At 43.3% G+C, this 115,343-nt stretch carries 95 protein-coding genes; 54 read left to right on the top strand and 41 right to left on the bottom strand.

Features of this window, described 5'->3' with window-relative positions; all coding sequences use genetic code 11:
* Nucleotides 1–177 precede the first annotated feature (177 nt).
* The gene (locus Q0R52_RS18465; RefSeq protein ID WP_295796882.1) at nt 178–1,362 is read left to right on the top strand and encodes a site-specific integrase; all 1,185 of its coding nucleotides are present in this window, start codon (nt 178–180) and stop codon (nt 1,360–1,362) included.
* A 117-nt stretch (nt 1,363–1,479) separates the two neighbouring features.
* On the opposite strand, the gene Q0R52_RS18470 is transcribed toward Q0R52_RS18465, so the two are convergent.
* From Q0R52_RS18470 to Q0R52_RS18490, 5 genes are all read right to left on the bottom strand, one after another.
* Nucleotides 1,480–1,632: a hypothetical protein gene (locus Q0R52_RS18470; protein WP_295796883.1), complete on the bottom strand. Its 153-nt coding sequence runs from the start codon at nt 1,630–1,632 to the stop codon at nt 1,480–1,482.
* A 10-nt stretch (nt 1,633–1,642) separates the two neighbouring features.
* A complete protein-coding gene (locus tag Q0R52_RS18475; RefSeq protein WP_295796884.1) occupies nt 1,643–1,882 on the bottom strand; it encodes a hypothetical protein in 240 nt (79 codons plus the stop codon).
* Between the two features lie 227 nt (nt 1,883–2,109).
* The gene (locus tag Q0R52_RS18480; RefSeq protein ID WP_295796886.1) at nt 2,110–2,691 is read right to left on the bottom strand and encodes a DUF4468 domain-containing protein; all 582 of its coding nucleotides are present in this window, start codon (nt 2,689–2,691) and stop codon (nt 2,110–2,112) included.
* Nucleotides 2,692–2,729: 38 nt separating this feature from the next.
* Nucleotides 2,730–4,853: a hypothetical protein gene (locus Q0R52_RS18485; protein WP_295796888.1), complete on the bottom strand. Its 2,124-nt coding sequence runs from the start codon at nt 4,851–4,853 to the stop codon at nt 2,730–2,732.
* A 328-nt stretch (nt 4,854–5,181) separates the two neighbouring features.
* Complete coding sequence (locus tag Q0R52_RS18490) at nt 5,182–5,973, bottom strand: hypothetical protein (protein ID WP_295796889.1); 792 nt, start codon at nt 5,971–5,973, stop codon at nt 5,182–5,184.
* 773 nt (nt 5,974–6,746) lie between these two features.
* Here Q0R52_RS18490 and Q0R52_RS18495 point away from each other — a divergent pair.
* Together Q0R52_RS18495 and Q0R52_RS18500 are read left to right on the top strand one after the other, a co-directional pair.
* Complete coding sequence (locus tag Q0R52_RS18495) at nt 6,747–7,109, top strand: hypothetical protein (protein ID WP_295796891.1); 363 nt, start codon at nt 6,747–6,749, stop codon at nt 7,107–7,109.
* Nucleotides 7,110–7,428: 319 nt separating this feature from the next.
* Nucleotides 7,429–9,642: a glycoside hydrolase N-terminal domain-containing protein gene (locus Q0R52_RS18500; protein ID WP_295796892.1), complete on the top strand. Its 2,214-nt coding sequence runs from the start codon at nt 7,429–7,431 to the stop codon at nt 9,640–9,642.
* Nucleotides 9,643–9,772: 130 nt separating this feature from the next.
* Here the strand turns inward: Q0R52_RS18500 and Q0R52_RS18505 are convergent, their stop codons facing one another.
* Nucleotides 9,773–10,003: a hypothetical protein gene (locus Q0R52_RS18505; protein ID WP_295796894.1), complete on the bottom strand. Its 231-nt coding sequence runs from the start codon at nt 10,001–10,003 to the stop codon at nt 9,773–9,775.
* A 183-nt stretch (nt 10,004–10,186) separates the two neighbouring features.
* Between Q0R52_RS18505 and fbp the strand changes: the two genes are divergently transcribed.
* The 3 genes from fbp (at nt 10,187) to Q0R52_RS18520 (ending at nt 14,025) form a co-directional block, all read left to right on the top strand.
* Nucleotides 10,187–11,230 (top strand): class 1 fructose-bisphosphatase, encoded by a 1,044-nt coding sequence (gene fbp, locus Q0R52_RS18510; RefSeq protein ID WP_295796897.1) that lies wholly within the window; start codon nt 10,187–10,189, stop codon nt 11,228–11,230.
* Nucleotides 11,231–11,239: 9 nt separating this feature from the next.
* Nucleotides 11,240–12,460, top strand: a complete 1,221-nt coding sequence (locus Q0R52_RS18515; protein ID WP_295796898.1) for a DUF1015 family protein — start codon at nt 11,240–11,242, stop codon at nt 12,458–12,460.
* A gap of 179 nt (nt 12,461–12,639) precedes the next feature.
* The gene (locus tag Q0R52_RS18520) at nt 12,640–14,025 is read left to right on the top strand and encodes a PAS domain-containing sensor histidine kinase (protein ID WP_295796900.1); all 1,386 of its coding nucleotides are present in this window, start codon (nt 12,640–12,642) and stop codon (nt 14,023–14,025) included.
* A 189-nt stretch (nt 14,026–14,214) separates the two neighbouring features.
* Here Q0R52_RS18520 and Q0R52_RS18525 read toward each other — a convergent pair whose 3' ends face one another.
* Genes Q0R52_RS18525 through Q0R52_RS18545 form a run of 5 tightly spaced genes read right to left on the bottom strand, consistent with a single transcriptional unit; the run spans nt 14,215 to nt 17,721 of the window.
* The gene (locus Q0R52_RS18525; RefSeq protein ID WP_295796902.1) at nt 14,215–14,895 is read right to left on the bottom strand and encodes a 4'-phosphopantetheinyl transferase superfamily protein; all 681 of its coding nucleotides are present in this window, start codon (nt 14,893–14,895) and stop codon (nt 14,215–14,217) included.
* The gene (locus tag Q0R52_RS18530; RefSeq protein WP_295796904.1) at nt 14,892–15,149 is read right to left on the bottom strand and encodes an acyl carrier protein; all 258 of its coding nucleotides are present in this window, start codon (nt 15,147–15,149) and stop codon (nt 14,892–14,894) included. The genes Q0R52_RS18525 and Q0R52_RS18530 overlap by 4 nt, the downstream gene beginning before the upstream one ends.
* A gap of 1 nt (nt 15,150) precedes the next feature.
* Nucleotides 15,151–16,428, bottom strand: a complete 1,278-nt coding sequence (locus tag Q0R52_RS18535) for a beta-ketoacyl-[acyl-carrier-protein] synthase family protein (RefSeq protein ID WP_295796906.1) — start codon at nt 16,426–16,428, stop codon at nt 15,151–15,153.
* Nucleotides 16,421–16,888 (bottom strand): hydroxymyristoyl-ACP dehydratase, encoded by a 468-nt coding sequence (locus tag Q0R52_RS18540; protein WP_295796908.1) that lies wholly within the window; start codon nt 16,886–16,888, stop codon nt 16,421–16,423. The genes Q0R52_RS18535 and Q0R52_RS18540 overlap by 8 nt, the downstream gene beginning before the upstream one ends.
* 17 nt (nt 16,889–16,905) lie before the next feature.
* On the bottom strand, nt 16,906–17,721 hold the full coding sequence (locus Q0R52_RS18545; RefSeq protein WP_295796910.1) for an SDR family oxidoreductase: 816 nt from the start codon (nt 17,719–17,721) through the stop codon (nt 16,906–16,908).
* 255 nt (nt 17,722–17,976) lie between these two features.
* On the opposite strand from Q0R52_RS18545, the gene Q0R52_RS18550 reads away from it, so the two are divergent.
* Genes Q0R52_RS18550 through Q0R52_RS18585 form a run of 8 tightly spaced genes read left to right on the top strand, consistent with a single transcriptional unit; the run spans nt 17,977 to nt 24,260 of the window.
* Complete coding sequence (locus Q0R52_RS18550) at nt 17,977–18,471, top strand: hypothetical protein (RefSeq protein ID WP_295796912.1); 495 nt, start codon at nt 17,977–17,979, stop codon at nt 18,469–18,471.
* A gap of 12 nt (nt 18,472–18,483) precedes the next feature.
* Nucleotides 18,484–19,386, top strand: coding sequence for a hypothetical protein (locus Q0R52_RS18555; protein ID WP_295796914.1), 903 nt, complete (start codon nt 18,484–18,486; stop codon nt 19,384–19,386).
* Between the two features lie 11 nt (nt 19,387–19,397).
* Entirely contained in the window at nt 19,398–20,546 is a 1,149-nt protein-coding gene (locus Q0R52_RS18560; protein ID WP_252789318.1) for a beta-ketoacyl-ACP synthase III, read from the top strand.
* Nucleotides 20,547–20,555: 9 nt separating this feature from the next.
* Nucleotides 20,556–20,963: a hypothetical protein gene (locus tag Q0R52_RS18565; RefSeq protein WP_295796917.1), complete on the top strand. Its 408-nt coding sequence runs from the start codon at nt 20,556–20,558 to the stop codon at nt 20,961–20,963.
* Entirely contained in the window at nt 20,953–21,966 is a 1,014-nt protein-coding gene (locus Q0R52_RS18570; RefSeq protein ID WP_295796918.1) for a BtrH N-terminal domain-containing protein, read from the top strand. Before Q0R52_RS18565 ends, Q0R52_RS18570 begins: the two co-directional genes overlap by 11 nt.
* Entirely contained in the window at nt 21,957–22,718 is a 762-nt protein-coding gene (locus tag Q0R52_RS18575) for an ABC transporter ATP-binding protein (protein ID WP_295796920.1), read from the top strand. The genes Q0R52_RS18570 and Q0R52_RS18575 overlap by 10 nt, the downstream gene beginning before the upstream one ends.
* Complete coding sequence (locus Q0R52_RS18580; RefSeq protein ID WP_295796922.1) at nt 22,711–23,988, top strand: ABC transporter permease; 1,278 nt, start codon at nt 22,711–22,713, stop codon at nt 23,986–23,988. Before Q0R52_RS18575 ends, Q0R52_RS18580 begins: the two co-directional genes overlap by 8 nt.
* Nucleotides 23,989–23,996: 8 nt before the next feature.
* Nucleotides 23,997–24,260 (top strand): phosphopantetheine-binding protein, encoded by a 264-nt coding sequence (locus tag Q0R52_RS18585; protein ID WP_295796924.1) that lies wholly within the window; start codon nt 23,997–23,999, stop codon nt 24,258–24,260.
* Nucleotides 24,261–24,399: 139 nt separating this feature from the next.
* On the opposite strand, the gene Q0R52_RS18590 is transcribed toward Q0R52_RS18585, so the two are convergent.
* From Q0R52_RS18590 to Q0R52_RS18635, 10 genes are all read right to left on the bottom strand, one after another.
* Nucleotides 24,400–24,771 carry a hypothetical protein gene (locus tag Q0R52_RS18590; RefSeq protein WP_295796926.1) on the bottom strand — a complete coding sequence of 124 codons (372 nt, stop codon included), beginning with the start codon at nt 24,769–24,771 and terminating at the stop codon, nt 24,400–24,402.
* Between the two features lie 9 nt (nt 24,772–24,780).
* On the bottom strand, nt 24,781–25,836 hold the full coding sequence (locus Q0R52_RS18595; RefSeq protein ID WP_295796928.1) for a beta-ketoacyl synthase chain length factor: 1,056 nt from the start codon (nt 25,834–25,836) through the stop codon (nt 24,781–24,783).
* Between the two features lie 2 nt (nt 25,837–25,838).
* The gene (locus Q0R52_RS18600; protein WP_295796929.1) at nt 25,839–27,038 is read right to left on the bottom strand and encodes a beta-ketoacyl-[acyl-carrier-protein] synthase family protein; all 1,200 of its coding nucleotides are present in this window, start codon (nt 27,036–27,038) and stop codon (nt 25,839–25,841) included.
* Between the two features lie 8 nt (nt 27,039–27,046).
* Entirely contained in the window at nt 27,047–27,667 is a 621-nt protein-coding gene (locus Q0R52_RS18605) for a hypothetical protein (RefSeq protein WP_295796931.1), read from the bottom strand.
* 1 nt (nt 27,668) lies between these two features.
* Nucleotides 27,669–27,998, bottom strand: a complete 330-nt coding sequence (locus Q0R52_RS18610) for a hypothetical protein (protein WP_295796934.1) — start codon at nt 27,996–27,998, stop codon at nt 27,669–27,671.
* Between the two features lie 11 nt (nt 27,999–28,009).
* Nucleotides 28,010–29,152, bottom strand: coding sequence for a beta-ketoacyl synthase N-terminal-like domain-containing protein (locus Q0R52_RS18615; RefSeq protein ID WP_295796936.1), 1,143 nt, complete (start codon nt 29,150–29,152; stop codon nt 28,010–28,012).
* 3 nt (nt 29,153–29,155) lie between these two features.
* Nucleotides 29,156–29,578: a 3-hydroxyacyl-ACP dehydratase gene (locus Q0R52_RS18620; RefSeq protein WP_295796937.1), complete on the bottom strand. Its 423-nt coding sequence runs from the start codon at nt 29,576–29,578 to the stop codon at nt 29,156–29,158.
* Nucleotide 29,579: 1 nt separating this feature from the next.
* A complete protein-coding gene (gene fabG, locus Q0R52_RS18625; protein WP_295796940.1) occupies nt 29,580–30,308 on the bottom strand; it encodes a 3-oxoacyl-ACP reductase FabG in 729 nt (242 codons plus the stop codon).
* Complete coding sequence (locus Q0R52_RS18630) at nt 30,305–31,855, bottom strand: aromatic amino acid ammonia-lyase (protein WP_295796941.1); 1,551 nt, start codon at nt 31,853–31,855, stop codon at nt 30,305–30,307. The genes fabG and Q0R52_RS18630 overlap by 4 nt, the downstream gene beginning before the upstream one ends.
* 145 nt (nt 31,856–32,000) lie before the next feature.
* Nucleotides 32,001–33,293 (bottom strand): AMP-binding protein, encoded by a 1,293-nt coding sequence (locus Q0R52_RS18635; protein WP_295796943.1) that lies wholly within the window; start codon nt 33,291–33,293, stop codon nt 32,001–32,003.
* Nucleotides 33,294–33,417: 124 nt separating this feature from the next.
* On the opposite strand from Q0R52_RS18635, the gene Q0R52_RS18640 reads away from it, so the two are divergent.
* Nucleotides 33,418–34,332 (top strand): alpha/beta hydrolase, encoded by a 915-nt coding sequence (locus tag Q0R52_RS18640; RefSeq protein WP_295796945.1) that lies wholly within the window; start codon nt 33,418–33,420, stop codon nt 34,330–34,332.
* Nucleotides 34,333–34,762: 430 nt separating this feature from the next.
* On the opposite strand, the gene Q0R52_RS18645 is transcribed toward Q0R52_RS18640, so the two are convergent.
* The 4 genes from Q0R52_RS18645 to Q0R52_RS18660 all read right to left on the bottom strand — a co-directional run bounded on the left by Q0R52_RS18645 (nt 34,763) and on the right by Q0R52_RS18660 (nt 39,651).
* Nucleotides 34,763–35,632: an SdiA-regulated domain-containing protein gene (locus Q0R52_RS18645; RefSeq protein WP_295796948.1), complete on the bottom strand. Its 870-nt coding sequence runs from the start codon at nt 35,630–35,632 to the stop codon at nt 34,763–34,765.
* A 147-nt stretch (nt 35,633–35,779) separates the two neighbouring features.
* Nucleotides 35,780–36,778 (bottom strand): Hint domain-containing protein, encoded by a 999-nt coding sequence (locus Q0R52_RS18650; protein WP_295796950.1) that lies wholly within the window; start codon nt 36,776–36,778, stop codon nt 35,780–35,782.
* 75 nt (nt 36,779–36,853) lie between these two features.
* The gene (locus Q0R52_RS18655) at nt 36,854–38,026 is read right to left on the bottom strand and encodes a histidinol-phosphate transaminase (RefSeq protein ID WP_295796952.1); all 1,173 of its coding nucleotides are present in this window, start codon (nt 38,024–38,026) and stop codon (nt 36,854–36,856) included.
* Nucleotides 38,027–38,061: 35 nt separating this feature from the next.
* Nucleotides 38,062–39,651, bottom strand: coding sequence for a flavin monoamine oxidase family protein (locus tag Q0R52_RS18660; RefSeq protein ID WP_295796954.1), 1,590 nt, complete (start codon nt 39,649–39,651; stop codon nt 38,062–38,064).
* Between the two features lie 260 nt (nt 39,652–39,911).
* Between Q0R52_RS18660 and Q0R52_RS18665 the strand changes: the two genes are divergently transcribed.
* Entirely contained in the window at nt 39,912–41,738 is a 1,827-nt protein-coding gene (locus Q0R52_RS18665) for a PDZ domain-containing protein (protein ID WP_295796958.1), read from the top strand.
* A 452-nt stretch (nt 41,739–42,190) separates the two neighbouring features.
* Complete coding sequence (locus Q0R52_RS18670) at nt 42,191–44,803, top strand: BamA/TamA family outer membrane protein (RefSeq protein ID WP_295796959.1); 2,613 nt, start codon at nt 42,191–42,193, stop codon at nt 44,801–44,803.
* Between the two features lie 24 nt (nt 44,804–44,827).
* On the opposite strand, the gene Q0R52_RS18675 is transcribed toward Q0R52_RS18670, so the two are convergent.
* The gene (locus Q0R52_RS18675) at nt 44,828–47,215 is read right to left on the bottom strand and encodes a GAF domain-containing protein (RefSeq protein ID WP_295796961.1); all 2,388 of its coding nucleotides are present in this window, start codon (nt 47,213–47,215) and stop codon (nt 44,828–44,830) included.
* Nucleotides 47,216–47,647: 432 nt separating this feature from the next.
* On the opposite strand from Q0R52_RS18675, the gene Q0R52_RS18680 reads away from it, so the two are divergent.
* The 10 genes from Q0R52_RS18680 (at nt 47,648) to Q0R52_RS18725 (ending at nt 60,633) form a co-directional block, all read left to right on the top strand.
* The gene (locus Q0R52_RS18680) at nt 47,648–48,940 is read left to right on the top strand and encodes a Pycsar system effector family protein (protein ID WP_295796962.1); all 1,293 of its coding nucleotides are present in this window, start codon (nt 47,648–47,650) and stop codon (nt 48,938–48,940) included.
* The gene (gene ppk1 / locus Q0R52_RS18685) at nt 48,941–50,968 is read left to right on the top strand and encodes a polyphosphate kinase 1 (RefSeq protein ID WP_295796964.1); all 2,028 of its coding nucleotides are present in this window, start codon (nt 48,941–48,943) and stop codon (nt 50,966–50,968) included.
* 1,259 nt (nt 50,969–52,227) lie between these two features.
* Nucleotides 52,228–53,151, top strand: coding sequence for a MoxR family ATPase (locus Q0R52_RS18690; RefSeq protein WP_366520925.1), 924 nt, complete (start codon nt 52,228–52,230; stop codon nt 53,149–53,151).
* A 153-nt stretch (nt 53,152–53,304) separates the two neighbouring features.
* Entirely contained in the window at nt 53,305–54,186 is an 882-nt protein-coding gene (locus tag Q0R52_RS18695) for a DUF58 domain-containing protein (protein WP_252789369.1), read from the top strand.
* On the top strand, nt 54,186–55,163 hold the full coding sequence (locus Q0R52_RS18700) for a BatD family protein (protein WP_295796968.1): 978 nt from the start codon (nt 54,186–54,188) through the stop codon (nt 55,161–55,163). The genes Q0R52_RS18695 and Q0R52_RS18700 overlap by 1 nt, the downstream gene beginning before the upstream one ends.
* Nucleotides 55,156–56,154, top strand: a complete 999-nt coding sequence (locus tag Q0R52_RS18705; RefSeq protein WP_295796969.1) for a VWA domain-containing protein — start codon at nt 55,156–55,158, stop codon at nt 56,152–56,154. Before Q0R52_RS18700 ends, Q0R52_RS18705 begins: the two co-directional genes overlap by 8 nt.
* Nucleotides 56,155–56,157: 3 nt before the next feature.
* The gene (locus Q0R52_RS18710) at nt 56,158–57,198 is read left to right on the top strand and encodes a VWA domain-containing protein (protein WP_295796970.1); all 1,041 of its coding nucleotides are present in this window, start codon (nt 56,158–56,160) and stop codon (nt 57,196–57,198) included.
* Entirely contained in the window at nt 57,195–57,965 is a 771-nt protein-coding gene (locus tag Q0R52_RS18715; protein WP_295796971.1) for a tetratricopeptide repeat protein, read from the top strand. Before Q0R52_RS18710 ends, Q0R52_RS18715 begins: the two co-directional genes overlap by 4 nt.
* 87 nt (nt 57,966–58,052) lie before the next feature.
* Nucleotides 58,053–59,870 carry a BatD family protein gene (locus tag Q0R52_RS18720; protein ID WP_295796972.1) on the top strand — a complete coding sequence of 606 codons (1,818 nt, stop codon included), beginning with the start codon at nt 58,053–58,055 and terminating at the stop codon, nt 59,868–59,870.
* 4 nt (nt 59,871–59,874) lie between these two features.
* Nucleotides 59,875–60,633 carry a tetratricopeptide repeat protein gene (locus Q0R52_RS18725; protein WP_295796973.1) on the top strand — a complete coding sequence of 253 codons (759 nt, stop codon included), beginning with the start codon at nt 59,875–59,877 and terminating at the stop codon, nt 60,631–60,633.
* A 165-nt stretch (nt 60,634–60,798) separates the two neighbouring features.
* On the opposite strand, the gene Q0R52_RS18730 is transcribed toward Q0R52_RS18725, so the two are convergent.
* On the bottom strand, nt 60,799–62,247 hold the full coding sequence (locus Q0R52_RS18730; protein ID WP_295796975.1) for a hypothetical protein: 1,449 nt from the start codon (nt 62,245–62,247) through the stop codon (nt 60,799–60,801).
* 72 nt (nt 62,248–62,319) lie between these two features.
* Nucleotides 62,320–62,784, bottom strand: coding sequence for a hypothetical protein (locus tag Q0R52_RS18735; protein WP_252789384.1), 465 nt, complete (start codon nt 62,782–62,784; stop codon nt 62,320–62,322).
* Nucleotides 62,785–63,387: 603 nt separating this feature from the next.
* Between Q0R52_RS18735 and Q0R52_RS18740 the strand changes: the two genes are divergently transcribed.
* The 13 genes from Q0R52_RS18740 (at nt 63,388) to Q0R52_RS18800 (ending at nt 76,023) form a co-directional block, all read left to right on the top strand.
* The gene (locus Q0R52_RS18740; RefSeq protein WP_295796978.1) at nt 63,388–64,716 is read left to right on the top strand and encodes an MFS transporter; all 1,329 of its coding nucleotides are present in this window, start codon (nt 63,388–63,390) and stop codon (nt 64,714–64,716) included.
* A gap of 17 nt (nt 64,717–64,733) precedes the next feature.
* Complete coding sequence (locus tag Q0R52_RS18745) at nt 64,734–65,228, top strand: cupin domain-containing protein (RefSeq protein WP_252789387.1); 495 nt, start codon at nt 64,734–64,736, stop codon at nt 65,226–65,228.
* A gap of 102 nt (nt 65,229–65,330) precedes the next feature.
* The gene (locus tag Q0R52_RS18750; protein ID WP_252789390.1) at nt 65,331–65,858 is read left to right on the top strand and encodes a DinB family protein; all 528 of its coding nucleotides are present in this window, start codon (nt 65,331–65,333) and stop codon (nt 65,856–65,858) included.
* Nucleotides 65,859–66,113: 255 nt separating this feature from the next.
* The gene (locus Q0R52_RS18755; protein ID WP_295796984.1) at nt 66,114–66,245 is read left to right on the top strand and encodes a hypothetical protein; all 132 of its coding nucleotides are present in this window, start codon (nt 66,114–66,116) and stop codon (nt 66,243–66,245) included.
* A gap of 135 nt (nt 66,246–66,380) precedes the next feature.
* On the top strand, nt 66,381–67,364 hold the full coding sequence (locus tag Q0R52_RS18760; protein ID WP_295796986.1) for a YncE family protein: 984 nt from the start codon (nt 66,381–66,383) through the stop codon (nt 67,362–67,364).
* A 437-nt stretch (nt 67,365–67,801) separates the two neighbouring features.
* Nucleotides 67,802–69,355, top strand: coding sequence for a beta-N-acetylhexosaminidase (locus Q0R52_RS18765; RefSeq protein ID WP_295796988.1), 1,554 nt, complete (start codon nt 67,802–67,804; stop codon nt 69,353–69,355).
* Nucleotides 69,356–69,359: 4 nt separating this feature from the next.
* On the top strand, nt 69,360–70,541 hold the full coding sequence (gene nagA, locus Q0R52_RS18770) for an N-acetylglucosamine-6-phosphate deacetylase (protein WP_295796990.1): 1,182 nt from the start codon (nt 69,360–69,362) through the stop codon (nt 70,539–70,541).
* A complete protein-coding gene (locus Q0R52_RS18775; protein ID WP_295796992.1) occupies nt 70,531–71,316 on the top strand; it encodes a glucosamine-6-phosphate deaminase in 786 nt (261 codons plus the stop codon). The genes nagA and Q0R52_RS18775 overlap by 11 nt, the downstream gene beginning before the upstream one ends.
* 130 nt (nt 71,317–71,446) lie before the next feature.
* On the top strand, nt 71,447–72,859 hold the full coding sequence (gene uxaC / locus Q0R52_RS18780; protein WP_295796994.1) for a glucuronate isomerase: 1,413 nt from the start codon (nt 71,447–71,449) through the stop codon (nt 72,857–72,859).
* A complete protein-coding gene (locus Q0R52_RS18785; RefSeq protein ID WP_295796997.1) occupies nt 72,856–73,887 on the top strand; it encodes a sugar kinase in 1,032 nt (343 codons plus the stop codon). The genes uxaC and Q0R52_RS18785 overlap by 4 nt, the downstream gene beginning before the upstream one ends.
* On the top strand, nt 73,884–74,543 hold the full coding sequence (locus tag Q0R52_RS18790; RefSeq protein WP_295796998.1) for a bifunctional 4-hydroxy-2-oxoglutarate aldolase/2-dehydro-3-deoxy-phosphogluconate aldolase: 660 nt from the start codon (nt 73,884–73,886) through the stop codon (nt 74,541–74,543). Before Q0R52_RS18785 ends, Q0R52_RS18790 begins: the two co-directional genes overlap by 4 nt.
* Nucleotides 74,544–74,563: 20 nt before the next feature.
* Nucleotides 74,564–75,853 carry an MFS transporter gene (locus tag Q0R52_RS18795; RefSeq protein WP_295797000.1) on the top strand — a complete coding sequence of 430 codons (1,290 nt, stop codon included), beginning with the start codon at nt 74,564–74,566 and terminating at the stop codon, nt 75,851–75,853.
* A gap of 2 nt (nt 75,854–75,855) precedes the next feature.
* The gene (locus Q0R52_RS18800) at nt 75,856–76,023 is read left to right on the top strand and encodes an alcohol dehydrogenase catalytic domain-containing protein (protein ID WP_252789405.1); all 168 of its coding nucleotides are present in this window, start codon (nt 75,856–75,858) and stop codon (nt 76,021–76,023) included.
* Nucleotides 76,024–76,171: 148 nt separating this feature from the next.
* Here Q0R52_RS18800 and Q0R52_RS18805 read toward each other — a convergent pair whose 3' ends face one another.
* Together Q0R52_RS18805 and Q0R52_RS18810 are read right to left on the bottom strand one after the other, a co-directional pair.
* Nucleotides 76,172–76,990, bottom strand: a complete 819-nt coding sequence (locus Q0R52_RS18805; RefSeq protein WP_295797003.1) for an alpha/beta hydrolase — start codon at nt 76,988–76,990, stop codon at nt 76,172–76,174.
* Nucleotides 76,991–77,064: 74 nt separating this feature from the next.
* Nucleotides 77,065–77,289, bottom strand: a complete 225-nt coding sequence (locus tag Q0R52_RS18810; protein ID WP_295797006.1) for a CDGSH iron-sulfur domain-containing protein — start codon at nt 77,287–77,289, stop codon at nt 77,065–77,067.
* Between the two features lie 220 nt (nt 77,290–77,509).
* Here Q0R52_RS18810 and Q0R52_RS18815 point away from each other — a divergent pair, with 220 nt between their 5' ends.
* Complete coding sequence (locus tag Q0R52_RS18815) at nt 77,510–78,265, top strand: peptidoglycan-binding protein (protein WP_295797008.1); 756 nt, start codon at nt 77,510–77,512, stop codon at nt 78,263–78,265.
* Between the two features lie 115 nt (nt 78,266–78,380).
* Here Q0R52_RS18815 and Q0R52_RS18820 read toward each other — a convergent pair whose 3' ends face one another.
* The 4 genes from Q0R52_RS18820 to Q0R52_RS18835 form a co-directional block, all read right to left on the bottom strand.
* Entirely contained in the window at nt 78,381–79,064 is a 684-nt protein-coding gene (locus tag Q0R52_RS18820) for an arylesterase (protein ID WP_295797010.1), read from the bottom strand.
* Nucleotides 79,065–79,154: 90 nt separating this feature from the next.
* Nucleotides 79,155–81,725: an FtsX-like permease family protein gene (locus Q0R52_RS18825; protein ID WP_295797012.1), complete on the bottom strand. Its 2,571-nt coding sequence runs from the start codon at nt 81,723–81,725 to the stop codon at nt 79,155–79,157.
* Nucleotides 81,718–82,407, bottom strand: a complete 690-nt coding sequence (locus Q0R52_RS18830; RefSeq protein ID WP_295797015.1) for an ABC transporter ATP-binding protein — start codon at nt 82,405–82,407, stop codon at nt 81,718–81,720. Before Q0R52_RS18830 ends, Q0R52_RS18825 begins: the two co-directional genes overlap by 8 nt.
* Before the next feature lie 232 nt (nt 82,408–82,639).
* Nucleotides 82,640–83,977 carry an acetylxylan esterase gene (locus Q0R52_RS18835; protein WP_295797016.1) on the bottom strand — a complete coding sequence of 446 codons (1,338 nt, stop codon included), beginning with the start codon at nt 83,975–83,977 and terminating at the stop codon, nt 82,640–82,642.
* 783 nt (nt 83,978–84,760) lie between these two features.
* On the opposite strand from Q0R52_RS18835, the gene Q0R52_RS18840 reads away from it, so the two are divergent.
* The gene (locus Q0R52_RS18840; RefSeq protein ID WP_295797018.1) at nt 84,761–86,338 is read left to right on the top strand and encodes a TlpA disulfide reductase family protein; all 1,578 of its coding nucleotides are present in this window, start codon (nt 84,761–84,763) and stop codon (nt 86,336–86,338) included.
* Nucleotides 86,339–86,655: 317 nt separating this feature from the next.
* Here the strand turns inward: Q0R52_RS18840 and Q0R52_RS18845 are convergent, their stop codons facing one another.
* Together Q0R52_RS18845 and Q0R52_RS18850 are read right to left on the bottom strand one after the other, a co-directional pair.
* Nucleotides 86,656–87,261, bottom strand: a complete 606-nt coding sequence (locus Q0R52_RS18845; RefSeq protein WP_295797020.1) for a GNAT family N-acetyltransferase — start codon at nt 87,259–87,261, stop codon at nt 86,656–86,658.
* A gap of 8 nt (nt 87,262–87,269) precedes the next feature.
* The gene (locus Q0R52_RS18850) at nt 87,270–88,775 is read right to left on the bottom strand and encodes an aminotransferase class V-fold PLP-dependent enzyme (RefSeq protein WP_295797022.1); all 1,506 of its coding nucleotides are present in this window, start codon (nt 88,773–88,775) and stop codon (nt 87,270–87,272) included.
* A gap of 150 nt (nt 88,776–88,925) precedes the next feature.
* On the opposite strand from Q0R52_RS18850, the gene Q0R52_RS18855 reads away from it, so the two are divergent.
* The 7 genes from Q0R52_RS18855 (at nt 88,926) to Q0R52_RS18885 (ending at nt 105,710) form a co-directional block, all read left to right on the top strand.
* On the top strand, nt 88,926–90,374 hold the full coding sequence (locus Q0R52_RS18855; RefSeq protein ID WP_295797024.1) for a PLP-dependent aminotransferase family protein: 1,449 nt from the start codon (nt 88,926–88,928) through the stop codon (nt 90,372–90,374).
* Nucleotides 90,375–90,417: 43 nt separating this feature from the next.
* Nucleotides 90,418–90,882 carry a DinB family protein gene (locus Q0R52_RS18860; protein WP_295797026.1) on the top strand — a complete coding sequence of 155 codons (465 nt, stop codon included), beginning with the start codon at nt 90,418–90,420 and terminating at the stop codon, nt 90,880–90,882.
* A 117-nt stretch (nt 90,883–90,999) separates the two neighbouring features.
* Complete coding sequence (locus Q0R52_RS18865; RefSeq protein WP_295797027.1) at nt 91,000–92,751, top strand: ABC transporter ATP-binding protein; 1,752 nt, start codon at nt 91,000–91,002, stop codon at nt 92,749–92,751.
* Nucleotides 92,732–94,501, top strand: coding sequence for an ABC transporter ATP-binding protein (locus Q0R52_RS18870; protein ID WP_295797029.1), 1,770 nt, complete (start codon nt 92,732–92,734; stop codon nt 94,499–94,501). The genes Q0R52_RS18865 and Q0R52_RS18870 overlap by 20 nt, the downstream gene beginning before the upstream one ends.
* A 162-nt stretch (nt 94,502–94,663) precedes the next feature.
* Entirely contained in the window at nt 94,664–95,368 is a 705-nt protein-coding gene (locus tag Q0R52_RS18875; protein ID WP_252789426.1) for an NUDIX domain-containing protein, read from the top strand.
* A 131-nt stretch (nt 95,369–95,499) separates the two neighbouring features.
* Nucleotides 95,500–104,412 carry a beta-propeller fold lactonase family protein gene (locus tag Q0R52_RS18880; protein ID WP_295797033.1) on the top strand — a complete coding sequence of 2,971 codons (8,913 nt, stop codon included), beginning with the start codon at nt 95,500–95,502 and terminating at the stop codon, nt 104,410–104,412.
* Nucleotides 104,413–104,693: 281 nt separating this feature from the next.
* Nucleotides 104,694–105,710, top strand: coding sequence for a type IX secretion system membrane protein PorP/SprF (locus tag Q0R52_RS18885; protein WP_295797035.1), 1,017 nt, complete (start codon nt 104,694–104,696; stop codon nt 105,708–105,710).
* Between the two features lie 135 nt (nt 105,711–105,845).
* Here Q0R52_RS18885 and rpoN read toward each other — a convergent pair whose 3' ends face one another.
* On the bottom strand, nt 105,846–107,318 hold the full coding sequence (rpoN, locus tag Q0R52_RS18890) for an RNA polymerase factor sigma-54 (RefSeq protein ID WP_252789432.1): 1,473 nt from the start codon (nt 107,316–107,318) through the stop codon (nt 105,846–105,848).
* 156 nt (nt 107,319–107,474) lie between these two features.
* Between rpoN and mscL the strand changes: the two genes are divergently transcribed.
* Nucleotides 107,475–107,891: a large-conductance mechanosensitive channel protein MscL gene (gene mscL / locus Q0R52_RS18895; protein ID WP_295797037.1), complete on the top strand. Its 417-nt coding sequence runs from the start codon at nt 107,475–107,477 to the stop codon at nt 107,889–107,891.
* A gap of 75 nt (nt 107,892–107,966) precedes the next feature.
* Here mscL and Q0R52_RS18900 read toward each other — a convergent pair whose 3' ends face one another.
* Nucleotides 107,967–109,055 (bottom strand): C39 family peptidase, encoded by a 1,089-nt coding sequence (locus Q0R52_RS18900; RefSeq protein WP_295797039.1) that lies wholly within the window; start codon nt 109,053–109,055, stop codon nt 107,967–107,969.
* Nucleotides 109,056–109,186: 131 nt separating this feature from the next.
* The gene (locus tag Q0R52_RS18905; protein WP_295797041.1) at nt 109,187–110,065 is read right to left on the bottom strand and encodes a ChaN family lipoprotein; all 879 of its coding nucleotides are present in this window, start codon (nt 110,063–110,065) and stop codon (nt 109,187–109,189) included.
* A gap of 220 nt (nt 110,066–110,285) precedes the next feature.
* On the opposite strand from Q0R52_RS18905, the gene rpmH reads away from it, so the two are divergent.
* The 4 genes from rpmH to tsaB all read left to right on the top strand — a co-directional run bounded on the left by rpmH (nt 110,286) and on the right by tsaB (nt 111,916).
* Entirely contained in the window at nt 110,286–110,444 is a 159-nt protein-coding gene (gene rpmH / locus Q0R52_RS18910; protein ID WP_252789439.1) for a 50S ribosomal protein L34, read from the top strand.
* Between the two features lie 73 nt (nt 110,445–110,517).
* On the top strand, nt 110,518–110,901 hold the full coding sequence (locus Q0R52_RS18915) for a ribonuclease P protein component (RefSeq protein WP_252789440.1): 384 nt from the start codon (nt 110,518–110,520) through the stop codon (nt 110,899–110,901).
* Entirely contained in the window at nt 110,898–111,140 is a 243-nt protein-coding gene (gene yidD / locus Q0R52_RS18920; RefSeq protein ID WP_295797043.1) for a membrane protein insertion efficiency factor YidD, read from the top strand. The genes Q0R52_RS18915 and yidD overlap by 4 nt, the downstream gene beginning before the upstream one ends.
* A gap of 89 nt (nt 111,141–111,229) precedes the next feature.
* On the top strand, nt 111,230–111,916 hold the full coding sequence (gene tsaB, locus Q0R52_RS18925; protein WP_252789443.1) for a tRNA (adenosine(37)-N6)-threonylcarbamoyltransferase complex dimerization subunit type 1 TsaB: 687 nt from the start codon (nt 111,230–111,232) through the stop codon (nt 111,914–111,916).
* A 160-nt stretch (nt 111,917–112,076) separates the two neighbouring features.
* Here tsaB and Q0R52_RS18930 read toward each other — a convergent pair whose 3' ends face one another.
* On the bottom strand, nt 112,077–113,504 hold the full coding sequence (locus Q0R52_RS18930; protein WP_252789445.1) for a DUF5723 family protein: 1,428 nt from the start codon (nt 113,502–113,504) through the stop codon (nt 112,077–112,079).
* A gap of 127 nt (nt 113,505–113,631) precedes the next feature.
* Nucleotides 113,632–115,224, bottom strand: coding sequence for a hypothetical protein (locus Q0R52_RS18935; protein ID WP_295797045.1), 1,593 nt, complete (start codon nt 115,222–115,224; stop codon nt 113,632–113,634).
* Between the last annotated feature and the right edge of the window lie 119 nt (nt 115,225–115,343).

Genomic DNA, 115,343 nt, shown 5'->3' on the forward strand with positions numbered 1-115,343 from the left:
ATAGGTTCGAGCCCAGGTGGGCGCACCTCAAACAGTCAAAACAGCCCTCACGATATCGTGGAGGCTGTTTTTTGATTCGCAAGTTTTTGCAGCCTTTCTCATTCGCAGGTTTAAACGGTGTTTTCCAGCACTGTTGATTCGCAGTTTATTGTCGTTTTATTTTATTGATTCGCAACTATGAAAAAGTCAAGGGCGGGACTGTCTTGCTACATTGTTATTGACAGCCGGGTTAATCCGGCAGGATTATCCAAAGTTTTATTCAGGATCCAGCAGGCCCGTATCAAGCGGGACCTGTACACCGGCATCAAGTGGCCAAGGGCATTTTTTAGCGCCACCACGCAGCAGCTATTGCCCCGGTACGCTGATGATACGGACGTGATGCCATTCAACCTGCAGATAAACGAATACAAAACCAGGGCGCACCGGATGGCCTTAACAGGTTATCTCGAGAAAACCGATATCACGATTGATGATATTGTTAAGGAGTTTAATAACATGCACGTGGCCGAGGACTTTTTCTCGTTCATGGAGGTGAACGCGAACGCGTTATACAACCAGGATACGATTGTTAACCCAACATGGCGCCGGCACCGGTGCAGCCTTAATATCTTAAAAAAATATTATAAAAGGGAAGTTTTGCCCATAGGCCGGCTAAACCTTGATTTCATAGAAAAGTTCGATGCCTGGGCACGCACCAAGCACAAAGCAGGCCACAACACGGTTTGCGGTTATCACAAGGACATTAAAAAATATCTTTCAATTGCCGTCCGGAAGTGCCTGATCGCAAAGAACCCGTATGAGGATTTTTCTTTTGCTTATGTTGACGGTGACCGGGTGGCGCTTAACCGAGACGAGATCAATAATTTAATAACGCTGTTTAAGCACCCGCTGCTGGAGAGCTGCGACCGGGAAATATTGCGCCGGTTTTTATTTAGCTGTGTTACCGGGCTAAGGATATCCGACACGGGCCTGATCCACTCCAGCATGATACAAGGTAACGACCTGGTGTTTGTGCCATACAAAGGGCGCGCTGCCGGCAAAGTGCTAAGGTTGCCGCTGCAACGCATAGCACTGCAACTGATAGAGGGACGCAGCGGGTTACTGTTCGCGCAGTTTAGCCATGGTTACATTAATGAGCGCCTGAAGATCATCGGCGCCCGCGCGGGCATATTTAAGCGGCTAACCTACCACTGCGCCCGGGATACCTTTGGTACCCAGGCAGTAGAAATGAACATCCACATTAAGCTTATCTCCGAAATGATGGGGCACAGCAGTTTGAAGACGACCAGCATTTACTTAAAAATGAGCGATGCGGAAAAGAAACGGGCGATGGGCAAGTTTGATGAACGGTTTAAGTTATAACCGCCGCAGAAGCTGTTAAAAGCAGGAAATTTCTGTAAGATTGTAATAATCTGATAGCCAGTAAATTTCCTGCTTTTTAATGCTTACAACCGTAATTTAGCGTTTGTAAGGATGTAATTATTTCTTTACCTGGCTAAGTATCCAGTCTTCTTCTAAATCATGATACACGGTAAAGGCGTGTTTCTTTAACCAGGAATCATAAAATTCTACTTTTTGCTGAAGCTTGAGCAGCCGCTGCGCATTGCTTCTTTTTTGTTTTACTACCCGCATGGTTACAAATTTAAGCGATTTTTAATATACAGGCCACGTGCTGCAGTTGCACGCGCTGTATGGCGTTTAACAATGAAAGCGTGTGGAATATCGGCTCCAGTTGCGGCAATGGCAAATCTGCAGTGCGCACGGCGGCCAATAAAGTTAATATCCCCTCGCTGGCCTCGGTGATATCTACTGATTCAATAAAAAAACTGATAGAGCTTTGTAGCCGCTCCTGGGCTTGGGTGGTGGTAGTAGTGTCTCGCATGACTTTACTTTTTAAAATTGAAAAAAGCCCTGGCGGCTGCGAAACTATTACTGATTAGGTAATACACCAGTAGATACTGGAACGCCAGGGTTTATTTTAATCCAATAAGAGGTTACTGATTATATCAGTAATAGTTTCGCATTACAAACGTGCGAAAAGTAATTGAGAGTTACAAGCACAAAAAAAGCCGCTTTTCGGCGGCTTTGCAATACTATTAAAGTGGGATGTTAAAAGTCTTCATCAATTTTATGTGAGTATTTTTTTGTTTTAACTGCATACTTTAAATTCACAATTGTGTTTTTGGCATTTCCATCAATATTATACAAGATCAACCTGGCCCGCCCGGTATACTCACCTTTTTTGTTTTTAAACTGAGGGTCGGTTATATAAACGTCAGCTGAGTGCATGTCGGGCGATGCATCACCGTTTAAACCCCATATCACAAAGAAATCGGCTATTTCATACTTGTACTTTGCATCTTTTACCCATAAGTAAATATTGAACGAGATTGAATATGGTGGACTAAACAGCCCTACTTGACGGTGACCGAAAACCATAGCGTGTGCAATTATCTTACCCGCTTTAAAGTCCTCGTAGCTGATATAAGATTGGGCAACATAAAAATCCTTGGGTACCCATTCGCGCAAAGTCGAATAGATTTCTTCTTTTGAATAGCCAGGCATATCAACAGTTTCCTTATAAACAATCTCCTTTTTTTCGGTATCGATTGAAACGGTCGGATTAGGAATGATGTCCTGGGCTTGTAAGAACAGGGGTAACAGAAAGAACGCGAATATTAATTTCTTCATACCATTAGGTTTGGTTGCCCTAAATCTATAAAAAAAAATTAAGCTTTACTCTTATTCTGAAGCTGCACATATTTAGCATCTTCGCGTTTTAGGTAGTGATAGTCAATAACAACTTGCTGATCCTGTATCTTTTGCTCTATAGCTGCTAGCTTATCTACTACAGGGCCTAAATCAAACACCGGCATATTGGCCGGCTGCGCACTGCCGGTAAAACCACCTGCTGCATGTGCAGGTACCGAAGCCGAGCCTTGCTGCCTAAGTGCCTCCAGTGCACCCATTACATTGGCAGTATATGGATTTTTAAGCATCCAGTTTGGTGCAATCCATTCGCTACCGGCTTCTCCTGCTATATACTTTTTATTAAACAGTGTCGGCACATTTACATAGCCGGCAGGGTTATCGCTTGTGGCCAGGCCCGTGAAACCGCCATCAGCGTGCTTTGGAACTGAACCACTGCTGCCCGCTGCTAAATCAGTTACAGCCTCGGCAACGCCGCTTGCGATGATCGAAATAATAGAAAGGTTAGCCCGGGCGTCAGCAGCTGCAGCAAGCCCGGCTGCAATAAACTCTCCACCAGGCACAAGCGCATATTTAGCAAAGTACCCTGCGATCTCCACGCCTTCAGAAGCTTTTATCTTACCAATAGCGATAATTTTTTCCAGGGCGAGCTCTGCTAGCATGAGCGCTTTGTTTTTACCGAAGATTGAATTTACCAAAGCGAACCCAGATTGCATGAGCCCTGCCTTTGCCCCCTCAATTCCCTGCCTGGCTTTTAAAGCATCCTGCTGGGCCTCCACCTCCGACTTTATAAATTTAAGCCCCTGATCGTGCGCGCGTTTTTTATTGGCTATTTCGGCATCGGCCAGCTTTTTTTCTATAGATACGGTGTTTTGCCCATAATAAACCGCCAGGTAATATTCGTCGGCGTATGATGATTGATCTAGCTCGCTCTTGCGTCGCTCGTAGCCTTCCTGGCTAATTAAATCATCGGCTCGTTGCTGTTCGAGCACCCGCTGCTTTTCTGCGGCCCGAGACTGCAAAATCTGCATATCGTTTTTGAAATCAGCGTCTGAAGTAGCCACCAGCTGCGCTGCAGTATCAGAAGTCTGTAAATCCGATATCTGTTTATTATTGGCAGCCTTATCTGCAGGCGTAGCATTTTTGTTGCCATTAAGTTCACGCAGCTTTGCTATAAGCTTTTGGTATTTATCATCTATTACTTTTAGCTGCGCATCCAAACCTTCCAGTGTGCCTTTGGTGGCGCCGGCAATTAGATCGTCGATCTGACTATGAGTGTCACGCAATTGATTTTGGTATTCCTCCAGCGCTTTTTTCTGCGCCTCCAGCTTTTTAGCCTCGGCGTCACTTTCCTTGGCAGTTGGGCCGCCCTGGGGAGGCGTTACCGGGGGCTTCTCCCCATCTTTAGGTTTAAAGGTTTCATCAATCCCCAATTCTTTGATCAGGTCCGCCCGGGCCTTAACCATGGCATCGCCCTTTTTCATCATACCGGCTTCAAATTCCTGCAGGGCCCTGAATTCCGAAAGGGCATGGTTTGCGCTGAAGTCGGCGCTGAATATTCCGCCCGAGGTACCGTGGCCAGCCTCGATCATGTCGTGGTATTGCTTTAACAAACCACCCAGCTTATCTGCAGTTGTACCGTCAACCATTTTAAATTCGGGGAATTTTTGGTGCAGCTTAACGATCTCCTCGCGCATGTTACGCTCGGCCTCGATTTTTTTCATTCGCAGATCGGCCGTTTTTTCGTTTTGCGATTCAATTTCCTCGTCCTTTTTTGCCAGGATAATGCGGTTGATATACAAATCATTCAGCCGCTCAACGGCTGCAGCAATTTCCTGGTTGGTAGATTTCTCGGCATTCAGGTTTTTAAGGTGCTCAGGCGCCAGGGCGATAAACTTTTGAATAAGTTTTACCCGTTCATCGCCTTTTACATTTGTGTCCTGGATTTGTAAGCCGAGCATATTCATCTCAACCCGCTCATGTTCCAGCGTCTCCGAAAATTTTGTGGTAGTTAATTCTTCGATCACACTTAAAAAGGGTGAAAGAAAATCGGCCATTAGCGACTTTCCCTTAATTATCCATTTGCCAATCGTTTCCTGGATATTGTAAACGTCAAGCAACACAGCCTCGCACAGCTCCTTCATTGACGAGTCAAGCGTATATTTCTTGAGTTCACCTACAAATGCATCATTGACATCTTCAGCTTTGTAACGGCATCCGCATTGCGATGAGCAATGGTAGTAATAGTAATATTGTTTTCGTCCTTTTGATGCACTCCCTGTGAGTATCCTTGAACACCGGGAACATTCTAAGAACCCGCGCATTGGGATACAATAAGAAGGTGCAGTCTGATCGGGAATCACTGGTCACCTGCAACAATACCAGGCGGGTGTCCCGACGAATAAAAATGGCATCCAGAAAAGAGCGGTTATTGCGGTGTGAACAGGGAAAGCAGGTAAGCGACCAGCAAACCTAATTTGTAAACACCAAATACGACCTGTTGATAAACGGGTCAATATCTGAAGGATTTAATATCGAAAGTTCGACGCCAATCCCCCACGTGGCGGCTTTTGCTGCGCCTTCAATGGCTGCCTCGCCAATCGTTCCACCATATTTCGCGACTATCGCGCCAATTCCAAGGGCCAACCCTTTTTCAATAGGTATGTCGCGAAGTGTATCTTTAATGATGTCTTTCACTTGTTCTTGTCCGGCGTCCAGCGCATTTGAAAGAAACCCTTGTTGGTTAGGATTGAACCCATTGCAGTTGGCTGCACCGCAGGTCTGGAAATTGTTGTATCCGTTATAAAAATTCTGATAACTGCCACCAAAATATTGATTTACGATGCTGCTTTGGAGGGAGTTAATATTATTGCCGGGATTGATACCTGATGGACCTGCCCCCCCGGAATCACCCGGTCCGTCACCGCCACCATGAGGTCCAGCAGGCTGATTACCACCGGGACCAGTACCTGAGCCGTCATCGTCTGAGCCGGGAGCATTTGCATTGGGGGCAGGAGTTGAAGGAGTTTCAGAATTAGCCGAAAAAACACTAACTCCGACGAAATTTCCATTTTCAAAATATCCACCGCCGTTATAGACACTACCATTTTCTATTCCTGCATTTTCTCCTTCTCCTTCACCTTCTCCTTCTCCTTCTCCTTCTCCTTCTCCTTCTCCTTCTCCTTCACCTTCACCTTCACCTTCTCCTCCTTGAAAAAAGGCGAAATGTTTCGATAATTCCTTACTTTCTGTTGGATAGTGCATTAGTTAATAAATTAAATATTTCGGATTTTTCAAGTATTACTATCGTCTCATTTTTCAATGATGCCGCGAGAAATTTCAATAAGAATATAGAGGGTACAAATAATTTAAAAAAACTAATTGTACATAATATAAAGTGAAAAATTCACTGTAGATTATCCTATGTTCGGATATTGTTTTGAAGTTTTTTCATTTTGTATAAGGTTTTGATAATGTTAGTATTAAGGTTAAATAAAGTTATAGTTTTTTTTTGCAAATAAAATATTCCGGCAATTTTTTTAATTTTTATTAGCTTACGAATAAGTAAAATCTAATTGTATTTTATCATGTGTGACAAGCAATACCGATTACTGATTTACAAAAGTTTTTCCCTCCGTCATTGATCCTGAGGCTGGGCTCGAACCAATTTTTGGAGATTAAATAATATAAGTAGTATTTGGAACAGTTTGTTTTTGCTCCGGAGACTGGGCACGAACCTATTATATGTGAATCCAATTTATTTAATATTTAGAGCCGCTAATGTTTTTAAATCATCCATGAAATGGTTCGAGAATTGCCCAATTGGGTGCACTGATAAAGCCTCTTAGTTTTACTAAGGGGCTTTTTACTTTCAGGGGCCGCCGTTAATCTGCGGGCAGAGCGTGAACCTAACGTTATGAACCGAAGGCAATCATGCACATCATATCTACCACGGGATGAGCTCCGGGTTACAACAGACATCGCGGGCTTTTTCAAATTAATGTTTACATTTAATAAATTATTTAACCGCTCATACTATGAAAAGAAAGATACTTACAACGGTGGCTTTGATCCTTGCCTTTGGCGCGGCATTCGCATATTTTGCCGGCATTGATGGCAAATGGTCTGCCATGTTGAAAGGGCCTGATGGCAATGAATTCCCGATAGCTTATACTTTTAAAACCGGTGGCACAGCGCTCACAGGTACGGTGACTTCCTCAATAGGTAGCTTCGATATTTCTGATGGCATAATAAAAGGCGATAGCTTATGGTTCACTGCCAACATCAATACCATGAAGATTAAAAATATAGGCAGATACTATGCCGATGGCGACTCAATAAGCCTGCGCGTGGGTACCAGGTCGACTCATACTACATTAAAACGCTCCGTTGATAAATAAATCTCTTCATCCATAAAGCACGATTAAATCCTTGTAGTAAATTGACTATCAATTTATTATAAGGATTTTTAATTTTAAGACAGGAACAATGTTTTCGACAAATCCTTCGGTTCTGATTTGAATACAAACCGGCAGGGACGGAGCCGGGGTAGCGAAGACTTATTTAACCGCTAAAAATGATTAATGATATGCAAAAATAGCTTATCAATAATAGTCAGGGTATCATACTTTTGAAATAGATGAATTGGCCGAATCGCCGGTGATCAACACATAAGGGATCGCAAAGTCGATCCTAAATAAGCTTATTGAACGCTAAGATATGATAAACGTAAAATCAATACTCATCGTGTGTGTTTTGCTGGCAACAACTGGAGCGTATGCCACAGACGGTAAACCTGGTAAGTTGTGGTATAAACAACCTGCAAAAAAATGGGACGCAGAGGCGCTGCCTATTGGAAATGGTAGAATGGGCGCAATGTTGTTTGGCGGCATCAAGACTGAACACATTCAATTTAACGAACAAAGCCTTTGGGGTGGTGACAATAATTGGGATGGTGACTATGAAACCGGCGACCATGGGTTCGGTTCTTACCGCAACTTCGGCGAAGTTGTTATTAATTTTGATCATGCCGATACTGCCGCAGCATACCGGCGAATGTTGAATATCTCTACAGGTGTTCATACTACCTCATTTAGTATAAACGGTGTACGTTTTGAGCGGGAGGCGTTTGCGAGCAAGCCCGATCAGATGATGGTTTTTAAATATACCGCCGGTAAAAATGCAGCGCTGTCTGGAAGTATTGCCCTGGCTTCGGCCCAGGGAGCAGTCAGTATCGCAAATAACGGTGAACTAAGTTTCGCAGGCGAGATGCCGAACCATTTGAAGTACGCAGCAAGGATAAGAGTTGAACACCAGGGTGGTGTTGTAACGCATGAAGGCAACACTTTAATATTTAAAAACTGTAGTTCGCTACTTATTTACCTGGATGCGCGAACGAATTACAAGCCTGACTATCGATCGGATTGGCGCAGTACCGACCCTATGCCATTAATTCAACAGGAACAGAAGACAGCATCTCAGTTTGGCTATCAAAAATTGCTGGACCGGCATATAAAGGATATAACCCGTTTAACTGGGGCTGCCACAATTGTGATTGGCAAAACAGGCCCTGAGTTGCTGGCGCTCCCCACCGATATTCGGTTGAAAAAATATGCATCAGGAGGCAATGACCCTGGTTTGGAGGAAGCCATGTTTCAATATGGCCGGTACCTGTTAATAAGTTCTTCCCGTCCGGGTGGTTTACCGGCCAATTTACAGGGCTTGTGGAATAATAGCAACACACCACCCTGGGCCAGTGATTATCATAACAATATCAACATCCAAATGAACTACTGGTCGGCCGAATCCACGAATTTATCTGAATGTCATCTCCCTCTGATTGATTTTATTGTTGCAGCGGAGGAAGCCTGCAGAATTGCAACGCGTAAGGCATTTGGGCAAAACACCAGGGGATGGACAGCGCGTACAAGTCAGAGTATTTTTGGCGGCAATGGCTGGGAATGGAATATCCCCGCAAGTGCCTGGTATGCACACCATGTTTTTGAACATTGGGCATTTACGAATGATAAAGCCTACCTTAAAAATACTGCTTACCCCATACTAAAAGAAATTTGCCAGTATTGGGAAGATCGGTTGAAAGTAATGCCCGATGGCACATTAATGGTGCCCAACGGATGGTCGCCGGAACACGGCCCGCGGGAAGATGGCGTGATGCACGACCAGCAACTGGTATGGGACCTTTTTCAAAATTATACAGAGGCTGCTAAAGCACTGGGCATTGATGTTGATTATCAGAAAAAAATTGCAAACATGCAGGCTCATCTTGCTCCCAACAAAATTGGCAACTGGGGGCAGCTGCAGGAATGGCAAGCCGACAGGGATGACCCCGACGATCAGCATCGTCATACATCGCACCTGTTTGCTGTGTATCCGGGACGTCAAATTAGCTTAAACGAAACACCCAAACTTGCTAAAGCGGCGATTATTGCACTGCGGAGCAGGAGTGGTAACTATGGGAAAAATATTAATACACCATTCACCCTTGAATCAACAGTGGGCGATAGCAGGAGGTCATGGACATGGCCCTGGCGTTGTGCATTATGGGCTCGTTTAGGAGATGGCGAAAACGCGGGCATGATGATTAGAGGGTTACTTACCTACAATACCCTGCCCAACCTCTTTACCAGTCATCCCCCTTTTCAAATGGATGGTAATTTCGGTATAAGCGGCGCAATTGCCGAAATGCTTTTGCAAAGCCAGGCAGGGGAAATACAACTGTTGCCAGCTATTCCCAAAAATTGGGCAATTGAAGGAGCCTTTTATGGACTTAAGGCACGCGGCGGATTTACAATTAACTGCAAATGGGCTAATGGCAAAGTTATCTTTTATCAAATTTACTCTGAAAAACCTGAAAAGGTAAAGCTCCGGGTAAATGGTCAGCTCAAAGAAGTTTTATCGGAACGGTTGAAATGAGCACCAATTTCAAATATGTTTCCAAGGGCATTTACATTAACGGAGAGTTTGGTTACGCCGGGCGGGGTGATCTTTGCTAGTTACAAGCGGGCCGGCGAAGTTAAGACCGGTGCTATGGGAGCTTAGGAGACTATCTAAAGTCATTTTCAGAAGAGATACTTTTTGTAATAAAGCCTCCTGGATTGCCCGGAGGCTTTGCTGTTTTATGGATTTTGTGAGGCAGTTTTTGCGCCGTGCATTTTACAGCTGGCCCAAAATCCGCAACATTTGTTGCAAACGCAATATTCTTTGTTTTTAAGGGCCACTTTTTTGACAATATTTTGTGGAGGAAAATTTCACCCCCGTTTTTCTGTTTAATCACCTTTTAAATCATTTAAACCAAATATTTAGTTTTTATTTAAATACACTTAGTGTTTATTTAACACGTCATAAATTACAAACTGTTAGCATTATTTTGCTTTAAATTTTTGTTTTTTGGCATGTTATCTGCTTATCTTCGCCCGTAAACTATATCTAATATTTATGTATATTATACACTAAGCCTATGAAAAACTTCATGACTTTAGGGCAATTTATTATTGAAAAACAGGCCGATTTTCCTTATGCCAAAGGTGAGCTTTCACGCTTGCTGCGCGATATTGGCATTGCCGCCAAAATTGTTAACCGCGAGGTTAACAAGGCCGGTTTAATGGACATTTTAGGCAATGCAGGCAGCACCAACATACAGGGTGAGAGCCAGCAAAAACTTGATGTATATGCTAATGAACAGTTTATATCGGCATTAAAAAGCGGTGGCGAATGCTGCATTGTAGCATCCGAAGAAAATGAAGACATCATCCGCCTGGATACCGATGTTTCAAAAAATGCGAACTACATCGTCGCTATCGACCCATTGGACGGATCATCGAACATCGACGTAAATGTACCGGTTGGTACTATTTTTTCTATTTATCGCAGGCGTTCGATAGACGGCCCCGCTACTATTGACGATGTGCTCCAAAACGGAACAGCACAGGTGGCAGCTGGCTACGTAATATACGGCTCATCAACCATGCTGGTGTACACCACTGGTAAGGGCGTAAATGGCTTCACACTTGATCCCTCGATTGGTGAATTTTGCCTGTCGCACCCAAACATGCAAATGCCTGAAAGCGGGCTTATCTACTCCATAAACGAGGGTAACTATGTCCACTTTCCGCAAGGGGTTAAGCGGTATATTAAATATTGCCAGGTAGAGGATAAAGCCACCAGCAGGCCATATTCATCACGTTATATCGGTTCAATGGTGGCTGATATTCATCGCAATTTAATAAAGGGCGGTATATTTATTTACCCGGTTACAGCTTCGGCACCTAACGGCAAGCTGCGATTGGTTTATGAGTGCAACCCCATGGCCTTTTTAATAGAGCAGGCAGGGGGAAGGGCCACCAACGGCGCTTCCCGGATATTGGACATCGATGTGACTGAATTGCATCAGCGTTCGCCAATTTTCATCGGCTCTGAGCAAATGGTTCGCAAGGCGGAGAGTTTTATGGCCGGAGAATTATTACCGGATGTTAAAGAACACGAAATGGCAAACGCTTTTTAAAACCGGTACATGGCAAATATTTACCCATTTAGCGCCATTAGGCCCAGCCCGGTTTACGCCGACCAGTTAGTGTTTACCACCATGCAGGCCGAATCAGTAGCTGGCAATTTAAACAAAAGTGGGGCACTACCACCGCTTAAAACTTTGTTAGAAACTGTTGCAAGGCAAAGGCCCGAAATACCCGAACTACAGGCGGACGCTTTTGAAGAGGTGAAGAACAAGCTCCAAAGTTTGCTAAGTAACAACAGGCTTTGGCAGGAGGCAAAACCCGGCATATACGTTTATGAAATAGCACATAAAAACTACCGCCAGACCGGCATTTGGGCGCTCACCGGTTTGGCGGATTATACGACTGGCAAGGTGAAAATACACGAGCTTACCCTTGACGACAGTGTGCGCAGGCTGAAAAACTACAGGCAACATACCGGGTTGGAAGGTAATCCGGTCTTATTAACCTATCCGCCAAGTATGGTAATAAACCGGATAATTGCCGAAACCAGGGAGAAAACGAAAAAAACAAGTTTTGGCAATCGCGAAGCTTTCCACAGGCTTTGGAAAATTGAGGATGAGGCGACAATTAAAAAACTTACAGACGCTTTTGCACAAGTGGATGTAGTGTATGTTGCCGACGGGCATCATCGGCTTAAATCGGCCAGGATGCTGGCGCAGGAACAACAGGCTGCCGGCTTACCGGTGTTTGATACCATCACATCGCTTTATATGGCTACCGACCAATTACGGATGCAGGAATATGACCGTGTGGTATTACCTGCGAAGGCGATAGACAAACACGAAGTACTGGATAGGATAATGGAAAATTTTGATGCTAAGCGGATACACGGTAACAAGCCTTTGCAGCCGAAGGAGAAAACCCAAATGGGAATGCACCTGGCGGGCCGCTGGTTTAGCCTGGCGCCGATTAAACCGCCTACCGGGGAAAATGCTGATAGCCTTGACGTATCGATACTTCAAAACCAGGTTTTGGCCCCAATATTTGGCATCACTGATCCTGGGGCCGACACCCGTTTAAAATGCATTGGCGGCGATAAAGCTATTGAAGAAATACAAGCCTTGCTGGAGGAACACCCGCAAGCAGTGGTGTTTACACTTTGTCCGCTTTCTGTTGAGCAGTTGCTTAAAGTAGCCGATGCCGGTGAGATATTACCCCCTAAGTCGACGTGGATTACGCCAAAGGTGCCATATGGCCTTTTAATGTTCAGGCATAGTTAACCCCGTTATTTCACCCGTTTCGCACCGTTATTTCACCCCCTGCAAATACCGTTATAATACCCGTTGCGCTACAGGTTTTTAGTTTCTAAATTTAACCATTCATTAATTGATATGTTCTTAAACAAAAGAATACTAAATCGCTGCTCTATAAATACTTTAACCTAAACCTTATCACAATTTTGCAAAACTACAGTCCCGAACCGCCATCATTAAACCAAAGTGTCGACGAAAAACTTTTTCGCCTGCTTGTAGCAAACGTAAAAGATTACGCCATTTTTATGATTGACCCCAACGGCTGCCTAATGAGCTGGAACCCTGGTGCAACCAACATTATGACTTACCGCGAGGATGAGATCATTGGCAAGCACATAACCATTTTTTACACCGCAAAAGATGCTGAGAATAACGAACCGCGCAATCACCTGAACAAGGCGTTGACGTTTAGTTCGTTTGAAAGCGAAGGATGGCGGGTGCGTAAAGATGGGTCGGCATTTTGGGCAAACGTGGTTTTTACTACAGTTTACAACGATGCAGGGCATTTGACTGGTTTTGCAATAATTGTGAGAGACATTACCGAGCGTAAGCTGCAGGACCAACGGCGCGAAGAACTGAATGCCGAACTGGAAAAGCGCGTGCGTGAAAACACCAAAAAAATAATAACCAACGAACTGCGTTTTCGCAAACTGATTGAAAATAGTTATGACGGCATTACCCTGTTCGACCAAAACCGGCATATTATTTACCGCAGCATATCGTCGGAAGGGATAACGGGCTGGAGCAACACGGCCCGCGACGGTTATGAATTTACTGGACTCATTCATCCGGATGAGAAAGAACTGGTAGAGCAGTTGTTTACCGACTTATTGCTAAACCCAAGTGTACCAATGGTGTGCAGCTTTAGGGTGATGCACAAAAACGGGCACTACTTATGGGTTGAGTGTATTTTTACCAATATGCTTAACGACAAAAGCATTTCAGCCATTGTTTGCAATTTCAGGGACATAACCGGGCGGAAAAATGCTGAGGAAGAAATAAGAAAAAAAACTGCGCAGGTGGAAAATATATTAGAAAGCATTACTGACGGCTTTATAGCGCTGGATACCAACTTTTGCTATACCTATGCCAATAAAAAAATCGGCGAAATGCTGGGCTGTACTCCCGAATCTTTGATAGGGCGCAACGTATGGGAAGTTTTCCCGAAAGCAGTCGGCTCACACACCCACAAGGCCTTTAACGCGGCCATGAAAAAGCAGCAATACATTTGCCACCAGGATTACTACGCCCCTTTGAACCTATGGCAGGAAAACCATATTTATCCGTCAGCTTCGGGCTTGTCGGTCTTTATCAGGAACATTACTGAAAAGAAAATGGCAGAGCTGGAGCGGGAGAAAATTACTGCCGACCTGGTTAGGCGCAACAATGACCTGGAACAATTTACCTACATTATATCGCATAATTTGCGGTCGCCGGTAGCGAATATCAAGGGCTTGTCGGATTTGCTGAATTGTTTTGATCACACCGACCCCGATTGTATAACAACAATCGACTCGCTGGCCCAGCGTTGAAAGCGAATTAGGTAAATGGACGGAATTTAAAATAACGTTGCTGCTGGACAAAGGGGCGTATAAAAAGCAAAGCTGGTTAAAATAACCACGGAGTGACAGAGGACGCACAGGGAACACTGAGCCTATCAAGCAGGCAAACCATTTTTTAAATCTCTGTTTTCTCTGTGTTTACCCTCAGCGTCTTTGTGGTTAAAAAACGCCACGCTCATCAATCATAAAAGAATAACCAATTATATTTTCGTGATGTGATAAGGAAACCGGAATACCAATTTCCTCGTTCTCCTTAAATAATACGGGGCAGCCATTTTCATTTTTATCCACCCTAAAATCAAATTCCCCATACAGCCTATTCAATCTTTCAATTAAAAAATGCCTTACTTCTTTTGATTGGTTTTCATGAGCGGTGCCAGAAATTATTTTAAATCCCCAACAGGTATTTTCGAAATCGTTGGCGTCATTAATTACCGTTGATATTAATTTATCATACAGTAATGAGCAGGAGTGGAGCTTAACTTCTCCAGACGCGATAATACCGGTTAAGGCCGGATAGCCGTTAAATCCAATTCCCTCTTCTGTAATAGCATCGAATTTTTCAATGATATAAGCAGACGGTAGGCGTAATTCTTCAACTACAAACTTTACCGGCGTAAAAACCAAACCGGGATTATGTCTTTGCAGGAATTTATAGGCCGATTCTTTTATCGACCATAATAACCACACAAAATTTTCGAAAGGTATTCCAGCTAAACTGAACTCGTTGTAAAGGGGAGTTTCGGAGTCAGTGAGTACTTTGGAGTAAAATTTATGTTGATTGGTGCGGGCAGCGTTTATTGCACTTAGTGCTACAACATCGTTACCCGTACTAATCATGCCTTTTGATTTAGTTTTTCGCTTATCACATCAATACAGGTGCCTACATTCACCATTTTATCTGCCGAATCGTAGTCAATTTCAATATCATATTTAGCTTCTGCATCTATAATTATATCAACCAGGTTTGCCGAATTGATTTTCAAATCTTTGATGAGGTCAGTTTGCTCATTGATGCTTGCAAGCATCTCTTTGTTAGTAGTATAGGGCGCAATTACCTTTTTGAGCTCATCTAAAATTTCCGTTCTTGTCATTTTATTTGTTGTATTTACTTAGTATTAAACAGGAGTTCACATCCCCAAAGCCAAAATTTGCTTTAGCTGCAATGTTAACTTCTTTTTTTATCATTTTAACCGGCAGTTTTTCCAAACTTACCAGGTTTGCTATCTCGGGGTTTGGATCCTCAAAATTTATATTCGGATGTACAAACCCGTGCACTATCTGCAATATGGATGCCACAGTTTCAATGGAACCTGCCGCGCTAAGCGAATGGCCTATCATCGACTTCAATGAGTTGGTTAGCGGAAAATCATCCCCGCCCCGGCCCAAAGCTGTTATCCAGTTTTGAATTTCCTGCCTGTCGGCATTAGTTGCCGTCAAATGGCCGCTTATCAAATCAATTTGATCGGGGCCAACACCTGCCATTGACATTGCCTCGGTAATACACCTTACAACGCCGGTTGAGTTGGCGGCGGTCATAGTTCCGCCAAGCCTTTGCCCGCCCGAATTGCTCGAACCGCCCAAAACCTCGGCGTAAATGTGCGCGCCGCGTTCCAGCGCAAAATCCAAATCCTCCAACACCAACGCACCCGACCCTGAACCAGGCACAAAGCCACCAGCCGTAATACTCATTGGCCTCGATGCCTTTTCGGGGGTATCGTTAAATTTGCGCGAGAGGACCCGCATCGAGTCGAACGCGCCATAAACGTAGGTGTCTACATGTTCTGTGCTGCCCACCAGCATCCGTTTGGCATAACCATCTTTTATAAATTCATAGCCCATTAAAATAGCTTGCGTGCCTGTGGCACAAGCAGATGAATTGGTCACTACTTTATTCCCGAGGCCCAATCTGCCCGAAATATAGGACGTTACCCCGCTATTCATAGCCTGCTCAACTACCCGCGAACCAAGCTTTTTCGCTTCCTTGTTGTCGACCTTCGCGATAACATTTTTCATAGCCTCGGTATCGGCAATACTGTTACCAAAAACACAGCCTGTCTCCCAGCGCGGTTCCTCGGTTTCCCAATCCATTCCCGAGTCGGCCCAGGCATCCATGGCGGCTACTAAGCCGTAACCAATGTTAGTACCTTTAAGCCCGTGAAAAACGACTTCAGAGATATAGTTTTTTGTTTTTAAGCTTTCCCAGTCAAAAGCAGGCATACCCGCAACCTGGCAACTAAAATTGAGCTCCTGGTAACGTGGCATAAACTTTATACCCGATATGCCATTTTGTATAGCATGTAAAAAAGCCGGGATACCTACGCCGTTTGGCGATACTACACCCATCCCGGTTACAACTACACGCTTACCCATTTTTTTTCAAGTCGATATTTTTTATAATGCCCGAAAACATACCGCTAGCAACTAATTCGTGCTCGCTGTCCAGCATCTCCACATAACATTTTAATTTGCCGAAGCGAAAATATTGTTTTTTAGAAACCACTGTTACTTTTTGCCCCGGTAAAACCATCTTAAAAAAGGATACGTCGGTTGATGTGAGCAGGGGAAATAAATTCTCATCGTCGTCAAAATTCAAGTCCGTCTCCTTTAAAATTAAAAATATACCTAAAACTACCAGGCCAATTTGCGCCATAATTTCAGTAATAATAACGCCGGGTGTTACCGGATTGCCTGCAAAATGATCCTCATAAAAAAAGGAGTCTTGCTTTAGCGTGTATTCGCCTCTAACCTCGTTTTCACTCAGCAGTGATATATTATCTACAAAACGGAAAGACGATTTATATGGTAAATGGTTTAATATATGATTGTTCATGAATGCATTTAATTTTACTACCGGCAGTGCTCGCCTCCGTCTGCATGAATAATTGAACCATTTATCCAGGCGGCCTCGTCTGTACACAGCAGGTAGATAACACCGGCAACGTCATCTGGTTTTGTCAATCTTTTAAAAGGATTGCGTTCAGCGCCCATTACCAATAATTTCTCGCTCCCCGGGATCATTTTTAGCGATGCGGTTGCAGTTACGCCGGCTTGTATAATGTTGGTTTTCAATCCATAAATACTAAATTCAACCGCCATGTATTTTGCCAGGCTTTCCAGCGATGCCTTCGCGATGGATACCGCCGCGTAACCTTCCCAGTACTTGTGTGCACCTTCGCTGGTAAGGCCTATAATGCGCCCGTCGTTATTAAAGAGGCCGGCATTTAAAATAGACTTTGTCCAATCAAGCAGACTGTTGCTCATGGCATAGGTGGTCATTTGGATATCGTCAATTGACAGGGTGTTGTACGCCTCGTCGCTTGGATTATCTTTAATGGTGAGTGGTTTTAAATTACCGCGGGCAATACTGTGAAGCAATAATTTTACGCTGTCTTCAGGAGCTATGGCAGCAAATTCAGTTACAAAGGATTCCCTTGCTGTCGCATCCAACGCATTAATGTTGTATGGTAAAATTTTTACTGAATTGGATTGCGCAATTTGAAGGAGTTGTTCTTTAAGGGCTTTATCGGCAGCTTTATTCTCGCGGTAAATAACAGCTACGTTCATGCCGTGTGTGGCCAGTTTTTCGGCCGCGGCAAAGCCGAATCCACCCGAACCACCCAAAATAACCGCCCATAAATCTTTAAATTGTAGATGTTTATCCATTAAAACTCCTTAAACCTTTGCAGTTTTAACCTGTCTTTGTTATGTTAACGTTAACTTATTGGGTGCAATACTCCTTAATTAGCCGTCAAAGTAAGCAAAAATAGCTTAAATATAGTGTATGTATTACATATATTATAACAATTGGCGGGCTTGTATGTTACATGTCAGTAACAATTATGGTGGATTTTGGCAAACCGCCAATTTTTGCATTTAATTGAGTTGCCGAAACTTATATTTTATTTATGTTTGATAGCTATGAAAATTGTTTATAAATGGAAAGCGCTCTTTGTTTTCCTGTTGATTGCCGGGTTTGCCAAAACAACATCTGCCCAGCAAAAATTTGAAAAGGCCGAATTTTATAAAGTGATGGATGAAGGCAATTTAACCGCTATAAACAGCCAGATTGAAATTGTACAAGCATCATCATCGCCAAATAAAGAAGGATACGAAGGCGCCCTGTTGATGCGTAAGGCAGACAAGGTAGCGGTACCGGGGCAAAAGCTGAAATTCTTTAAGGCCGGCCGGATAAAATTAGAAACGGCATTGTTGGCAGACAATGATAATACTGAATACCATTTTTTGCGGTTAGCTATTGAAGAGCACGCGCCAAAAATTGTAAAGTATCATTATGATATTGAAAAAGACAAAGCAATTGTGCTGAAGAATTTCAAAAGCCTGCCTGAATCGGTGCAGCATGCTATCAGAGATTATTGTAAAAAATCAAAAGTTCTGCATGCGGAAGAATTGTAACTTTGTGCCCCAATGAGTAAAAAAGTCCTGGCAATTTACTATACCCAATCGGGCCAGATGGGAGAAATTATTGACACGTTTACCGCCCCGCTTGTTGAAGCCGGCGCATCTGTCGAAAAAGTACAGGTGAAGCTGGTGAACGGTTACGAATTCCCCTGGACGGGCAAAAGCTTTTTTTCGGTTATGCCCTCCTGTGTGTTGGGGATTCCGGAGCCAATAGAGCCCTTAAATTTAAAGGAAACTAATTACGACCTGGTTGTTTTAGGCTATCAGCCCTGGTTTTTATCTCCAAGCATCCCGACAAACTCCTTGCTGCAAAGTGATGAGTTTAAGGCGATAATAAAAGATACGCCCGTAGTAACGATAAGCGCGGGGCGTAATATGTGGATTAACTCCTACGTTAGGGTGCGGAAGATGATAAAGGATGCAGGGGCGAATTTAAGGGGCAACATAGCGTTGCTGGACAAGCACCCAAATCCGATAAGTTTTGTAACTATTTTTTACTGGATGCTAACCGGCAAAAAAGACAGGTATTTGAATATCTTCCCCAAACCCGGTGTTTCAGAACAGGATATTGCCACAACAGTTGTATACGGCGCAACGGTAGCCAGTCATCTTAAAAATGGCAACTGGGACACCTTGCAGGACGAGTTAATAGCCCAAAAAGCCGTCGAAATTAACTATAAACTGATGTTTATTGAGGCACGGGCCAAACCGATATTTGCTGTGTGGGCAAAGATTATTGCAGGACGGAAGAACCGCACGCCCTGGCTCAGCGCATTTAAATATTATCTTTTTGTTGCATTATTTTTGGGCGCGCCTGTTTTATTAACGCTCGATGCAATATTTTTAAAACCTTTTTCGTCAAAACGAATTAAACGTAATAAATTAAAATACTTACAAGTAATAAATTAAGATTCCCTAAAATGTCTGATACCAAAGTTTATATCAACCATACCGCTGCGTTTTTCCCAAACGAGCCTGTTTCGAACGACGAAATGGAGCAGTACCTGGGGTATATTGATAATAGACCATCAAAATCGAAAAAAATTGTGCTGCGCAACAATGGTATAGTAAACCGTTATTATGCGCTTGATAAGGATCACAAATCTACCCATACCAATGCCCAGATGACTGCCGAAGCGGTAAGGGCTTTATTTGATAACGACCCCGAAAAAATGAAAGGCCTCGAATTGCTTTCATGCGGTACTTCATCGCCCGACCAGATGATGCCAAGCCACGGCGTAATGACCCATGGCTGGATACCCGAAGTTGGGGGAATAGAAGTGGTATCACCGTCAGGTGTTTGCTGCGCGGGTATGCATGCTTTAAAATATGCTTACCTGGCTATTAAATCTGGCGAGGTTACAAAGGCGGTTGCAACCGGTTCGGAGCGGTTTTCAGGTTTGTTGGTCTCTGAAGTTTTTGAAGAAGAAGCGCAGAAACTGAAAGAGATGGAAGAAAACCCTTTCATTGCTTTTCAAAAGGATTTTTTAAGATGGATGCTAAGCGATGGCGCATCGGCATTTTTAATGACGGATAAACCAAACGAAGAAGGCTTGTCATTACGTGTTGAATGGATCGAAGGCGTATCCTACGCAAACGAAATGGCCACCTGCATGTATATGGGCGGCGAAAAGCAGGAAGACGGTACCTTAAAAGGCTTTATGGATTATACGCCCGAAGAGATTATGACCAAATCTATCTTCAGCGTAAAACAGGATATTACTTTATTGAGTGATAATATTGTTCCGCTTGGGGGCAGAAAAATAAAAGAGATATTTGAGAAAAAAGGGCTTGGTGTTGACGATATAGACTACTTTTTACCGCACATCAGCAGTAACTTCTTCAAGAGCAAGATTTACGACATGATTGAGATTTATGGAGGCGGCATCCCTTACGAAAAATGGTTTATCAACCTTTATACTGTAGGTAACGTGGGCGCAGCATCAATTTACCTGATGATTGACGAACTGTTTAAAAGCGGTCGTTTAAAGAAAGGTGAGAAAATTCTTTGTCTTGTTCCTGAAAGCGCGCGATTCTCGTATATGTACGCTATGCTCACTGTTTGCTAAGTAGACCGAATGAAGAAGGATGAAGTGCCACAGGATTTAAGTTCGCTTGGAAAAATTACCAAAGAAGTTTGTTATGCAACAGATAGCGATGGTAAATATGTAACCGAGCTAAGCAGCGGCTGGGAGGTAAAAATCACAGCGCTTGATACAGCCTGGGGCGATATTCAAAAACGGGTTGCAGCCGCAAAACAGCAGGTTTTGGAAGGCAAGGCAAGTCCCCTTTTATTTTTTATGGAATACAGGCTGATGGACGTCGCTATTTTAGCAGGATATACCGGCTTTTGGAAGTGGCAGGTAAAAAGACATTTAAAGCCGGAAGTATTCAACACATTGTCTGATAATAAACTACAAAAATACGCCGAAGCGTTTAATACAAAGGTGGATGACCTTAAAACTATGACCGTGCATGAAGATTGATTTTGAACATCGTCAGGCTGCACATTGTGAATCGGGCGTAACCAGCAACTTATTGTGGAATGCATCCGGCGGTAAAATTACCGAGCCATTGGCCTTTGGCATAGGGGCTGGGTTATTTTATGTTTACGTACCCTTTATTAAGATCAATAATGGCCCGGCGATAGCTTTTCGCACGTTCCCGGGGCATATATTTAAGCGCACCTGCAAATCGTTGGATATTGCAGTGGTCAGCAAAAAATTTGGCTCAAAGGAAAAGGCCCAAATCTATTTGGATGAATGCCTGGATAATGGCCACGCAGTTGGCTGCCAGGTCGGTGTTTATTACTTACCCTATTTCCCGAAAGAGTACCGTTTCCATTTTAACGCGCATAACCTGATAGTTTATGGTAAGGACGGCGACAACTATTTAGTTAGCGACCCGATAATGGAAGGGACAAATGTGATGGATAGCTATCAACTGGAAAGGGTGCGTTTTGCAAAAGGCGCATTATCGCCTAAAGGGCATATTTACTATCCGAAAGAAAATAAAACTATTAGCGACGACCAGATAAGGCAGGCCATTAAAGGTGGTATCAAAAAGAATGTATACAATATGTTGAATATTCCCGGCAGCTTTGCCGGCGTGAGCGGTATAAAAAATACCGGCCTTAAAATAAAGAAATGGCGCGATAAGCTTGGGCTGGAGAAAGCCGGCTTGTACCTGGCCCAAATGGTACGCATGCAGGAAGAGATTGGCACCGGCGGTGGTGGCTTTCGATACATCTACGGCGCTTTTTTGCAGCAGGCAGATGTTTACCTGCCGGGCAACCATTTAGCCGATATCAGCAGTATATTTACCAAGGCAGGCGACATGTGGCGCACGGCAGCAGTGCATGCCGCAGGCATTTACAAAGGCCGCATAGGCAGCCAGGACGATTTTAATACTATGGGCGATTACCTGCTTGAAATTGCAGCTATTGAAAAAACGGCTTTTGAAACTTTAAAGCAAATAAAATGGCAGTAAGCACTCCATTAGCTATTGACGTTGCCGACATGGGTTTTAAATATCCGGGCAATGCAGACGTGTCGTTTTCAAAATTGAACCTGAAGGTAGCAAAAGGCGAACGTTTCGGACTATTTGGCCCCAATGGAGCGGGCAAGACCACACTTATAAGCCTGATGACGGGTTTGCTTTCTGCAGATGAAGGACATATCAAACTTTTAGGCCAGAAAGTCGGCAAACATAACAATTCGGTTAATAAGCTGTTTGGCTTTGTGCCGCAGGATTTTTCATTTTACCAGGAACTAAGCCCGGTTGAAAACCTTCAATTTTTCGGCGCCTGGAGCGGTTTAAATAAGCAAACCATTAAACAGCGTACGGACGAACTGCTGGATATATTAGGACTGGATGAGGTGCGCAATAAACCGGTCGACAAGTTTAGTGGAGGCATGAAGCGAAGGGTTAATTTGGCCATCGGCGTAATACATAAACCTGAAATTATATTTTTAGATGAGCCGACGGTGGGGGTAGATGTGCAAACCCGCCACGCAATTATAGCTTACCTGCTGGAATTAAATAAAGGCGGTACAACGTTGATTTACACGTCACACCAGCTAAGCGAGGCCGAAGATCTTTGTAAACAGGTTGCCCTGATTGACAATGGCAAAATTATAGCACAAGATAGTTTAGATAAATTAATGGCCGACCATAAACAAGAAAGCCTTGAACAGATGTTTTTGAACTTAACCGGAAAGGACATAAGAAACGATGTTTAAGTTAAAGGCCACCATAATAAAGGATATCCGGATTTTGCTGCGCGATAAAGTTGGCATATCGCTGATGTTTGTTATGCCCATTATTTTGGTAGTGGTAGTTACCAGCATCCAGAACAGCACCTTTCAACTGGTTAACAAAAACCGGCTTTCGATACTCATTAATAACAGCGATACCGGGCAGGCCAGCAAGCAATTGATAAAAGCCATCGGTAAAATCGGGATGTTTAAGGTATCGCAGGTAAAAGGCCCCCAAACTGAAAAATCAATAACAGAAATTATGCACCAGCGAGATGCGATGCTGGGTGTTATTATTCCTGCAAATTTCTCCGCCCGGGTTTCTGCAAAATCAAAAAATATTGCAGGCAAAGCACTAACAAGCTTTGGGTTGCAGGGCGATACGGTAAAAAAAGTTTACGATGTTGACCCTTTAACATTGTATTATAACCCTATTCTGCAGGAATCAATCAGGCTATCGGTAAAAGGCGCGGTAGGTAGTGCCCTACAACTTGTTGAAAGTCGGGAGACTTTAAGGAGCCTCTACTTTTCTATCAATGAAAAGCAACTGCCCGAAAGCCTTGAAAATGAAATGCTGAACAATAAAACAGCCATAAATGAAATCCCGGTGAGTAAGGACGGTACGCGCATTACGCCGAACGCTACCCAACACAACGTACCTGCATGGACAATTTTTGCCATGTTCTTTATCATTATGTCCTTAGGAGGCAGCGTGGTAAGGGAGAAAGTAAGCGGCAGTTTTATCCGTTTAAAAACATTGCCTACTAATTATATGGTAGGCCTGTTATCGAAGCAAATAGTCTACTTGTTGGTTACAATTTTGCAGGCGGCAGTGATATTCTCGATGGGTATCTGGTTGTTCCCGTTTTTTGGGTTGCCTGCGCTCAATTTACCGTCTGACTTGTCGGCGTTAGTAATTGTTACCATAATTTGCGGCTGGTGCGCAGTTAGTTATGCCATTTGTGTAGGCGTATTTGCAGATACGCAGGAACAGGCCAATGGCTTTGGCGCGGTATCAATAGTGATACTGGCGAGCATAGGCGGTTTAATGGTGCCCAGCTTCGCCATGCAGGGCTTTTTTAAGTCGGCAGCAGATATTTCGCCGATGCACTGGTGCTTACAGGCCTATTATACTTTATTCCTCGAAGGTGGGAAATTAAAGGATGTTGTAAACAATATCATACCTTTGTTTATTATTACACTTGTGTTTCAATTTGTAACCTTTATCGGGTTAAAACGAAAGAATTTAATATAATTGCCTCAATGGAGACCACAGCACTCAAAGAACAACTAAAGACCCAAATCATAAAGTTTTTAAACCTTACCGACCTTACCCCAGCCGATATAAAAGACGATGAGCCACTATTTGGCGATGGCCTGGGCCTGGATTCTATTGACTCACTCGAACTTATCGTATTGCTGAAAAAAGAATACGGCATCGATATCCGTGATCCCCGTGAAGGCCGTAAAGTGCTGGTAGATGTGGCTACGATGGCGGATTATATTCAGGAACATTCAAGCAAGTAATTTTTTGTCTTAAAATTTTGTCCTTGCGAGGAGGAACGACGAAGCAACCTCGTCGCAATGCGTAGCCACTAATGTATATTCGCCGTGTATAGATATGAAGTTGCCTCCGTTAATCAGCGGGACGCGGTGACAAAGTTGGTTAAGTGCAAATGAAACTGCCTTGGAATTTGAAACAAACCCTATCTCCATCAACCAACTTAGCATTTACATTAATCTCATCGACGATTAATTTATAGCCAATTTCTAACAGAATAGCATTTGTTGCCGCTGGATCAATCATCCCAATAAACTTTAAACCACCCGCTTTTTTAAGCTGAACGGAATATCCAAGCGCGCTTTCCAAAACATCTTTTACAAGCTGTAACATACACGCACCCGGCACCACAGGCTGTCCGGGGAAATGTCCTTTAAAAATAGGACTGCCAGAGTTGATGGACAAATCAGCTTTTATAATACCATCTGTATGGATTAAGCTGTGTACAATAAATAAATCATCAATCCCTGCTTCCATACCTCGCAATTATATCGCTGAAACCAGCATTAATGAATGATATTTATTTTGGTAGTGGTTGTATAGCAATATTTTTTTCGAGGTAGCTGTAAACTCTGGGGTTTGCAAAATAGCTCTGGGTACAACGCCCTGTTTTACAATGTTTGCTGCCAGCCATAACGCAAATGTTGATGCCACAGTGTATTCACCGCAAAGGTGTTTGTAAGCAGCGAGGCTGGTATTTTTAAATAGCGAATCACAAACCTGGGTGTAAATTGCATCATTTCTTATGTCGCCGTTTTTGCCGGTAATTACGAGGTCGATATCCGCAGCTGTTAACGAATGCTCATATAAAAATGTGGTAATGCGCTTTTCAAGGTCGGTTGGTTTATAAAAGAACGTATGCCCGAGCAATTCGGCTTGATTATCAGGTGATGGTTTATCTGTTAACAGGAAAAAACCTGCGCCTTCGCCACCGATCGTTCCTTTTGTTTTATACTCGTATAGTGACAGATTTGTCACTCGTTCGCGCTTGTATAAACCCAAACGGGTTAAAACAGTAAAGCTGGTATCCACCATTTCCTCAGTTCCGCCCACTAATATATTATCGGCTTCCTGCTCATTTAAAAGCATAGTTGCATCAAGCAGTGCACTTTCAAACGACATGCCTTTGTGCACAAACGTGTTATTATAGGCATGGCATTGCAGCATTAAGGCTATTTGAGCAGCCACCGTATTATGGGTTGATTGTATGAAGGCAGTAGGGGGAAGCAACTCTTCTTCCTGTTCAATTATGCGGGTTAAAAACGTCACAGTATCTTCCATGCAGCCAAACGCCGTGCCGGTGATTATGGCGCCAGGCATTTCAACATTGCCGTTTATCAAGCATTCTTTTGCTGCAGATACGCCCATTTTTATCACATGGCTCATCCGCCGTATTTGCTTCGGATCGATGAACTGTTTATAATCGGGTTCAATTGCTCTTAAACGAGTGCCGTTATATTCAACAACGTCTGTTAAAAAGCCTTGGTTGCCAAAAGTATTTTGCGCCGATATACAGGCCGATGAGCGGATATATACTTTCATGGTTAAACTGCTGAAAATATTAAAGATGTACAATTGCCGCCAAAGCCAAACGAGTTCGACATTACGTGCTTTATATCCTGTCCCGTCAGATACTTTGTTTCAGGATCAAACGGCAGGTCGCTTATCCTGGTCTTAAACCGCAGGTTGGGATAAATTAATCCGTGTTTGATAGACAATACGGAGAACACCGCCTCAATACCGCCGCTTGCACCCAAAGTATGCCCGGTAAATGATTTAGTCGAGCTCACAGGTGGGTAGTTTGGATCGAATAACCGCTTAACTGCAGTACCTTCAGCGCTGTCGTTATTTTGCGTGCCGGTACCATGCAGGTTAATGTAACTGATATCGGCCGGTTGCAGGCCGCTTTTTGCCAGCGCGCCTTTCATAGCCATGTATGAGCCGGTACCCTCAGGCGACGATGCTGTTTGGTGGTAAGCATCGTTGCTGTTATTATAGCCGCTTAGTTTGCAATAAGCAGGGTTGGTTAGTGTTTTAGCCACCTTGTCTGAAACCAGCACCACGTAACCGGCGCCTTCGCCAAGGTTTAACCCTTCGCGGTGCTCGTCAAATGGTTTACAAAATTCTTTGTCCAGTATCATTAAGGTATTAAAGCCATTTAGCGTAAACTTGGTAAGTGCATCAACTCCACCCGCTACTGCCACGTCCAGCATGTTGTTTTTTATCAACCTGGCTGCGTAGAATATCGCATTTGCCGACGATGAGCAGGCAGTGCTGATGGTAGTCATAAAATCGGTGATGCCCAATTGGTCGGCCACAATCTCCGTCATACTGCCGCACTCGTGGTCGAAAACGTTTTTCAGCTTGCCCTTGCTGTTATCAGCCAAAAACTCCACGAAAAAATCTTCGCTTTTATCCATACCACCAACCGAATTAGCCGAAACAAAGCCGGTTCGCAGTTCATTTAAATTTGGGATAGCCGCATCGTTTAATGCTTCGCGTGCTGCAACAAGGCTCAGTAGTGCTGTACGGCTATTGTGGGTAGTTGGCCCTGTAATGGCAATCAATTCCTCGTCGGTGAGTTTAACTTCGGCTACGGGCAGCTTATGGCGGTGTATGGTATTAAGCAAAGTGATATCTGCCATGCCGGCCTCACCGCGTTCGAACGCAGCAAGGTGTTCCGTTACATTATTCCCTATCGCCGAAATTACACCCACACCTGCCACGTAAACTGATTGACTCATATAGCTATTTAAATAGTATTAAAAATGCCGTTCATATTTTCAGGCGAAAATAATAAAGCCTGTCCATTTTTTTTCTTTTCAACCAAAAACAAGGTTGCTTTGTAATCCTGCCCCAAAACATCCGCCCAGCCACAAATACAGGCCTGCAAAATGTTATTATCGAGCAGGTAATTTACCTGTTGCCCTATAAAAGCTGCGTCGAATTTTTCCTGTATGAAAAAAGCATGCTCGCCTTTAAAATTATTCCTGATACAAATTTCGCCGATAACAATGTTGGGCAGGGTATAAACAAATACGGAAGGGCTCGGGATATCACTTATTGTATCGAAATACTTGAGGTCGTTATCCAAACTTGAGTTGGAATTGGTCAAAACTACACCAATTTCCTCCGGTTCATAATTAAATCGTTCGAAATCGTCTTTTAATAATATTTCAGCCGTGAGCCAACCCAGTTTACTTAAATTATCCATCTTATAAAATTTTGGATAATTGAAGTGGAAGTGCTGGTAGACAGAAAGCAGGAAGGCCGTAATATCAGCCCCTGGATTTTCAAACAGCGTTACGCCATTTTTGCTTACCACGTTTTTGGCGATGGTGCAGGTGGATGATATGTATTTATTTGTTGCCAATTTAACTGTTCGATATTTTCGCCTGCGATTTGTATTTAATAACAAATTCGCGAGCCTCACTTAAGCTTTTTGGGTAATCGGCATAGTTATCAAGATTCCACCAGTTTTTTACACTTGTATCGGCATGAACATGTTGGTAATTAAATCCGTTTTCATGTAGAAAGCTAACAACCTCCCACGCCTTCAAATCATTCTTTTTTGGCGGCCTGAACTTGTGATTATAAAAAATGTAGCCATTCCCACATTCAGGACATGTAATAGGCATATGATTATCATCAGTTGCAGTGCTGAATGCTTTCCTGCATGTTAAACAAACCATTTTATGTCCCATAATTCGTATTGTTATTTCCCAATCACCACCGCCGCATTACAACCCCCAAATCCTGACGCGGTTTTAATAAAATTAACCGCATCAATTTGCAATGGGGATATACACACGTTCACCGCACTGGTTACGCCATTTTCTGCAAAGCCTAAAGTAGGTATCACCAGGTTCTCTTTTAACGATTGTATAGAAACAACCGATTCAATCAACCCCGCTGCGCCTAACGTGTGCCCGTAATATCCCTTCAAACTATTTAATGGTACCGATTGCAAGCCCAACAGCGCCAATGCATTTGCTTCCATCTCATCGTTATAAATAGTAGCGGTGCCGTGCGCTGATATAAAATCAATATCGCCTGCGACCAAGCCTGCATCACTCATAGCTTGTTTCACTGCGTGCGCCAGCTCTGCCCCGGTGCGCGATGGCCCCGAAATGTGGTTGGCGTCATTACTTACCGAGCCGCCCTTAACTTTAATACTACCTTCAAATTTCTTTTGGGTCGATAATATAACTGTCGCTGCACCCTCGCCCAAATTCAACCCGTCACGATTTTTATCAAAAGGCCTGCAAACCGCCGGACTAAGCGCCTGGAACGATTGGAAACCGGAAACTATAAACTTCGAAATAACATCGGCACCTGCAATAACCGCATTTTCATACAACCCTGCCTTTAGCAAGCGCATGCCAGTTATAATTGCCATTACGCCCGATATGCAGGCATTGGATATAATAACTGGCCGAGTTTGAAAACCAAAGTGTTCCGCAACCATTTTGGCTGAGCTCGACATTGCTATTCGTTGCTGTAATGCCGGGTTGTTTTCTTCTGTTTCCAGCAGGCTGATGTTGCCTTTTGTGCTGGAGATGATTAATGCTGTTTTTTTATCAGTTGAGTCGATGTCAGCATTCTTTAACCCATCGGCAATGGATGCGATAAGCAAGTGCTCGAATTTTGTATATCCATCGCCGGATTGAAGAAACTGTTTACTGTCATCAAACAGCGATGCATAAAATGGGGCAGGGGACAGGCTTTCGTCATCATGGCACTTAACCCCGGAAATACTATTTTTAAGGTGCTCAAAATTCTCAGCGGTAGTTTTACCTAACGGCGAGAAAATATTATCGGCAACTACAAAAACATCATCCTCACTAATCTTGCTCATAATTTATTCATTACCTATAAATATCTTCATTTCGCATTGCACCAGTAAATTACCATTATGCCAAACCTTGCCATCAATTACGGTAACATTGAATATTTGGTTTTGTACGCTGATTTCGGTTGTTAACTCGTCGCCAACTTTTGGGAGGTTAAATACTTCGAAATTTTTAACTGCACCAATATAGCCGGTTTCCACAAGCTTACCATCCTTTTGAGCGATGTACCCGGCGCGTAATGCCGCCGTCTGTGCAATATTTTCCATCAACCCTGCTTCGTGGAAAACGCCATCTTTCACAAATACATTATCTTGGCTTACAGTAAAGCTGCTTTTGGTCGTCAATTCATCGGCATAAAGCAACTTACCCACCATTACAAAAGGTGCCTTTTGCGGAATAAGCGCGCGTATATCTTCAACGGGTAAGTCCATATCAGGAATATAGGCCCCCGTTTACCGAAAGCACCTGTCCTGTTATATAAGCGGCATCAGGCGAAGCCAAAAACGCAGCTGCATGTGCCACTTCCTCAGGCAGGCCAAAACGGCGGGCAGGAATAATCATTTTTAATTCTTTTTCATCAAGGCCTTCAGTCATGTCGGTTTTAATAAAACCGGGAGCAATGGCATTTACTGTAATTCCCTGCCGCGCAATTTCCTGCGCCAGTGCCTTGGTAGCGCCAATAACCCCGGCCTTTGCAGCCGAGTAATTGGTTTGTCCGGCCAGGCCCTTCAGGCCTGAAAGCGAAACGATATTAACGATTCGCCCGTATTTGCGGCTCAGCATGCTGTTCAACACCAGCCGGGTTACATGAAAAAAGCTGTCGAGGTTGGTTTTTAATACGTTGTCCCACTGCTCTTCAGCCATCCAGGCCATCAGGCTGTCGTCGCGGATGCCGGCATTGTTTATCAGTATCTCGATGTACTTATCTTCGTTGGCTTCAATCCAGCCGCCAAGCGTTTGCTTTATCTGTTCCCTATCGGCAACATCAAATGGCATCAGTTCGCCGCTGTAACCTTGTTTTTGTATGGCGGCCAAAGTTTTATTAGCCTCATCGATATTGCTTTTATAATTTACCAGCACATGGTAGCCCAAAGCCGCCAGCTTTAAGCAGATTGCCCTGCCTATGCCACGTGAGCCTCCGGTAACCAGTGCGCATTTCATTTGGAAAAGGATGTTATGTGGTCTGCTGATTCAAGGAAAGTTTTAACCCTTTCCAGGTCCTTATATTTTGGTGCATCCTCAATAAATACCGGGAATATCGCCCTCACTTCATCGTATAGTTTGCGTGATATAGTCGATAGCTTATCCTTGCATTCCAAATAATCTATCGCCTGTAAAATCGTCATCAAGTGGATGCCCAGCACCTCGAAGGAGTTATCGATAACCCTTTTAGTCATCAATGCCGCATTGCAACCCATACTTACTATGTCCTGGTTGTCGTTGTTGTTAGGTATGCTGTGCACATACATCGGGAACGATAAAGTTTGGTTTTCGGCGGTAGTGGAAGTAGCCGTAAACTGCATACCCTGCATACCAAAATTTAAACCCAGCACGCCAAGATTTACAAATGGTGGCAGCTTTTGATTCAGCTTGGCATTCAGTAGGTAATTTAACTGTCGTTCGGCCAGCATCGATACACGGGTCATGGCAATTTTTAATTTATCCATCTCCAGCGATACATAATCACCGTGAAAGTTACCGCCGTGGAAAATATTGTGGTTTTCATGGTCAATCACAGGGTTGTCGTTAACCGAGTTCAATTCATTTACAACCGTATTTTCAACCTGTGCGATGGTGTCATAAATAGGCCCTAAAATTTGGGTTACACAACGCAATGAATAATATTCCTGCACCTTATCCTCAAATATTTCATAGTCAAGGTTGTCGGGGTTGTATAAATGCTCTGAGCGGTCGCGTATCATTTTGCTGTCTTTCAAAATATCGCGCATCATGCCTGCAATAGCATTTTGGCCCACATGGCGTTTTACCACGTTCAATTCGTGCGAATAGTGGTCGTCAAATGCTTCCACAATCTCGTTTATCATCGCCGAAAACAACACCGACCAGTTCAATAGTTTTTTAGCCTGGATGATATTGAGCATACCAATGCCTGTCATGGCCGAAGTACCATTCAAAATAGCCAAACCTTCGCGGATATGGATAGACAGCGGTTTAATATTGAATTTGTTGAAAATCTCCATTGTTGGATGAACGGCATCTTCAAAAATCACTTCCCCTTCACCAATTAAAACCAGGCCAAGATGTGCCAGTTGCACCAAATCGCCGCTGGCACCCACACCGCCGTGTTCGAAAACACAGGGAGCAATATCTTTGTTAATTAATTCTTTCAGTAACTCAACAACGTCGGTATGCACGCCTGAATATGCCTGCATAAAGCTGTTTAACCGGGCAATCATTAAAGCTTTGGATAGCTGTGCAGTCATCAGCTTGCCGCTGCCCGATGAATGGCTGCGGATAAGATTATATTGCAATTGCAGAATATTGTCCTCGCTAACCTTGTACTGCGCCATCGGCCCAAAGCCGGTATTTATGCCATAAATCAGCTTGTTTGACGAGAATTGTTTAAGGAACTCGAAGTTGGTGTTAATTTTATTTAAAGCGGCTGCATCAAGTGCAACCTCGTTTTTTTTAAATATCAGTTCAGAAAAATCGTTTAAAGAAAGAGGACTTTGTCCAACATGTATCATGGGCAAAAATTAATGTTTTGTCAGGGTGAATAATAATCCGCTAAAGTATAAAATATATGTAAAACGGGTTAATGTAAACTGCAATAACACCCGGAATGGGTTAAGGTTTTAGCTATTATTTTCGCGGATGCCGAACTGCATTCTGTTACGCCCGTTTATCAATAAATTTTATTGCTTTCCTGCTTGCTTCGCTGAATTGTATTTTCTGTATCTCTTCCGCAGTCACATATTTTATATGCGGACTAACGCGTAGCCTTGCCTGCAAATAGGCGCGGATCCGGTGGTCGCATTCATCCGTCAATTCGGCGGGCACAACGTACAACGATACCTGGTCCATGCCAATATCGTTTGAGGATACCTCGATTACAAAATCCCTGATTTCTTCGCGCTCATTTAATAGTTCGAAAAGCGCTGGCGGGTACAGGGTGGTGCCTTTAAACTTAATCATCTGCTTTTTACGGCCCATTATGGGCGAAAGTCGCAATGTTGTGCGGCCACAGATGCAGGGTTCGTCATCATATGTGCAAATATCGCCGGTTTTGTACCGCAGCAACGGCATACCTTCAACGCCTAAAGTAGTAATGGTTACTTCACCGGGTGTGCCGGGCGCCACCTGCTGGTCGTTTTCGTCAAGCAGTTCAACAATAACTAAATCGGCCTGGTTATGGCCGCCCTTGCCTGCGCCGCATTCGGTAAACGCGGTTTGCATTTCGGTGGAGGCGTAAGTAGAGTATAATTTTATATCCCAGCTTTCGGTAATTTTCCGACCAAGGATATTTAATGTAAAATCATTATTACGAATGTTCTCACCAATGCAAACGGCCTTTTTTACCGAAGTGGAATTAATGTCAATGCCGCTATCCTTTGCAAATTGAATCAGTTTTAAAATAAACGAAGGGACGGCAACAATGGCTGTAGGCTTTAGCCGCTGGATGGTTTCCCACTGTAATGCCGGTACGCCCGGCCCAAGGCGGATTATACCTGCGCCAATTTTGCGGATACCCAGGTAATAAGCAATGCCGGCCATAAACTGCCTGTCGAGCGTGAGCATCAACTGGTAGGTATCTTCGGCCGAACCATCCGCACATAAAAAGGAATTATACTCGTTATATGCCAGGCGGTTAAGGTCGTTTTCGGTTAATGCAATGGTTACCGGCCGGCCCAATGTGCCTGATGTGGAGGTGTGTTCAACGATTTTACTGCGCGATACGCACAAAAAATCGTCATTACGTTGCTGCAGGTCATCTTTGGCAGTGGTTGGGATGGCGGTAATATCAGCCAGCGTCTTTATGTTTTTTATGTCGATGCGGTGTTTTGCAAACAACTCCTTATAAAACGGGGAATTTTGGCTTACATAAGCTAAAAGTTCATATAGTTTTTGCTGCTGTAAATGGGTTATTTCGTGCGAATGTTGATTACTTTCCGTGGCGATAGACATTGTAATGGTAGTTGTGTCCAAAATTAAAAAAAATGTGTTATGGAGTGTTATATAAAGCTGTATGTATTAATATTGTTTGCGCTAACAAAACAACCGCCAGCCACGATTGTAACGTATATCAGTTATGACTATTAAACAGCCCTTACTAATTGCCGGCATATTTTGCATTTCGATTACCGCGAATGCACAGGCAGTTAAATATAAAGATATTGTATTTGGTGGCGTAAAAACTACGAAAGACTTAAGCTACGACGGAAGCGATTCCACGGGCAAAAATAAAGCTCACCTGTTTGATTTATACCAACCCGAAGGCGACGAAACAACAGGCCGGCCATTAATCATTTGGATGCACGGCGGTGGCTTTAAATTTGGCTCCAAAGCCGACAAAAGCGCCGAAATATGGAGTAAAACGTTTGCACAGCGGGGCTATGTTTGCGTATCCATAAATTATACGATGAGTAAGAAACTACCATTTTTGAATTTCGACGAATTAAAACGAAGCTGCTATTATGCAGTGCTGGATGCAAAAAAGGCCGTTGCCTATTTTAAGCAACATGCCGCCGAATATCACATTAACCCAGACAAAATTATATTAGCGGGCAATTCGGCAGGAGGGATGATAGCCCTTCAAGCGGCTTTTGCCACCAATACCGAACTGGCAAAATTTGCGGGAGTACCAGAAGCTGATACCGGAAAAATGGAATTGCTAAAGGTTGAGGGCGTAATTAATTTATGGGGTGGAATTTTCAGGCTAAATTGGCTGAAAAACGCCCGGGTACCGGTGGTAAATATTTACGGCAGCAACGATGGTATAGTTGCACCGGCACACAAAGACACATCGTTGTATGGCGGGAAAGACGTCTACGAAAAGGCAAAGTCCTTAAATATTCCAACTGAAGTTAAAGTCTTTGAAGGTTATTCGCACGAGTTGCGCAAACATTTTAATCCCATTTTCTCCAGCGATAAGGGTACGCAGCAACGCTGGCTCGAAGCCGGGCAGTTTGCGGCTGATTTTATGTACAACAATTTGTTTAAGTAATATCCTGCGCTATACCGTTTTCAAAACATAATTGTACATTTAACGTTATAAACAACAATCATCATTAACCACTAACACATGAAATATTTAAAAATTTTAGTTGTGGCTTTGGTTTTAACTTTCAGCGTTGAATTTTCGCATGCAAAATCAATGACATTGACAGTTACACCAACGTATTTACAAATACGCCGGCCACCACCGCCGCCACCGCGCCCGCCAATACGGTTCCGCAGGCATCATCGCAGGCACCACGCAAGGATTCATATCCGTTTGCCAAAGCCGCCGCCGCACCCACCGGGTCCGGGGCTGCCGCCTCCACCGCCGCGTCCGTGAGGAAAATAGATACAAAAGCCCTTCATATTGTTTGAGGGGCTTTTGGCTTATTATTAAACTCAGTTTTATTAAATAATGGACAACATTAGAAAACCTGCTATTTTTTAAAAGCAAACTTCAGCACATTTCCCATCCGCAACTTGTCACCCTCGTTTGATATGTAAAGGTTGTTATCCTTATCAAATGCAATACCTTCCGGTTGACCAAATACCTGCGGATTTAAGGGGTACACTTCTTTAATCTCCCAGTTGGCGCCTGCAACTACCAGGAATTTATTTACTGAAGACAAAATGTACCAATCGCCGGTCAGCGGACTACGACTAAGTCCGGACGGGTGGAATGTTATTTTCTTTTGGCCTGTCAGCTCTTCTATCTTTTTAATATCAATTACTGCCTGCCCCGCGCTTGTTAGTGTCCCCTCGGCTGCAAGTTTTAGGGTGAACACCGTACTGGTTTTGCTGCTTTTTTCAATACTGCAATGTTTGCACAGCACGTATACCGATTGTGTGCTATCATCAGCAAACATCCCTTCGTATTCGCCCTCCGGCAGCAAACCTTCCCATGTTTTGGCGTCGGCAGGCAGGCTGCTTTTTACCGCCTGCAGCGGGAAAGTAAATAATACGCCGTCGCTGCGCAGCATAATTACCTGGCCGTTGCTGATGGCAACATCCTCATAGTCGCCGCTTTTGCCAAATTTATAGCGCTGTATGTCCTTGCTGCCGGGCTTGAAATAAAAAAGCGAACCTTTTTCGTCCTGTTCCGCATACATTGTATCAGCCTTGCCTTTGTTAAATGCTATACCGGATACCTCGGTTAGTTCATCCGGTAATTCATATTTTACTGGACGGGTTAAATCGTAACCTTTTGGGCTGAGGCTTTTACTTTGTTGTTGCCCGGTGCAGTTAATGAGCAGCACGCAAGTAAGCAATAGCAAACAAATGTATATCGGCTTGAATGTATTTTTCATATTAGCTATACCGTTAATTTAGGGAATTGTTTAGATGCAGCCATGGCTTTGTTGAACCGAAGAACGCAAAAAAGGCATGGAGAACGCAGAAATATTTTTTCTCCGCGCCTCTATGCCTTCTCGTGTATCTCCGTGGTAAAATTGAAACTACTTCTGCATCACCATTACCCCATTCAGCACCAGCGTACTGCCGCCGTCAGCTTCGATGTTGTAAACGTTTTGCACGCCGCCTGCACGTTCAGTTTTTCTTAAAACGGTATAAGTTTCGTATTTGCCTTTTTGTTCGTTAAGGCACAATACCTGCTGCCCGACGGCAACCTCGCCAATTTTGAAGTTACCCTGTTTTGTAAGCATTGGATGGTTAGGCGTTGCTTTCAATACTTTTGTGTTTAGGCTGATGTTCAAACCCGCCGCTGTATGCTCTTCTTTTGCCGATACCAGCACCAGTTCGGTTATTGCATAGTTCTTAGCTGCGTGCACGGTAAGTTCCTTTACTTTTATTACAGATGATTTGTTAGTAGCCGGATCGACAGTGATAACTTCATCGCCACTTTTTACATCTTTTATCAGCTTTTTGGCGCCGTTGCTCATGGTTACTTCTTCATCACCGGGGAAGCAGATATCGTTACCATAAGTTGCGGCTTCTTCCTTCATATCTTTACCATTGTTCAGCACTTTATACTGCTGGAAAGCCATTTCTTTCGACAAGACGTATGACAATTTTAAAATAAAGTTTTTCTCGACCTTATTAATGTCGTCAATATCCTGGAAGTATTTTGCCCATACTTTGGCATCAGCGGTAAAGTCCGGAACAAGGGCCTGGTATTTTTTGCCGGTTTCGTTGGTGTAAAACACCATCAGGCCAATTTCCTGCATACCCTGTTTGGCAACAAGTTTATAAAGGTCAACCCTTTTTTTGAGGCCATCGCCACCGGTTATAAAATAGGGCTTACGGTTTTCATACCGGTCAAGTACATAAGCGTTGTCAAACTTTACGTAAGTGTCCTTGTCAAGGTCGGCAATGGTGTAGGTTAACGCTTTGTTATATTCATCCAGGGTCAGCGGGCGTGGGTTTGGCGTAGCAGTTTGCGCCCTGGTGAATGATATGATTAGTAAAAAAGATAGTGTTAGTAGTAGGTTACGCATATTGTATTATATAAAATAGCGATGGGTTTCAAACCCATCGCTATGGTTAGCAACATTGAATAAAGTTTTGTGAGATTATGACAATTGTTTAAACGCATCGGCAAATGCTTCCATTTCGTCCATGCGGCCAATGCTTACGCGACACCAGTCGGCGCCGTTTAGCTTCCAGTTGCGCACGCCCACTCCGCGTTTCATCATTTCGCCCACAAATTTATTCCCATCCATTTTTAGGGGAAACATAACAAAGTTAGCCGATGACGGGATATACTCATAGCCTTCCTTTTTCAATACCGAATAAAGGTATTCTTTCGAGGCCACCATCTTTTTAGCCGCGTCCTTCATATAATCAGTTTCCTGGTAAGCAGCAGTTGCAGCAGCTAATGTGGTTGCGGAAAGATTAAACGCGCCGCCGGTGTAAATAGAAAGGGCATGTATAGTATCAGGCTGTGCCACTATGTAGCCGCAGCGCAGCCCGGCAAAGCCGTATAGTTTACTGAATGTACGGGCCACGATGATATTCTGCCCTGCTTTTACACCGCCTATTAATGTAGTCCCCTGTGGGTCTGGCAGGTAGTCAATATAAGCCTCGTCGACAAATACCATTGTTTTTTTAGATACGCGTTCGCAAAATGCTTTCAGTTTATCAGTGTCAACTACGGTAGCGGTGGGATTATTGGGATTGCAAATGTAAACCAGCCCGGTATTATCCGTTACTTTTGCTTCCATTGCATCAAGGTCCAATTTGTATTCGCTGGTTAATGGCACTTTAACCCAGTTGCCGCCGTGCAGTTTGGCGTGGGTTGGCAGGTCATCGTATGACGGGTCACCGGTGATGATATCTTTCCCGCCTTTGCTGAAGTGCATTGCTGAGGCGAGCAACAGGGCCGATGAACCGGCATCCATCATGATGTTGTTTTGATGAATACCTTCAAAGGCAGCAATTTTACCCGACAACACGCTCATTTGCATAAAAGCGTATTGATAGCTTAAATCAAGTGAGTCGGTTATTGCCTTTTTAGCCGCAGCTGATGGCCCGAACGGGTTTTCGTTGGCAAGCAACCTTGCTTTCATTACTGCTGGGGCTTCCAATATCGCCGATTGGTCGGTTACCCGTTTGCCTGCCGGGATGATTTTTTTTACCAGTGGCATTGCGGCCAGCTTGTTTATAGTACCCGAAGCCAGGGCCAGTCCCCCGGCCATCAGGGCGCTGGATTTTATCCAGTTTCTGCGGTTAATTGAATTTGCCATTTTCGTTGATTTTTTATGAGTTTTCAGTCAGTTTATTATTTATTTGTTTGTGCCGGGTATGTTACCCTTTGGTCGGTCACGCGCGCATGTATGTCGGTAACAACACCTCGTGCCGATTCAAACGCGCCCGCCATCCAGGCGTTTAAATAGGTTAGGTGCTCGCCGGCAAAATATACCTGCTTATCAGGCTTTAATAGTATCGGGTATTGGTTTTTACGGGTTTCGTTGCTGTAAACCGCCCATCCGCCTAAATTGTATTTGGTTTTATGCCAGCTTACCGAAAACGAGCTTTCAAATTCTGCATCATATTGCGGGTGCACCAGCCTTCCTTTTTCCAGCGCCAGTTTTTCACGCTCAGCGTAGCTCAACTCGCCTGTGCGCTGTGCCTTTTCATTGAAATTATAGTAACCCAGCAATATCCCTTTTTTACCGAGATAATCGTATGACGGGTAAAAAATCTGCGTTAAATCGTTATTGGTATGGGTAATCCCGCCGTAAATGTGATCGTCTTCTTCCCAAAACCGGCGTTTAAACTGCAAGCCTATTTTACCGGTTTGCATATAGCTGATGTAATCTATGGCCCGGCTTACATCGCCCGAGAAATTATTATTTACATTGCTCAGCACAGGCAAAGGCAGGGTGCAGATGCAAATATCGCCCTGTAAAATATGGTCGCCCTGTGCATCTTTATAAGTCACTTTTACGCCATTGTCGATATTGGTAATATTGGTTACCTCGGCGCCAAGCTTTAGGCTTTGAGCTACCTTTTTTTCCAACGCTTTGGCAATTTGGTCCATACCGCCAATAGCCTGGAACATGGTCATCTGCAGTTCGTAAGTATATTCAGCAACGTTATAAAAATCAGGATCAAGCAGACCGGATTGTATCATAGCTGCCAGTTTATGCGGGTCGGCAATTTTACCCGGCTTATCGCCGGCACCCGGCGACTCAATATAGCCTCTCCGTGCCGATGCTTTATACAATTTATCCGGGTCGAGCCCACCTTCGGCCATTAAATATTCAATAACTTTTTCCGAATCTTCTTTGGTTAAACCAGTATCTAAACTGCCATGGTCAATACTTTTGGCAAGTATCTCGCTCATATACCCGCGTATATCATTATGCACCTCGCGAACGCGTATTTTTTTGTTGGATAGAGGGCCTTTACCCTCGGCAAAATAGTAGGATCCTTCGTTTACATTATTATAGACCTGTAAAGGGATGCCAAATTCTTTGCAATAATGCAGAGTAAGCTGGTGATTATGTGGTATGCGCGAGGGGCCGGCGTTAAAGTACTGGCCATCGTCAAAGCGGGCAGTGAGGGTTGGTTTGTCTGTTTCGGTGTTAGTGCTTCCGTTACGTACGCTCCAACATCGACCGCCGGCGCGCTCGCGGGCCTCCAGTATGGTACAGTTGTAGCCTAGTTTGTTAAGTTCATAAGCGCAGGTCATCCCCGCAAGACCGCCGCCTAAAATGATAATCTTTTTGCCGTTACCGCTCCCCGCTAAGTTAAATGCATGTGCAGGCGCGGCCTTTAGCATGCCTAAAGCCAGCATTGCAGGATAAGCCCCCCCCGCCAACATAGCGCCCTTACTTAAAAAATTTCTCCTGGTAATTGTTTCCACATCAAATAGCGATAGTTTCGGCTGTTATTATAGCCTTAAATTTATGTTATTTTTAACAAAGCGCCAATTTTGTTGATAAAATTTGGCTTTGTAAATTATTATCTGGCCATTTTTAAAATATTATTTAATTGTGTGAGGTAATTTTTAGTGATAGTGAGATAGAATTCAGTTATAATTTGTCACACTGCGTTTTGTAATTTTAGCCTTACAACAATCCCTGTTTGTTAATTAACCTGTATAATGGTTTAAATCCACAATTTATGATCATCTATTACCCATTCATAAACCTGAAAAAGGCTGTCACAACAACTTTACTGGCGATAGCTTTAATAAGTGCAGCTTATGCCCAGCAGTCGGGGCAAAAATGGCAGTACAGTATGTCGGTTGAGCCTGCCACCAAAAAGGTGCATGTAAGCCTTGAGCTTAGCGGCAAACTGCCGGATACCGTGGCTTTTAAAATGCCAACCTGGACCACCGGTTATTACCAGTTTATGAATTTCGGCAAAAGCGTATCCGATTTTATTGCCACCGACGAAGGCGGCAAGGCTATAGACTTTAAACACCCCGACCAAAACACCTGGCAGGTGGCCGTGCCCGGTAATAAAATTGTAAAGCTTAAATATGATGTGGAGGCTATCCGTAACTTTGTGGGCGGCAATTATGTTGACACGGCCCATGCCTACCTTTCGCCAGCCGGTATTTTTATGTATGGTGACAAGAATATTTTGCAGCCGGTTACTGTTAGCGTACAGCAATACCCCGGCTGGACAAGGATCGCCACCGGTCTTGATTTAGCAGGCAGTGACTCGACCCAATTTAAGGCACCTGATTTTGATGTGCTGTATGATGCGCCAATACTGATGGGTAAACTGGAAAAATTGCCAGGCTTCACGGTAAAAGGTATCCCCCACGATTTTATCGGCTATAAAATGGGCATTGCAGATAAGCAGGGATTTATGGATGATATGAAAAAAATCATTGAAGTGGGTTCGGGCATCATCGGCGAAATACCTTACAAGCATTACGTGTTTTTGGGCACCGGGCCCGGCGGTGGTGGTATTGAGCACCTTACCTCCGCTTCGGTTGCTTTTACCGGCAATGGCTTGGACAAGCAGGCGGGTAAAATGAGGCTTTACAGCTTTTTGGCACATGAGTACTTCCATACCTATAACGTAAAGCGTATCCGCCCAATCGAGCTCGGGCCGTTTGATTACGAAAAAGGCAGCAAAACCGAAATGCTCTGGGTATCCGAAGGGTTTACAGTTTATTACGAGTATATCCTTATCAACCGCGCAGGTATCACCAATGGCTCGGAAATGCTTGGGCAATTGCGCGCCAACCTGCTTAATTACGAGAAAAAGCCGGGTCACCTGTTTCAATCAGCCACGCAAGCCAGTCTTGAAACCTGGAGCGACGGGCCAAATGGAAGGGTTGCCGACGAGTTTAACAAAACCATATCCTACTATGACAAGGGCCCTGTGCTGGGTTTAATGCTTGATTTAAAAATAAGGCACGAAACCAAAAACGCCAAAAGTCTCGACGACGTAATGCGCAAGCTTTATTACACCTACTTTAAAAAGCTTAAACGCGGTTTTACCCCGCAAGAGTTCAGGCAGGCTTGCGAAGAGGCCGCTGGTGTTAAGCTTGGTGAACTATTTGAATATGCATCTACCGTAAAAGAAATTAATTACCACCCATATTTTGCCTATGCCGGGCTTGATATTGACGACGCCTGGAAAAAGCAGCCGGGCGCCTGGAACGGCATTACTGCTAAAACCCAAAAAGATTCGCTGTTTGTAACAGCCGTTGAGTATAAATCACCGGCATGGGAAAACGGTGTGCGGGTTAAAAGTAAGATAATCAGCATCGATGGGCAACCGGCTACCCTGGCTGTATTGCAGGCCTTATCAACAATTAAAATGGCCGGTGATGTGGTAACCTTGGAGATAGAGAAAAAAGGAAAAGTTGAGCAAATAAAAATTACGCTCGAAACAGAAGTGTCGCGCAGTTTTGAAATAAAACCAATGGAAAATCCCAACGAATTACAAAAAGCCATTTATAAAGGCATTTTTGAAGGCGGACATTAAGCCTGAAATATTACGTTTAAAAACGCCCGGCCTGCCTAATTTGCAGGTTGGGCGTTTTTGTTATATCCCGATGAAATTTCGTGATAATTGGCAGCAATTAACGAAATGTCGTTACAATAAAATTAGTATTTATATTTTAAAATATTGATAATGAACGATTTGGAATTTTGGTAGCATTATTGTCTTCGTCAATCGTCTTTGTAATTAAACAACGATCAAAATTTTTTAGCTATGGAACATTTTATTTATATTTTCACCAGGATAGTATTGTTTGCCTGTATCACCGTAATCGGTTATTTATTTGCCGTTCCCGAGAAGGGCACCGCGGACGACTCGGATATTTAACCGCAGAAAACGCATAATTACCTACATATTTTAATAATTATGCTAAAATGATAGCCGTTTTTGCTTATTTTGTTACCGGTTATAAGTAAAAAAAGCAACATCTACCCATGAACTTTATGCTGATACCATTTTGTGGTGACAAATGGCGAATATTAAAGAAATGCTTGTGCGCAGCATTGCTCGTCACGATAAGTTTTGACGGATTTTCGCAGGCGCAGATAAAAAATGACAGCATTAAAGTAGCCGTTCAACCCGGATACGATAGTGTTAGCGGTTTTCACCGTTTCCTATTAGGAGAAAGCTACCGGAAATTGTGGGCTGAACCCGTTAATATCAAGATATTTCATTTAACACAGGAGAAAGGCGGGCTTACCATTGAACAGCGGGGAGGCGGCATGCAAACCAAATCGCTGCGCCTTAAAGATGCCGCCGGGCAGGAATGGGTTTTACGTACCATTCAAAAATATCCCGAAAAAGTATTACCGCCCAACCTTAGGGCAACTATTGCAAAAGACATTGTTCAGGATCAAATATCGGCCGAGCACCCGTTTTCAGCACTTGTAGTGCCGCCGTTGGCTACGGCTCTCGGTGTACCACATGCCAATCCTCAGATTGTTTATGTGCCCGACGACCCTGCATTTGGCAAGTATCAAAAAGACTTTGCCAACCAGGTTTTTTTGTTCGAGGAGCGTGAACCACTTGATGCGGAAAAGACTGACAATACCGGCAAGGTTCAAAAGAAACTGCAGGAAGACAATATCACCCACGTGGATCAAAACCTGTTTTTAAAGGCCCGTTTGCTTGATTTTTTACTGGGCGACTGGGACCGTCATGAAGACCAATGGCGTTGGGAAAAGAAAGAAGATGGCAACGGTGGTACCGTATATGAGCCAGTACCCCGCGACCGCGACCAGGTTTTTTACGGCACAACAGGTGTTTTACCATGGTTTGTTTCTAGGCATTTGCTGATGTCGAAATTTCAAAGTTTTAACGACCATATACGGGCCATAAACCGCTGGAATTTGAACGGACGTAACGTTGACCGTTATTTTTTAAACGGGCTAAGCGAACAGGATTGGGAAACGCAGGTAAAATACGTGCAGGATAAGTTGACAGAGCAGCTGATAAATGAGGCGATGAAAAAAATGCCGCCGAATATTTACCGGCTCTGCGGTGCCGAACTCACTAAAAAGCTAATAGCCAGGCGCAATGTATTAATGCAGCAGGCTTTAAAATATTACAGGTTTATATCACAAATAGTTGAAATTCCAGCGTCAGATAAGCGCGAGCAGTTTGACATTACCAACCAGGAAGATGGTAAAGTTGCTGTTAAGGTTAACAAAGTAAAAAAGAGCGGCGAAGCGGGGCAGGTAATTTACCAGCGGACGTTTGATCCCGCAGTCACCAGTGAAATAAGGCTTTACGGACTTGGCGGCGGCGACGTTTTTTTAGTTCACGGCGATAACCATTCACCAATTACAGTACGGATGGTTGGTGGCGACGATAACGACACATTTACTTTCGATAAGGATATCAGCGGCAAGGGCAACAGGTATGTATATGACAGGACCGACGAAAAGAATACTTTGCCTTTGAGCTCCCAGGCACACATGCGTACTTCGACTGATACGGGGGTAAATAAGTTCGACAGGAAAGATTTTAAATACAATTTTTTACAACCGCTGATATTAGGCAGCTACAACAGCGACTACGGGCTGCAGTTGATGACCGATTTTATTTATCAGAAACAAGGTTTCAGGAAAGACCCTTATGCTTTCAGGCAAAGCCTGATGGTTAATTACGGCTTTGGTGCAAAATCGTTATTATTAAATTATAACGGCGAGTTTAAGCAGGTTTTTGGTAAAAGTGACCTTTTCATAAATATACTTTCAAAGGGCCCTAACTACCAAAGTTACTTTTTTGGTCTTGGCAACGAAACACAGTTTGTTGACGCCGGCGATAAAAAGCGCGAATATTATCGCAACGTTTATAATTTTTTAAACGCCGACGTAAGGGTGCGGCATGTTTATGAAAATTGGACTGTTAGCGGCGGCGTTGTAGCGCAATACTATAATGGCGATGAAGAAAGTAATCATAATCGTTTTTTAAATGATTACAACACACTTTATCCCAATCAAAAAGTATTTAAAACCGAAAGCAATGCGGGCCTCATTGCCGGGCTTAAACTTGATACCCGCGACAAAGGGATAATACCACATAACGGAATTTTATGGAATACAACCATTAGTGGATTAAAGGGGCTTAACGGGGGGGCACACAGCTACGGACAGGTGACGACAGATTTTAGTTTCTTTTTAAACCCGGATAAAGACTCTGTTTTTGTGATAGCAAATCGCATTGGCGGCGGCACAACCATCGGCAACGCGTCGTTTTATCAGCAATTGCAATTAGGCGGCATACAAAACCTGCGTGGGTTTTATAGTAGCCGCTTCACCGGCAAAAGCATGGCCTATGATAATTTTGAAGTGCGATTGAAATTGTTTGATTATGCATCGTACATATTACCCGGCACCTTTGGCCTTGTTGGTTTTAATGATGTGGGACGTGTTTGGACACCCGGCGAATCATCAAGCCAGTGGCACGATGGCTATGGCGGCGGCTTTTATCTTATCCCAGCTCAACTAATATTGGTGCAGGCCGTCGTGGGTTTTTCAAAGGATGGAACTTACCCGTATATTTCGGCTGGGTTTAGATTTTAAGTCAGGCCAATTTTGATTTTAGTGTTAAGAAGTTTCGATTGCGGCGAGGTTTAACTGTTTATACAACTCCTCGTAATTAAAAGTCTCTTCAATTGGTTCGTTCTGATTGTGCAATACCGCAACCCTTATGGCCTTTAACCCCGAAACGCCCTGCAAGTCTTCCACCTCAAACTCTTCAATTTTGGCGGCAAGTATACCTTTGTCCTGCAGCAGGTTTATATATTTCATGTAATCCAACTCTTCTTCAACCTTCGAGAAAATGATGGTTATTTTATTCTGCTGGGTTATCCGCTCCCTGGTGCCTTTAATGTAGGCCTTATCGATGCGTTTTTTTATAACTTCATAACGGATATTATAAGCCCCGTCAATATCAAAGTGCTTTTCATCCATCCGGAAACGGATTGATATTGGTGCGCTAAATATCAGCACCAGTGATGTAACCCCAAGCGGATATGGCAATGTTTTTTTAAGCCGGTACTGCTCAAGCGCCATTTCGCATAATACCAGCAATTGCCAAAGCCGCAAATGTTCTAAATGGGTGGCATTAAACTGTTGGGTTGGTGCAATTGAATCGCCTATGTATAAATTATGCTCAACACCATCTGTTTTAAACCTTTCGTAATAATGCGGAAAGTATGCCTGTACTTCTGCTTGCCGGTTATCCAGGATATCGATCAGCTTTTCGTTAATTAGCGTCAGGGTAGTTTCGTAATTATGGCGGTTAGCATAAAAGTCGCCGGTTAGTTTATCGGTGTGTTTAAAATAATCTTTAACCTGCCTGGCAAGAACTTTTGTAAGCTTTTTGTTCTTTATTAATAAGGGGTGGATATGTTCTTCAAGGTAACGCTCAATATGCTGCTCGCTGTCCGCCTTAATCCCGGTAGAAAGGTCTTCAACAAACGTCTTTAAATCCAAAAGCTGTTGTTCGGCATTAGCAACGCCGTTGCTCTGCTGCATCTGTTCAAACAACGACACCAGTACATTAAGCTGATTAATCAGATCGTTGGTGACACTCTGGTTGCGGGTAACCGATGAATCCTTAATATCAATCTGACCATACAACGGGTACACATCATGAAACACAATTTCTTTGGGGTGATAATCCTTACCAGCATTTTTACTCCGGATGTATTTCATGGCCTCATCCCTAAATTTCCAGTTAACACTTGGGTGTAGCACTGTGTAGTTTTTTTGGATAACTGCCTGGACCTGGTTCTGCAGGTCGGTTACTTTGCGATAAATAGTATCCACTATAAACGGCATTACAATTTCAAGCTTTTTGGCATTAACGCTGTTAAGGTCGCGCGTACGTTTTGATACAAGCTCCAATACGCCCAACAACATTCCGTTTTTAACAATAGGTGCCAATATAAAGCTGCGAATATTCTGTGCTGTAAAATGCTGTGATAATTTACTATCGGGATTGGCTGCGGCAAATTCTGGCAAATCGGTAACTGCGAGTGTTTTGTGCTTTTTTACCAGCGTTTTATATGAGCTGGATAACAACATTTTCTGACAATCGGTATCGGCCCTGCCTTCGAGCATATAGCTTTTTACTTTTTGACCGAATGAAGTATGAATAAATCTGTCGTTTTCTGCGTCAAAAGATGTAAAGCCAATACGCAAGTCGGGTATTTTAAATATTGACCTGAATATGGTTTCCAGGCTTGCCTGTAATTCCGACGAATCTACGTCGGCCAGCAAATTGCCTTTTAAGCTTGAAACTGCATTTTCAACCGTTGCATCAAACAAAGTCATTATGCCAAAGCCGTTCAATTGCCAGCTGTTTGGCGGAAATTTTTCTTTCCACAAAGCCAAATCGTCATAATTGTCCATCAACTGGTCAATTTCGTCTTTGTTAAGCATTTTGGCTTTTTCGGTGGGCAGTATTTCTAAAAAGTCCGCGTTGTACAATATACGGTAGTGTTTAACTATTCCATCGGCCGTTGGTATATCGTAAAAAAGCGGCTTGCCAAAATCAAGGCGGGTACCGTAAAATGCATTAAGGATAATGCAGCAGCTCATTATGTAAAACTGGTGCTCATCAAAATCACGGATGTTAAATTCAAACTGCGTGCCGGCAGCCTTAAGTATGTTTTTAAAACGTTCAGTGTAATTAAAAGTAAGGCCGAGGTAGGGGATGCTTACTGCTTTTATTTCATTAAGTGAAAGTATTGGCGGAAATAAATCGGTCAGTAATTCAGCAATCAATGCTTCGTTGTTGTTTATCTGGTCAATGCTTTTTATACCTTCTCTCAGTTCGGGGAACTGTTTGATTTTTTTTAAAAGCTGTTTGGCTTTTTGTGCACCTGTTCCGTTTTTTTTTGCCGCAGTTTCCTCCAGCCTTTCAATTATTTTATGAAACGAAAGGTTAATTTGAAATGGATTGTCTGCGAATTGCGGGAATAACATAAACTCAACTAAGTATTACAACAAATTTACCAAAAATTTGCCCTTTAACTAACTAACGTAAAATTAGGTAAGTGCGGATGAATGCTTTATTACATTAAATACACTTTCAGTTTAAAATAACTTAACGAAGAGGTACTTAGTTTTATTTTTTTATAAACAATAAGTGCCGCTGCCGACACTTGACACTGTACTGCAAACGCAGCCACATCTGCAACGCGATTGGTCGCGAACATCACTTAAACAAATTGTATACATTAATAGTTGTATCAATAATGTCAGCGCAAAGTTTTTATTGAAAAATATAGTTAGGTAACAGGGTATTTGGCACATTTTTGCAGGCGGATTACTTATTTTTACATCATTAAGCAAGTTGCCACTATTTAAATCAACCACAAATAAAAGCTAATTTGCGCTACAAACTATCGGCAAAACATGAATTACCAGCTACTACTTGAACAGGCACAGGATTATGTGCTAACGTTTTATAAAACGCACGATACGTCAAACTTGCTTTACCATAACCGCAACCATACCGAAGATGTGGTTACTGCTGTTATAAAAATAGCCAATCATTACCAGCTAAGTGATGAGGATTTTTTTATAGTCACTGCCGCAGTTTGGTTTCACGACCTTGGGTATATGGTTGATATTGCGACCCATGAGGAAAAAGGAGCCGCATTGGCAGTTGATTTTTTTGCCGAACAGCATGTTGACGTAAAACTGGTAGGCCTGATAAAAAACTGTATAATGGCAACCAGGATGCCGCAGGCACCAAATACGTTGCTCGAGGAAATTGTTTGCGATGCTGATCTGTTTCACCTCGGTACTGATGAGTTTAAGGACAAAGACAAGCTATTGCGTAAGGAAATACAGTTGCTGCACCATGTTGAAATAAGCAAGGCGCAATGGTATGCAAAATCAATAAAGTTTTTAGAAAGCCATACCTATCACACCGATTTTTGCAGGTTGTTGCTGAATGCTACCAAAGAAGAAAACGTGGAGTACCTAAAAAAACGACTGGCCCGGGAGGAAAAAGAACAGGCTAAGGAAGAAAAAAAAGGAGCCCCACAGGAAATGAAATTTGATACTACCATTGTTGAAGAAAACAACCTGGCACATAAGCCCGGCGATGATAAGCATGATGCCGGCAAAAAGAAAGTTAAGGACGAGGACAAGCCCGAAAAAGGGATTGAAACCATGTTCAGGATCAGTTCAAGCAACCACCAGCGGTTAAGCGATATGGCCGACAACAAGGCACATATTATGATTACCGTTAATTCAATTATACTTTCGGCGGTGTTAAGCTTATTGTTACGCCGGTTAAGCGAATATGGTTACCTGGTGGTGCCGACGTTTATTTTACTGGCCGTTAGTTTACTTGCCATGACGTTTTCCATCCTGTCAACCCGGCCATCAATTCCATCCGGAGTTTTTACCAGGGACGATGTCGATACGCATAAAGTTAACCTATTGTTCTTTGGCAACTTTTATAAAGCTACGCTCGACGATTACAACTACGGGATGCAGAAAATGATGTTGGATAAAGACTTTTTGTACGGCAGCTTGATAAGGGATGTGTATGCTCAGGGTGTTGTTTTAGGTCGTAAATATCGCTTACTGCGCATAGCGTACAACATTTTCATGTTTGGCCTTATAATCTCGGTTTTGGCATTCATCATAGCCGCTGCTTTTTTCGGCAAATTACCCACCAGTCCAGCTAACTAAATGGAACAACGGCGTTATTTTAACCGCGATTTAAGCTGGCTGTATTTTAACGAAAGGGTGATGGAAGAGGCTGCCAACCCTAGCGTTCCGCTTTTGGAACGGATAAAGTTTTTGAGCATTTTTTCCTCAAATCTCGATGAATTTTACCGCGTGCGGATGCCGGTGTTACGGGCGCTTCAAAAAATAGGCGAAAAGGACATCAATGCTATTGATGCCGATGAGCGGCGCAGTATTTTAAACCAGGCCAGGGCAATGATAAATGCCCAGCAGGAACGCTTTGGGCAGATATTGCGGCAGCAGCTGCTACCGGCATTTAAGAATGAAAATATACACCTGCTTTATAATGAGCTATTTCCGGATGTAGTTAAGGATGCAGCAAAAGAATACTTTTTGTCGGAAGCACTGGCGTTTTTGCAGCCTGTAAAATTGGATGAAGATCATTTCTTTTTCCCGGAGAACAACAAATTGTATTTTGTGGTGAGTCTATTGTCGGCCGCCGGAAAAGAAGAGATATTTTTTTTAAACATACCTTCTGACGAGCTGCCGCGATTTTTTACTGTTAATGCTGAAGAAGCAACCTATATTGCTTTTTTAGACGACATCATAAGATATAACCTCGACAAGGTATTTGCCGGGGCTAAAATAAATGGCTGCTACAGCATTAAGATAACCCGCGATGCCGAACTGGATTTAATGGATGAATACCCGGGCGACCTGTCGGAAGAAATTGACAAACAGCTTAAAAAGCGCGACTTTGGTCTCGCAACCCGATTTTTGCACCAGGCCGATATCCCATTGCGCACCCTTCAACTGATAACACGCAGGCTCGACCTGCAAGGCGCTAACGCCACGGCAGGAGGAATGTATCACAATCTGAAAGATTTTTTTAGTCTGCCTGTTAAAAATCCTAAACTATACTTTGATGACTGGAAGCCGGTAAATCGTAAGGGCCTAAGCCAGCTTGCAAGCGATGGCAAGGATATGATTATCCTTACGCCTTACCAGAGTTATCACTCAGTACTGCGTTTTTTTAACGAAGCTGCAATAAACCCCGATGTTAAAGAAATTTATATTACGCTTTACCGGGTGGCCAGCAATTCGCGCATTGTAAATGCATTGATCAGTGCAGCCAAAAACGGCAAGCATGTACAGGTTATGGTTGAATTGAAAGCCAGGTTCGATGAGGCCAACAACCTGAAATGGTCAAAAAAAATGAAAGATGCCGGGGTTAAAATTGTTTACAGTGTAAATGCGCTTAAAGTACATGCCAAAATAGCTGTAGTGAAAACCGTTGAAAACGGTCGCCTGGTTTATTCGGGTCTGCTGGCTACGGGTAATTTTAACGAAGCGACTGCTAAATTTTACACCGACCATGTGTTGTTTACCTGCAACCGCGATTTATTGCGCGAGATGGAACTGGTATTTATGTTTTTAAGCAAGCGCAAAAAACCGGCCGACGAAAACCAGGTTGAATTTAAACATCTGTTAGTTGCACAATTTAACCTGCAAGCCAAATTTATTGAACTTATTGACAGAGAAATAGCGTTTGCAAAAGCAGGCAAACCTGCAAGCATCATTTTAAAAATGAATAACCTGGAAGAGCGGGTGCTGATTGATAAGCTTTACGAAGCATCGCAGGCGGGGGTTAAAATTCAGTTGATTGTGCGCAGTATATGCTGCCTGGTGCCGGGTGTTAAAGGCATGAGCGAAAATATCACCATCAGGCGTATTGTAGACCGCTACCTTGAGCACGGCAGGATATTTATTTTTAACAACGAAGGCAAACCTGATGTGTTTTTAGGATCAGCTGATTGGATGAACAGGAATATTTACCACCGTATCGAGGTTTGTTTCCCTGTGAATGATGAGGATATAAAACAGGAAATTATAAAAATCGTCGCGCTGCAATTGCAGGACAATGTGCAGGCAGTTGCCCTAAACCAGGAATTACAAAATGTACCGGTAGCAAAAGATAAGCCGGAGATGCAGGCGCAGCGGGAGATATACAGATTATTATCAGGAAATTAAAGCAATCAAAATAATTCCCTTTCTGGCGTTCATGCGGTTTTTAGTTTTTTTATATATCAGGCCCCGGCGAGATTGAATGCAATGGTCTGTTTTGCATATCATCCATAGCGATTAGTTTCGCTTGGTTTATTTTTTTACCCCCAAAAATGCATTTAAGCAACCGGTCGGCAAAATCGAATACAGATTAACAGCCTGACTAGTCAGTTCAACTGGTAAAATATCACCTGTTTGGGGTATTTTTATTGCGCCCGATATACCCGAGTTTTGCTATTGAAAAGATGTAAAACTATTTAACGGTGATAGTTTGGTAAAGAGCTAAAAACCGGGAAGTATTTTGGGGATAATTAGTCGCAATATTACGCAAAGCCAGGTTGGACGTAGTGTTGCCTATCAAATTAAAATATTGTGAAAAATAATTTGTTTGTTAATTAACAGGTAATTATTGCGGTATCCGAAATTCAAATGTTGTTTTAAAACACTTGCGGCGAAGATTTGAGAAATTTAAGCAACCATTACAGCAATATTGAATATTGAACTAATGTTTAAACAAAATGAACTTGGTATGATTATAGTATATTATTGTTTAATGAAACGCTCCCTAATCGTTTTAATATAATTGTTTTAGATAAAATGGCACGCTGACTAATGCGGCCTTATGGTGGTATTTTTTTTGATAAATTATTTATGAGCACAAGATTTAGGTTTGTTTATTTGTTAATTGCTTTTATTGGATTAGGGTTGCTGGGTTATCTTGCTTTCGACACATACCCCTATATAAACTTCGGCCACATTCTGCTGGTAACGAGTGGGGATATGGTGTTTTTTTTCCTCGCTTATAAAACATACCCGGCATAAAAATCCACACTTTTGCGAAATATTATTTGGCACCGGTACCGTGCCCGAAAAGTATGTGACTAATATTTTTCCACAAATTTGCTGATAAACTAATATTCAATATGATGGCACACCGTAATGGTGTGCCTTTTTTGCTTTTTAGCCATGTTTTGCATGTGCAATTACAACGCTATTGCCAATTTTAACAAATTTTAACATTTATCTTCAGGATTTTAGTCGCAAAAAATTCAGTATCTGTTTAAGTTTGCCTACCAAAAAATAATAATCATTTAATGGAAGAAATAAATAGTAATACAGGGCATCCTGCAACTGATGCCGTAACAGGTAGCTCTTCGTACTCGATGGACATCAGGGCGCTGAACGAAATGATTCAGAAGGAGAGTGCATTTATCGATATCCTGAAAATGGAGTTGGATAAAGTGATTGTGGGCCAAAAATATATGGTAGACCGCTTGCTGATTGGCCTACTGGCCGATGGGCACATCCTTTTGGAAGGTGTACCCGGTCTGGCAAAAACGTTGGCTATAAATACATTGTCAAAAGCTATACAAGCCGATTTTAGCCGTATACAGTTTACGCCCGATTTGCTGCCTGCAGATTTGCTGGGCACCATGATATACAACCAGAAAAAGGAAGAATTCATAGTCCGCAAAGGTCCCTTGTTCTCCAACTTTATATTGGCTGATGAGATCAACCGCGCGCCGGCAAAAGTGCAAAGTGCATTGCTGGAGGCGATGCAGGAGCGCCAGGTAACCATTGGCGATAACACATTTCCGCTGCCAACGCCGTTTTTGGTGTTGGCTACCCAAAATCCGATTGAGCAGGAGGGAACCTACCCTTTGCCCGAAGCACAGGTTGACCGCTTTATGCTTAAAGTGGTCATAGGCTATCCAAACAAAGAAGAAGAGAAAAGGATTATCCGTTCAAATATTTCTCCGCAGGGTATGTTAAAACCAAATCCTGTCGTTAAGCCTGAGGACATTATTAAGGCACGTAAAGTGGTGCGGGAGGTTTACATGGACGAGAAGATTGAGCAATACATTATTGATATTGTATTTGCCACCCGTTACCCCGACCAATACAAACTGGCTAATTATAAAAACCTGATCAGCTTTGGGGCATCTCCAAGAGCTAGTATAAACTTGGCCCTGGCTGCAAAAGCCTATGCGTTTATTAAACGTCGTGGTTATGTGATACCTGAAGATGTGCGGGCAATTTGCCACGATGTGTTAAGGCATAGAATAGGTTTAACCTACGAAGCCGAAGCCGAAAGCATGACATCGGAGGACATTATTACCGGGATATTGAACGCGGTAGAAGTACCGTAGGGAGTCCGAAGTCTGAAGTCGGTAGTCAGAAACGATTTGGAGATCCGGAGCGAAGGTTAAGAAATTTAATGTAAGCTTCAGGGGGTTGATTGTCAAATAAGAACTTGAGTTCTATCTTGATTCTTGGCTTCTTGATTCTTGTATCTAATAAAAATGGCGCGAGACACAAAAGAGCTGTTAAAAAAAGTACGGAAGATAGAGATAAAAACCCGCGGGCTGAGCAATCACCTGTTTTCGGGCGAATACCACTCTGCCTTCAAGGGCCGTGGCATGGCTTTTAGCGAAGTACGCGAATACCAGGTGGGCGATGAGATACGCACCATCGACTGGAACGTAACTGCTCGTTTTAATCACCCCTACGTTAAGGTGTTCGACGAGGAGCGTGAGCTTACCGTAATGTTGCTGATGGATGTAAGCGGTTCTGAAAACTTTGGTACACAGGCACAGCAAAAGCAGGATTTGGCTACCGAATTGTGCGCAGTACTGGCATTTTCGGCTATTCAGAATAATGACAAAGTGGGCGTGATATTTTTTAGCGATAAGATTGAGAAATTCATTCCGCCAAAAAAAGGCCGCAGCCACATTTTGATGATTATACGCGAATTGATTGATTTTACACCGGAGAACAAAGGAACCAATGTTGCCGAAGCTTTGCGGTATTTTACCAGCGTGATAAAAAAGAAATGCACGGCTTTCATCATGAGCGATTTTATGAGCCCGGCTTTTGAGAACGAACTGAAAATCGCGAACAAAAAACATGACATTATAGCCCTTAGGCTATACGACAAACATGAAGAAGAATTCCCGGATTTAGGGCTGATACCTATTAAGGATGATGAAACAGGTGTTATAACCTGGATAAACACAGGCGACCCAAAGGTGCGCACCGCTTATAAAGCCGATGCTTTGCGAAGAAACGCTGCCCTCCGCGATGTTTTTAGCAAATCGGGAGTAGATGCAACGGATATAGGTACCCACGAATCGTACGTAAAACCTTTAATGACATTGTTTAAAAAACGGGGAAAGAAAAGGTAATGAAGAAAAGATGTTTTTATAATTTCCTGGTTTTAATATTACTATCAGCGGCCACCAGTTTTAAGACCCATGCGCAAAATATGACTGTCGAGGCTAAGTTGGACCAAACAACCATCCGCATTGGCGACCAAACAAACCTGCGCCTGGTTGTTCATCAGCCTGCAAAAGAAAAAGTAAATTTTCCGAAACTGGTTGATAGCATAAGTGGCAAGGTACAGATAGTTGCCATAAAGCTGGATACCGTTTTTGACAAAAACGACCACAACCAGGCTACAGTGACCCAAACGTATACACTCACCTCGTTCGACCAGGGGAGTTATACTATACCATCGTATGCTATTGGCTCGGCAGCCGGTGTACTAAAAACTAATGAGTTGACTTTGATGGTGCAAACCGTACAGGTTGATACTACTAAAGCTATTTATGATATTAAGCAACCGCTGGCTGTATCCTACACATTTTTCGACTGGCTGAAGGACCACTGGGTTTGGGTTGTTCTTGGCTTAGCTGTTGTGGCAGGTATCGTTTACCTGGTATGGTATCTGCGTAAACGACCGAAAGTTGAAAAGCCCGTGGTTGAAATTAAACCCGATGTTCCGGCGCATGCAATCGCCATAAATAAATTACAACAACTGCGTGATAAAAAACTTTGGCAGCAAGGTGCGATAAAAGAATACCACAGTGAGTTGAGCGATATTTTGCGCGAATACCTTGAAAAACGCTATGTTATTAAAACCCACGAGCGTACCACTGATGAGATATTTGCCGCATTAAAATACATGGACATTGCCAATGATTACCGTACGAAACTTACCCAGGTATTAATACTGGCCGATTTGGTAAAATTCGCAAAAGAAAAACCCTTGCCGGTTGATAATGAACTAAGCATGGAAAATGCCCTAACCTTTGTGCTGAAAACACAGCAGGTGACGCAAGCGCCGCAACCGGCGGCAGAAGGAGGTAGCCAGCGTGTTTAAAGGAATTGAATTTGCTCACCCTGGATTTTTCTGGCTGCTGATACTTATCCCGGTAACTATAGCCTGGTACATATGGCGCGAGCGCAAACTGTATGGTTATTTAAGCGTATCCGCTGTGAAAGGGTTCTCGCTACCGCAAAAAAGTTTAAAACCAATGTTCCGGCACTCTGGCATTGTGCTGCGCAGCCTTGCTTTGGCAGCATTAATAGTAGCGTTAGCCCGGCCGCAATCATTATTAAGCTGGCAAAACAGCACTACCGAGGGCATTGATATTGTAATAGCATCAGATATTTCAGGCAGTATGCTTGCCGAGGACTTTGAACCCAACAGGATGGAGGCCGGTAAAAACATTGCCATCGATTTTATAAAAGACCGCCCCAACGACCGTATTGGCCTGGTAATCTTTAGCGGCGAGAGCTTTACACAGTGCCCCCTTACTATCGATCATGATGTTTTGATAAACCTGTTTAAGGATATTAAAAACGGAATGATCGATGATGGTACCGCCATAGGTATGGGTTTGGCCACGGCCGTTAACCGGCTTAAGGAGAGCGATGCCAAAAGTAAAGTTGTTATTTTGCTTACTGATGGTTCAAACAATACCGGTTCCATCCCGCCAATCACCGCGGCCGAAATTGCCAAACAGTTTAATATAAGGGTCTACACAGTCGGCCTCGGCACCAAGGGCATGGCTCCATACCCGGTGCAAACACCCATGGGGATACAGTACCAGCGGGTACCGGTTGATGTCGACGAAGTTACACTTGGTAAAATTGCCGACATTACAGGCGGTAAATACTTCAGGGCCACCAATAACAGCACCCTTAAAAATATTTATGAACAGATAGACAAGCTGGAGAAAGCTAAAATTGATGTTACCCAGTATCATAAAAAAACAGAGATGTTTTTACCGCTTGTGGTAATTGCTTTGCTGCTTTTATTGTTGGAGTTTGTTTTAAAAAATACATTGCTAAAGGGGGCCTTAACTTAAAATATGCTACGTTTTGCACATATCGAATATTTATGGGGGTTATTGTCAATCCCGCTTTTCATCCTGCTTTTTATTGCAGTAAGCAGGTGGAAGGTAAAAGCTGTAAAATCATTGGGCGACAGGAATGTGGTAAACATGATGATACCCGATGTATCATTCTCCCGCCCATGGCTCAAGTTCATCTTGTTCGCCATTGCCTTTGGATTTTTGGTGATTGGTGCTGCCGATCCGCAGATAGGTTCCAAAATGGAAGAGGAAAAGCACAAAGGTGCGGATTTGATGATACTGCTTGATGTATCAAACAGTATGCTCTCGCAGGACCTTGCGCCTAACCGCCTTGAAAATGCCAAGCGTGCCATTGCCCAACTGATTGACAACCTGCGTGGCGACCGTATCGGTATTATCGTATTTGCTGGCGAAGCCTACGTTCAATTGCCTGTAACGACCGATTACTCGGCGGCAAAGCTGTTTTTAAATACCATCAATACCAACATGGTGCCAACGCAAGGAACGGCAATTGGTTCAGCCATTGAATTGGGTATGAAATCGTTCGATTTTAAAGATGGTACAGGCAAGGCCATGATAATTATTACCGATGGCGAAAACCATGAAGACGATGCCGTGGCGGCAGCGAAAGTTGCTACCGAAAAGGATGTTACAGTACACGTTATAGGCGTAGGTTCGGCAGATGGCGCGCCGATACCTATCTATCAAAATGGTAAGCAGGTTGGTTTCCATACTGATAGCGCCGGTAAAACCGTTGTAAGTAAGCTGGACGAAACTATGGGCAAAGAAATTGCCGCAGCAGGCAACGGTGCTTATGTGCGGGCTACTAACGCCAACAGCGGGTTGGGAATTGTGATGGACCAGATTGAGAAAATTCAGCGGAAAACGGTAGGTACCAAAAGCTTTAAGGATTTTGAAGACAGGTTCCAGATTTTCCTGGCGCTGGCTTTTGTGCTATTGATTATTGAATTTTTTATATCGAACAGGAAGAGCCAGCGCTTGAGCAATTTGAAGTTATTTGAGGTGAAAAAAACATGAAGCAGTTAATTATCATCATATTATTTTTATTGCCAGGTGGTTTACTTTTTGCGCAGCAGGAAAAGAGCCTGGTAAAAGACGGTAATAAGCTTTACGAGGAAAAGAAATATACCGAGGCGGAGGCTAATTACCGAAAATCAATACAGAAAAAGAAAAACACCGAAGGCGATTTCAACCTCGGTGACGCTTTGTACAAGCAGAAAAAGTTTGATGAGGCGGGGCAGCAATTTAACCAGCTGGGCAGCACATCGGGTAATAAAGCTGTTGCCGCTAAGGCCTATCATAACCTGGGAAATTCGCTTTTGGAAAATAAAAAGCTGGAGGAAAGTATTGATGCTTATAAAAAGGCATTAATTAACAATCCGAAGGATGACGAAACCCGGTATAACCTTGCCTACGCACAGGAAAAGCTGAAACAACAGCAGAAACAGGATAAGGACAACAAGGATAATAAGGATAAAAAGAACAACAAAAACCAAAAGGATAACAAAAACCAGGACAAAAAAGACGACAAGAAGGACGATAAAAATAAAGACAACAAAAACCAGGATAAGAACCAGGACAAGAAAGACGATAAAAAGGACGAGAATAAAAACGGCCAGGATAAAAAAGACAACAAGGATCAGCAACAGCAGCCCAACAAGCTATCGAAAGAAGATGCTGAACGCATGCTTGATGCTTTGAATAACGACGAAAAACAAACCCAGGACAAGCTAAAGAACAAAAAGCTTAAGGGTGCGAAAATGCATATTGAGAAGGATTGGTAATTAGTGATTAGAGGTTGGAGATTAGAGGTTAGAAAAAAAGCCCTAACTAATCTCTAACCTCCGGTCTCTGATCTCTATACAAAATAAATGAAACTAAAGTACTACATATTAACCTTATTGCTGTTTTGGGGAGGTGTTACCTTCGCCCAGGAGGTGAAGTTTACTGCTACGGCCAGCAAAACCACTGTGGGCACGGGCGAGCAGTTCCAGGTTGATTTTTCGGTGAATGGCAATGCTGAAGGGTTTAATCCGCCGGCTTTTAGCTCGTTCCAGGTGTTGTCGGGGCCGAACGTGTCTTCAAGTATGGAATCGATAAACGGGCGTACGACTGTTAGCAGTTCGTACAGCTATATTTTGATGGGTGCAAAGATTGGTGATTTTACCATTGGCCCTGCTTTCATTGTAGTAAATGGCAAAACCCTCACCAGCAGTGCTATAAAAATAAAGGTTGTTAAAGGCCAGCCTGTACAACAACAGGGTGCCCAGCAAAGTACAGGCGGCGAGCCACAGGTACCTATGGGCAATTCAGGTGCGTTATCCAAACAGATATTTTTAAAAGCGGTGATTGATAAGGCCAGCGTTTACCAGGGCGAACAGCTTACGGTAAGTTTCAGACTGTATACCCGTATTGGAATTGATGATAGCCGCCTTGACAAGGTACCTGATTTAACCGGCTTTTGGAACGAGGATATTAAGAACCCGCAACAACAACAGCAGGTGCAGTGGAAGGTAGAGACCTACAAAGGCTTAAAATATAATACAGCTGATATTAAGCAAACTATCTTGTTTCCCGAACATTCGGGGAATATTACAATTGACCCATTTGAAATGACGTTTTTGGTACGCCAGCCTGTACATTCCAACGATATAATGGACCAGTTTTTTGGTGGCTCGTTCCAGCAGGTAAAATATAAGGCCAAAAGTACGCCGGTGGTCATCCATGTAAAACCTTTGCCCGATGCCGGCAAACCCGATAGTTTTACCGGGGCGGTCGGTACGTTCAGCATCGAGTCGTCAATTGATAAAACTGAATTAAAGGCAAATGAACCGTTAAATTACCGGGTGAAAGTTACGGGCGCAGGTAATATCAAACTGCTTAAAACGGTAAACACTAATTTTCCGGCTGATTTTGAAAAGTATGACCCCAAAATTTCGGACACTACCAAAGAGCTTATTACCGGCGTTACCGGCAGCCGTATTTATAACTACCTGCTGATACCACGGCACCAGGGTGACTACAATATCGACCCCTTAAAATTCTCTTATTTTAACCCGGCAAATAACCGTTACGTAACGCTAACCGCAAAAGGGTTTAAAATTAAAGTTAATAAGGGCGTTGCCGAAAGCAATGTAACCGCGCTGGCCGGTGCCGATAAACAGGACCTTAAAATGCTGGGTAAAGACATCAGATATATTAAAACAGGCGACACAACCTTGAGCCAGCCCGGCGACGGATTTTTCGGTTCATCTGTATTTTATGTTTTGCTGGCGCTGGGGCCTATTGCTTGTATCGGCGCGTTTAACTATCGCAACCGCATGTTAAGGCTCAATAGCGATATTGTCGGCGTAAAAAATCGGCGTGCAGCCAAGCTTGCCGCCAAACATTTGGCCAGCGCACAAAAGCAATTACAAGCCAACAACACATCGGCATTTTACGAGGATACCTTTAAAGGATTGTATGGTTATCTAAGTGATAAACTGAATATCCCTTATGCAAACCTCGACAGGGCCACCATCGCGTCGGTTTTAACGGCTAGGATAAACGACGAACCATTGGTTAACCGCGTGCTGGAGACGTTAGATCTATGCGAAATGGCCCGGTTTGCCCCGGTAACGCATATATCAAAACAGGAAGTGTTTGAAAAGGCAAAAGGTATTATCGGCGATATCGAAAATAAGATTTAACACGATGAAGAAGGCATTATACATTTTCATAGCATTTGTTATCCCGTCGGTTTGTTTTGGGGCTGAGAATGTGCAGGCACTTTTTGCTGGCGCAAACGCCAGCTATGCCAAAGGCCAATACCAGGAGGCGGTTAAGGCCTATCAAAAGATAATTGACGATGGTTACCAATCAGCTGCTTTATATTTTAATATGGGCAACGCCAGCTATAAAAACGGCGACGTTCCATCAGCACTGCTTTATTATGAAAAGGCGCACAAACTTTCGCCGGGTGATGACGATATCAATTTTAACATAAAATTTGCCAACCTTAAAACCACCGATAAAATTGATGAGGCCCCGGAGTTTTTCGTTACCAAATGGTGGCGCGGATTTATCTTGGGTATCTCTGCCAATGCGCTTGGCTGGCTCAGCGTTTTGCTGATATTGCTGGCATCGGGGATATTAATACTTTATTTTTTTACCGCATCGGTCAGCATCAAAAAAGCTTCCTTTTACGGGGCGATGTTATTCTTCATCTTTGGTGTATTCGCAGTTTTTATAGCAGTCATGCAGGTGAACTATTTTAACGGGCACCGCGAGGCTATTGTGTTTAGCCCATCAGTTACAGTAAAAAGCGGTCCGGTTGAAAAAGCTGGAGCATTGTTTGTTATCCACGATGGTACAAAAGTTAACGTGTTGGACGATAACAACGGCTGGCTGAAAATTAAGCTGGCTAATGGTAGCGAAGGCTGGATTAAAAGTGGCGACGCCAGAGAAATTTAGCGGTCTTCTGGCAACGGAAAGCGTTCCATTTTTACACGCGGAACACCCGGAACGCTGTGAAACATATTGATTGTCAGATTGTTCCATTTTGTATTTATTTGTCAGGGCCAACTTTTTGGTCAGCCCCGGCAAAAACAATAGTGAAACAAAAGCGTAGTTCCTCAACTAGCTCACCCCGGCAATCCCTTTTAATGCTGAAATAGACGGAAGCAGAAAATAGGCTGTCCCCCTGGTAACAACAAATTGCGGTAAGCCCGGATTGGCGCTTGCAGGGTCGGGCACAACCACCGGTGTACCATCTGCCATCGGAATGGTAAACGCGGGGTTCATATTGCTCGGTACCGGGCTTGTCGGGCGGTTGGCTATCAAAGCATCCTGCGGTGTTGGCGATTTCGGATATACCGGGCTGAAATTATTCATATTTATCCAGCCATAAAGCGTTTCAAACTGGGCGTTGATATCGCCGCAAAGAAATAAGCCGATCAGGCCACGGTCATCGCTGGCGTTGTACTCATGCAGGGGCGCGCCGTAAGCTACACCGCGTCTTATTATACGGGGAACAATTGTAGAATTTGCCACTTTAACACCCTCATCGCGCGGGTTAGCTACCCTGGTATGTGCCGAAAACGGGCATTTTAATCCCTGCATATCGGTAGCCTTGTAGCCAAATTCAGTAGCTTTCGACGTGCTGTGTTCTGGTTCGTCCGGCGATAACACTAACGGCGAACCATTACGCCAGCGGCCGTTCAATTTGGCGGCCAGCCATTCAACCGTATAATCTTTTGGTTTGCCTATGATCGGGGCCACCCTTTCGGCCTCCGTTTCCAAAAGGCCGTCGAATGTTGCAACATCCTGGTAAAGCACCCGGAAGGCATTGTAACAGCCATTATTAGCGAAAACGCCTTCAGGGCCTGTAATTGGCCCGGGTATAGGCGCAGGCAGCTGGCTATATCCAATTAAAAAATTGTTAAGGTCGGCCTGGTCAGTACCTGTAGGATTATCATCCAGGTCAGGCTCATCTATCGAATCCCGGTAGCGAAAATGGATGTAATCCGACGGAATCATGGGGTATTGCTCCAGGCGACCTGTTGGGCTATTTAATGGCAGCAGTTCTGTGACTGCGCCATTGCTGCTATTTGCAGCAGCTGTTATAATATCGGTAATATTTGTCTGAGCATCGGGATTCATTGCGTAGGCATGTACCACGCAATGGATAGCCGTATTTGCAAATTTTTGGTTCCACCACATGTTAGGAGCTCCGGCCCCGTAGTCCATCAGCGACTGTTGGGCGGCTTTGCTGCTCCAGGGCCCCGTGTAAAAAGTAAAAGGGAAGGCAGTAATATTGAGGTCGGGCCGTACTATAGTAATGCCCCCGGCAGTAAGGCCAATGTTTAGCATTATTTCGGGCTTAACTGCGCCCCAGTCTTCTGCGTTTCGGAGGTACGGCATCAGCGCCTTAAAAAAGCTGCTGATATTGGGCAGGTCGGCCGGTGCTGAACTGAACTGGTACAGCATGTGAACCGAGCAGGGATGGGTATAACCGCGAATGATGAGCCCTTGTATATCGGCGAGATCTGGCTGTGTTGGCGGAGTGATTGATTCGGAATATTGCATGATGGATAAGGTTTTAGGAGGTTAAAAAAGAGCCGGGTAAAACCCGGCCCTTCTACTTTTTATGGATGGGTATTATGAATTAGGCGGAAATGCTTCGGTTATTTGCTCAACCGATTGAGGGTAGGCATAATAAAGATCGGCTGGTTCGCTTAAATTATTAGCCAGTATAAAGTTTGAGAAAATTGTATAAGTAATGGTTGACGGGTCATCGGGATTAAACCCGGCGGGTGGATTAAGGGCTATTGTAGCCAGGGTAATAAATGCCGTTTTAACGCCGCCACCCGGTTCATCCCAAAAGGCTTGCAGGTACGAGTTCATGTTGCCATCAAATTCTGTTATTACCAATACCCCTAAAATTCCAGCGGCATTGGTGTTAGGCACCAGCGCTATCCGGGCGTAATGAACTATCGCCATGGCATCAAGATTTGCCTTGGTGGTAGGATTGTTAAAGTACTGGTACATGTTTTGGGCTGTTTCCTGTGCGCTGGCAGTTTGCAGGATAGGCACATACAGGGTTAGTGGATTTACGTTTTGCATGATAAGGTTTGTTTTTTTGCCTACTCTTTGATCCCGTTTTCGGCACCCCGGGTTGTTTTATATTTTATAATAAAGCCGCTCCGGAAATTGTAAATACCGGCGACAGTTTATATCTAGATAAAAAAATTAAATTATGGATATTGTTGTTTTTCTAATTGCGTAAAGGTTAGGTACTGGTGGTTAACTACCATCAAATATAGATAAATAAGTCTCGTATTTCCTACTAAAAAAAGCAGCCGCAACAAAATTAATTTGCTGCGGCCGTTTGCTGCTTTAGAATTGTTTAGGCTGGTATTTTATTCGCCCCAAAACTTGTTTTCAAGGTCCTCGTTTGCCGTAAAAACTCGGGCAACTGGCGTTTTTGTCGCCGTGCAACAGCAACACAGGTATGCTTATTTGTTTTAGCTCTTCGAGTTGGTTAGTTCTGTAGCAGGTGTTCCTCATTTCAACTGCGGCCCGTGATGATGCCTGCATGGTAATTTCCTCAGCCCAGCTTTCATCGCCCGAGCAGGCTTTGCAAACACTAAACCAGGGGAGAGAATAAAATTGATTCTTGACTCTTGGTTCTCTTCTCCCTAAATTTTATATATTTTTAGCGCCTGAATGGAAGAGAAAAATAATAAAAAAACCATCTGGGCATGGTGCATGTTCGATTGGGCCAATCAATCGTACAATATGGTTATCACATCAACCATATTCCCCTCGTACTTTGTTGCGGTAACAGCAAATGCTAAGAACGGCAACATGGTCACTTTCTTTGGGCATAAATATGTAAATACTGTACTTTCAACTTACGTATTGGGCTTGTCGTACTTAATTGTAGTGGCCATATTGCCCATACTTACGTCGATAGCCGATTACCGTGGCAACAAAAAAATATACCTGCAAATGTTTACGTGGGTAGGTAGTTTGGCCTGCGCCGGCCTTTTCTTTTTCGAAAAAAACAGTCCGCTCGAGATTCCGATGATTTGCTTTGGCCTGGCTTCAATAGGTTACTGTGGAGGGTTCGTGTTTTACAACTCTTATCTTCCCCAAATTGCTACTATTGATCAGCAGGATGCCGTTAGCGCTAAGGGATTCATATACGGCTTTATTGGCAGTGTGGTAATGCAGCTGATTTGCCTGGTGGTTATACTGCAGCCAACGTGGTTTGGTATTACCGAGGTGGAATGGTTACCGGCGCGAATATCATTTTTGCTGGTGTTTTTTTGGTGGATAGGGTTTGCCATTATCCCCTTTAGACGATTACCCAAGGGCACCCCGAATGCGGGCTCTCATAACTATAATGTTTTAACCGGCGGATTTAAAGAACTTGCAAAAGTGTTTGGTAAAATAAAAAAGATGCCGCTGCTGAAACGCTTTTTATCTGCATTCTTTTTTTATTCAGTGGGTGTACAAACCATTATGTTGGTGGCTGCCAACTTCGCAGCTAAGGAACTTCATATACCCGAAACTAATCTTATTGCAACTATATTAGGTATACAGCTTTTGGCAGTCGTGGGTGCCCTCGTTACCTCAAAATCATCTGCCAGGTATGGTAATGTAAAAACACTTATTGGTTTGGTCACCGTTTGGACGATATCCTGCTGTTGCGTTTATTTTGTAACCAATGCCAACCAGTTTTATATAGCGGCTTTTGTTATAGGGCTGGTACTGGGAGGCGTGCAATCGTTATCACGGTCAACCTATTCAAAATACCTGCCTGAGAACATTCCTGATACAGCATCCTATTTTAGTTTTTACGATGTTACCGAGAAAATATCGATAGTAGTGGGCTTATTTTGCTTCGCTTTTGTTGAAGCCCATACCAGTACAATGCGTAACTCGGCCCTGGCGCTTGATTGCTTTTTTGCGGTAGGTTTATTTTTATTGGTGGCATTGATGCTTGCGGAAAAGAGAACACCCAAGGCTGATATTGAGGTACCGGTTTAACTTTTTAATACACAATCATGGAAAACAGAACCGCCGCTTACTGGATAACCCACCTGCAACTACAACCGCACCCGGAAGGTGGCTTCTATAAAGAAGTTTTTCGTTCCGGAACTGAAGTAATGCGGCCGCCATCATTGCTCCCAAAAAAAGCCTGTACTTCTATTTATTATTTACTGGAAGGTGCCGATTTTTCCGGTTTCCACCGCATCGCATCAGATGAGATCTGGTATTTTCACAAAGGGTCACCTTTGCATATTCATGTTATCGATGAAAACGGGGAATATGTGATAAACGAACTTACCGATGAACCTACCGGCAACCTATCAGTTGTTGTAAAAGCAGGGCTTTGGTTTGCTGCCGAAATACCCTCGAAAACTGATTTTACCCTGGTAAGCTGCGCAGTAGCACCCGGATTTGAGTTCGATGAATTTGAAATGGGCGGAAAAGGCCGGTTAACGGGTTTATACCCGGAACATACATCCATTTTTGATAGGCTGTGCCGTGCTGAATAGAAAAATTAGATACTTTCACTTTGTTAATTTGCTTAGCTTTACCTCATATTTGCCACAAATGCTATAAACATTATCGCTAACCAATCAATAAAACTTTAAATCATGAAAAAATTATCATTAGTACTAACCCTGCTGGTAACGTTTGCCTGCAGTTCAGTTTATGCCCAATTTACACAGGCACAGCTTGTGGGCGAATTTACACGGGCAAAAGCCTACACCAAAGCTTATCTTGATGCAATGCCCGAAGACGGATACGCATTTAAGCCAACGCCCGAAATGCGTAATTTTGCACAGCAAATGCTGCATTTAGCGGATGCGAATTATTTTTTCTGCTCTACAGCAAGCGGCAAACCAAGCCCGCTTGGCAAAGGTGTATCGGTTGAAAAAACCGGCGCCCAAACAAAAGAAGCAACTACCAAAGCCGTTATGGACAGCTATGATTTTGCAATCGCTTCTTTACAGGGCGCGACAGATGCCCAACTGCAGACAACCACCAAGTTTGCAGGTAAGGATATGACCAATTTTAGCTTGTTCGGCAAAGGGTTCGAGCATCAAACCCATCACCGCGGACAAACTACAGTTTACCTGCGTTTAAAAGGCGTTACGCCGCCACAGGAGATGTTATTTTAAATTTGAACTAGACTTTATAAGAAAGCCCGGCTACGTAAAGCAACCGGGCTTTCTTATATCCAGATGACAAAGTGAATATTTTTCTATACACAGCGACTGGCTCAATAAACAGCGAATTCTCTGATTTCTGACGTATTCCCCAGCCCTTCCCGGCAAAAAAATAATGCCGGGCCGTTTTTTGAATTTTTGACGCTCACGCACTGGCAATGGCACAATGTTGGTATTGTACCAAACAACAACTAAACAATATAACCTATGAAAACTTCAACAAAAACCACCGTAATATTAAAAGCAATCGACCTTGAGTTAAAAGCATTATTGCAGAAGGACCTTGAGATTTTTAAAATGCAGCACACTAAACAGGTTCCTGTAAAACAGGCTGCCTGACCATCATATACATATACCTATGCAAAAAGAGTTCCTGTGGAGCTCTTTTTTGTTTTATAGGATTTTTGCCACGCGCTGCATCGGTATAAAAGTCAAAATATTTTTATATTTATACCACCGCTAACAATTATCGCCGTGAAAAAAATATTACTTTTTGCCTTCTTAATCTATAGCACCTGGGCTACCGCCCAGCCAAAGCTGCTGGTTGCCGTTCAGCAATACCGCGATTCGGTGGTGATGTTTAATTTAAACAACTACATCAAAACGGGGCAGGTTAAAATCGGCTTTAAACCGCACGAAATAACATATGATGCCGCCACCAAAAAGTGTTTTGTAAGCAATTTTGGATTGGAGGATTACGATTTAAAAATTGGCCGTACCGGCAATATTATCAGCGTAATTGATCCTTTTGCAGGCAAGGTTGTTAAAGATATTTATACCGGTGCAGATACCAGTATTCACAATGGTCCGCATGGTATAAAAGCAAGGCCCGGTAAATACAGTGAACTTTTTGTTAATACGGAAATAGGGGGCGACACGATGCACGTGTTCAACACCAAAAACTATAAATTAAAAAGAACGTTTGCGTTGCCTAAAGGGGCACACAATTTTACATTTTCGGCTGATGGAAAGACTTTATGGCTGATGGCTGGTCAAAACGGGGTTTACAGCCTCAATCCCGAAACCGGCGCCGAACTGCAGCATACACCGCTGACATCGCCGGTGCGCGGCCTGCTTGTGGCAAAGGACTGGATAATCGCCTCATGTAAAAACGAAATATATTTACTCTCAAAAACAGACTTATCCATAGTAAAACATTTCGATAACCTGCAGCTTAAGGTTGGACTAATATTATACTCAAATATCACCTATGACCAAAAATACATCCTGGCCCCTGCGCCGTTCGATAGCCTGGTCTTAGTGATAGATGTTGCCACCGCTCAGGTGATACACCGCATAAACACAGGTGATACGCCTATAAATGTACAGGTTCACGGCACCAAGGCCTATGTTTCGCACGCCAAAGACGATTATATTGCCACTATCGACCTGAATAATTTTACATCTTCAAAAATATTGAAGGCGTTTGGTACGAATGGATTGGTGGTGATAAAATAGAGGCGGCTTTTTTTAACCACAGAGGCCGCTGAGAAGGTACAGAGAACACTGAGCCTGTCAATACAATAAAATATTTTTCTCTGCGGCCTCTGAGTTTTCCCTCTGTATCTCCGTGGTAAAATTAACCAACATGTCAAAACCCTTATAAAAAAGTAAAGCAGGCTTGGCCTTGCGCTATACCTGCTTTGTAATTAACTACTAACCGACAGTTAAAAATTCTGTAAATTAGTTTCAAATATAATAAATATATTTCTAATATAATAAATGTATTAATAGTTAATTATTGATATTGATGAGTTGTTTTCAACCTGTAAAATCAATAAAAACCATCAAACACTTTTGTTACAATATTTAAATATTAGGGTTATCGCAGGTATTTTTATTATTTTCGGAATGCCGTAAATTTTATAAAACTCATCCTTCAATCTGCCGGTAATATGTTTAAAAAAGGCATTCTTATCTTTATTATTTCACTGGCTGCATTCTTTAAATTAAATGCGCAAAACAGCGCTGCAGCACCAAATCCATTTATGGTAAAAGGTTTCCACATCGACCTGCGAATACAGGTTATGACTATGGACGCGTTGAAAGCCTTTGCCTTAAAATTAAGCCGGCAGGGCATTAATACCATCATAATGGAATGGGAGGGTACCTATCCGTTCGAAAAGCACCCGCTTATCCCTAATAGGTACGCATACACAAAGAGCGAGGTTGCCTCGTTTATTAAATATTGTGCTGATTTAAAGATAGATGTTATTCCGCTGCAGCAAAGTTTTGGCCACGTGGAGTACATTTTGCGGAATGAAAAATATAAAGACTTACGCGAAGATCAAAAGGATTTCTCGCAGGTTTGTCCATTGCAAACCGATCTGGACAAGGCCTTATTTACCGATCTATACACTGAACTGGCAGCCACCCATCCCTCAAAATACATCCATATCGGCGGCGACGAAACCTATTTGCTTGGTCACGATGCACGCTGTAAGTTGAAGGTGGCCAAAGAAGGCAAATCAAAGCTGTATATCGACTACATAAAAACGCTTTGCGATATCGTGATCAAACTTGGCAAAACGCCGGTGCTTTGGGCCGATATAGCTTTGAAATATCCCGATGCCATCAAGCTGCTGCCAAAACGCACGGTGTTTATCGACTGGAACTATGGTTGGGATATGAACAACTTTGGCGATCACCAAAAATTGATGGCGAGTGGTTACGAAATCTGGGGCTCGCCGGCGTTACGTTCATCGCCCGATAATTATTTTTTAACCCAATGGGAAAAGCACTTTAAGAACATCCGCGACTTTGTTCCCGCCGCGGCAAAACTGGGCTATAAAGGTATTGTAATGACGTCCTGGTCAACATCAGGACAGTATTCGGCAGTGTTTGAGTCGGAAGAACAATTGGCCGAGGTGTATGCTATACGGCATGTGTACCCGTTAAATGGTTTTAATATCCTTGTTGATGCCTTTACTGAAAGTATAGGCAAGGCCGGACCGTTGAATATAAATGAGTTTATAGCTAAATATTGCAAAGATAAATATGGTTTTGATGTTGATCAGTCAGCAAAGTTTTGGCAGGCGCTTAAAACTGCACCCTATGAAATACGGAATGGTCGCGTACTTTCAAAACAACCGATTACTATTAAACAGGTTTTGGATAGTACTAAAACCGCTCTTGAAGTGCTTTACCAGCTACAGCCTGCCGAAAATAAAAACGAGTTTGAGCATTACCGGCTCATGACCGGTATCCGCGTAAATTATTTGCAGCTCGAATATATTCTGCAAAAGGCAAATACGCCCGATTTTACAGCCGAAATGGTCCCGGGGATTTTACAGGAGCTGAGAAATTTAATGATGAGCGAAGATGTGGTTGATATGCACTTTACAGAGCTGAATAAAAGCTTCCTGAACGCATCAGAACTGGAAGCAGAAAATAATTTGAGAAATTTGAGAACGCGGTTATTGTACGACCGTTTATCAAGAAAAAAATAATCGGGTGGAGCAGCTTAAAATAACAAATGGCAGGATAATAACCCCTGGTGAAGTTATTGAAAACGGAACAGTCTTAATTGCCGACGGATGTATTACCGCTATTGGAGCGGGCAATATTGACGCGCCGGGTGCCACGGTTATCGATGCCGGTGGCAAGTATATTTCGCCGGGATTTATCGATATCCACATCCACGGCGGCGGCGGTCACGATTTTATGGATAACACTGTGAATGCATTCCTGGGAATTGCCGAAACCCATGCCCATTACGGCACCACGGCGATGTGCCCCACTACGCTTACCAGCAGCAAGGAAGATTTGCTGGAAACGCTGCGTATTTACGAATTGGCTGATAAAAAAAATTCGCAGGGAGCGCAATTTATAGGGATGCACCTGGAGGGCCCGTATTTTGCCCTTAACCAATGCGGTGCACAAGACCCGCGCTACATCCGCAACCCCGACCCGGAAGAATATAGAGAAATACTTGCAGGCACCACCGCAATTAAACGTTGGAGCGCCGCACCGGAGTTACCTGGTGCAATTGATTTCGGCAAATACATAACTGAGCGTGGCATCCTGGCGGCAATAGCCCATACCGATGCCATTTACGAAGAAGCATTATATGGTTTTGAAAACGGCTACACTTTGGCTACACACCTGTATTCGGGGATGCTGGGCGTAACCCGGCGCAACGCCTACCGCTATGCCGGTGTTGTTGAAGCTGCTTTTTTAATTGACGACATGGACGTGGAAATAATAGCCGATGGCATACACCTGCCGTCTCCATTGTTGAAACTGGTATACAAAATAAAAGGTGCTGTCCGCACTGCATTGATTACCGATGCCATGCGCGCCGCCGCCATGCCACCAGGCGAAAGTATTTTAGGCAGTTTAAAAAATGGGCTGAAAGTTATTGTGGAAGATGGTGTAGCCAAACTACCCGACAGGAGCGCTTTTGCAGGCAGTGTTGCCACATTTGACAGCCTTGTGCGCAATATGATAAAACACGCTGATGTATCCCTGGTGGATGCCATCCAAATGGCAACGATAACGCCGGCAAGGATAATGAACGTTGCCAATAGAAAAGGCTCGATTGAAAAAGGGAAAGATGCAGATATCGTTATTTTTGATGAGGAAATAAATATTGAAAAGACCATTGTAAAGGGAAGGGTAATTTATGAACGATGACCGCGGCAGAGACACGATGCCCCGCATACTGGCAGATAATCCAAACGCTTATGTTTATCGGAACAGGGCAGAAATGGGCATATCGGCTGCCACAATGGCTGCGCAAAAAATTGCCGGGCTGCTAACTCAGCAACCTTTCGTAAATATCATTTTTGCCGCCGCGCCCTCGCAGAATGAATTTCTGTTAGCATTAATAAAAAATGAAACCATCGACTGGCAACGGGTAAATGCCTTCCACATGGATGAATACATCGGCCTGCCACCAAACGATGCGCGGACTTTCGCATCATTCTTGAAAGAAAAAATATTTGACCGCCTGCCGTTCCATACGGTAAACTACATTAACGGGAATGCCGCCGATGTTGCAATTGAATGCGAACGTTATGCTGCGTTATTAAATGAATATCCCACCGATATAGTTTGCATGGGCATCGGCGAAAACGGCCATATTGCCTTTAACGATCCACCCGTAGCCAATTTTGACGATCCGCAGCCAGTAAAAGCGGTAACCCTCGATGCCGAATGCAGGCAGCAGCAGGTTAATGATAAATGTTTTGATACGCTGGATGAAGTGCCTACCCATGCCATAACGTTAACCGTACCCACGCTGATGGCGGGCAAATATATTTATTGTATGGTGCCGGGAGAAAAAAAGGCAAAGGCAGTTTATAATACGTTAAGAGCGGAAATTAATGAAAATTGCCCGGCAACTATTTTACGAAGGCACGCAAACACTATATTGTTTTTTGACGAGGATAGCGCACAATTGTTGTAAAAAACTACTTGTGTGAGCTAATTTCGCCTTTGTTTGGGATAAACCCGCGATAAAAAGTATATTGCCCCTGCAAAACAAAAAATGCATCAAACCTGTGGCCTGCACCCCAATTGGCAGGCATATTTAACAAATGAAAAGTTTTTTAAACGAAGATTTTTTACTCGACACCAAAACTGCGCAGCGCTTATACCATGAATATGCTGCCGCACTGCCCATTATTGATTATCACTGCCACTTGCCGCCCGACCAAATTGCGGGCGATATCAACTTTGAAAATATCACGCAAATTTGGCTCAATGGCGACCATTACAAATGGCGGGCTATGCGCGCAAATGGCGTTAATGAGGCCCTTATTACTGGTGATGCAAGTGATTGGGAAAAATTTGAACAATGGGCGGCAACTGTACCTTACACGCTCCGGAACCCGCTTTATCATTGGACACACCTGGAGCTGCAACGATATTTTGGTATCAACAACTTACTATCCCCGGCCACTGCCCGCAAGATATACGACGAGTGTAATGAAAAACTGCAATCGCCAGAATACAGCGTGCGTAGCCTCGTAAAAAGTCATAATGTTGAAGTAGTTTGTACGACAGATGACCCGCTGGACAACTTAAATCATCATAGAAAAATAAATGAGGATGGGTATAGCGTAAAAGTTTTACCAGCTTTTAGGCCTGACAAGGCAATGGAAGCCGGTGATGTGCATATGCTTTATGCTTATATCAGCAAACTGGAAACGCAAAGTGGGAACGCCATTTCTGATTTTAATGATTACCTGGCCGCGTTAAAGAAACGACACGACTTTTTTGCCGAAAACGGCTGCAGCCTGTCGGACCATGGCCTGGAGCATTTATATGCGGAGAAATATTCGGAAGATGAGGTAAAGCAAATCTTTACCAAAATAAGAAAAGAACAAACGCTAACGGTTCACGAAATAGCACAGTTTAAATCAGCTATGCTGTATAGTTTTTCTGTTTGGGACCACGAAAAAAACTGGGTGCAGCAGTATCATCTTGGGGCATTACGCAACAATAATACCCGCGCCCTTAGCGAGGCCGGTCCGGATACCGGGTATGATTCGATGGGAGATTTCAGCCAGGGCAGAGCGCTTTCAAAGTTTTTAAACAGGTTGGAGGCCGATGGTAAGCTTACCAAAACTATCCTGTACAACCTTAACCCGGCAGATAACGAACTGATAGCAACTATGGCCGGTAATTTTAATGATAGTATAACACCCGGCAAAATGCAGTTCGGTTCGGCCTGGTGGTTTCTCGACCAAAAGGACGGGATGATAAAGCAAATGAATGCGCTATCGAACATGGGATTGCTGAGCCGGATGGTTGGCATGCTGACTGATTCGCGCAGCTTTATGTCGTTTCCGAGGCACGAGTACTTTCGCAGAATATTGTGCAATTTATTTGGTAATGATATAGAAAACGGCGAATTGCCAAATGACATAAAATGGACGGGCAAAATCGTTAGTGATATTTGCTACTACAATGCTAAAAACTATTTTGATTTTGATAAGGCAAAATGAGCGGGGTATTTAACAAACAACACGGCAAAATATTATCCTTCGGCGAACTATTGTTACGCATAACGCCCGATGCCGATGGGGCATGGCTTACCGACAATCAATTGCCGGTTTATGTAGGTGGCGCTGAATTGAACGTAGCAACAGCTCTTGCATTGTGGGATTTGCCGTCGTCGTATTTTACGGCGCTGCCGGATAATGGCCTGTCGGCACAAATAATCAAACATCTTACCAATAAAAAAATAGATACCTCGCCGGTTTATTACGGCGATGGCCGGCTGGGCTTATACTTTTTAACCAGCGGGCAGGATTTAAAACATGATGCTTTAATTTATGACCGTGCGGGGTCGGCATTTGCTAGTCTTAAACCGGGGGTAATTGATTGGGATAAGGTGTTGCAAGGCGTAAGTTGGTTTCATTTCAGCGCCATATGCCCGGCCATCAGCCAAAATATTGCTGACGTTTGTTTGGAAGTTTTGCAGGCGGCGTCAAAAAAACAAATAACTATTTCATTAGATTTAAACTATCGTTCCAAACTATGGAAATATGGTAAAAATCCTGTTGAAGTGATGCCACAACTCGCAAAATATTGTGATTTGATAATGGGTAACGTTTGGGCCGCCGAAACCATGCTCGGTATTCCTGTTGAGCCGAACATCCATGAATCAGGACAAAAAAGCATTTACTTGAAGGAAGCGCTAAATACATCTGAACATATTGTGTTGCAGTATCCCAGGTGCAAAGCTGTCGCTAACACGTTTAGATTTGATGCTTCATCTGAAATTAATTATTACACAACATTATTTACCGGCGGAGACTTTTATAGCTCGCACGAATATCAGTCGGACAAGGTAGTAGATAAAGTAGGCAGCGGCGATTGTTTTATGGCGGGGATTATCTATGGATTTTACAACCAGACCAGTCCTGTTGAAACCCTTGAATTTGCCACGGCAGCCGCATTTGAACAATTGTTTGTTAAAAGTGATGCAACCGATAAAACTGTTGATGAAATTAAATCCGCAATAAGATGAAAATAAAAAAATCCGTATTGAGCAACATACTTGCGCAGGGTATGCTGCCGCTGTTTTTTTATGAAGACGCTGTTGTAAGCCTCGAAATAATAAGTACGCTTTACAGAGCAGGCGTACGGGTAATTGAATACACCAACAGGGGCAAAGAGGCACTCGACAACTTTAAGGCGATAAAAAAAGTCGTTAACAAGGAAATGCCAGGGTTGTTCCTGGGTATCGGTACAATAAAAAATGTATCGGATGCAGAAGCATTTATTGACGTTGGGGCTGATTTTATTGTATCGCCGATAGTAAACCCGGAAGTGGCAAAAGTTGCCCATAAACATAAACTATTGTGGATACCCGGCTGCATGACACCGACCGAAATTTACCTCGCCCAAAAAAACGGCGCCGATTTGATAAAGATTTTTCCAGCAAATATACTAGGCCCGGCTTTTATCAGCTCGGTTAGGGAGTTATTTCCGGGGCAGCTGTTTATTCCAACCGGTGGAGTTGAAATGAATGCCAAAAACATAAGTTCGTGGTTTCATGCCGGGGTAGGTGCGGTAGGCATGGGCAGCAAGCTGATAACTAAAGAAATACTTGAAAAACGCCAATACGACCAGTTATACAATGATACCATTAAAGCCATTGAGATGGTAAAGGCCGCCATGTAAGTAAACCTAACACAATAATTATGAACGATGCTAAACCGGGCAATTACAGGTGGGTAGTAGTTGCACTGTTATTTTTTGCTACTACTATTAACTATTTAGACAGGCAGATAATAGGCTACCTGAAGCCTACGTTGGCCGGCGAATTTCACTGGACCGAAGAAGATTATAGCCACCTTGTAACCGTCTTTACTGCTGCATATGCTGCCGGGCTTTTAATATTTGGGGGTGTTATTGATAAAATCGGTACCAAAGTGGGTTATACCGTTTCAATAATTGTTTGGAGTATTTCGGCCATGTTGCACGCAATTGTTAAAAGTACCTTTGGGTTTGGGGTTGTAAGGGTTGCGTTAGGTTTGGGCGAGTCCGGGAATTTTCCGGCTGCCATCAAGGCCGTGGCGGAATGGTTCCCAAAACGCGAACGTGCGTTTGCGACAGGGCTATTTAATTCGGGCGCTAATATTGGCGCGGTTGTGGCCCCGGTGCTTGTTCCTTGGATACTAGGGATTTATGGCTGGCAGATGGCTTTTTTAATTACCGGCGCCATCGGTTTTGTTTGGCTGATATTTTGGCTGATATTTTACGAAATACCCTCACGGCATAAAAAACTCACTGAGGCTGAGTTCGAATTCATCAACAGCGATACGGATGAGGTTGTATCTCCCGGCGACGACAACAATGTAAAATGGGCGCAGCTTTTGGGCTTCAGGCAAACGTGGACGTTTGTTGTAGGAAAGCTGCTGACCGACCCGATATGGTGGTTCTTTTTATTTTGGCTGCCATCTTATTTCGCCAGTACTTTTAATCTCGACTTAAAAAAACCAAGCTTGCCGTTGGTGATAGTTTATACGGCAACCACTATTGGCAGCATAGGCGGCGGGTATCTTTCATCGTGGCTGATAAAAAAAGGATGGCCCGCGTTTAAGGCCCGCAAAACAGCCATGTTTATATTTGCACTTTGTGTAGTGCCTATTATTTCGGCAAAATATGCCACTAACATATGGCAGGCTGTTGCGCTGATTAGTTTAGCGGCTGCAGCTCACCAGGCCTGGAGTGCAACAATTTTTACAACAGCATCAGATATGTTCCCCAGGAAAGCGGTAAGCTCCATAGTTGGCATAGGCGGCATGGCAGGCGCCGTCGGCGGTATGTTGTTCCCGCTGTTGATAGGCTATATTTTGGATACTTATAAAAAATTGGGACATATTGTCACCGGGTATGATATCATTTTTTTTATATGTGGCTGTGCCTACCTGCTGGCATGGACATTGATGCACGTATTGTCGCCCCGGATGAAAAAAGTCGAGCTTTAAAAATGAAAACACTGGTTTGTACCACTCCCGGAACACTTGAATACAAAACCACAGAAAGGCCTGTTTTACAAAAAAGGCAGGCTATTATAAAGGTAAAACGCATTGGCATTTGCCGTACCGATCTGCATGCTTTTGAAGGAACCCAGCCATATTTTGAATACTATTATTAGGTTTTTGTAATTTAACCAAAATAAAAGTATCTGATAATGAGTGTATTCCATAGCGTTCCGGGTGTTCCGCGCAGAAAAATGGAACGCTTGCATCATCATTAAAACTAGAATTCCTTATTTTTTCTCCGTGTTCTCTGTGGTTAAAAACTCACAACGACGTTTCCGAATAACTTATCCCCTCCAAAAAATCCAACACCACTTCATTAAACTCATCCGGGTGTTCCAAATTTGGCATATGGCCGGCATCTTCAACAATTACCAGCTTACAATTTTGTAGTTTTTCCTGCATTTCTTCGGCTTTGGCAACCGGGGTAAACTCGTCCTGGCGACCTACCACAACTAAAGTAGGTACGTTAACAGATGGCAGCACCAAGTTTAGGTAATCAATCCTTTCCGCACGGGCGCGCAGGGCAGTTGCAGCACCCTTTGGTAAAGTTGATTTCATCATTTTAATCACGTGAGCCGCAATTTCAGGCATCGTAGTAACGTGTTCGCGCAGTATCATTTTAAAAATAGCCTCATCAGCATAAAAATCCATACCTTCTTTTTCCAAACGGTCGGCCGTGTCGTAGCGAAGCTGTTTGGTTTCGGGTGTATCCAGGCTTGCAAATGTGTCGGCCAATATCAGGCTTTTAACCCGTTTTGGCGCCTGCCTGAATATCTCCATAATAAACTGTCCGCCCTGTGAGAGTCCCGCAAGATGGAAGGTTACTATGCCTAAACTATCCATTAGCGCAAGCATATCCGTTGCGTAATCTTCAAACCTGGAGGTGCCAGATTTTGGCAGCGCAGTTTTACCATATCCGCGTAAATCGGGTGCGATAACCTGGTATTGCTTCGAAAAGGCGTCGATTTGCGGGTCCCACATCGTATGATCGAAAGGATGACCATGTACCAGCAGGATGGGCTCGCCGGTGCCTGTTACTGTATAAAAAAGGTTGATATTATTGACTTTTGCGGTAGGCATGGGTGGGAATTTAAAGTATAACATCAGTAGGATTTACGAAGTTTGGAAAACTTCGTAAATCTTTAGTCATTAAACTATACTTTCTTTGGCGGCAAATCGAACGCAATAGCATTGTGTTCAAAGTGTCCCTTGTGCGAGCCATCACAAAATGGCTTATTGGCCGACAAGCCGCAGCGGCAAATAGATACAATCGTACGGCCCTGCAAGCCATATTCATTGCCCTGCATATCTACAATTTCAAAATCGCCCTCAATTTTTACCGAACCGTTGTTGGTTATGGTAAGTTTAGTTTTTTCCATGGATTATTATTTTGTGCGAAAGTAATAATCCTTTGCTGGTTATGGCGAATTGTTGTTTATATAAATGGAATTTAGTTAGAGGCACGGAGACCTCGCCTTATAACATCCGTTTTATTTGCGCTGAAATACGTAATAAAATACCGTTAAAAAACGGGGCAGATAAGTCGTGCAGAATTTTTAATTTAGGCATATAATTAAACCGACACCTTTTTACTAAAATATGAATTACCCCGGCCATTCCGTGAAACAGCAGGCTTTTGATATTACGTCTGTTAAAGCCATTCAGCATCAATTAAACAAAAAGGGTTGTGGCCCGGTTGATGTTGATGGCGATTTTGACCATGATACGCACTACGCGGTCATGCTTTTTCAAACCCGGTTTACCGATTGCTTTGGCAATCCCCTGAAAATTGACGGAGTTGTAGGCCCTGTTACGTGGTCGGCGTTATTTGGCGCCCGGAATATTAAAACGATTACCAGAACGCCTAATACCCTGCTGGCGGCGGTTTTGGATGTTGCGAGATCGCAGGTGGGAATAAAGGAATTTCCTTCCGGCGGCAATGATGGCCCCCCGGTAACCAAGTACCTTGATACTGCCGGAATTCAGCATGGGCAATGCTGGGCTATGGCTTTTGTTTACTGGTGTTTTACCCAAGCCTGCATTCACCTTGAAGTCGCAAACCCATTGTATAAAACCGGCGATGTATTTGAAACCATGGTTAAATCAAAATGTAAAATAATTACACCGCAGGACGCAAAAATTGATGCCGGACGAGTGTTGCCGGGTCATATCTTCATTATTTCTATCGGCGGCGGCCATAACCATACCGGTTTAATCGAAAAAGTTGAAAATGATATGCTAACGACTATAGAAGGTAATATAGGCCACCAAAATACCGAAGATGCCATAGGCGTTTTCAGAAGAACCGGCCGGATTATTAATACGATTAATACCGGGTTTATGGAGTTTGAGTAGGGAAGGGAGCAAAGAAGCAAGAATCAAGAATCAACAATCAAGAGCCAAGAACCAGGAGTTAAAAGATAGAAATATCCTTTTCTTATCTTGACTCTTGATTCTTGACTTCTTGTATCTATTTCAACAAAACTCCCTGCAGCACCTGCCAAACATTATTGCCCACAATTTTGGCGCCTTCGGCGGTGGGGTGGATACCATCTTTTTGATTGAGAGATGGCACTCCGCCTACATCTTTTAACAGGAAAGGCATGAAAGTCATATTGTTTTTTGCAGCCAGCCCCGGGAAAATGGCTTTAAAGCTGTACGCATATTTGCCACCCATATTTGGCGGCACCTGCATACCGAGTAATACCAATTTGGCATTTGGATATTTGGCCTTTACGGCATCAACTATCGCCTGCAGGTTTTCCATTGTCGCAGTTACAGGGATGCCGCGCAGGCCATCGTTTGCACCTAACTCAAGCACAAATACGTCGACTTTTTGTTTTAAGATCCAACTGATGCGGGCTTTGCCGCCGGCCGATGTTTCGCCGCTTACGCCTGCGTTTACTACTTTGTAATGCAGCTTTGCCTCGTCTATTTTATTTTGAACTACACCTGGATAGGCTTGTGAAGGATCGGGCAAGCCATAACCGGCTGTCAGGCTGTCGCCAAAAAATAACACTACTTTATCGCCCGATGTTGAATCGGGCTTGGTCGTTGCTGTTGCCTGTGTTTCTGTAAGTGGAGCCTTTTTCTCTCCGCATGATGCAAAAAGTAACGCGGCAGTTAGTAAGCAGATGATATTTAGTTTGTACATATTTTCTAAGTCTTGAGTCTTTAGTCCAAAGTCTTGAGTCAAAAATATGCATCCGACTTCGGACTTCCGACTCAAGACTTTTGGACTCTGTTAATTACCCCGTAATATTTCCAGTGGTGGTTTATTCAGCACGCCCCGGCTGTTTAACAAGCCGATAATAATGGTTAATAACGATATGATGAAAAACAATAGTATAGCCGGCAGCCAGTTAATGGTAAACGGTATCTCGAAACTGTATTTCGCCAGTGCCCAGCTACCCGCCGCAGCTATAAGGATACCTGTTAAAGCCGATAACATCCCTAAAAATAAATATTCTAAAGCAGTTATGGCAAATATTTGTTTCCGGCTGGCGCCAAGGGTACGCAGTAAAACGCTTTCCTGGATGCGCTGGTATTTGCTGATGCGCACCGACGCGATTAATACCACAATACCAGTAATGATGCTAAACGCGCTCATAAAGCGGATAACGTAACCGATTTTGTCGAGCAGCCCGTCAACAATACCTAATACCAGCCCCAGATCGATAATGGAAACATTTGGGAACCTGCGCACTACCGATTGCTGGTAATGTGCCGATACTTTGGCCGATGGCACGTGAGTTAGCAATACATGAAATTGCGGTGCATCCTCCAAAATTCCGGTTGGGAAAACTACCTGGAAGTTGGTTTGGATTTTGTTCCAGTTTACTTGCCGAACGCTGCTCACAATAGCATTCATGCTCACACCCTGCACGTTAAATACCAAATGGTCGCCAATATTTACATGGTTTCGTTTCGAAAAATTATCTTCTATGGATACCGGGATTTCTTTTCCGGGGTCGGCTTTGCCCACCCAGTCGCCTTTAATAACTTTTTCCGTTGCGCTTAGCGAGTCGCGGTAGGTAACGCGGTATTCCCAGGTAAAGGCGCGTTCGGGTATATTGAGTTTGGGATTTTTTATCACATCGGCGAGGGTATGGCCATTGATTTTGTCGAGTCGCACAGCCACAATTGGCACCTGCTGTATTACCGGCAAATGCTGTTGTTTGGTTAGCTGCGCAATATCCTTTTGCTGACTTGTTTGAATATCAAACAAAATCATATTGGATTGATTGCCGCTCGACGACAGTTTTACCTGCCCCATTAAAATGCTTTGAATAAAGAACAACGTACAAATAAACGCCGTACTCAAACCGATAGAAACGATCAATATAATGGTTTGATTATTCGGCCTGTATAAGTTGGCAAAGCCCTGGCGAAATAAATAGCCCCTGGTGCTTTTTATAAACAGCCGCATCAGCTTCATTAACAACCAGGCGATAAAGGTCAATATCAAAAATGCAATGGATATACCTATAGTGAAGAAAATACTGCCCAGCCAGCTATCGAGCTGGAAATAAGTAAAGGTGACGACGAAACCGACTATCAGCAGGTAAACCAGCCACCTGAAAGGATCGCGCAGCAGGTTAACTTCATCGTAATTGATGCGCAACGTATTAAGCGGCGATATGTTGCGGATGGATATCAGCGGTAACAGTGCAAACAATACCGAAATGATGATACCCAACAAAATACCCTGACCTATTGCCAGCCATGATATATCTGTTGAAATGGTAATGGGTAAAAATTGCTGCATTACCGAGGGTAAAACATGCTGTATAGATGTGCCCAGCAAAGCCCCTGTTACAGAACCAATGATACCTATACCAATGATCTGGATTAAGTAAATCAGGAACGCTTCTGAAGCCTTTACGCCCAAACAGCGCATAATGGCTATAGAGGCGATCTTTTCGCGGATATATATATGAATAGCGCTGGCTACGCCAACACAGCCAAGCAGCAACGCAATAAAACCCACAAGCGATAAAAAACGGGTTAAATCGCCAAAGGCGCGGCCGGTATTTTCCTTGCGGATCTCGACGGTTTCGATGCCCATTTGAACCTTCTCCAGCTTAGGCTCTATGGATTTCACCACTGTGGGTATATCTACTGGCTTATCGTACTTGTAATAAAAACTGTAGTTAATGCGGCTGCCTTTTTTTGACAGGCCGGTTTGCTCTAAATATTGTAAAGGGATATAGACGATTGGCGCTACACCCGAAGATATGCCGGTTTGGCCGGGTGCTTTATCCAATATGCCTGCAACTAAAAAAGTAACCTCACCCACCTTAACCGAGTCGTTTACGCGCACGTTGAATTGTAAGGCCAATATCCGATCGATCAAAGCTTTTTTGCCGTTTTTAAAATCTGTCCCGGCCTGCACAGGCTCTGTTTCCAGGCTCCCGTAATAGGGGAACTCGCCTTTTAAGGCCCTTACCTGTACCAGTCTGGTACCCTGCGTTTTTGGGAAGTAAACCATGGATGGAAAACTTCGTTCTTCCGATCTTCTGTCGCCCAGCGAGGCCAGCAATGGTTCCACAGTAGGATCCACAGTTTTGCCGCCAGATACCACCAGGTCGGCGCCAATTAATGTGGCAGCTTGTTTGTCAATATCGTGTTGAAGATTGTACCTGAACGAGTAAATAGCAACCAGCGCTGCTATTCCAAATATGATAGCCGATATAAACAGCAGCAGCCGCGACCGGTTTTTGCGGCTATCCCTTAATGCCATATTAAACAGCCAGCGGATATTTATTTTTCTTTTGGTGATGTTTGGGTTGTTTTCCATCGCTGGGTTATGCATTTGCGGTTAATTCGTCGGCCACCAGTTTTCCGCCTTTTATGCGAATGATACGCTGAGTTTTTGCAGCAAGCTCTAAATCGTGCGTTACTACAACCAGGGTAGTGCCAGCCTCTTTATTTAAATCGAACAGCAGCTTCACCACTTTTTCGCTGGTTTCGGCATCAAGGTTGCCGGTTGGCTCGTCAGCAAATAAAATACGCGGCGCATTTGAAAATGCCCTGGCCAGCGATACACGTTGCTGCTCACCGCCCGACAACTGGGTAGGGTAGTGGTGCCCGCGGTCACTCAGTCCGACTTTATCCAGTAAATCCAAAGCCCGCGCACGAATGTTTTTTTCGCCCCGCAATTCCAGGGGTACCATCACATTCTCCAATGCTGTTAAGGTTGGCAATAACTGGAAGTTTTGAAAGATAAAACCGATGTATTGGTTACGTACCTGTGCCAGTTGGTCCTCGGATAACTTACCAAGGTTAATGTTGTTTAACTCAACCACGCCGGATGTTGCCCTGTCCAATCCTGCGCAAAGGCCAAGCAGCGTTGTTTTCCCGCTGCCGGATGGACCTACTATGGCATTAGTCGAGCCAGCTGCCACTGTGAAGTTTATGTTATCCAGCACCGTGAGCGTGCGCCCGGCGCTTTGATAGGTTTTTGTAAGATCTGAAATATGAAGAATAGTATCCACAGCTGCTTTTTTTCTGTATAGATAACTAAAAAAAGCAATTGTTACTTACTGAGTGGTTAAAATAAGTTGTAAGGGTTGTAAAGGTTGTAAATGTTATAATTGGATGACAGATGGGTGAGGAAGTTGATTGGGTTTATTAAGTTGGATTGGGTTGATTAGGTTGGCGCGTATAGATTGACAGGACAGAACTTAATCAACTCATTCAACTCAATCTAACTTACTCAACTCAACCCTACCACAATCCAAAGTAATCCCTGGTATACAGTGTTTCGTAGCGGTAGTATTTATCACCCACTTCGTGGCCAAGGTCTTTAAATACAAACAGTTTCTTTTTCGAGTTGATGTTGTTGTATACCGCGTAAGAGTTATTTGGCGGTACAAAGGGGTCCAGCAAACCAATGCCCATTACCACCGGGCAGGTTATGGTTGTAGCAAAGTTTTTAGTATCGTAATATTGCAGGTTATCAAGCACCTTACTAAATGTTAGATCGGCGGCGACGCTGGCATATTTTTTCATGTAATTGATGGGCCATTCAACGGCGCCACGGTCCATATTATAGATGTCGCTTAAAAACGGGTTCTGCGGGGCGCAAATGGTTACCCTTTTATCGAGAGCTGCTGTAGCGATAGATAAATAGCCGCCCATACTGCCTCCGGTAACAGCAACGCGGTCGTGGCTAAGTTCGGGCCGCGAAAAAACAAAATCAACAGCGCGGATACAATCCATAATAATACCGCGCATAATATACTTGTCTTTATCCTCAAGGCCGGCAACAATGTAGTCCTCACGGCGCATATCCAAATCCTTTTTGCTTAACCCTTGTCCGCGAGGGTCAAGACCGACAAATGCCATGTCATCGTCGCGCCCCATCAGCGGTATGTTGGTAGCCTGGTAGCCGGGCAGCATTATTAAAACCGGGAAGTGCTGATATTTTTGATGATGCTCGGGTTCAGTCAACCACAGGTAAACGGTTTTGTTACCGTACGACTTCATTTCAATTAAAAAAACTTTCCGTTTGTCTTTTTCCAGCTCCGGTTTTTCAGTCACCTTGAAATTTGGTTTTACTTTGGCAAGCTGGGCTTTGGTGTCCTGCCAAAATTTGTCAAAGTCGGCAGGTTTTGAATAGGCTGACCTTATTTCTTCGGGGCGGATGCCAAATACGCGGCGGGTGGTATCATCATAGTCGCTTACATTTATCATGAAGTTCACTTTATAAAACCCGCTTCTTAATTCGGGCATTGTAAAATCATAACTATGCGAACTCCGGCCGGCCAGGGAAACATGCACAGAGTCGGTCCGCAGAACTTTGTTAAACTGGTCAGTAATTTGGTACGACACCTTGCCCGATTGTGTTGTACCGTAATTATTATTTACCTGGAAAGTATAGCTGGCCGTTTTATCAAAAATGGCATCTTTACTATGAGCGGTTAACTCAGTTGTTATGTCGCTGACGCTGTTTTCAGCCGCCGCCTTATTCAATTCCTTTTTTTCGTTTTTCTGCGCACGGGCAATATTGGCCGCAGTAAGCAGTGTTGAAAGAGCGAGGAATAAGGTGTAAATTTTTTTCATTGTCCGCACATGTATGGCAAAATTAGTGCCATCGCCCCGATGTAGCAGGCGCCGGATAATGTTAGCTGTGCGGAGAATGGTCGGCGTCTGCCATAGTCGCGGGGTAATATCCCAAACGTGCAATTATTTCCACAGCAAAACCCTTAAAAAATGCTGTTGGGGGCCATTTTACTTTTTATCAATTGCTTTACCCGTGCTTCCTGCTTGTGCATTAAACCGTTTAACGTTATTCTAATCGGGTTTGAATTAATTGAACGGATCGAAGTGAGCGTGTAAAACACCCTCTCAAAACTGCGTAAAACACTGCTCAAAAACAGGTAAAAATACGTATTGTAATTTCGATGTAATTGTTTTAAGTTTGAATAATAACCCAAGCAACAGTAATTTAAACCTTTTTACAATTTAATCCGACTTTCTTTATAGAAGAGAGCACGGTGCTTAAAAATATGCTTTCATTCAGAAGAAGAAACAATGTTGATACGACAGTTTTTAAACTGCTTAGCAATTTGTCAATCCATATTGATGAAGAACTTATAATACCAAGTTCCTTTTGGCAACCTTAACGACGTCCCAGTTCCATTCTTGGTTCATACTAAGAATAAAGGCGGCCAGGTGGGGATGGTTATTAAGTTTAACAGCGATTCAGTTTTTGTTTCTGATGAAAAACGCGAAAACTATAAAATAAATCTTAAATATCGCATTATCGTATTAACTACCTTCTACAAACGTTTCTTTATTTTTTGGTAAATTATTATAATTTTTGACAAGCCTTAATCCACGATTATGAATAATAAACCATTGCTAAAAATTGCCGCTATAATCTTTTTTCTGCACTTCGCGATGAGGTCTGTTGCACAAAATGCAATTTACAGATACACCGCCGAATCAGTCAACCTTAAAAGACTTATTAACCAGGTTGAACGAAACCCCAACAATTTAAAATTTAATGAGGATTATGTTGCAGCAAATGGGTTTAATCAGAAATTAGTTGACAAATATTCCGCATTGATGAAGCGATTTCCAAAATCGGCCATTCTTCCGTTTATAATCGGGCGCGAATATGAAAATAACCAGGATTCGACTTATGAAAAATATTTACTGAAAGCGGTTTTACTTGACTCAACTTTGACACCTGCCTGGGAACTTCTATCTTTCGGCGCACAAGCACTTGGCAATACTAAATTAGCAATCAAATACATGCAACATGCCGTAATTGCCGCCCCCAGGAATGCAAACGATGCCTTTTTATACGCTGCCATGCACCAAGATATAGATCCGGTTCTTTTTGATTCGTTGATGTTAAAGGTGGTATATCATTTTCATGATACTGAAAAAGGCGCCCAGGCTTTGAGCTTATTAGCTTCGTACAATTATAATAACAATGAAAAAAAGGCCTATTACGAGGAATTATATAACCTATACTCAACCACGGAATACGCATGGTTTAGGGCTGGCATGAAGGATTATTATAATTATCTTATTAATATCGATCCGGATGAAGCATTTCATCTAGCATTAAAAATGACCTTGAAAATTAAAACCAACAGGGGCGATTGGGTACAGAAATTGAACGTGGCTCGCGGATTTATAGAGGCAAAAAAAATGTTGGCATCAAATAGACCAGGTGAGGCCTTAGCTGCACTTAACAATATTAAGCTCGGAAACAGTGAAAAAATTGGGTTAATGATTGATGCGGAAGAAACTTTAGCAATATTAAAATCCGAAGCAATAAATGCCTGCGACGGACCTGCTACCGCATTTAAGAACATCGAAGATTACTATGCTAAATATCCTTCGGGCCGGTTACGCGAAAATTTGTTAAAGTATGGGGCCCAAATGAGATTAGATAGCGGGGAGGTCGATTTGTCGGTTACGCGTTTCAGAGATAGTCTTGCCTGGAAACCGACAGATTTTACCTTGGAAAATTACGCCGACAATCAAAACGTTTCGTTGTCTGATTATCGAGGTAAAATAGTTCTGCTCACTTATTGGAGCCCCTCGTGCGGCCCATGTCGGGCAGAATTTCCGCATCTGGAAGCGGTACTAAAGAAAATTAACAGTAATAATGTGGTTTACCTCGCAATTAATGGCCTTACACAAGAAGAACCTAATGTAATGCCATTGGTTAAATCCCGAGGCTATAGTTTTATCCCTTTAAAGGATGATAGAAATAAATCAAAAGGTAATTTACCAACTGTGACAAGTTTACCTTCCAATTTTTTATTTGACCAAAACGGAAGAGTTGTTTTTTCAAAATTTCAGATTAATGACAGCAATGAGAAAACTTTGGAATTGATGATAACTGAACTGTTGAAAAATAAATCTGTAAGCAAGGCAGAAAACGTACTGTCAGCAAATTGACCTCAATTTAACCGTTATCTACCATTTTAAAGATTTATCATGATAAAAAGGTTTGCGCTGATATTAATTAAGCAGCAAGATATCGCCTGCTTTGAAATGACAAGTAAATAAAAAGGCTTTCCAGGGACTTTTTTCACTATTCTAAAAAACAACATATTAACAAAGAACTGATTGCGAAGTAATATTGCTGCCAGGAAAATGGTTTGACGCCACGTAGGGGCCGTTTTGCTTTTAAAGTTTTCGTAGCACTCGGGCTTAACTTACAACTATTGTTTTTTATAGGCTCATTGTTAATGGCTTCTTGTTGAGTCGGCTATTTAATAGGCCATTTTACTTTTTATCAATTGCTTTACCCGTCCTTCCCATTCATGCTTTAAAACGCTTAGTACTATCGAATCGCGGCGACCACCTTCCTGCAATGGCATATTGTTGCGTAATATGCCTTCGGGTGTGCAGCCAATGCTTTTCATGGCGGCAATGCTGTGTTTGTTACGTGCATCGGCCCTGAATTCAACCCGCAAAGCATTTAAATCGTCAAAGGCAAATTGCAGCATCAGGTATTTGCAATGCTTATTTAACCCCGTACCCCTGTACTTTTGGCCGTACCATGTATACCCAAGTTGAACAGTTTGCCAGGCAGGCAGTATGTCATAAAAACGGGTACTGCCAGCATAGCTTTGGGTTTGCTTGTCAAAAACAATAAAAGCATATTCTTTACCGGTGGCGCGGTTATCCAATGCATCTTTAATATAACGACGCATACCATCCTCGCCACGGGCGCTTAAATAGGAATATTTCCAGGTATCAGGCTCATTTAATGCAAATGGCAACAGGTTGTCGTAGTCACTTTCCTGTAAGGGCCTTAGCAATACGCGTTCGTCTTCTAAAATATATTCGGCGTTTAAATCGTAATTTAAAGTCATATCAGGTGTTATTTACTTGTCAAAAAATCAAACTTAAATAATTTAGCTTCGTGCTCATTTATCAGTTCATGGCCAATTTCAATAGTGGCGGCAACCATTTGGTCCAGGTGCATGCGGCGCGTTCTGTGATTGGTGATGGCAGCCCGAATGGCGTATTTGCCATTCAGCAAGGTGTTTGATGGTACAGCAATTCCCCGTTCCTGCATGCGCATCAGTAATTCTCTGTTCAATATATTTAACTGGTCATTATCAAGGTTGCCAGGGTTGTACCTATAGCAAGCCACGTTCATGTTTACAGCGGCCAGCAATTCCAGTTCGGGGTGCTGTTTTACCTGTTCCCCAAGGTAAAAAGCCTGGTCGATGTTTTGGGCGATCATTGCGGCGTATTTATCCATGCCGTGTTCTTTCAGGCTCATCCAAACTTTCAGCGCTTTAAACCCACGCGACAGCTCCATACCGTAATTTGATAATGTCTCAGGTCCACCCGCAATGCCCCTGTCGTGTGCGGTTAAATAATTTACTGTGTTTGCAAAGGCTACCCGATGCGCCACAGCGTCCTTAAACAGCACACAGCCAACTTCATATTGCATATACATCCATTTGTGCAAGTCGAACGCTACGCTATCGGCCTGTTCTATGGCTTTTAATTTTTCGCTGTAAGCCGGCACAAGTTTAGCCAGCGCACCAAAGGCGCCATCAATATGCAGCCAGATATTTTCGCGACGGGCTATTGTTAATAGTTTATCCAACGGATCAATAGCACCGGTATTGACTGTACCGGCATTGCCGATTATGCAAAATGGTACAAAACCGTTCGCTTTATCTTCATTAAGCTTAGCAATAAGTGAATCCACATCAATTTCGAAATTTTCGTTTACCGGTATTTTCCTTAATTGCTCGCTGCCGATGCCAATTACTTCGGCGGCTTTGTTTACGCAGTTGTGGGTTTCGCTGCTGCAATAAGCGGTTAGTTTACCTTCGGCTACATACAAGCCTTTGGTTTTGCTGTTTGCCACAACGGTGTTGCGCGCCACTATGAGCGCAGTAATATTAGCTATTGAGCCACCGCTTACCAGCATACCACTGCCTTCGGTGGGATAGTTCATCAATTGTTTACACCAGTTTATTACCTGTTTATCAACGTACATGGCACTTTGGTCGCCTATGGTAACATTGGCGTTCATAATGCCAGCGAGCAGGTCGGCAAATGCCCCCATAGGAGTACCGGTACCTTGTACCCATGCATAATACGAGGGATGAATGTTGCCGCCGTGGTAGGGCAGGATATTTTGTTTAAACTCGGCATATACATCAAAAATATTTGAGGGTTTATGTGGGATGGGCTTTTGTAATTCGGCTTTTACCTCCTGAGGGATTGGTTGCCAGGCTGGTTTATCGCCAATGTTTTTTAAATATTCAACCATGTCATCAATCAGCTGATGCCCGAGGGTTTTAAAATCGTCCCAATTTTCGGGGTCTAATCCAATTTCGGGCTTGTTATCTGCGTGGTTCATATAAAATATTTACGGTACAAATTTGAATCAATATTATTTGATAAAACAGATGCAGATTTGTTATTTTTGTGCATAACAGATTTGGTAAATAGATTTTGCTAAGTTCTTGTAATCAACCCAAATAAAAAATCTGATTGTTGCTATTATAACATGATTGATAATTTACGCACATCAGCCGCTCACGACGAGGATTTTTTGTACATGCAAATCGCCGACAGGCTAAGCAACCAAATAAAAGGCCGGGTTTTAAAAACCGGGGAGAAGCTGCCATCGGTACGGGCTTTGAGCCATGAGCAGGGAATAAGCCTTAGTACTGCTTATAAAGCCTATGTGCAGTTAGAGATTAAGGGGTTGATTGAAGCACGTCCAAAATCAGGTTACTATGTACGTTATACACCGGCACGTTCATTTGACGAGGTAAAGAAGGAAAACACAGTAACCGAGTCGAAAAAGTTGAGTGTGGATGATATGATTGCAATGGTACACCGCCATTTTTCGGCTGATGGTATAGTTAAATTATCGGTGGCGTCGCCTGCATTATCATTATTGCCGCAGGCCAAGCTCAGCAAATCAATGGTAGAAGCTATCCGCATTAGTGCCAACAGCTGTATCAGTTACGAGGGGGTGCAGGGTAACGAGAACTTAAAAAAACACATAGCCCGGCTAGCCTTTGGCTGGGGCGGCAACATATTACCGGAGGATGTTGTTACTACGCAAGGATGCATGGAGGCCCTCGTGTTTTGCCTGCGGGCAGTTACCAAACCAGGTGATGTAGTTGCTATTGAAAGCCCCACTTATTTTGGCATATTCAGCACCATACAAACCCTGGGATTGAAAATAGTTGAAATACCCACACATCCGGTAGAAGGCTTAGACCTTGATTTTTTGGCAAATGCTATTGATGAGCAGCAAGTTAAAGCCTGCCTGTTTGTGCCTACATTCAGTAATCCACTGGGCTATTGCATGACGAACGAAAGGAAAAAGAATTTGGTAGAATTGTTGGCCCAAAGGCAAATCCCGCTGATAGAGGATGATATTTATGGCGAAATGTATTTTGGAAAAACCAGGCCGCGTACTTGTAAAAGCTATGATAAAGGGGGGCTGGTAATGCTGTGCTCATCAGTATCAAAAACGCTGGCGCCAGGTTACAGGGTAGGCTGGTGTATGCCGGGCAGGTTTAAAAAACAGGTCATTAATTTAAAATTGATGCATTCTCTTTCGTCGGCATCGCCAACACATGCTGCAATCGGCCATTTTTTTGAAACCGGCCGCTATGACCTTCATATGCGCAACCTGCGCAAAGCATTGTACACCCAATGTTTGCGGTATACGCAGGCGGTCACTGAATTTTTTCCAGCAGATGTTAAGGTAAGCAGGCCAAATGGAGGTTACGTACTATGGATTGAGTTGGACAAAAAAATAGATGCGTTTGAACTTTACACGCAGGCGATAGCCTACAATATCAGCATATCGCCCGGACAAATTTTTAGTACTGACAGCCGTTTTACCAACTTTATCCGTATAAGCTTTGGCGCCCCCTATAGCCCGGAAATTGAAAAATCATTAAAAACATTGGGGCAGTTAATGAGTAAATTTTAAGATACATTCTAACTATCTTTGGTAAACTTTGTTATAAAGTTATATGATTCAGTCGTCACTTACACACCGTTTAAAAGACCAGCACCGGGCTATAACCCCCATTATTATAAAGCTTAACGACAGGCAGATACAACACCATGTTATAAAAGGCAAATGGAGCATACACGAGCAAATTGCCCATTTGGCCAAATATCAGCCGGTTTTTATTGACCGTATCCGCAAGATACTACTGATGGATAACCCGGAATTTGAAAGGTACAGCGCCGAGGATGACGATGGATTTGAAATATATTGCGCGTTTACCACCTACGAGCTCCTTAAAAAGATAAATACCGACAGGGAAATAATTTATAACCTGGTAACCAAGCTATCGCCTGATAAATTGGATCGTACCGGCGTCCACCCAAAATTCGGTAAGTTGAACATAATTGAATGGTCAGAATTCTTCGTGCTGCATGAGGCGCATCACTTGTTTGCGATTTTTCAGATGACGCATACTATGAATTAGTCGCCGTCAATTTTTTTTCTTTCAACAAAATTATTTCTTTCGGCAATCGTCTGCATGTTAAATAACAATTCATTGTTATTTTTACCCACCCTTATTGTGTAAAAAAATAAAGAGCTTATGCCAGACGATAAACCAAAACCACCCGGTATTTTTAGCCTGCTGAAACCATATTCGGGTTTGGTATTTATGCTGATACTGTTTGCTATATTTAGCAACAGTGCTAACCTTTGGCTGCCAAAAATCATTTCGCACGGCATTGACGATTATATCCACAGTATGATGCAGCGTGTGCATTTTGATACATCGCCGGTTATTATCAAGTTTTCGCTGGCAGTTGTGTTCATTTTTATCTGCTCATTCTTTCAAAGCGTTATTCAAACTTATACATCTGAAAAAGTGGCGCGCGACCTGCGCTCACGGTTATCAGACAAAATATCGCGCCAGAGCTATGCCTTTGTTGAGTCGGCTAATCCTTCAAAATTGCTTACAAATCTTACTGCTGATGTTGACTCAATCAAGCTTTTTGTTTCGCAGGCGCTAGTGTCTATCGTTTCATCGGTATTTATAATTGTTGGCGCCAGTATTTTGCTGCTAACTATTAACTGGAAACTTGCACTTTGCGTTATTGCCATTATCCCGATTATAGGCGGCACATTTTTCTACGTGCTAAAAAGAGTGCGGGCATTGTTTATGAAAGCCCGCGAGGTTATCGACTGGCTAAACAAGGTGATAAACGAAAGTATTTTAGGAGCGGCGCTGATACGTGTTATCAATTCGCAGCAACTGGAGTTTGATAAGTTTTTGCAGGCCAATACAAAAGCCAAAGATTTCGGCATGTCCATTTTGCGCCTGTTTGCAGGGCTAATACCGGTTATTACTTTCTCAGCTAATATTGCCATGCTGAGCATTTTGGCATTAGGCGGGCATTTTATTATTAACGGCACCATGAGCCTTGGTGATTTCGGCGCGTTTAACAGCTACCTGGCTCAGCTGATATTCCCGATTTTGGTGATCGGTTTTATGAGCAACATTATAGCCGCGGCCACTGCATCTTTCCAGCGGATAAATGCGGTTTTAAATGCATCCGACAATATTGAAACCGGCATGGTAACCGAAACTCTAAAAGGTGATATCCTGCTTAATGATGTGTCGCTGGTGTATGGTCAAAAACCGGCGCTTAAAGATATATCGATAAATATTAAGGCGGGTGCTAAAATTGCCATAATAGGGCCTCCGGCTGCTGGCAAAACCCAGTTACTTTACCTGCTCACCGGGTTGATAAAGCCAAACGGCGGTAGTATTTTGTTTGATGGCAGAACGATTGATGAATACAATAGCGAATCGTTCCACAGCCAGGTGGGTTTTGTTTTCCAGGACAGTATCATCTTTAATATGAGTATTCGCGAAAATATTGCCTTTAGCGATACGGTTACTGACGAATCGTTGCAAAAAGCTATTGAAACTGCCGAACTGAAAGAGTTTATAGATAGCTTACCTGATAAGCTGAGCACCATAGTTTCGGAGCGCGGCTCCAGTCTTTCGGGCGGACAGAAGCAGCGGATTATGCTGGCTAGGGCGTTGGCGATAAATCCCAGGGTTTTATTGCTGGATGATTTTACCGCACGAGTCGACGGAAATACTGAAAAGAAGATATTGGCCAATGTGCAGAAGAATTACCCAGGCCTAACCTTGCTTTCGGTTACCCAAAAAATAGCCTCGGTTGAACACTACGACCAGATAATTTTATTAATGGAGGGCGAAATTATTGCAAGCGGTAAACATGACCACCTGATGAAGACCAGCCCCGAATACGTACAGATATATAACTCGCAACAAAGCACCAGCAATTATGAACTACAACCTAAATGACCTGCAGGCCAAGGCGCCCAAGTCATCAACCTGGTCGTCGCTTGGGAAATTGCTGCAGTTGATATCGCACGAAAAGAAAAACCTGTGGCTGGCGTTGATGACCATTTTGGTAACATCAAGCATTAACCTGGTTGGTCCGCTGATTATTGGCAGAACCATTGACGATTATATTTTTGTGCCCCAGAAAAACTATCATGGCGTATTGGTAAACTGCGCGATATTGTTTTGCCTGTACCTGGTATCGTTGGTTTCGAGCTATGTACAAACTATGTTGATGGGCGGGGTAGGGCAGCGCATGTTGTTCACGTTGCGTAATTCCATCTTTAATAAATTGCAATTGCTGCCGGTTGGTTTTTTCAATCAAAACAAAGCCGGCGATTTGATATCGCGTGTAAACAATGACACCGATAAGCTTAACCAGTTTTTTTCGCAGCAGTTGATGCAGTTTATCGGCAGCATCGCCACTATGACGGGCGCGGGTATATTTTTGCTGTCGATAAATATCAAACTTGGTTCGGCTACGCTGATACCGGCAGTGGTGATTTTACTGTTCACAAGCATCACATCGGCATGGGTAAAAAGCAAAAATGCCAGGAACCTCAAAAGCGTTGGTGGAATGAGCGCTGAAATACAGGAAAGCCTGAATAATTTTCGGGTTATTATTGCCTTTAATCGCCGCGATTATTTCCGCAAAAAGTTTGATGAAGCAAACCAGGAGAATTATAAAACAGCAATTGGCGCTGGCATAGCTAACAACTCGTATGTGCCGGTTTATGCATTGTTATCGAGCTTTGCGCAGATAATTGTGTTTGCCTATGGTATTTATTTGTTTTCGCGCGGGGAAATTGGCATCGGTCTGGTGGCTGTTAGTTTTGCATCATATGCCAATAATTTTTATAACCCATTACGTCAGTTGGCGGCATTGTGGACAGGTTTCCAAACGGCTATGGCCGGGTGGGACAGGATTGCGCAAATATTATCGCTGGAAACCGACCTGGTAAAAGTTGAAAAAACCATACCCGAAACAGAAGCACCTTTACTCGAATTCAGGGACGTGCATTTTGGATATGATGAAGACAAAGAAATACTGCACAACATCAGCTTTAAACTGGAGCAAGGAAAAACATACGCATTGGTTGGCCCAACAGGTGGAGGTAAAACAACAACGGCATCTCTTATTGCCCGCCTTTACGACCCGAATAAAGGAATGGTACTGCTTGAAGGTGCCGATATCCGCTCATTTGACCCAACTGAGCGCACTAAAAAAATTGGCTTTATTTTGCAGGAGCCGTTCCTGTTTACCGGCACTGTTCGCGAGAATATTTTATACGGTAACGAACTGTATGTAAACCATACAAACGAGCAATTGGAAGAGGTAATAAAAGAAGCTAACCTGGGAACCCTGCTGGCCATTTTTGAAAGCGGCCTGGATACTAAAGTACTATCGGGCGGCGACAGCATCAGCCTGGGCCAAAAACAACTGATAGCGTTTATGCGGGCCGTATTGCGTAACCCCGACTTGCTGATTTTGGATGAGGCTACCGCCAACATAGATACCATTACCGAAAAATTGCTAAGTGACATTTTAAATAACCTGCCCGCAACAACTACAAGGGTAATAATAGCCCACCGGCTAAACACTATCGAGAATGCTGATGAAATATTCTTTGTAAACTCAGGCGAAGTAATCCGCGCCGGGTCGTTTGACCATGCGATGGATATGCTGTTGCAGGGGAAAAGGACGAGTTAAGTTTGAGTCGGGAAAGTCAGTAAAGTCGGGAAAGTCAATAAAGACGCAAGAAAGTTGATCTAATAACTTTCCCGACTTTCGGTCTTTCGGACTTTACTTAATTTCGGGACTTTCGGACTAAAAAAAAAATCCCTACACTTGTAAATAAACTATAAACCGATTATGCAGAGATATACTGGTCAAAAACGAATTTTAGTTGCTACAGATTGTATAATATTCGGATTTGACGGATGGAACTTAAAGCTGTTACTGGTACAGCGCAATATTGAACCTGAGAAAGATAAATGGAGTTTAATGGGCGGCTTTATCCAGCCCTCCGAATCGCCGGAAGATGCGGCAAACCGCGTTTTGGAATTGCGCACAGGATTGAAAGATGTTTATATGGAGCAATTCCAGGTGTTTGGCAAACCAGACCGCGACCCTGTTGAACGTACTTTGTCAATTGCCTATTTCGCCCTTATCGATATACATCAATACGAAAAAGAGATAAACGATGAATACCACGCTGAGTGGTTTTTATTGGACGAAATGCCTGAACTGATATTTGACCACGCTGAAATGGTTAAGCTAGCCCAAAAGCAATTGCGTTATAAGGCTGCGCTCCATCCCATATTATTTCAATTATTGCCCGAGAAATTCACTATACCTCAATTACAGGCCCTTTACGAAGGTGTTTATAATACCACTTTCGATGACCGTAACTTTAGCCGAAAACTATTGTCGACCGGCCTTTTGGTTAAGCTGAACGAGAAAGATAAATTTTCCTCAAAAAAAGGCGCATTTTATTACAAGCTCGACCAATCACATTATGCAGAAAACTTCGAACGGTTTTTGAATTTGGTGCCCAATCCCGACAAGTTTTTTTAAGGCTCACGCTGAAGGTGCTGAAAATCAAACGCTAATTGTTAAAAAAGATATCAATTTAAGCGTTTATTTGAAGGAAAAATACAATCTTTATGTCCCCTTAAGGATTTACCTGAATGTATTTATCCTAAGCCATGAGGAGCCTTTTACAAAGTATTATTACTGTATTCCTGGTTTGCATACGTATACTGGCATGGGCGCAATCCCCCCAGACGGTAAATAACGGACAGCAAACCCAGCCCGTAGCTTTTCCGCCAGGGTGCGTTTTTAATTGGACAAATGATAAGCCAAGTATTGGCCTGCCTGCAAGCGGCACAGGCGACATAGCTCCATTTACTGCGATTAATAATGGTACGACCCCGGTTGTTGCTACAATTAAGGCGACGCCCGTGCCATTGGGATATGCGTACATAAGCAACCAAAGCTCCAACGATATTTCGGTTATAAGTGTTGTTACGCATATGGTGGTCAAAACCATTCCTTTACCGGGACAACTAAACCCCTTTGGCGTTGCTGCTACTCCTGATGGCAGTAAAGTATACATAACTAATGTTGGTTCGGGCACCGTATCTGTAATAAGCACAGCAAGTAACACGGTAATAAAAACTATTACAGTGGGCGACGGCCCGTTTGGTATTGCTGCAAGTCCCAACGGTACTACGGTGTACGCCATAAATAGCAACAGCGGCACCATTTCTGTTATAAATACTGCAACCGATGCTGTAGATGCAACGATAAACGGGTTAATTACACCGCAGGGAGCTTGCGTTAGCCCCGATGGAAAATGGCTGTACGTTACCAATGCAAGTGGCAACGCAAGTCTTTACATAGTTAACACAGCTACAAACGCTGTCGATTTTACTATACCGCTAAACGGGACATGCAACGGTGGAATAGCGATAAGTCCCGATGGCAACACATTATACATTGCCAATAATGCCCCAGGTACTATAACGGTTTTTAACACCCTCACTAAAACCGAAACTAAACTTATAATAGGAGTAAGCGGGCCGTACGGCGTAACTGCAAGTCCAGATGGCAAACGGGTATATGTTGCAAACAGTTTTACAAAAAAGGTATCTGTAATTAACACCGCCACCAATATCATTATAAAAACTATCAATACCAGCGGTGTTCCGTTTGGGGTATCGGTTAGTACCGATGGCAAGGAATTATATGTTGCAAACCATGTTTCCAATAAAGTTGATATTATAAGTACAGCTACAAATAGTGTAATAACCTCGGTAGATGTAGGAAGCGACCCGCTTTCACTTGGGATATTTACAACCAGTATAGGCTGTAACGGCCCGCCTGTTACATTTTCAATTACAGTAAACCCTGCTGCGCCAACAATTATTGCAGGGCCTGTAACCGGGTCAATCTCCGCTTGTGTGGGTACAGCATCTGCAAGCCCGGATATCCAGCAATTTACCGTATCGGGAAGCGATTTAACAACCGGGATAAAGGCAGCTGCTCCAGCGGGATTCGAGGTGTCGCTTTCGGCAAACAGCGGTTATGGCAGCAGCGTGTTGTTAAACCAATCGGGCGGTAAAGTAACCAATGTGGTGGTGTTTGTCCGTTCTGCAGCTTCGGCGACTGGCAGTATATCCGGCAATGTAGTGCTTACCTCAGCGGGAGCACCCGACCAAAATGTGGCCGTTAGCGGCGTGGTAAATGCGTTGCTGACAGTTGACCCGGTAACAGATAAAATTTACTACAATGGTGATGTTACAAGCCCGGTAGTATTTACCGGCACGGCTGGTAAATTTACCTGGACCAACGATAAACCAGGAATAGGGCTGCCTGCAAACAGCATAGGAGATTTGCCCTCGTTTACCGCCGTCAATACCGGAACTACCCCTGTTATTGCTACAATTAAGGTAACGCCTTTGCCAACAGATTACGCTTACGTGGCCAACCAGGGGTCAAATATGATTGCTGTTATTAATTGCACTACGCATAAGGTAATTAAAACTATAAATGGTGGTTCAATACCTGTTGGCATAGTGACAAGTGCTGACGGAAAAAGAGTATATATCGCAAATAATGACGCCAGTACGGTTTCGGTAATTAACACTGCCGATAACACATTATTAACCTCGATCTCTGTAGGGAATAGCCCTTACGGCATAGCTATAAGTCCGGATGGCAGCCGGGTATATACGGCAAACTCCAACGCTGCTTCTATATCAGTGATTGAAACACAAAATAACAGTGTTCTTACTACAATACCCAATCTGCCCAGCATTATTTCGATAGCTATAAGCCCTGATGGTAAGTGGGTGTACGCGGCAACAGAAGGGAGCCCTAATGCGGTGTATATTATTAACGCATCAACTAATGTACTCGATTCAACCATACCTCTCGGTTCTTCTTATAATTATGGCATGGTTATAACACCTGATGGTAAAAGCCTCTATTTTACAAACAATCAGAATAGTTCTGTTACCCGGGTGAACCTGGTTACCAAGGCGGTATCGTCCATCCCGGTTGGTGGCGGGCCGTATGGTATTGCCATTAACTCCACGGGCACCAGGGTGTATGTTGCCTGCAGCCAGGCAAACGAAGTGGATATTATTAACACCGCCACTAATGCTGTTATAAAATCGCTGCCTGCCACGGGCGCCCCTTTTACCGTATCGGTAAGCAGCGACGACAAAGAGTTGTACGTTACCAACCGTTCCGCCAATGCCGTTGACGTATTTAACACTGCCAATTATAGCAAGATAACCACTATTACAGGCCCGGCCTTTGATAACCCAATGTCGTTAGGCAATTTCATAAGCAAGGGGCCGGGTTGCCCGGGACAGCCCATTACATTTACTATTACGGTAAAGACAGCAACAGCCCAATTAACTGCAACAGCGGCAACAGGCACCATTTCGGCATGTGAAGGTTCGCCATCGGCCGGTCCGAATATTCAGCAGTTTACACTTTCAGGTACAGCGTTGACAGCGGGTGTAACGGTACAGGCACCGGCTAAATTTGAAGTATCACTTAATCCGGCAGCCGGATACGGCATTTCAATATCGCTCACCCCTGTAGCCGGCAAACTTAGTAATACTATTATTTATGTACGGTCGGCGCAAACAGCTACAGGCAGTATATCCGGTAATGTTGTAATATCGTCTGCCGGCGTAACCGACCAAAGCGTAGCCGTTAATGGGGAGGTGAACAGATTGCTAACGGTAAATCCGGTAGTAGATAGAACTTACAACAATGGGGATGTCACTACCCTGATACCATTTAACGGCACTGCAAGTACCTTTAACTGGACTAATGATACGCCGGGAATAGGCCTGGCTGCAAGCGGCACCGGCGATATAACACCGTTTATAGCGCTCAACAACGGGAGCACCCTGCTTATGGCTACAATAACGGCTACACCCGTGCCCACAAGCTATGCCTACATAGCCTGTGCCGGGTTAAATTCTGTAGCTGTCATCAATTGTACTACACACAAGGTCATTAAATCTATTGACGTCGCCTCTAAACTTTACGGAGTAGCCGCCAGCCTAGATGGGAGAAAAGTATATTTCATTAACAATAATACGGCAGGCGTAGTGTCGGTAATTAACACTGCCGATAATACGCTATTAACCACTATAACGGTAGGAAAAGATCCGTTGAACGTAGTTCTTAGTCCGGATGGCAGCCGCGTATATGTTACCAATTCAGGCGACGCTTCTATTTCGGTAATTAATGCAAGAACCAACACTGTTGTCACCACAATACTCAATTTGCCGGAGGTTGTTTCGGTATGTGTTAGCCCCGATGGCAAGTGGTTGTACGCAGCAACCAGCGCTAACTCTAATAAAGTGTACATTATTAACGCATCAACCAATGTGGTTGATTCGGTAATACCCCTCAGTACATCATATAATTATGGTATGATTATAACGCCTGATGGCAATGCCCTTTATATAACACACGCCGCAAGCAACACAGTAACACGGGTTAATCTTGTCACTAAATCCATATCGTCTATTGCAGTTGCCAGCGAACCGCATGGTATAGCTGTTAACTCAACAGGCACGCGGGCGTACGTGGCCTGCGGGGCAGGCCAGGTGGATATTATTAACACGGCTACAAATACCGTTATAAAAAAAATAAATATCGCCGCCACCACTGGTACATTATCTCTAACTAACGATGACAAAGAATTATATGTGACCTCCCAAACGCCTGATGCCGTTTATGTTTATAATACAGAAGATTACAGCTTGATAACTACCATAACCGGGCCGGAACTTAATAAGCCATATTCTTTCGGAAATTTTATCAGCAAGGAGGCGAGCTGCATCGGTCAACCAATTACGTTCGCAATTAAAGTAAAGGCCACAACACCCAAGATAACCGCAACAGCGGCAACAGGCACTATTTCGGCATGTGAAGGTTCGCCGTCAGCTAGTCCCAATATTCAGCAGTTTACGGTCTCGGGAACCGGTTTGACGGCCGGGGTAACAGCAACAGCTCCCGCAGGTTTCGAAGTATCGTTATTGCCTAACAGTGGCTACGGCAATAGTGTAATATTAAACCAGGCAGGCGGGCTTGTAACAAATATTGTAGTTTATGTTCGTTCTGCGGCTTCTGCAACGGGCAATATCGCTGATAATGTGGTGGTAACTTCTACAGGCGCTGCCGACCAAAGCGTCGCCGTTGCAGGGACTATAAATGCGTTGCCAACCGTAGATAAACCGGGCGATGCAACATATACCAACGGTGGCGTTACTACCACGGTAAACTTTACCGGTACAGGCACGAGTTTTACATGGACAAATGATAAACCGGGGATCGGGTTACCTGCAAATGGTTTCGGCGATATCCCATTATTTACTGCTGTAAATACCGGGACAACGGCAATAACGGCCACCATAAAAGTAACGCCGGCAAATGCTACAGGATGCCCCGGTATACCGCAAACGTTCACCATCAAAGTAAATGCGTCGCCTGCAATTACTGCTACCGTGGTTAGCGGCAGCATTTCAGCCTGTGTGGGTACAGCCTCAGTAAGTCCCAATATTCAGCAATTTACGGTTTCGGGAACAGGTTTAACAGCTGGAATAACTGTCACGGCACCGGCCGGTTTTGAAGTGTCATTGTCGGCAAACAATGGTTTTAGCGGCGCAGTTACGCTAAACCAGTCTGCTGGGAAAGTAACCAATGTGCTGGTTTATGTAAGATCGGCGGCTTCGGCAGTGGTAGGGCCTATTTCGGGTAAAATTACACTCGCTACGGCAGGGGCAACAAATTTAACAGTAGAGGTGAGCGGAACAGTCAGCGCGTTACCTGTTATGGACCCGGTGGGCGACAAAATATACGTAAATGGTGATATTACTACTGCTGTTAATTTTACAGGAACAGGTAATATATTCCATTGGGTTAATGACACACCGGCAATAGGACTCCCGGCGAGCGGAACAGGTGATTTGCCCTCGTTTACGGCTGTTAATGTCAGTGGATCTCAGCTTAAAGCCACTATTACCGTAACACCGGAAACTAAAAAATATGGCTACGTTACCAATGCAAATGATAACACCGTTTCAGTTATTGATATTTCTACCAATAAAGCCGTGGCGACAATACCTGTTGGTAGTAATCCGGTAAGGATCACTATTTCGCCCGACGGCAGCAGGGTATATGTTACTAACGAAAGCTCTGATGATGTTTCGGTAATAAATACATCAACAAACAGCGTAATTAATACAATTCCCGTAGGAGGAGTACCATCTGCAACGGTAATAAGTTCCGACGGCAGCAAGCTATACGTTGCCAATATATACGATAATAACATTTCGGTTATTGGCACAGGCAGCAGCAGCGTTGTGAAAACCATCCCGGCAGGACTAACACCCTTGGGTGTTGTGCTGAGTAACGACGGGAAACTCTTGTATGTATCAAATAATGGTGAAAACGATTTATGGGTGATTGATACGGCAACCGGTGCATTAATTGACAATATACCGGTGGGAAAGCAGGCCGAGGGCATCGCGATGAGCAGAGATGGTAATTGGGTTTATGTATCAAATTTTCAGGATGGAACCATTTCAGTAATTAATACGGCGACTAATAAAGTAACGGCAACCTTGCCTATAGGCAGTAATCCATCAGCCATCACTGTTACTCCTGATGGTAAATTGTTGTATTCAACCAGTGACCTCGATGATAAAATTTTAGTAATTGATATAGCGTCCAAACAAATTGTTAAAACAATTACAGTGGGTACAAAGCCCTGGGGTATGTTATTGAACCGCGACGGCAGCTTACTATACGTTACGACCCCCGCGGATAATACGGTTTTAGTTATCAATACAGCCACCAACCAGGTGGTAAATAAAATTCTGGTGGGGGCTGCGCCCAGCGCATTCGGTACCCTTGCGGTGCCGGGGGCCGACTGCCCTGGCATTCCGGCTACTTTTACAATTACAGTTAACGTCCAAACCCCTTCAATTACACACAGTGCTGTAACTGGCACAATAATTGCCTGCGCCGGCTCGCCATCTGCCAGCCCCAACGTCCAGCAGTTTGCAGTTTCGGGCACTGCTTTGACTGGCGATATAACTGCTATGGCTCCCATTGGATTTGAAGTTTCACTCTCGGCAATCAGCGGCTTTACTAAGAGCGTAACCCTGGCACGTACGAACGGCAGTGTTTCAAATGTTGTGGTATATGTAAGATCGGCCGACTATGCGATAGGGAGTGTTTCAGGCGATGTCGATTTATCAACTCCAGGAATACCTACTCAAACGGTTCCCGTTAGGGGTCTTGTAAATGCCTTACCAACGGTTAATGCAATAGGCAATCAAACCAAACAAGATGGCGATGCCACCGATGCCATTAGTTTTGCAGGCAGCGGAAACCAGTTCAGATGGACCAATGATAAGCCGGGGATCGGCTTGCCCGCGGCCGGTTTAGGTGATATCGCCTCGTTTAAAGCTATAAACACCGGCGCAACTGATATCACAGCAACTGTAACCGTGACACCGCTAAAACTCGGGTACGCATATATTCCCGATTTGCAGTCAAACGATGTTTCGGTAGTAAGCCTGGCATCTAATTCGGTGATAGCTTTTTTGCCGGTAGGAAATCACCCCATCGGTGTGACAATTAATGCCAGGAATAATCTGATTTACGTTACAAACGCTGATGGTTCAACGGTGTCAATAATCGATCCGGCTACAAATACCGTTAAGGGATCTATTCCGGTCGGGAGTTCACCGTATGGTATAAAATCAAATGCGGATGGCAGTTTGCTGTTTGTTGCAAGTTTAAACGGCAATAGTGTGGCGGTGATTGATGTTTTAACCAATGCGGTGATACATACTATAGACGGCTTTACAGGGCCCATTGATGTTGCCGTGAGCCCCGATGGTGGCACCCTATACGTATCAAACAATAGGTCGACCACGGTATCAGTTATTCGCATAGCTGACTATACCCTTCAAAAAACGATAAATGTGGGCGAGGGCCCCTATGGGCTGTGTTTTAGCCCGGATGGCAGCAAGTTATATGTCGCCAATCAGACCTCGCGTGATATTTCGGTAATTAACACCGCAACGAATACGGTTTCAGGCACCATTACGGGCAACTTCTCTCCCCTTTACCTGGGGATCAGTCCCGATGGCAGCAGGCTATATATTCCAAATGTAGCATCTACTAATGTTTCGGTGGTAAATACAGCTACAAATGCTGTAGTGGCCACTATTGAAGGATTTGGGCAGCCAACGGGCGTGAACGTTAGCCCCGATGGGAAGTTTGTTTACGTTACCAGCCAGAGTGAAAATAAGTTGTCTGTTATTGACGCTGCAACAAACACTGTATTTAACGAGATACCAGTAGGGAAAGACCCTGCGGCCATTGGAACCTTCCTGAGCCCCAGCCCTGCGTGTGATGGCCAGCCGGTAACATTTACTATTACAGTAAAAGCATCGCTGCCGCCGGTAATTACTAACGACCAGCCGCCAAATGGCGTCAATACTATTTATGGCACACCTTCGCCGGTAACATCGTTTACCATATCAGGCAGAGATATGAGGGAAGGTATTAAGGTGACCCCGCCAGCCGGCGTTGAAGTAAGTACCGATAATATCAATTTCAGCAATACCATCACCGTGGGCGCCGCAGGCACTATCGCTCCGACTACAATTTATGTTCGATTGGCAAAAAACGCGCCGGTTGGCTCTTACGGGGGCTCTATAAGCCTGGAGAGCACAGGCGTAAATACTATTTACCCTCAATTGCCGGTAAGTTTAGTTAGTCCGGCACCGCTTACGGTAATTGCAAATGCCAAAAGTAAGAACTATGGCATCTTGCTTGCCGGTGCACCCGGCTCGGCTGATTTTACTGTTGTCGGCTTACAGAATAGCGAAACCGTCCAAACCGTAACCATTACATATGGGCAAGGCGCAGCGGCAACCGACCCGGCAGGTACCTACGCAGGCTCAGTAACACCGGCAGACGTAATCGGCGTGACATTTGACCCGAAGAATTATGCAATTACCTATATGAATGCTGACCTTACGGTTAATAAGATGCCATTGACAATAACCGCTGATGATAAAATCAAAACTTACAAAGACCCTAATCCAATACTAACTTTAACTTACAGCGGGTTTGTAAATAATGAAAGCCCCGCACAATTAACATCGCTGCCGGTTGTTTCAACTATTGCCGACGAAACATCCCTTCCGGGAAAATACACCATTTTAGTTTCCGGGGCTGCTTCGCCAAATTATGATATTGCTTTGGTAAACGGTGTGCTTACGGTTTTAGGAATAAACGTGCCGTTAAAAATCCCAAACACTTTTACCCCCAATGACGATGGCATAAATGATACCTGGAACATCGCCAATATCGACAGTTACCCAGGTTGCATAGTAAATATTTACAACAGGTGGGGGCAAAATGTATTTTCATCTGTTGGTTATGGCAAATCGTGGGATGGCAGGTATAAAGGGACATTGCTGCCTGTTAGTACCTATTACTATATTATCGATCTTAAAAATGATAGCAAACCATATTCAGGCAGCATTACAATTATAAGGTAATGCAGCAAAACAGGTTTACAAGTGAGACATTAATTGTGGTGTTAAATTGGTGAGTTTTGTTGCATAAAAGATTAATTTTTGAAAATTAACCTTAATTAAAAATTAAAATAACGCGCAGGTATATACAAGGGATAAGGAGAAAAACTATATTCGTATATTGGTTGCATTGTGTATCGCTTGATTTGAACGATATTAAGCGTACTACCAACCTAACTATAGCAATAACTTTAACGTAAACACGTTCGTAGCAAAAACGGCTTTTATAGAACCATTATATATTAATGAAAAGAATTTTATACTTATTGTTCGTTTTTATTTCATGCTTACAATTGGTATCGGCCCAGCAAAAGCCGCAATACACACAGTATGTATTTAATAACTACCTGTTAAACCCGGCGGTTGCAGGTATTGAAAATTATACCGATGTTAAAGCAGGTTACCGCAGCCAGTGGACTGGTTTGCAGGGGGCACCTGTTACCAGCTATTTAACTATCAGCGCACCGCTTGGTTCCAACTTTTTAAATGGCGATGCTACGGCATTTCCGGCTACTGGTGGCATAAACCCGTCGAGCAGGCTATACACACAAAACTATATGGCTGCTGAGCCGCACCACGGCATAGGCGCCAGCATAATTAGTGACCAGGCTGGCCCGATAAATCAAACAACTTTTAATTTGTCATATGCTTATCACCTGGGGCTTGCTGCCAACTTAAACCTTGCAGTAGGGGCATCAGCAGGATTTAACCATATCAGCCTTAATACGGCCTTAATAACGCTTGAAAATCCGCTTGACCCTGCGATAAGCAACGGCAACAACAGCCAGTGGAAACCCGACCTAAGCATCGGTACATGGCTATATTCGTCTACTTATTACATTGGTGCATCGGTGCAGCAGCTTATACCGCAAAACCTTTATTTTAGCTCGAGTAAAGCGTATAACCAAAGCAAAACGGTGCCGCAGTATTTTTTAACCGGTGGGGTTAAGGTTTTTTTAACTGATGAAATAACGCTACTGCCATCCTTTTTGATAAAGGTTATTCAGCCTACACCAATCACTTATGATTTAAATGCCAAGTTTTCGTTCAGTGATAAATTTTGGTTTGGCGGATCGTATCGTCACAACGATTCATTCGGCGTGTTGGCCGGCGTAAATGTTAGTTCATTTATAAATATCGGCTATTCGTATGATATTACCACATCAGCCTTAAATACTGTAAGTAATGGCACCCACGAAATTGTGATTGGTTTGTTGCTTAACAACAGGTATAAGGTTACTTGTCCGCAGCACCTTTTTTAAGAAGGCCCCCAGCCCCCTAAAGGGGGAGTAAAAGAATTTCAATACGATATAACTTGCCAGGTTTTCAAAACTTGGCAAGTTGTCTTTCGTTATGCAAATCAAAAACTCCCCCTTTAGGGGGCCGGGGGGCTTCGACTACAGTTCCTTTCTCAACCTTGCAACAGGTATATTCATCTGCTCACGGTATTTGGCTACGGTACGGCGGGCAATGTTGTAGCCGGCATCTTTAAGTATTTCGGTAAGTTTTTCATCGGCCAGGGGATGGCGTTTATCTTCTTTACCTATATGTTCTTCAAGTATCTTCTTAACTTCTTTATTTGATACTTCCTCACCACTTTCAGTCTGTATAGCCTCGGAGAAAAAGGACTTCAGCAGGAACGTCCCGAACTCAGTTTGCACATATTTTGAATTGGCAACACGTGAAACCGTCGAAATATCCATATTAATACGATCGGCAATGTCCTTCAATATCATCGGTTTCAGGTTCTTGTCGTCGCCGGTTAGGAAGAACTCGTATTGATATTGCATTATAGCATTCATGGTTTTTAACAGCGTTTGCTGGCGCTGCTTAATAGCATCGATAAACCATTTTGCCGAATCGAGCTTTTGTTTTACAAACTGAACGGCCTCTTTTAACTTCTTATCCCGCTGCGATGCTTTGTCGTAATGCTCAAACATCTCCTGGTACGAGCGGCTCACCCTAAGTTCGGGAGCGTTTTTTGAATTGAGCGTCAGTATCAGTATCCCGTCGTTGTTTGAGATATGGAAATCAGGTATCACCTGCATTTGCTTGGTATTTACCTCGTTCGAGTCGCCGGGTTTTGGGTTAAGTTTCAGAATTTCATTAACAACTGCCTTTAATTCAGCAGATGTCATGTTTAGCGATTTTTCAAGCTTATCGTAATGTTTGCGGGTAAACTCGTCCAGGTAATGTTCAACTACCATCATTGCTTTTTTTACGATGGGGTCGCCTTCTTTTTTTCTTAGTTGTATTATCAGGCATTCCTGCAGGCTGCGGGCGCCAACGCCGGCAGGGTCAAAAGTTTGTATTACCTTCAGCATATCTTCAACCTCTTCATCTTCGGCAAAAACATTTTGCGAAAATGCAAGGTCGTCAGTAAGTGAAGTTATCGGACGGCGCAGATACCCGTCATCGTCGAGACTGCCTATGATCTGTTTACCTATCCTGAAGTCTTTATCCGAAAGAGGAAGTAAATCAAGCTGCTGCTGCAAGCTTTCAAAAAATGAACTTTGTACTGCAATAGGGATCTCTTTGCGCTCATCCTCGTCGTCGCCATTCTGGTCATAACGCGACCCATATTCGTTTACGTTATCTTCCTGCAGGTAGTCGTCAATATTGAACTCATCAGGCTCGCCTTTCTCTTCGTCACCATTATAAGTATCTTCTTCCGGGTCGCGGTCTGGATAAGCTTCTTCAGGTTCGTTTAAGTTAGTAAGGCTTAAATCTTCAAGGGCCGGGTTCTCCTCCAATTCCTCTTTTATACGGGTATCTAATGATACGGTAGGCACCTGCAGCAATTTTATAAATTGTATCTGCTGTGGCGAGAGTTTTTGTAAAAGCTTTTGTTGAAGATTCTGTTTTAACATAAATTAGACTGGGGTCAAAAATACACCAATTACTTTAACTAAAAAATAATTAAGATAAATGGCGATTGACATTGGTGTTAAATGCCAAAAAAAATATTTTGTTTGTACGGCAAGCAAATTTATTTGTTACTTTAGGTCAACCAAAAATCAGGGCATATGGCTATAATCAAAGAATTTAAAGAATTTGCCATGCGTGGCAACGTTGTCGACCTGGCAGTCGGCGTTATTATTGGCGCGGCTTTCGGCAAAATTGTTACTTCGTTAGTTAACGATATAATAATGCCGCCAATTGGATTTCTCACCGGTGGTATCGATTTCAAAAACTTAAAGGTGATAATTAAACCTGGTGATCCGGCAAAAAAGATTGCGGATGTATCAATTAATTACGGCAATTTCATCAATACCTTTATCGAATTCCTTATTATCGCTTTTTGTATTTTTATGGTGGTAAAGGCCATTAATTCATTGAAAAAGCCCGAAGAAGCACCTGCTGACGCACCGGACCCGGGGCCAACCAAAGAAGAAGTTTTACTTACTGAAATACGCGATTTACTTGCTGCAGGCAAAAAGTAATCCATTTAGCGAACGTACGTCTGCATGGTCCTGTCAAAATGAATGCTTCAGTTTGACAGGACTGTTTTTTTTTAACTACCGTCCACCTGCTACCGGTATAGTTTTGTGTAACCCGTCGACCTTTAAACGGGTTGAAAACCGGATTGACTTTCCTTCCGGCGCTACAATAATGGCGTAGGGCCACCAGACATTTGTTGCAGTTTTAATGTCGTCGCTTATATAATACCTGTCGCGCCCTTTCAATTGGCTGCCGGCAATTGATGTATAGCTATTTCCGCCCGAATACGGGTCATATATCTCCAGGTAAAAATGGTAGCTGGTTTGTTTATAGCCTTTAACAAACAAAAAATGGCCCCAGCCCGCCGCATCGGTCTGATAAAATTTTTGTGTATGCTGGTAGTCAAAATTATTAAAGGGTACCGAAAACATGTCCAGGCATAGTATCAGTGCGTCGCCATTATCAATAGCTTGTTTCACAAGGGCTGCAACATCGCTCAATGTATCAACTGCATTATTTATGCCATGTTCGGTTAGGTACTGCTGCACATGATTGGTATACCACCAGCCTCCCGATGATAAAATTTCATCCCGGGCGTCAACTGGTTTTTTGTTGAATGTTGAGTCAGCCCATTTTAAGGCCATTGTAGTAACGGTTGGCCCACAATTTATTGCCTGGAATGTGCTGCCGTCAAACTGGTCGTAATAAAAATCATAGCTTTTATTTAGGCTGGTGCCGCCCTGCATTATTCCGCCAACCCCAAAGTATTGAAGTTCTGTTTGTAGCACTATGGTAAACGATGTGTGGCGCACGTTATCGGGCGAACTAACCGTAAGCACCGGTTGACTGGTAAGATCAATTACGGCGCTGCCAGCAACCGCTGTACTGTTTACCGTTGCATTAACATTGGCGGCTAGTGTAAACGTTGCAGTAAGCTTATGTATATCTGCGCCATCGGGCAGTGTTGTCGTAATAGTATTTGTAAGTGTGTCTATTACTGATGGTACCAACTCGCCATTTATGGAAAAGCTTACCAATCCTTTCTCTAAGCTGTGATTTACGGGTAAATGTGTGGGCGATTCCCCGGTGTTTTTCGAATCTTTTTTACACGAGGAGTTTAAAAGCAACCCAAAAACCAACGCAAATAAATAAGCGATGTTCTTCATACAGAAAGGTTTATAAACCAAATCTACTAATAATTTAGTTTGAAATGAAAAATCATGCTGTATTATTTAACCCGGACTCAAAGCAGACGCGGAGCCCGTTGATATAAAAACAGGGCAAAAGCGCGCAATCTTTAAAACGTCTTGGGCAATTTAGGGTCTGTCAATATAATATAGTCGCCTTTGGCGGTAAACTTGCTCCAATCGGGGTTGGCGAAGTTGTCATCGGCGTAGGCGGCAATGTTTAATATGCGGATGTTTGGTGCATACTTTTTTAACTGCGCGGCAGTGCCCAGCTTTTCTTCGCTGTGAAAACCGCCATTTACCTGGAATATTTTGAATCCATGATGTGCCTTATAAGTCTTTGCAATATTGTAGCCCATAGTGGCGTCCCAAAGGTTTTGCGCCTGGAATACTTTTGATTTGTTTACAGCTTCGTGTCCACCCATCACCTCAACAAATTTGTCGTAGTAGATTCCGGTAGCAGTATCAATAGGTAATGGCGGTAAAAAGGCTTTCCCGGTTGCGTCAAGCTGCTGCAAGCTGGTAAGGCCAAGCCGATTGGTCATGTTAACATAGCGTGCGGGGGCGTTGGCGGCTGTAACAGGTATGTGGTTGGCTTTTGCCAATTCTATCATTGGCCTGTAGTCTTTATAATTTTTCCAGGCCCGGGCTTCGGTAATAAAGTTCTTCTCACGTATAAAACCTGCAAGATATTCGTTCAAGGGTATTTGGCAATCGGTTTCAAACATTTCCATCGATAAGGCCACCGTGCCCGGATATTTATCAGCCAGTTTTTTGAACATGGCCTGCTCGAGGTAATGTCCGGTGGAGTCATTATGTTCTTCGCCAAAAAACAAGACATCTGCTTTGGTCATATCAGCTGCAATTTCATCGAGCGTAACAATTTTTTGTTTTGAAGCGCTGTAAATTTTGTAGTGGGTTGATAGTGAATCCTGGGCGAGAATGTAAAGGGGGAGGAGAAAGAGGATAATGGATAGTGATAGTTTCATTTTTAGCTGATTGAGTTGACTAAGTTGGATTATGTTGATTAAGATTAAATCTTTCCCACCTTTATTGTCATGCAATATATCAAACGATAACAACTTAATCAACCTATTGAACCCAATTCAATGTCACCAAAACTAAAAAGCAAAACAATATTTGAAAAACTACAAAAAATAACTACATTTGCGCTCTTGTTTTAAAAAACGACGAATAGAATAAATAGCCATGAAAAGAACGTTTCAGCCCTCACAAAGGAAAAGAAGAAATAAACACGGGTTCCGTGAGCGCATGTCAACTGCTAACGGCAGAAGGATTTTAGCTGCAAGAAGAGCTAAAGGCAGAAAAAGATTATCTGTTTCTGACGAGGGCAGCCATAAGTCATAATCCGGTTGCTTAGCCCGGATAGGGGGCTCCTGGCCGGTTATGTACTTAAATTTCGGTTCAGTTATCAGCAACAATGTATACTTTTAAAAAAGAAGAACGGTTATGTAATAAAGGGCTTATTGACAAGCTTTTTCATAACGGTTCTTCTTTTTTATGTTATCCTTTCAAAGCATCGTGGCTGCTTATTGACGAGCCCATGCAATTTCCTGCGCAGATTTTATTTTCGGTATCAAAGAGGCGCTACAAGCACGCTCACGACCGTAACTTAATAAAACGGCGTATGCGCGAAGCCTACAGGTTAAATAAACAACAGCATTTGTATGATGCACTTAACAGTGCCAGTAAAAATATCGTACTATCTGTTGGATTTATAGGCAAGGATATTGCTGAATATGATTTTGCTGAAAAAAAGATGTTGAAGCTTTTAACCCAGCTTTGTGCCGAAATTACTAAATGAAGGCCGTAAGCAATATATTGAAACTTATAGTTGGGTCAATATTCGTCGTCCTTATAAAAATATACCAATATTTTATTTCGCCGCTAACCGGGGCATCCTGCAGATATACGCCAACTTGTTCGCAATATGGCGTTGAGGCCATAAAAAAGCATGGTCCGTTTAAGGGCGGATGGTTAACTTTGAAACGTATTGCCAGTTGCAATCCCTGGGGTGGGCACGGGCACGACCCTGTACCTTGATGAAGAGTCCGAAGTCTTGAGTCTTAAGTCTTTAATTTGTAAGGCTGTTTTTGACGCGAGACTTAGGACTTAAGAATTTCGACTACAAAATGATACTACAAATAGAAACTGCCACCGCCTCATGCTCCGTTGCTTTAGCAAAGGATGGTAATGTTTTGGGCTTTAAGCAGGTTAACGGCCGTAATTTACACGCTGAGGTAATAACACGGTTTGTTGAAGAAATTATTACCGGCGCAGGTTTTTCATATAACAATCTGGACGCTATTGCCGTAAGCTGTGGGCCAGGCTCGTACACAGGCTTACGTATAGGTATATCAACGGCAAAAGGCTTATGTTTCGCGTTGGATAAGCCACTTATTGCTGTTGAAACTTTATCCGCTATGGCTGAGGGTGTTGCCGGGCTGGATGTATATAGCAACCAGACCGACCTGCTGCTATGCCCCATGATTGACGCCCGCCGCATGGAGGTCTACACCGCTATTTTTAACATCAATGGCGAAATCATAAAGCCAACTGCAGCTGAAATTGTTGATGAAAACAGTTTCGCTGATATTTTGCAGAATAACAAAGTGTTGTTTTTTGGCGATGGTGCTGAGAAATGTTTCAATGTTTTAAAGGCACACCCTAACGCTTTATACCTGCCCGATTTTTTAAACTCAGCTACTCACCTTACCAAAAAAGCTGCCGAAAAGTTTAACAACGGTAATTTTGAGGATGTCGCTTATTTTGAACCTTATTATCTTAAAGATTTTATTGCAGGTAAAAAAGCTTTGTAGGAATTTCGGATTTGGGACTTTCGATTTTTCGCGTTTGTTTGTTTTCAACGGCTGCTCAAGAGGGTTTCGCATTTAATTTGTCTTTTTCATTCCGAAATTGGCATTTCGCAATCCGAATTTAATAAATCCGAAATCGAAAATCCGACATCCAAAATCAAAACTAATCGTTTGTCTTAAATATTCTTCCCCACAGCCTGCCTAAAAAACCTTTTTCGCCGGTTGGGATGGAACTGGCATTCATTGGGTGCTCAATAACCGGGCCTATCTTGAGCGCAAAGCCAAGGAAGAAATCGGCTCCCGAAAATGAAAGGTTACTCTGGCTTGAAGATTTGCTTAATGCACCCTTAATCACACTGGCGGTTTGCCGGCCCCTGTCACTACCAATGTAGAAATCAAAATTGGGTGTTTGATACATAAACTGCCCGCCGATACCAAATAATTTCAGATCGTTATAGGTAGTTGTTACAGTAACGGTGTAGTTTTTATACTGAACCGGGTTAACCAGGGCACCGATAAAACCAGGGTAAAATAACTGTTTAGATGCTATAAGCGTTGGCATATACCTAAAAGTCTTATTATCGTCAATCCAAAACTTCTGGTTAACACTAAGTTCGGCCCGGCCATCAATTGGGGTGGTAAATGATGTTTGTGAGACACCGCCGTGAGTAATTCGCTCAACCTCATCGTATATATTCCCCTCACGTTTATTCGATGAAAGGCCATTTATAGTCGAAATGTCGTCGAAAGCATAAATATGAGAGCGGCCACTCCAATGGATATAACCAAAATCTTTGATATTACCCTGTATGATAAAGCCATCTTCCGTCCGGTAGGTTGCGCCTAACGAAATTGAAGCGCCCGGGTTTCTAAACGTAGGAAGGTAATCGCGCGGTACCAGGTGCCCTGGGATATAGCTGGAATAATACACTCCACTTAAGCCTAAAATAGCCGAATCGTTGGGCTTGTCAAGCACAATTTGTGAATGATTAATGTGCAGCTCTTCGTATTGTATACCCATTAACACGCTGAGTTTTGCGCCCAAAGTAAAATGTTTGTTAATTCTTTCCTTATAAGTGAAGCTAACCTGGTGATATGATTGAAAATAATAGCTATCATTAAAAATATCAGAATAGTTGTTGGCTTTGAAACTGCCTGGGCCATTTAGTATCGCCATGGATTCATCGGTGAATACACCAGCGCCTTCAGCTTTGGTTTGGGCTGCAAAACCGAGCTCTACGTCGCCGTTGAGGCTCGAGAACATCTTAAACATTAACAGGTATGCATTAACGTGCACATCCATGTGGTTGAATTTGCCCTGGCCAATCAGTAATGACGAATTGTTGTATTTGTTAGCAAAGGCACGGCTTTTTAGCGTTGCCTGGGCATCGCCGGTTATAAAAAAGTTGGCGTTGAAAGTTGGCAGTAGGAAGTTTGATGCAAACTGTTTGCTTGAGTCCGTAATGAAGGCTTTTTGCGACGGGTTTTCAAACGAGTCGTACAGGCTGCCGGTATTGTACTGGGAAAACTGTTGACCAAAGATTTTAACTGAGAACGATAGCAGCAAAAAAATAAATAAAATTTTCTTCATATAGCTCGCGATGCCGTGGCTTTTATATACGTTTTAAAGATAAACTTCCGAACTCACTATTAAAAATAATATTAATAATTAAGCCTTTTTAACGGAAATGAAAATGTATTGTTGTATTAAACAATGTCTATTTTAACTTATTATTAACAGTATCAGTACTTAGCCGCATACAAAAATTAGTATTGAAATTTTTGTCAACCGTTGTGAACTGAAACGAGGCCGCATAAAAGTCTTTCCAGCCGGGGCTTAGCGATTTAAAATCTTCGTAAAAACTTGTATTCATGTCACGCTCAAAAATTGGTTCCGCGTTTTTAAAATGCATGAAAAATGCAACGTTACTTTGGGCGGCCAGTAAGTTATTAAACTCGTTGTACTGTCCGTTTTTACTTAAAAATTTTCGGTTGATGTATATATCCGAAAAGCTTTGCAGTTCAACATTACTGTTTGCCAGCACCAGGTAGTTATCAATCACCATAAAATACGGTCTTTTGAAAATGCTGAAGGCATCGCCCAATAAAAAAAATGGTAATTTTTCGTAACTCAACATGCCTGTCGTTTCGTTATTCGTGGTGCTTAAAGCGGTAAGAACCAATTTCAACTTCGAGCCATCTTTTACTGATATAATTGCAAACTTTTCGAAATAACGGGTTGTAACAATTGCAAACTCGTTACCCAGCAAATTATCAAAATCGGTTTTTATCCTGATAGCCGTTTCAGTTTTTATCTTGTTGAAAAGCTTATCCCTTTCGGCTGCAAGGCCTGTTTTGGTTTGCCAGTCGTAAAGTGTGGCGCCAAATAATATTGGGTTTGATACCGAAAAATCAGTACTGTAGGCAGTTGTAGAAGGAAAGATCTCGTTTAAATGATTAACTACAGGCTGTTGGTTTGTAAACAGGTTTAAATAACTCGACGGGCCATTGTTTTGAACTTTTGTTGATCCATTAAACATAATGGCATCGCTGCGGTAGTTTAAGCTTAAAGCGGCTAGCGCAGGTAATTGTTTGAAATTTTTAAAAATGTCGGTGTTTCGGTTTTTAAAAAGCTGCTCAAACAACGCAGGGAACTGGTTGTAATTTACATACAGGTTGGCTAACGAATTATTCCTTTGCTGCTCGGCTAATAAAACAAAAGTTTGTGCACCCGCTTTGTTTTTATGCGAGGCGCTTTGGTCAATCAAATCTTTCGAAAAGCTGCCGGAAAAAATATTATCGCCTTTATTAATGATATAAAAACGTTTTTTAAGGGCGCTTATATAGATATTATAGCCCGACCTTCCGGCGGCACGGATTGGCGTTATCAATAGCCCGTTGTGTGGTTGTTTGGACAGTTCGTCAAATACCGAAGTCTCAAACTTAACTGACGGAGCCATCGTGAGTAACAAATCAATCCCGTCGGTTTTTGAAAGATGCAGGGAGACAAATATGTTTTGTGCTGTGAAATACGGGCTTAAGGTGGTGTTTTGGAGCAGGACTTGTCTTAAAGTATCCAATTGCCCCAGTTTTTGCTCCCCTATTATTGCTGCAAATAACTTACTGCCCTTGAAAATATCATAGAACCCCTTCTCGTTATTAAATTCAAAAATCAACGATGCATCATCGGGAATCAAATGCATAACCTGGCTGGTGCGACTGCCAGGCGGGTTTAAATTTTTAAAATAAACAACCGTTACATACGCAGTAGCCGCCAATAAAATTAGGGTAATAATTATTTGCTTTTTCATTGCGCCTTGCTGTGCAAATGTATGTATTAACAGTTGGCAAAGGTTGCAGTAGTTATAAACGTTTAAACATTGGGTTAAGTTGGAAGGGTTGTAAATGTTGTAATAGTTGAAAACGTTAA

The organism is Mucilaginibacter sp., from assembly GCF_025359345.1.
Classification (GTDB): domain Bacteria; phylum Bacteroidota; class Bacteroidia; order Sphingobacteriales; family Sphingobacteriaceae; genus Mucilaginibacter.

Excerpts from the sequence above, each read along its gene's own strand:
- Q0R52_RS18465 (WP_295796882.1), top strand. The coding sequence starts at position 178 with ATGAAAAAGTCAAGGGCGGGACTGTCTTGCTACATTGTTATTGACAGC.
- Q0R52_RS18470 (WP_295796883.1), bottom strand. The coding sequence starts at position 1,632 with ATGCGGGTAGTAAAACAAAAAAGAAGCAATGCGCAGCGGCTGCTCAAG.
- Q0R52_RS18475 (WP_295796884.1), bottom strand. The coding sequence starts at position 1,882 with ATGCGAGACACTACTACCACCACCCAAGCCCAGGAGCGGCTACAAAGC.
- Q0R52_RS18480 (WP_295796886.1), bottom strand. The coding sequence starts at position 2,691 with ATGAAGAAATTAATATTCGCGTTCTTTCTGTTACCCCTGTTCTTACAA.
- Q0R52_RS18485 (WP_295796888.1), bottom strand. The coding sequence starts at position 4,853 with ATGAAGGAGCTGTGCGAGGCTGTGTTGCTTGACGTTTACAATATCCAG.
- Q0R52_RS18490 (WP_295796889.1), bottom strand. The coding sequence starts at position 5,973 with ATGCACTATCCAACAGAAAGTAAGGAATTATCGAAACATTTCGCCTTT.
- Q0R52_RS18495 (WP_295796891.1), top strand. The coding sequence starts at position 6,747 with ATGAAAAGAAAGATACTTACAACGGTGGCTTTGATCCTTGCCTTTGGC.
- Q0R52_RS18500 (WP_295796892.1), top strand. The coding sequence starts at position 7,429 with ATGATAAACGTAAAATCAATACTCATCGTGTGTGTTTTGCTGGCAACA.
- fbp (WP_295796897.1), top strand. The coding sequence starts at position 10,187 with ATGAAAAACTTCATGACTTTAGGGCAATTTATTATTGAAAAACAGGCC.
- Q0R52_RS18515 (WP_295796898.1), top strand. The coding sequence starts at position 11,240 with ATGGCAAATATTTACCCATTTAGCGCCATTAGGCCCAGCCCGGTTTAC.
- Q0R52_RS18525 (WP_295796902.1), bottom strand. The coding sequence starts at position 14,895 with ATGATTAGTACGGGTAACGATGTTGTAGCACTAAGTGCAATAAACGCT.
- Q0R52_RS18530 (WP_295796904.1), bottom strand. The coding sequence starts at position 15,149 with ATGACAAGAACGGAAATTTTAGATGAGCTCAAAAAGGTAATTGCGCCC.
- Q0R52_RS18535 (WP_295796906.1), bottom strand. The coding sequence starts at position 16,428 with ATGGGTAAGCGTGTAGTTGTAACCGGGATGGGTGTAGTATCGCCAAAC.
- Q0R52_RS18540 (WP_295796908.1), bottom strand. The coding sequence starts at position 16,888 with ATGAACAATCATATATTAAACCATTTACCATATAAATCGTCTTTCCGT.
- Q0R52_RS18545 (WP_295796910.1), bottom strand. The coding sequence starts at position 17,721 with ATGGATAAACATCTACAATTTAAAGATTTATGGGCGGTTATTTTGGGT.
- Q0R52_RS18550 (WP_295796912.1), top strand. The coding sequence starts at position 17,977 with ATGAAAATTGTTTATAAATGGAAAGCGCTCTTTGTTTTCCTGTTGATT.
- Q0R52_RS18555 (WP_295796914.1), top strand. The coding sequence starts at position 18,484 with ATGAGTAAAAAAGTCCTGGCAATTTACTATACCCAATCGGGCCAGATG.
- Q0R52_RS18560 (WP_252789318.1), top strand. The coding sequence starts at position 19,398 with ATGTCTGATACCAAAGTTTATATCAACCATACCGCTGCGTTTTTCCCA.
- Q0R52_RS18565 (WP_295796917.1), top strand. The coding sequence starts at position 20,556 with ATGAAGAAGGATGAAGTGCCACAGGATTTAAGTTCGCTTGGAAAAATT.
- Q0R52_RS18570 (WP_295796918.1), top strand. The coding sequence starts at position 20,953 with ATGAAGATTGATTTTGAACATCGTCAGGCTGCACATTGTGAATCGGGC.
- Q0R52_RS18575 (WP_295796920.1), top strand. The coding sequence starts at position 21,957 with ATGGCAGTAAGCACTCCATTAGCTATTGACGTTGCCGACATGGGTTTT.
- Q0R52_RS18580 (WP_295796922.1), top strand. The coding sequence starts at position 22,711 with ATGTTTAAGTTAAAGGCCACCATAATAAAGGATATCCGGATTTTGCTG.
- Q0R52_RS18585 (WP_295796924.1), top strand. The coding sequence starts at position 23,997 with ATGGAGACCACAGCACTCAAAGAACAACTAAAGACCCAAATCATAAAG.
- Q0R52_RS18590 (WP_295796926.1), bottom strand. The coding sequence starts at position 24,771 with ATGGAAGCAGGGATTGATGATTTATTTATTGTACACAGCTTAATCCAT.
- Q0R52_RS18595 (WP_295796928.1), bottom strand. The coding sequence starts at position 25,836 with ATGAAAGTATATATCCGCTCATCGGCCTGTATATCGGCGCAAAATACT.
- Q0R52_RS18600 (WP_295796929.1), bottom strand. The coding sequence starts at position 27,038 with ATGAGTCAATCAGTTTACGTGGCAGGTGTGGGTGTAATTTCGGCGATA.
- Q0R52_RS18610 (WP_295796934.1), bottom strand. The coding sequence starts at position 27,998 with ATGGGACATAAAATGGTTTGTTTAACATGCAGGAAAGCATTCAGCACT.
- Q0R52_RS18615 (WP_295796936.1), bottom strand. The coding sequence starts at position 29,152 with ATGAGCAAGATTAGTGAGGATGATGTTTTTGTAGTTGCCGATAATATT.
- Q0R52_RS18620 (WP_295796937.1), bottom strand. The coding sequence starts at position 29,578 with ATGGACTTACCCGTTGAAGATATACGCGCGCTTATTCCGCAAAAGGCA.
- fabG (WP_295796940.1), bottom strand. The coding sequence starts at position 30,308 with ATGAAATGCGCACTGGTTACCGGAGGCTCACGTGGCATAGGCAGGGCA.
- Q0R52_RS18630 (WP_295796941.1), bottom strand. The coding sequence starts at position 31,855 with ATGATACATGTTGGACAAAGTCCTCTTTCTTTAAACGATTTTTCTGAA.
- Q0R52_RS18635 (WP_295796943.1), bottom strand. The coding sequence starts at position 33,293 with ATGTCTATCGCCACGGAAAGTAATCAACATTCGCACGAAATAACCCAT.
- Q0R52_RS18640 (WP_295796945.1), top strand. The coding sequence starts at position 33,418 with ATGACTATTAAACAGCCCTTACTAATTGCCGGCATATTTTGCATTTCG.
- Q0R52_RS18645 (WP_295796948.1), bottom strand. The coding sequence starts at position 35,632 with ATGAAAAATACATTCAAGCCGATATACATTTGTTTGCTATTGCTTACT.
- Q0R52_RS18650 (WP_295796950.1), bottom strand. The coding sequence starts at position 36,778 with ATGCGTAACCTACTACTAACACTATCTTTTTTACTAATCATATCATTC.
- Q0R52_RS18655 (WP_295796952.1), bottom strand. The coding sequence starts at position 38,026 with ATGGCAAATTCAATTAACCGCAGAAACTGGATAAAATCCAGCGCCCTG.
- Q0R52_RS18665 (WP_295796958.1), top strand. The coding sequence starts at position 39,912 with ATGATCATCTATTACCCATTCATAAACCTGAAAAAGGCTGTCACAACA.
- Q0R52_RS18670 (WP_295796959.1), top strand. The coding sequence starts at position 42,191 with ATGAACTTTATGCTGATACCATTTTGTGGTGACAAATGGCGAATATTA.
- Q0R52_RS18675 (WP_295796961.1), bottom strand. The coding sequence starts at position 47,215 with ATGTTATTCCCGCAATTCGCAGACAATCCATTTCAAATTAACCTTTCG.
- Q0R52_RS18680 (WP_295796962.1), top strand. The coding sequence starts at position 47,648 with ATGAATTACCAGCTACTACTTGAACAGGCACAGGATTATGTGCTAACG.
- ppk1 (WP_295796964.1), top strand. The coding sequence starts at position 48,941 with ATGGAACAACGGCGTTATTTTAACCGCGATTTAAGCTGGCTGTATTTT.
- Q0R52_RS18690 (WP_366520925.1), top strand. The coding sequence starts at position 52,228 with ATGGAGTTGGATAAAGTGATTGTGGGCCAAAAATATATGGTAGACCGC.
- Q0R52_RS18695 (WP_252789369.1), top strand. The coding sequence starts at position 53,305 with ATGGCGCGAGACACAAAAGAGCTGTTAAAAAAAGTACGGAAGATAGAG.
- Q0R52_RS18700 (WP_295796968.1), top strand. The coding sequence starts at position 54,186 with ATGAAGAAAAGATGTTTTTATAATTTCCTGGTTTTAATATTACTATCA.
- Q0R52_RS18710 (WP_295796970.1), top strand. The coding sequence starts at position 56,158 with ATGCTACGTTTTGCACATATCGAATATTTATGGGGGTTATTGTCAATC.
- Q0R52_RS18715 (WP_295796971.1), top strand. The coding sequence starts at position 57,195 with ATGAAGCAGTTAATTATCATCATATTATTTTTATTGCCAGGTGGTTTA.
- Q0R52_RS18720 (WP_295796972.1), top strand. The coding sequence starts at position 58,053 with ATGAAACTAAAGTACTACATATTAACCTTATTGCTGTTTTGGGGAGGT.
- Q0R52_RS18725 (WP_295796973.1), top strand. The coding sequence starts at position 59,875 with ATGAAGAAGGCATTATACATTTTCATAGCATTTGTTATCCCGTCGGTT.
- Q0R52_RS18730 (WP_295796975.1), bottom strand. The coding sequence starts at position 62,247 with ATGCAATATTCCGAATCAATCACTCCGCCAACACAGCCAGATCTCGCC.
- Q0R52_RS18735 (WP_252789384.1), bottom strand. The coding sequence starts at position 62,784 with ATGCAAAACGTAAATCCACTAACCCTGTATGTGCCTATCCTGCAAACT.
- Q0R52_RS18740 (WP_295796978.1), top strand. The coding sequence starts at position 63,388 with ATGGAAGAGAAAAATAATAAAAAAACCATCTGGGCATGGTGCATGTTC.
- Q0R52_RS18745 (WP_252789387.1), top strand. The coding sequence starts at position 64,734 with ATGGAAAACAGAACCGCCGCTTACTGGATAACCCACCTGCAACTACAA.
- Q0R52_RS18750 (WP_252789390.1), top strand. The coding sequence starts at position 65,331 with ATGAAAAAATTATCATTAGTACTAACCCTGCTGGTAACGTTTGCCTGC.
- Q0R52_RS18755 (WP_295796984.1), top strand. The coding sequence starts at position 66,114 with ATGAAAACTTCAACAAAAACCACCGTAATATTAAAAGCAATCGACCTT.
- Q0R52_RS18765 (WP_295796988.1), top strand. The coding sequence starts at position 67,802 with ATGTTTAAAAAAGGCATTCTTATCTTTATTATTTCACTGGCTGCATTC.
- Q0R52_RS18775 (WP_295796992.1), top strand. The coding sequence starts at position 70,531 with ATGAACGATGACCGCGGCAGAGACACGATGCCCCGCATACTGGCAGAT.
- uxaC (WP_295796994.1), top strand. The coding sequence starts at position 71,447 with ATGAAAAGTTTTTTAAACGAAGATTTTTTACTCGACACCAAAACTGCG.
- Q0R52_RS18785 (WP_295796997.1), top strand. The coding sequence starts at position 72,856 with ATGAGCGGGGTATTTAACAAACAACACGGCAAAATATTATCCTTCGGC.
- Q0R52_RS18790 (WP_295796998.1), top strand. The coding sequence starts at position 73,884 with ATGAAAATAAAAAAATCCGTATTGAGCAACATACTTGCGCAGGGTATG.
- Q0R52_RS18795 (WP_295797000.1), top strand. The coding sequence starts at position 74,564 with ATGAACGATGCTAAACCGGGCAATTACAGGTGGGTAGTAGTTGCACTG.
- Q0R52_RS18800 (WP_252789405.1), top strand. The coding sequence starts at position 75,856 with ATGAAAACACTGGTTTGTACCACTCCCGGAACACTTGAATACAAAACC.
- Q0R52_RS18805 (WP_295797003.1), bottom strand. The coding sequence starts at position 76,990 with ATGCCTACCGCAAAAGTCAATAATATCAACCTTTTTTATACAGTAACA.
- Q0R52_RS18810 (WP_295797006.1), bottom strand. The coding sequence starts at position 77,289 with ATGGAAAAAACTAAACTTACCATAACCAACAACGGTTCGGTAAAAATT.
- Q0R52_RS18815 (WP_295797008.1), top strand. The coding sequence starts at position 77,510 with ATGAATTACCCCGGCCATTCCGTGAAACAGCAGGCTTTTGATATTACG.
- Q0R52_RS18820 (WP_295797010.1), bottom strand. The coding sequence starts at position 79,064 with ATGTACAAACTAAATATCATCTGCTTACTAACTGCCGCGTTACTTTTT.
- Q0R52_RS18825 (WP_295797012.1), bottom strand. The coding sequence starts at position 81,725 with ATGCATAACCCAGCGATGGAAAACAACCCAAACATCACCAAAAGAAAA.
- Q0R52_RS18835 (WP_295797016.1), bottom strand. The coding sequence starts at position 83,977 with ATGAAAAAAATTTACACCTTATTCCTCGCTCTTTCAACACTGCTTACT.
- Q0R52_RS18840 (WP_295797018.1), top strand. The coding sequence starts at position 84,761 with ATGAATAATAAACCATTGCTAAAAATTGCCGCTATAATCTTTTTTCTG.
- Q0R52_RS18845 (WP_295797020.1), bottom strand. The coding sequence starts at position 87,261 with ATGACTTTAAATTACGATTTAAACGCCGAATATATTTTAGAAGACGAA.
- Q0R52_RS18850 (WP_295797022.1), bottom strand. The coding sequence starts at position 88,775 with ATGAACCACGCAGATAACAAGCCCGAAATTGGATTAGACCCCGAAAAT.
- Q0R52_RS18855 (WP_295797024.1), top strand. The coding sequence starts at position 88,926 with ATGATTGATAATTTACGCACATCAGCCGCTCACGACGAGGATTTTTTG.
- Q0R52_RS18860 (WP_295797026.1), top strand. The coding sequence starts at position 90,418 with ATGATTCAGTCGTCACTTACACACCGTTTAAAAGACCAGCACCGGGCT.
- Q0R52_RS18865 (WP_295797027.1), top strand. The coding sequence starts at position 91,000 with ATGCCAGACGATAAACCAAAACCACCCGGTATTTTTAGCCTGCTGAAA.
- Q0R52_RS18870 (WP_295797029.1), top strand. The coding sequence starts at position 92,732 with ATGAACTACAACCTAAATGACCTGCAGGCCAAGGCGCCCAAGTCATCA.
- Q0R52_RS18875 (WP_252789426.1), top strand. The coding sequence starts at position 94,664 with ATGCAGAGATATACTGGTCAAAAACGAATTTTAGTTGCTACAGATTGT.
- Q0R52_RS18880 (WP_295797033.1), top strand. The coding sequence starts at position 95,500 with ATGAGGAGCCTTTTACAAAGTATTATTACTGTATTCCTGGTTTGCATA.
- Q0R52_RS18885 (WP_295797035.1), top strand. The coding sequence starts at position 104,694 with ATGAAAAGAATTTTATACTTATTGTTCGTTTTTATTTCATGCTTACAA.
- rpoN (WP_252789432.1), bottom strand. The coding sequence starts at position 107,318 with ATGTTAAAACAGAATCTTCAACAAAAGCTTTTACAAAAACTCTCGCCA.
- mscL (WP_295797037.1), top strand. The coding sequence starts at position 107,475 with ATGGCTATAATCAAAGAATTTAAAGAATTTGCCATGCGTGGCAACGTT.
- Q0R52_RS18900 (WP_295797039.1), bottom strand. The coding sequence starts at position 109,055 with ATGAAGAACATCGCTTATTTATTTGCGTTGGTTTTTGGGTTGCTTTTA.
- Q0R52_RS18905 (WP_295797041.1), bottom strand. The coding sequence starts at position 110,065 with ATGAAACTATCACTATCCATTATCCTCTTTCTCCTCCCCCTTTACATT.
- rpmH (WP_252789439.1), top strand. The coding sequence starts at position 110,286 with ATGAAAAGAACGTTTCAGCCCTCACAAAGGAAAAGAAGAAATAAACAC.
- Q0R52_RS18915 (WP_252789440.1), top strand. The coding sequence starts at position 110,518 with ATGTATACTTTTAAAAAAGAAGAACGGTTATGTAATAAAGGGCTTATT.
- yidD (WP_295797043.1), top strand. The coding sequence starts at position 110,898 with ATGAAGGCCGTAAGCAATATATTGAAACTTATAGTTGGGTCAATATTC.
- tsaB (WP_252789443.1), top strand. The coding sequence starts at position 111,230 with ATGATACTACAAATAGAAACTGCCACCGCCTCATGCTCCGTTGCTTTA.
- Q0R52_RS18930 (WP_252789445.1), bottom strand. The coding sequence starts at position 113,504 with ATGAAGAAAATTTTATTTATTTTTTTGCTGCTATCGTTCTCAGTTAAA.
- Q0R52_RS18935 (WP_295797045.1), bottom strand. The coding sequence starts at position 115,224 with ATGAAAAAGCAAATAATTATTACCCTAATTTTATTGGCGGCTACTGCG.